105 protein-coding genes and 1 tRNA gene (2 of these 106 cut by a window edge) are annotated in these 113,601 nt (G+C 59.7%); 63 read left to right on the top strand and 43 right to left on the bottom strand.

The features are described from left to right. The 4 genes from ACN0X0_RS02470 to ACN0X0_RS02455 all read left to right on the top strand — a co-directional run. Window positions 1-383, top strand: the 3' portion of a protein-coding gene (locus tag ACN0X0_RS02470; protein WP_417277868.1) for a hypothetical protein. Its footprint begins 298 nt before the window's first position; the window shows 383 of its 681 coding nt (coding positions 299-681); its start codon lies beyond the left edge, outside the window; its stop codon occupies window positions 381-383. Between the two features lie 171 nt (window positions 384-554). Then, window positions 555-1,484, top strand: a complete 930-nt coding sequence (gene fabD, locus ACN0X0_RS02465) for an ACP S-malonyltransferase (protein WP_417277867.1) — start codon at window positions 555-557, stop codon at window positions 1,482-1,484. A gap of 89 nt (window positions 1,485-1,573) precedes the next feature. Further along, the gene (gene fabG / locus ACN0X0_RS02460; RefSeq protein ID WP_417277866.1) at window positions 1,574-2,311 is read left to right on the top strand and encodes a 3-oxoacyl-[acyl-carrier-protein] reductase; all 738 of its coding nucleotides are present in this window, start codon (window positions 1,574-1,576) and stop codon (window positions 2,309-2,311) included. 215 nt (window positions 2,312-2,526) lie between these two features. After that, window positions 2,527-2,760 (top strand): acyl carrier protein, encoded by a 234-nt coding sequence (locus ACN0X0_RS02455; protein ID WP_009571390.1) that lies wholly within the window; start codon window positions 2,527-2,529, stop codon window positions 2,758-2,760. A 109-nt stretch (window positions 2,761-2,869) separates the two neighbouring features. Here the strand turns inward: ACN0X0_RS02455 and ACN0X0_RS02450 are convergent, their stop codons facing one another. Next, entirely contained in the window at window positions 2,870-4,066 is a 1,197-nt protein-coding gene (locus tag ACN0X0_RS02450) for a PilZ domain-containing protein (protein ID WP_417277865.1), read from the bottom strand. Between the two features lie 153 nt (window positions 4,067-4,219). Here ACN0X0_RS02450 and fabF point away from each other — a divergent pair, with 153 nt between their 5' ends. The 3 genes from fabF to ACN0X0_RS02435 all read left to right on the top strand — a co-directional run bounded on the left by fabF (window position 4,220) and on the right by ACN0X0_RS02435 (window position 7,917). After that, window positions 4,220-5,482: a beta-ketoacyl-ACP synthase II gene (gene fabF / locus ACN0X0_RS02445; protein ID WP_417263086.1), complete on the top strand. Its 1,263-nt coding sequence runs from the start codon at window positions 4,220-4,222 to the stop codon at window positions 5,480-5,482. A gap of 1 nt (window position 5,483) precedes the next feature. Then, window positions 5,484-6,659, top strand: coding sequence for an endolytic transglycosylase MltG (gene mltG, locus ACN0X0_RS02440; RefSeq protein WP_417277864.1), 1,176 nt, complete (start codon window positions 5,484-5,486; stop codon window positions 6,657-6,659). A 67-nt stretch (window positions 6,660-6,726) separates the two neighbouring features. After that, complete coding sequence (locus ACN0X0_RS02435) at window positions 6,727-7,917, top strand: hypothetical protein (protein WP_417277863.1); 1,191 nt, start codon at window positions 6,727-6,729, stop codon at window positions 7,915-7,917. A gap of 36 nt (window positions 7,918-7,953) precedes the next feature. Here ACN0X0_RS02435 and ACN0X0_RS02430 read toward each other — a convergent pair whose 3' ends face one another. Further along, a complete protein-coding gene (locus ACN0X0_RS02430) occupies window positions 7,954-8,727 on the bottom strand; it encodes an ion transporter (RefSeq protein ID WP_417277862.1) in 774 nt (257 codons plus the stop codon). Between the two features lie 295 nt (window positions 8,728-9,022). Between ACN0X0_RS02430 and ACN0X0_RS02425 the strand changes: the two genes are divergently transcribed. The 20 genes from ACN0X0_RS02425 to ACN0X0_RS02330 all read left to right on the top strand — a co-directional run bounded on the left by ACN0X0_RS02425 (window position 9,023) and on the right by ACN0X0_RS02330 (window position 26,908). Next, window positions 9,023-9,349 carry a hypothetical protein gene (locus ACN0X0_RS02425; protein ID WP_417277861.1) on the top strand — a complete coding sequence of 109 codons (327 nt, stop codon included), beginning with the start codon at window positions 9,023-9,025 and terminating at the stop codon, window positions 9,347-9,349. 31 nt (window positions 9,350-9,380) lie between these two features. Beyond that, complete coding sequence (locus tag ACN0X0_RS02420; RefSeq protein WP_417277860.1) at window positions 9,381-10,637, top strand: DNA-packaging protein; 1,257 nt, start codon at window positions 9,381-9,383, stop codon at window positions 10,635-10,637. A gap of 98 nt (window positions 10,638-10,735) precedes the next feature. Next, window positions 10,736-11,341 carry a super-infection exclusion protein B gene (locus ACN0X0_RS02415; RefSeq protein ID WP_417277859.1) on the top strand — a complete coding sequence of 202 codons (606 nt, stop codon included), beginning with the start codon at window positions 10,736-10,738 and terminating at the stop codon, window positions 11,339-11,341. Window positions 11,342-11,995: 654 nt separating this feature from the next. Beyond that, window positions 11,996-13,303 carry a phage portal protein gene (locus ACN0X0_RS02410; RefSeq protein ID WP_417277858.1) on the top strand — a complete coding sequence of 436 codons (1,308 nt, stop codon included), beginning with the start codon at window positions 11,996-11,998 and terminating at the stop codon, window positions 13,301-13,303. A gap of 1 nt (window position 13,304) precedes the next feature. Further along, the gene (locus tag ACN0X0_RS02405; protein WP_417277857.1) at window positions 13,305-13,916 is read left to right on the top strand and encodes an HK97 family phage prohead protease; all 612 of its coding nucleotides are present in this window, start codon (window positions 13,305-13,307) and stop codon (window positions 13,914-13,916) included. A 51-nt stretch (window positions 13,917-13,967) separates the two neighbouring features. After that, window positions 13,968-15,173 (top strand): phage major capsid protein, encoded by a 1,206-nt coding sequence (locus tag ACN0X0_RS02400; RefSeq protein WP_417277856.1) that lies wholly within the window; start codon window positions 13,968-13,970, stop codon window positions 15,171-15,173. A gap of 162 nt (window positions 15,174-15,335) precedes the next feature. After that, entirely contained in the window at window positions 15,336-15,932 is a 597-nt protein-coding gene (locus tag ACN0X0_RS02395) for a head-tail connector protein (protein WP_417277855.1), read from the top strand. Further along, window positions 15,932-16,273, top strand: coding sequence for a head-tail adaptor protein (locus ACN0X0_RS02390; protein ID WP_417277854.1), 342 nt, complete (start codon window positions 15,932-15,934; stop codon window positions 16,271-16,273). The genes ACN0X0_RS02395 and ACN0X0_RS02390 overlap by 1 nt, the downstream gene beginning before the upstream one ends. Continuing rightward, window positions 16,270-16,680 (top strand): DUF3168 domain-containing protein, encoded by a 411-nt coding sequence (locus tag ACN0X0_RS02385; RefSeq protein WP_417277853.1) that lies wholly within the window; start codon window positions 16,270-16,272, stop codon window positions 16,678-16,680. The genes ACN0X0_RS02390 and ACN0X0_RS02385 overlap by 4 nt, the downstream gene beginning before the upstream one ends. 23 nt (window positions 16,681-16,703) lie before the next feature. After that, window positions 16,704-17,117, top strand: coding sequence for a phage major tail protein, TP901-1 family (locus ACN0X0_RS02380; RefSeq protein ID WP_226550441.1), 414 nt, complete (start codon window positions 16,704-16,706; stop codon window positions 17,115-17,117). Between the two features lie 3 nt (window positions 17,118-17,120). Next, on the top strand, window positions 17,121-17,435 hold the full coding sequence (locus ACN0X0_RS02375) for a gene transfer agent family protein (RefSeq protein ID WP_321363086.1): 315 nt from the start codon (window positions 17,121-17,123) through the stop codon (window positions 17,433-17,435). A gap of 22 nt (window positions 17,436-17,457) precedes the next feature. Continuing rightward, window positions 17,458-17,676, top strand: coding sequence for a rcc01693 family protein (locus ACN0X0_RS02370; RefSeq protein ID WP_394707350.1), 219 nt, complete (start codon window positions 17,458-17,460; stop codon window positions 17,674-17,676). 4 nt (window positions 17,677-17,680) lie between these two features. Then, complete coding sequence (locus ACN0X0_RS02365; RefSeq protein ID WP_417277852.1) at window positions 17,681-18,364, top strand: phage tail tape measure protein; 684 nt, start codon at window positions 17,681-17,683, stop codon at window positions 18,362-18,364. A gap of 51 nt (window positions 18,365-18,415) precedes the next feature. Further along, complete coding sequence (locus ACN0X0_RS02360; protein WP_417277851.1) at window positions 18,416-19,048, top strand: TIGR02217 family protein; 633 nt, start codon at window positions 18,416-18,418, stop codon at window positions 19,046-19,048. Then, window positions 19,048-19,959 (top strand): DUF2163 domain-containing protein, encoded by a 912-nt coding sequence (locus ACN0X0_RS02355; RefSeq protein ID WP_417277850.1) that lies wholly within the window; start codon window positions 19,048-19,050, stop codon window positions 19,957-19,959. Before ACN0X0_RS02360 ends, ACN0X0_RS02355 begins: the two co-directional genes overlap by 1 nt. Beyond that, complete coding sequence (locus ACN0X0_RS02350; protein ID WP_417277849.1) at window positions 19,956-20,411, top strand: NlpC/P60 family protein; 456 nt, start codon at window positions 19,956-19,958, stop codon at window positions 20,409-20,411. The genes ACN0X0_RS02355 and ACN0X0_RS02350 overlap by 4 nt, the downstream gene beginning before the upstream one ends. Window positions 20,412-20,414: 3 nt before the next feature. Continuing rightward, window positions 20,415-24,398: a baseplate multidomain protein megatron gene (locus ACN0X0_RS02345; RefSeq protein WP_417277848.1), complete on the top strand. Its 3,984-nt coding sequence runs from the start codon at window positions 20,415-20,417 to the stop codon at window positions 24,396-24,398. Continuing rightward, window positions 24,391-25,107 (top strand): DUF2793 domain-containing protein, encoded by a 717-nt coding sequence (locus ACN0X0_RS02340; protein ID WP_417277847.1) that lies wholly within the window; start codon window positions 24,391-24,393, stop codon window positions 25,105-25,107. Before ACN0X0_RS02345 ends, ACN0X0_RS02340 begins: the two co-directional genes overlap by 8 nt. 129 nt (window positions 25,108-25,236) lie before the next feature. Next, entirely contained in the window at window positions 25,237-26,058 is an 822-nt protein-coding gene (gene cysE, locus ACN0X0_RS02335) for a serine O-acetyltransferase (protein ID WP_417277846.1), read from the top strand. Between the two features lie 13 nt (window positions 26,059-26,071). After that, window positions 26,072-26,908, top strand: a complete 837-nt coding sequence (locus ACN0X0_RS02330) for a hypothetical protein (RefSeq protein ID WP_417277845.1) — start codon at window positions 26,072-26,074, stop codon at window positions 26,906-26,908. A gap of 5 nt (window positions 26,909-26,913) precedes the next feature. Here ACN0X0_RS02330 and ACN0X0_RS02325 read toward each other — a convergent pair whose 3' ends face one another. The 12 genes from ACN0X0_RS02325 to ACN0X0_RS02270 all read right to left on the bottom strand — a co-directional run bounded on the left by ACN0X0_RS02325 (window position 26,914) and on the right by ACN0X0_RS02270 (window position 40,471). Further along, window positions 26,914-27,228 carry a hypothetical protein gene (locus tag ACN0X0_RS02325; RefSeq protein ID WP_417277844.1) on the bottom strand — a complete coding sequence of 105 codons (315 nt, stop codon included), beginning with the start codon at window positions 27,226-27,228 and terminating at the stop codon, window positions 26,914-26,916. A 69-nt stretch (window positions 27,229-27,297) separates the two neighbouring features. Next, window positions 27,298-28,605, bottom strand: coding sequence for a pyruvate dehydrogenase complex dihydrolipoamide acetyltransferase (locus ACN0X0_RS02320; RefSeq protein ID WP_417277843.1), 1,308 nt, complete (start codon window positions 28,603-28,605; stop codon window positions 27,298-27,300). Between the two features lie 12 nt (window positions 28,606-28,617). Beyond that, window positions 28,618-30,000, bottom strand: a complete 1,383-nt coding sequence (locus ACN0X0_RS02315) for a pyruvate dehydrogenase complex E1 component subunit beta (protein WP_417277842.1) — start codon at window positions 29,998-30,000, stop codon at window positions 28,618-28,620. A gap of 18 nt (window positions 30,001-30,018) precedes the next feature. Further along, window positions 30,019-31,044, bottom strand: coding sequence for a pyruvate dehydrogenase (acetyl-transferring) E1 component subunit alpha (gene pdhA, locus ACN0X0_RS02310; RefSeq protein WP_417263059.1), 1,026 nt, complete (start codon window positions 31,042-31,044; stop codon window positions 30,019-30,021). A 606-nt stretch (window positions 31,045-31,650) separates the two neighbouring features. Continuing rightward, the gene (locus tag ACN0X0_RS02305; protein ID WP_417277879.1) at window positions 31,651-32,223 is read right to left on the bottom strand and encodes a lytic transglycosylase; all 573 of its coding nucleotides are present in this window, start codon (window positions 32,221-32,223) and stop codon (window positions 31,651-31,653) included. 75 nt (window positions 32,224-32,298) lie between these two features. Next, entirely contained in the window at window positions 32,299-32,601 is a 303-nt protein-coding gene (locus ACN0X0_RS02300; protein WP_167600721.1) for an FtsB family cell division protein, read from the bottom strand. A gap of 199 nt (window positions 32,602-32,800) precedes the next feature. Further along, a complete protein-coding gene (locus ACN0X0_RS02295) occupies window positions 32,801-34,015 on the bottom strand; it encodes an OpgC family protein (protein WP_417277841.1) in 1,215 nt (404 codons plus the stop codon). Further along, window positions 34,002-35,810, bottom strand: coding sequence for a glucans biosynthesis glucosyltransferase MdoH (mdoH, locus tag ACN0X0_RS02290; protein ID WP_417277840.1), 1,809 nt, complete (start codon window positions 35,808-35,810; stop codon window positions 34,002-34,004). Before mdoH ends, ACN0X0_RS02295 begins: the two co-directional genes overlap by 14 nt. A gap of 16 nt (window positions 35,811-35,826) precedes the next feature. Next, the gene (locus ACN0X0_RS02285) at window positions 35,827-36,021 is read right to left on the bottom strand and encodes a hypothetical protein (protein ID WP_226550460.1); all 195 of its coding nucleotides are present in this window, start codon (window positions 36,019-36,021) and stop codon (window positions 35,827-35,829) included. A 2-nt stretch (window positions 36,022-36,023) separates the two neighbouring features. Next, window positions 36,024-37,703, bottom strand: a complete 1,680-nt coding sequence (locus ACN0X0_RS02280) for a glucan biosynthesis protein (RefSeq protein WP_417277878.1) — start codon at window positions 37,701-37,703, stop codon at window positions 36,024-36,026. Window positions 37,704-38,129: 426 nt separating this feature from the next. Next, window positions 38,130-39,023 carry a fructose bisphosphate aldolase gene (locus tag ACN0X0_RS02275; RefSeq protein WP_417277839.1) on the bottom strand — a complete coding sequence of 298 codons (894 nt, stop codon included), beginning with the start codon at window positions 39,021-39,023 and terminating at the stop codon, window positions 38,130-38,132. A 260-nt stretch (window positions 39,024-39,283) separates the two neighbouring features. Beyond that, on the bottom strand, window positions 39,284-40,471 hold the full coding sequence (locus ACN0X0_RS02270; RefSeq protein ID WP_417277838.1) for a phosphoglycerate kinase: 1,188 nt from the start codon (window positions 40,469-40,471) through the stop codon (window positions 39,284-39,286). A gap of 192 nt (window positions 40,472-40,663) precedes the next feature. On the opposite strand from ACN0X0_RS02270, the gene ACN0X0_RS02265 reads away from it, so the two are divergent. Both ACN0X0_RS02265 and ACN0X0_RS02260 read left to right on the top strand, forming a co-directional pair. Beyond that, the gene (locus tag ACN0X0_RS02265) at window positions 40,664-41,170 is read left to right on the top strand and encodes a peptidylprolyl isomerase (protein WP_219784763.1); all 507 of its coding nucleotides are present in this window, start codon (window positions 40,664-40,666) and stop codon (window positions 41,168-41,170) included. Continuing rightward, on the top strand, window positions 41,163-41,720 hold the full coding sequence (locus ACN0X0_RS02260) for a peptidylprolyl isomerase (protein WP_417263053.1): 558 nt from the start codon (window positions 41,163-41,165) through the stop codon (window positions 41,718-41,720). Before ACN0X0_RS02265 ends, ACN0X0_RS02260 begins: the two co-directional genes overlap by 8 nt. 66 nt (window positions 41,721-41,786) lie before the next feature. Here ACN0X0_RS02260 and ACN0X0_RS02255 read toward each other — a convergent pair whose 3' ends face one another. Together ACN0X0_RS02255 and tyrS are read right to left on the bottom strand one after the other, a co-directional pair. Beyond that, the gene (locus tag ACN0X0_RS02255; RefSeq protein ID WP_417277837.1) at window positions 41,787-42,653 is read right to left on the bottom strand and encodes a hypothetical protein; all 867 of its coding nucleotides are present in this window, start codon (window positions 42,651-42,653) and stop codon (window positions 41,787-41,789) included. Window positions 42,654-42,768: 115 nt separating this feature from the next. Next, window positions 42,769-44,034: a tyrosine--tRNA ligase gene (gene tyrS, locus ACN0X0_RS02250; protein ID WP_417277836.1), complete on the bottom strand. Its 1,266-nt coding sequence runs from the start codon at window positions 44,032-44,034 to the stop codon at window positions 42,769-42,771. A 72-nt stretch (window positions 44,035-44,106) separates the two neighbouring features. Here tyrS and ACN0X0_RS02245 point away from each other — a divergent pair, with 72 nt between their 5' ends. Further along, the gene (locus ACN0X0_RS02245; RefSeq protein ID WP_417277835.1) at window positions 44,107-45,219 is read left to right on the top strand and encodes an anhydro-N-acetylmuramic acid kinase; all 1,113 of its coding nucleotides are present in this window, start codon (window positions 44,107-44,109) and stop codon (window positions 45,217-45,219) included. 241 nt (window positions 45,220-45,460) lie between these two features. On the opposite strand, the gene ACN0X0_RS02240 is transcribed toward ACN0X0_RS02245, so the two are convergent. Next, window positions 45,461-45,901 carry a cupin domain-containing protein gene (locus tag ACN0X0_RS02240; protein WP_417277834.1) on the bottom strand — a complete coding sequence of 147 codons (441 nt, stop codon included), beginning with the start codon at window positions 45,899-45,901 and terminating at the stop codon, window positions 45,461-45,463. Between the two features lie 119 nt (window positions 45,902-46,020). Here ACN0X0_RS02240 and ACN0X0_RS02235 point away from each other — a divergent pair, with 119 nt between their 5' ends. After that, complete coding sequence (locus ACN0X0_RS02235; protein ID WP_226550469.1) at window positions 46,021-46,296, top strand: glycine zipper 2TM domain-containing protein; 276 nt, start codon at window positions 46,021-46,023, stop codon at window positions 46,294-46,296. 111 nt (window positions 46,297-46,407) lie between these two features. On the opposite strand, the gene ACN0X0_RS02230 is transcribed toward ACN0X0_RS02235, so the two are convergent. After that, window positions 46,408-47,022 carry a GNAT family N-acetyltransferase gene (locus ACN0X0_RS02230; protein ID WP_417277833.1) on the bottom strand — a complete coding sequence of 205 codons (615 nt, stop codon included), beginning with the start codon at window positions 47,020-47,022 and terminating at the stop codon, window positions 46,408-46,410. A gap of 78 nt (window positions 47,023-47,100) precedes the next feature. On the opposite strand from ACN0X0_RS02230, the gene ACN0X0_RS02225 reads away from it, so the two are divergent. Next, complete coding sequence (locus ACN0X0_RS02225) at window positions 47,101-47,607, top strand: hypothetical protein (RefSeq protein WP_417277832.1); 507 nt, start codon at window positions 47,101-47,103, stop codon at window positions 47,605-47,607. A 36-nt stretch (window positions 47,608-47,643) separates the two neighbouring features. On the opposite strand, the gene ACN0X0_RS02220 is transcribed toward ACN0X0_RS02225, so the two are convergent. From ACN0X0_RS02220 to ACN0X0_RS02185, 8 genes are all read right to left on the bottom strand, one after another. Beyond that, window positions 47,644-47,841, bottom strand: coding sequence for a hypothetical protein (locus tag ACN0X0_RS02220; protein WP_417277831.1), 198 nt, complete (start codon window positions 47,839-47,841; stop codon window positions 47,644-47,646). A gap of 26 nt (window positions 47,842-47,867) precedes the next feature. Next, complete coding sequence (gene eno / locus ACN0X0_RS02215) at window positions 47,868-49,145, bottom strand: phosphopyruvate hydratase (RefSeq protein WP_417277830.1); 1,278 nt, start codon at window positions 49,143-49,145, stop codon at window positions 47,868-47,870. Window positions 49,146-49,297: 152 nt separating this feature from the next. Continuing rightward, entirely contained in the window at window positions 49,298-50,206 is a 909-nt protein-coding gene (locus tag ACN0X0_RS02210; protein ID WP_417263044.1) for a DMT family transporter, read from the bottom strand. Between the two features lie 121 nt (window positions 50,207-50,327). Next, entirely contained in the window at window positions 50,328-50,738 is a 411-nt protein-coding gene (locus tag ACN0X0_RS02205) for a Fur family transcriptional regulator (protein WP_226550475.1), read from the bottom strand. A 113-nt stretch (window positions 50,739-50,851) separates the two neighbouring features. Then, entirely contained in the window at window positions 50,852-51,685 is an 834-nt protein-coding gene (locus ACN0X0_RS02200; protein ID WP_417277829.1) for a PhzF family phenazine biosynthesis protein, read from the bottom strand. After that, window positions 51,682-52,947, bottom strand: coding sequence for a cation:proton antiporter (locus ACN0X0_RS02195; protein ID WP_417277828.1), 1,266 nt, complete (start codon window positions 52,945-52,947; stop codon window positions 51,682-51,684). The genes ACN0X0_RS02200 and ACN0X0_RS02195 overlap by 4 nt, the downstream gene beginning before the upstream one ends. Before the next feature lie 127 nt (window positions 52,948-53,074). Further along, the gene (locus ACN0X0_RS02190; RefSeq protein WP_417277827.1) at window positions 53,075-53,293 is read right to left on the bottom strand and encodes a DUF6500 family protein; all 219 of its coding nucleotides are present in this window, start codon (window positions 53,291-53,293) and stop codon (window positions 53,075-53,077) included. Window positions 53,294-53,361: 68 nt separating this feature from the next. Next, on the bottom strand, window positions 53,362-54,069 hold the full coding sequence (locus ACN0X0_RS02185) for an endonuclease/exonuclease/phosphatase family protein (RefSeq protein WP_417277826.1): 708 nt from the start codon (window positions 54,067-54,069) through the stop codon (window positions 53,362-53,364). 36 nt (window positions 54,070-54,105) lie between these two features. Here ACN0X0_RS02185 and ACN0X0_RS02180 point away from each other — a divergent pair, with 36 nt between their 5' ends. Further along, complete coding sequence (locus ACN0X0_RS02180; protein WP_417277825.1) at window positions 54,106-54,780, top strand: hypothetical protein; 675 nt, start codon at window positions 54,106-54,108, stop codon at window positions 54,778-54,780. A 4-nt stretch (window positions 54,781-54,784) separates the two neighbouring features. Here the strand turns inward: ACN0X0_RS02180 and ACN0X0_RS02175 are convergent, their stop codons facing one another. The 3 genes from ACN0X0_RS02175 to ACN0X0_RS02165 form a co-directional block, all read right to left on the bottom strand. Further along, window positions 54,785-56,185, bottom strand: coding sequence for a protein adenylyltransferase SelO (locus ACN0X0_RS02175; protein WP_417277824.1), 1,401 nt, complete (start codon window positions 56,183-56,185; stop codon window positions 54,785-54,787). Window positions 56,186-56,227: 42 nt separating this feature from the next. Beyond that, on the bottom strand, window positions 56,228-57,178 hold the full coding sequence (locus tag ACN0X0_RS02170) for a nucleoside hydrolase (protein ID WP_417277823.1): 951 nt from the start codon (window positions 57,176-57,178) through the stop codon (window positions 56,228-56,230). Window positions 57,179-57,254: 76 nt separating this feature from the next. Continuing rightward, window positions 57,255-57,755 (bottom strand): hypothetical protein, encoded by a 501-nt coding sequence (locus ACN0X0_RS02165; RefSeq protein ID WP_417263035.1) that lies wholly within the window; start codon window positions 57,753-57,755, stop codon window positions 57,255-57,257. A gap of 177 nt (window positions 57,756-57,932) precedes the next feature. On the opposite strand from ACN0X0_RS02165, the gene ACN0X0_RS02160 reads away from it, so the two are divergent. Beyond that, window positions 57,933-58,343 carry a SufE family protein gene (locus ACN0X0_RS02160; RefSeq protein WP_417277822.1) on the top strand — a complete coding sequence of 137 codons (411 nt, stop codon included), beginning with the start codon at window positions 57,933-57,935 and terminating at the stop codon, window positions 58,341-58,343. A gap of 71 nt (window positions 58,344-58,414) precedes the next feature. After that, the gene (locus tag ACN0X0_RS02155) at window positions 58,415-59,539 is read left to right on the top strand and encodes a PA0069 family radical SAM protein (protein ID WP_417277821.1); all 1,125 of its coding nucleotides are present in this window, start codon (window positions 58,415-58,417) and stop codon (window positions 59,537-59,539) included. Here ACN0X0_RS02155 and bmt read toward each other — a convergent pair. The 3 genes from bmt to ACN0X0_RS02140 all read right to left on the bottom strand — a co-directional run bounded on the left by bmt (window position 59,536) and on the right by ACN0X0_RS02140 (window position 63,319). Beyond that, entirely contained in the window at window positions 59,536-60,540 is a 1,005-nt protein-coding gene (bmt, locus tag ACN0X0_RS02150; protein ID WP_417277820.1) for a betaine--homocysteine S-methyltransferase, read from the bottom strand. The two genes, ACN0X0_RS02155 and bmt, sit on opposite strands and share 4 nt — an antisense overlap. A 78-nt stretch (window positions 60,541-60,618) precedes the next feature. Next, on the bottom strand, window positions 60,619-62,673 hold the full coding sequence (locus ACN0X0_RS02145) for a phosphatidylglycerol lysyltransferase domain-containing protein (protein ID WP_417277819.1): 2,055 nt from the start codon (window positions 62,671-62,673) through the stop codon (window positions 60,619-60,621). A 334-nt stretch (window positions 62,674-63,007) separates the two neighbouring features. Continuing rightward, a complete protein-coding gene (locus tag ACN0X0_RS02140; protein WP_417263030.1) occupies window positions 63,008-63,319 on the bottom strand; it encodes a DUF1476 domain-containing protein in 312 nt (103 codons plus the stop codon). Window positions 63,320-63,580: 261 nt separating this feature from the next. Between ACN0X0_RS02140 and purC the strand changes: the two genes are divergently transcribed. The 9 genes from purC (at window position 63,581) to ACN0X0_RS02095 (ending at window position 71,942) form a co-directional block, all read left to right on the top strand. Continuing rightward, entirely contained in the window at window positions 63,581-64,342 is a 762-nt protein-coding gene (purC, locus tag ACN0X0_RS02135; protein WP_167600691.1) for a phosphoribosylaminoimidazolesuccinocarboxamide synthase, read from the top strand. A 33-nt stretch (window positions 64,343-64,375) separates the two neighbouring features. After that, complete coding sequence (gene purS / locus ACN0X0_RS02130) at window positions 64,376-64,606, top strand: phosphoribosylformylglycinamidine synthase subunit PurS (RefSeq protein WP_219784739.1); 231 nt, start codon at window positions 64,376-64,378, stop codon at window positions 64,604-64,606. A 144-nt stretch (window positions 64,607-64,750) separates the two neighbouring features. Beyond that, window positions 64,751-65,209, top strand: a complete 459-nt coding sequence (locus tag ACN0X0_RS02125) for a DUF1203 domain-containing protein (RefSeq protein WP_417277818.1) — start codon at window positions 64,751-64,753, stop codon at window positions 65,207-65,209. Window positions 65,210-65,280: 71 nt separating this feature from the next. Further along, complete coding sequence (locus ACN0X0_RS02120; RefSeq protein WP_417277817.1) at window positions 65,281-66,198, top strand: DUF1176 domain-containing protein; 918 nt, start codon at window positions 65,281-65,283, stop codon at window positions 66,196-66,198. A 99-nt stretch (window positions 66,199-66,297) separates the two neighbouring features. Then, entirely contained in the window at window positions 66,298-66,966 is a 669-nt protein-coding gene (gene purQ / locus ACN0X0_RS02115) for a phosphoribosylformylglycinamidine synthase subunit PurQ (RefSeq protein WP_226550495.1), read from the top strand. Window positions 66,967-67,127: 161 nt separating this feature from the next. Continuing rightward, window positions 67,128-68,855: a sensor histidine kinase gene (locus ACN0X0_RS02110; protein WP_417277816.1), complete on the top strand. Its 1,728-nt coding sequence runs from the start codon at window positions 67,128-67,130 to the stop codon at window positions 68,853-68,855. Between the two features lie 77 nt (window positions 68,856-68,932). Then, a complete protein-coding gene (locus ACN0X0_RS02105; protein WP_219784735.1) occupies window positions 68,933-70,267 on the top strand; it encodes a sigma-54-dependent transcriptional regulator in 1,335 nt (444 codons plus the stop codon). Between the two features lie 218 nt (window positions 70,268-70,485). Further along, window positions 70,486-71,094, top strand: a complete 609-nt coding sequence (locus ACN0X0_RS02100) for a hypothetical protein (protein WP_417277815.1) — start codon at window positions 70,486-70,488, stop codon at window positions 71,092-71,094. A 71-nt stretch (window positions 71,095-71,165) separates the two neighbouring features. Further along, window positions 71,166-71,942, top strand: coding sequence for a hypothetical protein (locus ACN0X0_RS02095; RefSeq protein WP_417277814.1), 777 nt, complete (start codon window positions 71,166-71,168; stop codon window positions 71,940-71,942). A 54-nt stretch (window positions 71,943-71,996) separates the two neighbouring features. Here ACN0X0_RS02095 and ACN0X0_RS02090 read toward each other — a convergent pair whose 3' ends face one another. Next, window positions 71,997-72,545 carry an NADPH-dependent FMN reductase gene (locus tag ACN0X0_RS02090; RefSeq protein ID WP_417277813.1) on the bottom strand — a complete coding sequence of 183 codons (549 nt, stop codon included), beginning with the start codon at window positions 72,543-72,545 and terminating at the stop codon, window positions 71,997-71,999. 737 nt (window positions 72,546-73,282) lie between these two features. Between ACN0X0_RS02090 and ACN0X0_RS02085 the strand changes: the two genes are divergently transcribed. From ACN0X0_RS02085 to ACN0X0_RS02020, 14 genes are all read left to right on the top strand, one after another. Further along, a complete protein-coding gene (locus tag ACN0X0_RS02085; RefSeq protein WP_417277812.1) occupies window positions 73,283-76,315 on the top strand; it encodes an Rne/Rng family ribonuclease in 3,033 nt (1,010 codons plus the stop codon). A 159-nt stretch (window positions 76,316-76,474) separates the two neighbouring features. After that, the gene (locus ACN0X0_RS02080) at window positions 76,475-77,227 is read left to right on the top strand and encodes a cytochrome c biogenesis CcdA family protein (RefSeq protein ID WP_417263022.1); all 753 of its coding nucleotides are present in this window, start codon (window positions 76,475-76,477) and stop codon (window positions 77,225-77,227) included. A 60-nt stretch (window positions 77,228-77,287) separates the two neighbouring features. Continuing rightward, window positions 77,288-78,508, top strand: a complete 1,221-nt coding sequence (locus tag ACN0X0_RS02075; protein WP_417277811.1) for a hypothetical protein — start codon at window positions 77,288-77,290, stop codon at window positions 78,506-78,508. Beyond that, window positions 78,505-79,866 (top strand): cytochrome P450, encoded by a 1,362-nt coding sequence (locus ACN0X0_RS02070; protein WP_417277810.1) that lies wholly within the window; start codon window positions 78,505-78,507, stop codon window positions 79,864-79,866. Before ACN0X0_RS02075 ends, ACN0X0_RS02070 begins: the two co-directional genes overlap by 4 nt. A 157-nt stretch (window positions 79,867-80,023) precedes the next feature. Beyond that, window positions 80,024-81,070 carry a cysteine synthase A gene (locus ACN0X0_RS02065; protein ID WP_417277809.1) on the top strand — a complete coding sequence of 349 codons (1,047 nt, stop codon included), beginning with the start codon at window positions 80,024-80,026 and terminating at the stop codon, window positions 81,068-81,070. After that, window positions 81,067-83,580, top strand: a complete 2,514-nt coding sequence (locus ACN0X0_RS02060; RefSeq protein WP_417277808.1) for a DUF3772 domain-containing protein — start codon at window positions 81,067-81,069, stop codon at window positions 83,578-83,580. Before ACN0X0_RS02065 ends, ACN0X0_RS02060 begins: the two co-directional genes overlap by 4 nt. Continuing rightward, window positions 83,577-84,329, top strand: coding sequence for an alanyl-tRNA editing protein (locus ACN0X0_RS02055; RefSeq protein WP_417277807.1), 753 nt, complete (start codon window positions 83,577-83,579; stop codon window positions 84,327-84,329). The genes ACN0X0_RS02060 and ACN0X0_RS02055 overlap by 4 nt, the downstream gene beginning before the upstream one ends. A gap of 131 nt (window positions 84,330-84,460) precedes the next feature. After that, window positions 84,461-84,550 (top strand) — tRNA-Ser (locus ACN0X0_RS02050). A gap of 1,027 nt (window positions 84,551-85,577) precedes the next feature. Next, complete coding sequence (locus tag ACN0X0_RS02045; RefSeq protein ID WP_417277806.1) at window positions 85,578-87,086, top strand: hypothetical protein; 1,509 nt, start codon at window positions 85,578-85,580, stop codon at window positions 87,084-87,086. A 419-nt stretch (window positions 87,087-87,505) separates the two neighbouring features. Continuing rightward, on the top strand, window positions 87,506-88,681 hold the full coding sequence (locus ACN0X0_RS02040; protein WP_417277805.1) for a TolC family protein: 1,176 nt from the start codon (window positions 87,506-87,508) through the stop codon (window positions 88,679-88,681). Between the two features lie 19 nt (window positions 88,682-88,700). Next, window positions 88,701-90,836: a type I secretion system permease/ATPase gene (locus tag ACN0X0_RS02035; RefSeq protein WP_417263015.1), complete on the top strand. Its 2,136-nt coding sequence runs from the start codon at window positions 88,701-88,703 to the stop codon at window positions 90,834-90,836. Further along, a complete protein-coding gene (locus tag ACN0X0_RS02030) occupies window positions 90,833-92,005 on the top strand; it encodes an HlyD family type I secretion periplasmic adaptor subunit (RefSeq protein WP_417277804.1) in 1,173 nt (390 codons plus the stop codon). The genes ACN0X0_RS02035 and ACN0X0_RS02030 overlap by 4 nt, the downstream gene beginning before the upstream one ends. Before the next feature lie 76 nt (window positions 92,006-92,081). Next, window positions 92,082-93,410 carry a BamA/TamA family outer membrane protein gene (locus ACN0X0_RS02025; RefSeq protein ID WP_417263013.1) on the top strand — a complete coding sequence of 443 codons (1,329 nt, stop codon included), beginning with the start codon at window positions 92,082-92,084 and terminating at the stop codon, window positions 93,408-93,410. A gap of 540 nt (window positions 93,411-93,950) precedes the next feature. Further along, on the top strand, window positions 93,951-94,379 hold the full coding sequence (locus ACN0X0_RS02020) for a hypothetical protein (RefSeq protein ID WP_417277803.1): 429 nt from the start codon (window positions 93,951-93,953) through the stop codon (window positions 94,377-94,379). A gap of 79 nt (window positions 94,380-94,458) precedes the next feature. Here the strand turns inward: ACN0X0_RS02020 and ACN0X0_RS02015 are convergent, their stop codons facing one another. Together ACN0X0_RS02015 and ACN0X0_RS02010 are read right to left on the bottom strand one after the other, a co-directional pair. Continuing rightward, window positions 94,459-95,094 carry a response regulator transcription factor gene (locus ACN0X0_RS02015; protein ID WP_226550518.1) on the bottom strand — a complete coding sequence of 212 codons (636 nt, stop codon included), beginning with the start codon at window positions 95,092-95,094 and terminating at the stop codon, window positions 94,459-94,461. 196 nt (window positions 95,095-95,290) lie between these two features. Continuing rightward, window positions 95,291-97,228, bottom strand: coding sequence for a response regulator (locus ACN0X0_RS02010; protein WP_417277802.1), 1,938 nt, complete (start codon window positions 97,226-97,228; stop codon window positions 95,291-95,293). A 375-nt stretch (window positions 97,229-97,603) separates the two neighbouring features. Between ACN0X0_RS02010 and ACN0X0_RS02005 the strand changes: the two genes are divergently transcribed. The 4 genes from ACN0X0_RS02005 to ACN0X0_RS01990 all read left to right on the top strand — a co-directional run bounded on the left by ACN0X0_RS02005 (window position 97,604) and on the right by ACN0X0_RS01990 (window position 105,075). After that, the gene (locus ACN0X0_RS02005; RefSeq protein ID WP_417277801.1) at window positions 97,604-99,385 is read left to right on the top strand and encodes a BapA prefix-like domain-containing protein; all 1,782 of its coding nucleotides are present in this window, start codon (window positions 97,604-97,606) and stop codon (window positions 99,383-99,385) included. A gap of 252 nt (window positions 99,386-99,637) precedes the next feature. Then, entirely contained in the window at window positions 99,638-101,158 is a 1,521-nt protein-coding gene (locus ACN0X0_RS02000; protein WP_417277800.1) for a BapA/Bap/LapF family prefix-like domain-containing protein, read from the top strand. Window positions 101,159-101,405: 247 nt separating this feature from the next. Then, window positions 101,406-101,600, top strand: a complete 195-nt coding sequence (locus ACN0X0_RS01995; RefSeq protein WP_417277799.1) for a hypothetical protein — start codon at window positions 101,406-101,408, stop codon at window positions 101,598-101,600. Between the two features lie 175 nt (window positions 101,601-101,775). Beyond that, window positions 101,776-105,075 carry a CapA family protein gene (locus tag ACN0X0_RS01990; RefSeq protein ID WP_417277798.1) on the top strand — a complete coding sequence of 1,100 codons (3,300 nt, stop codon included), beginning with the start codon at window positions 101,776-101,778 and terminating at the stop codon, window positions 105,073-105,075. A 117-nt stretch (window positions 105,076-105,192) separates the two neighbouring features. On the opposite strand, the gene ACN0X0_RS01985 is transcribed toward ACN0X0_RS01990, so the two are convergent. The 8 genes from ACN0X0_RS01985 to ACN0X0_RS01950 form a co-directional block, all read right to left on the bottom strand. Further along, window positions 105,193-106,209, bottom strand: coding sequence for an ABC transporter permease (locus ACN0X0_RS01985; RefSeq protein WP_417277797.1), 1,017 nt, complete (start codon window positions 106,207-106,209; stop codon window positions 105,193-105,195). After that, complete coding sequence (locus ACN0X0_RS01980) at window positions 106,206-107,708, bottom strand: sugar ABC transporter ATP-binding protein (RefSeq protein ID WP_417277796.1); 1,503 nt, start codon at window positions 107,706-107,708, stop codon at window positions 106,206-106,208. The genes ACN0X0_RS01985 and ACN0X0_RS01980 overlap by 4 nt, the downstream gene beginning before the upstream one ends. A gap of 67 nt (window positions 107,709-107,775) precedes the next feature. Next, a complete protein-coding gene (gene torT, locus ACN0X0_RS01975) occupies window positions 107,776-108,837 on the bottom strand; it encodes a TMAO reductase system periplasmic protein TorT (RefSeq protein WP_417277795.1) in 1,062 nt (353 codons plus the stop codon). Window positions 108,838-108,969: 132 nt separating this feature from the next. Beyond that, window positions 108,970-109,941, bottom strand: coding sequence for a biotin-dependent carboxyltransferase family protein (locus tag ACN0X0_RS01970; protein ID WP_417277794.1), 972 nt, complete (start codon window positions 109,939-109,941; stop codon window positions 108,970-108,972). Continuing rightward, entirely contained in the window at window positions 109,931-110,806 is an 876-nt protein-coding gene (locus ACN0X0_RS01965) for a 5-oxoprolinase subunit B family protein (protein ID WP_417277793.1), read from the bottom strand. Before ACN0X0_RS01965 ends, ACN0X0_RS01970 begins: the two co-directional genes overlap by 11 nt. Further along, window positions 110,803-112,179 (bottom strand): acetyl-CoA carboxylase biotin carboxylase subunit, encoded by a 1,377-nt coding sequence (locus ACN0X0_RS01960; protein ID WP_417277792.1) that lies wholly within the window; start codon window positions 112,177-112,179, stop codon window positions 110,803-110,805. Before ACN0X0_RS01960 ends, ACN0X0_RS01965 begins: the two co-directional genes overlap by 4 nt. Before the next feature lies 1 nt (window position 112,180). Further along, window positions 112,181-112,414, bottom strand: coding sequence for an acetyl-CoA carboxylase (locus ACN0X0_RS01955; protein ID WP_417263001.1), 234 nt, complete (start codon window positions 112,412-112,414; stop codon window positions 112,181-112,183). A gap of 29 nt (window positions 112,415-112,443) precedes the next feature. After that, window positions 112,444-113,223: a 5-oxoprolinase subunit PxpA gene (locus ACN0X0_RS01950; protein WP_417263000.1), complete on the bottom strand. Its 780-nt coding sequence runs from the start codon at window positions 113,221-113,223 to the stop codon at window positions 112,444-112,446. Window positions 113,224-113,530: 307 nt separating this feature from the next. On the opposite strand from ACN0X0_RS01950, the gene ACN0X0_RS01945 reads away from it, so the two are divergent. Beyond that, on the top strand, window positions 113,531-113,601 hold the 5' end (the start) of the coding sequence (locus ACN0X0_RS01945; protein ID WP_417262999.1) for a LysR family transcriptional regulator. Its footprint extends 847 nt past the window's final position; the window shows 71 of its 918 coding nt (coding positions 1-71); it begins with the start codon at window positions 113,531-113,533; the stop codon falls past the right edge of the window.

The raw sequence follows: 113,601 nt of genomic DNA, 5'->3' as shown, positions 1-113,601 counted from the left end.
CGGAGCGGGGCCTTCGTCGGGAGGTTCAGGTTGATCTGCAACGCAATCAGCTTCGGGTCGTTTGGCTGAATCGGCGTGACGAGACGCGGTTGCATACGGTGATCGGCTTTGACGAGATCGGATCGGTTTTCGTGCGCCGCGGCCCTGTGCCGGGGCGGGCGACGCATCTGGATGTGCGGTTTGGCACGCAAGGCGAGGTCGAGACGCTGTTTGAGGGCCGGGAAGAGGTGCTGCGGGAACTTTGGTATGATCTGAACTCGGATTTGCGGGACGAGGCTTCGGTGTCTGAGGGGCCTGTGATGCCTGCCACGGCCACTGAGGGGCGTCGCCGTCCTCTGTCGCGCAAGGCGACCATCAAAGCGCTTCCTCGCGCGCTGCGCTGATCTCGCGATCAATGCTTGTTGCGCTTTGTCGGTCTGTGGGCGCGGCGGGCAGAGTGACGTTGGGTCTCAGTCTGGCCCATGCTGGCCCCGGTCGGAGCCATGTCGGGCTTGCCGCCTGCGCGCGAGACCGTTAGACCCGTCTGCAACATTGAGACAGCTGGAGGGGCGAGCATGACGCGCGCATTCGTTTTCCCGGGGCAGGGCGCCCAAACCATCGGCATGGGCAAGGCTCTGGCCGAGGCCTATCCTGCGGCGAAAGCCGTGTTCGACGAGGTCGATGAGGCATTGGGCGAAAGCCTGTCCTCGCTGATCTGGGAGGGTGAGATCGAGACGCTGACGCTGACGCAAAACGCTCAGCCGGCTCTGATGGCGACCTCTTTGGCGGCGATGCGGGCGCTGGAGGCCGAAGGCTTTGCGGTGACGGATGCGGCGTTTGTGGCGGGGCACTCCCTTGGTGAATATTCCGCTTTGGCGGCGGCGGGCGCGATCTCTGTGGCGGACACCGCCCGGCTTTTGCGCACCCGTGGCGAAGCGATGCAAAAGGCTGTGCCGGTGGGCGTGGGCGCCATGGCGGCCTTGCTGGGGCTGGATTTCGCGACCGTGAAAGAGGTGGCGGAAGAGGCGGCGCAAGGCGAGGTGTGTCAGGCGGCGAATGACAACGATCCGGGCCAGGTTGTGGTCTCTGGTCATAAAGACGCCGTGGAGCGTGCCGTTGAGATCGCCAAGGAAAAAGGCGCGAAACGTGCGGTGCTTTTGCCGGTCTCTGCACCGTTCCACTGCGCGCTGATGGGGCCTGCGGCGGATGTGATGGCCGAGGCTTTGGACGATGTGGAGATTAACGTACCTGCCGTGCCTTTGGTGGCCAATGTGCGGGCCTCTGCCGTAACCGACCCGGCACTGATCCGGGCGTTGTTGGTCGAGCAGGTGACGGGGTCGGTGCGCTGGCGCGAATCTGTGGCCTATATGGCTGCCGAGGGCGTCACCGAGATGTGGGAAATCGGCGCGGGCAAGGCACTGTCCGGCATGGTGCGGCGGATTGAGAAATCCATCGCCTGCAGCGCCGCGGGCACGCCTGAAGACATCGCGAAACTCAAAGGGTAAGGGGCGCTGCCCCTCACCGCGCCGATGGGCGCGGTTCACCCCGGGATATTTATGGACAAAAGAAGCGGTAAGCTTCGGAGGAAATGGAAATGTTTGATCTGACTGGTAAAAATGCGCTGATCACGGGCGCGTCCGGCGGCATCGGTGGTGCGATTGCCAAGGCGCTTTATGACGCGGGCGCAACCGTGGCACTGTCCGGCACGCGGGTGGAGCCTTTGGAGGCGCTGGCGGCGGAGCTGGGGGAGCGTGCGCATGTGCTGCCATGCAACCTGTCCGACAAGGAAGCCGTCGAGGCGCTGCCGAAGCAGGCCGCTGAAGTGATGGGCTCGGTCGATATTCTGGTGAACAACGCGGGTATCACGCGCGACAACCTGTTCATGCGGATGTCGGATGACGAGTGGGAGAGCGTGTTGAACGTGAACCTGACCTCGACGATGCGGCTCTGCAAAGGCGTGCTGCGCGGGATGATGAAGGCACGTTGGGGCCGGATCGTGAATATTTCCTCGATCGTCGGTGCGACCGGCAATCCGGGGCAGGGCAACTATGCTGCCTCGAAAGCGGGCATGGTCGGCATGTCGAAATCGCTGGCCTATGAGGTGGCGACGCGCGGCATCACGGTGAACTGCGTGGCGCCGGGGTTCATTGCGACGGCGATGACCGATAAGCTGACGGACGATCAGAAAGACAAGATCAACGCCCAGATCCCGAGTGCGCGCATGGGCACGCCGGAAGAGATCGCGGCGGCTGTGCTGTATCTGGCCTCGCAAGAGGCGGGCTATACCACCGGCACGACGCTGCATGTCAATGGCGGGATGGCTATGCTCTAAGCGCATAAGACCTTTCTGGACGTGGCGTCACAAAACATTTGCCACCGGGAAGGATTGTGCTATGAGCAGCGCAGATTGAGCACGGGCGATTTCACGCCGGTGTGCATGTGGGCGTTCAGGGTTGAAACCAACTCGTGGCGCATGCATGTAGAAAGAGTGGTCCGAGCGGCCAAAGCTGAAAGCGGGCAACGGGCCCCAAACTGTGAGGAAAGAACATGAGCGACATCGCAGATCGCGTGAAAAAGATCGTTGTCGAGCACCTCGACGTTGAAGAAGACAAAGTGACGGAAACCGCGTCCTTCATCGACGATCTGGGCGCAGACAGCCTCGACACCGTTGAGCTGGTCATGGCATTCGAAGAAGAGTTCGGCATCGAGATCCCGGACGACGCAGCCGAGACCATCCAGACCTTCGGCGACGCGGTGAAGTTCATCACCGAAGCTTCCTGATCCGACCCTTTTGGGATTTTGGCGCCCGAACGGGGCCCGATCAGAGACAGAATTTGAAACGGCGCGGTCCTTCGGACGGCGCCGTTTTCTTTTGGCCGTTATTTGCCTGTCAGGCGGCAGCTTCGGGCGGCTCTTGCTTGGCCGTTTCACTGTTTTCTCGATCCGGATTATCCGGCTCAAATGCCTCTTCGTCGGAGGGTTCAGCGTCTTGGTGCGAGGCGGGTTTGAAGCCGTCGGGGGCATAGGATGAAAGCGGGATGTCTAGACCCATTTGACGCGCCTCTTCGCGTTCGGCGGCAATTTGCGCCGCATAGGGGCCCAGGAGCGAGCGCATTTCCAACTCGGACAGGCTGTGGTCAAATTTCACGCCGACAAAGTGATTGTTGCGCCAGATTACCTTTGCTTTGCGCTCCACCGGGCCGCAAGTGAGTTTGATCTTCTGGCGAATGGGCAGGTTGAGATTGGTTTCGATTTTCGCGCCGATCTGGCTGATGTCGAGATATTCGCCGATGACGGGCACGATTCCATCAAAAATGATCACCGGAAGGGTGCAAGGATAGCGGATGGCACGGCGTTGCACGATGCCGTAGCGCATCCAGACCCAAGAGGTGATGGCGGTGATAAAGGTAAAAATTCCCAAAGCGAAGGCGACGTTGCCCGAGGGGCTGAGCGCGACGGTGGATTTGTCCTGAGCCGGGGTGGGATGAGGGCGGAATTCGTCGAAATTCGTCGGATCGACGGGCTCGGGCGTGTGTTTCGCCTCCTCTTCCGGGGTGAGCAGGGAGATCATTTCTTCGACGCCACCGGTCAGACGCGCCAGAAAACTTTGTTCGTCTTCTTCTGTAGCGTTGAGGTGGTCGGGGGCATCGGGGTCGCAAGGTACGGCGGTGAGGTAGCGTTCGAGATTGCTGGCCTGGGTGCCAAAACGCGGATCCGAACCATAGCGTTCGGCCATTTTCGGCCAATTTCCGGTATGCAAATCAAGGAGATGGCGTCGCGACGAGATATAGTCCATCAGCGCTTTTTCATTCTGGCCCAAATCGGCCTCGCGGATTTGTTTCAAAAGCCGGTCACGGTCGTAGCGCTCCATTTCGGTGCGAAATTGTCGGGCGGCTTCGTGTTCGGAGGCACTGCCAAGGGCGGCGACGTAGGAATTGGCGCTGTCATTGAGCGAGGTGAGCCAGTCTTCGAGCCCGCAGGACGGATCGGCCCGGGCCATGTTCGGAAGGGCCACGCAAAGCGCACTGACCAGTGCCGCAAAGCAGAGGCGCAGGATGCCGAACAGGGGGAGGTAACGCGGTGGCATTGGTCTTTCAGTCGGTTGCAGGTCCCCCTTGATACGCCGCCAAGCCTCAATATCTGGTTACCATCCGCCGAATTGGTGGCAAAGCTCGTCTCGGACTTCCATCGCCGGGCGGAGCCGTGTAAGAAAACGCAGACGAAAAATGAGGGGGCACGGATGCGCCGAGTAGTTGTCACTGGACTTGGAATGGTTTCGCCGCTGGCTTGCGGTGTGGAGGAAACATGGGCGCGTCTTCTGGACGGCCAATCGGCGGCTGGCACGATCCAGCGGTTCGACGCGAGCCATTTGGCGACCGATTACGCCTGTGAGGTGAAATTCGGCGACGGGACCGACGGGACGTTCAATCCCGAGGACTGGATGTCGAACAAAGAGCGCAAGAAGGTGGATGATTTCATCCTCTTCGGTGTCGCGGCTGCGGAACAGGCGCTGACCGATGCGAATTGGAAGCCCGAAGGCGAGGAAGACCGTCTGCGCACGGGTGTGTTGATCGGTTCCGGCATCGGTGGCCTGTCGTCCATTGCGGATGCGGCGGTGCTTTTGAAAGAAAAAGGTCCGCGGCGGATTTCTCCGTTCTTTATTCCGGGCTCTCTGATCAACCTGATTTCCGGTCAGGTGTCGATCCGTTACGGCTTTAAAGGCCCGAACCACGCGGTTGTGACGGCTTGCTCGACGGGGGCACACGCGATTGGCGACGCCTCGCGTCTCATTGGCTATGGCGATGCCGACGTGATGGTCGCGGGCGGTGCGGAAGCGGCGATTTGCGAGTTGGGCATTGCGGGCTTTAACGCCTGTAAGGCCTTGTCGACAAAGCGTAAAGACGATCCGAGCCACGCCTCGCGCCCCTATGATGACGACCGCGACGGGTTCGTCATGGGTGAGGGCGCTGGTGTTGTGGTGCTCGAAGAATACGAACACGCCAAAGCGCGCGGGGCGAAGATTTACGCCGAGGTCGTGGGCTATGGCCTGTCGGGTGACGCCTATCACATCACCGCGCCGTCTGAGGATGGCGACGGCGGCTATCGCGCGATGCAGGCCGCTCTGGCCCGCGCCGGGATTGAACCGTCTGACATCGACTACATCAACGCGCATGGCACCTCGACCATGGCCGACACGATCGAATTGGCCGCTGTTGAGCGCCTGTTGGGCGATGCGGCGCCGAAAGCCACGATGTCGTCGACGAAATCCTCCATCGGCCACCTTTTGGGGGCTGCTGGTGCGGTCGAGGCGATCTTCTGCGTGCTGGCGATCCGCGATCAGGTGGCTCCGCCGACGATCAATCTCGATAATCCGGCAGTAGAGCCCAAACTCGATCTGGCGCCCAATGCCAAACGCGAGCGCGAGATCAATGTGGCGCTGTCGAATTCCTTCGGCTTTGGCGGCACCAACGCCTCTCTGGTTCTGAAAAAGGTGGACGGCTGAGATGTGGCGATCCATCGCCTCCAACGCGCTGACTCTCTTCATCGTCGCCCTCGTCGCATTGGCGGGGGCGGTGGCTTGGGGCAAGCGCGAATTTATTGCACAAGGCCCGCTTGATCAGGCGATCTGTCTGCGCGTGCCGTCGGGGTCGACCATGCGACGCGTGTCGGAGAATCTGGCCGATCAAGGTGCGATTTCCAGCCCGCATATTTTTCGCATCGGGTCCGATTATACCGAGAAATCTCAAGAGCTTAAGGCCGGGTCTTTCCTTGTTGAAGAAGGCGCCTCCATGGCGGAGATCATTGATCAGATCACCCGTGGCGGGGCGTCGACCTGTGGCACCGAAGTGGTCTACCGCATCGGTGTGAACCGCGCCGAAATTCAGGTGCGTGAGCTGGATCCGCAGACCGGCAGCTATGTCGAGACCGCGGAATTCGAACCCATCGCGGAGAGTGACGAGGTTCAGGAAATTCCTGCAGAATACACCAAGGTACGCTCCGAAGCCGACACCCGCTATCGCGTTTTGGTGGCCGAGGGCACGACCGTGTGGCGCGTCGTCGAAAGTCTCAAGGCGGCGGATTTCATGACCGGTTCTGTCGAGACGAATGAGATGCCCGCAGAGGGCATGTTGGCGCCCGACAGCTATGAGGTGCGCGAAGGTTCCGATGTGGACGACCTGATCGCCCGCATGGAAGCGGCGCAGCAGCAGCGGATCGACACGGTCTGGGCGACGCGGGTCGAGGGCCTGCCGCTTGAGACGCCGGAAGAGATGCTGATCATGGCCTCGATCATCGAGAAGGAAACCGGCCTGGCCGAAGAGCGCCGTCAGGTGGCTTCTGTGTTCGAGAACCGTCTGCGTCGCGGCATGCGGCTTCAGACGGACCCGACGGTGATTTACGGCGTGACCAATGGCGTCGGTGTCTTGGGGCGCGGGCTTCGTCAGTCTGAGCTGCAATCCAATAGCCCCTACAACACCTATGTGATTGAGGGCATGCCGCCGGGACCGATTGCCAACCCCGGGCTTGAGGCGATGCAAGCGGCGGTGAACCCGGATGAGACGCCTTATTTGTTCTTTGTGGCCGATGGCACGGGCGGGCATGCCTTTGCCGAGACCTTGGTGGAGCATAACGCCAATGTCGCCAAATGGCGCGAGATCGAAGCGGAACGCGCAAGCCAGTAAGGCATTGATATGATACGAAAAGGGCGCGGCGAGGCTGCGCCCTTTTTCTTTTTTTGAGGACGAGACGATGGACACCATTGCCATTATCGCGATGACGCTTTTGATGGCGGGGGTGTTGAGCTGGCCGCGACTGGCCGGTGCGCGCCTTTGGAAGGCGACGATGACACCGCTGGCCTCCATCATCGGGTCGGGCTTTCTGGTTTTGGGACCCATTCTGGCGCAGGCTTACGGGGCGTGGACACCGCTGGCGATGGCGTTTTTGTGCCTCTTGGCCTATGCGATCGGGACTGCGGTGCGGTTCAACATCGCGGCTTTGGAAGCGCACGGCCATGACGCGCTGAGCGGTCGGCTAGAGCGTCTGGCCTCTTGGGTGTTGTCCTTCGCCTATGTGATTTCGGTCGCTTATTATCTCAACCTTCTGGGCGCCTTTGCCGTCAGCCTCACGCCTTGGGACACGGAGATTGCGGCACGTCTGGTGACCAGCGCGGTGTTTGGCGTGATCCTGATCACCGGCTGGACCAAGGGGTTTTCGGCGCTGGAACGGATGGAACAGGTCTCTGTCGGGCTGAAACTGGCGATCATTGCCGGCCTCCTGATGGGACTGGCGTGGTTTTTTGCAGATAAAGCCAGCGCAGAGGCCTTGATCGTGACGCACGCGAGCCTGACGGGCTGGCCTGCGTTGAGCCTATTGTTTGGCCTCGTGGTCACGGTGCAAGGCTTTGAAACCTCGCGCTATCTGGGGGAAGAGTACGACGCCAAGACCCGCATCCGCTCGATGCGGATCGCGCAATGGGTCTCGACGGCGATCTACATGATCTACGTGCTGCTCATGGCCTATGTGTTTCGCCCGGATCAGATCGAAACCTCGGAAACAGCGATCATCGACATGATGCGGATTGTCGCCCCCGTGCTGCCGATGATGCTGGTGATCGCGGCCCTTGCTGCGCAATTCTCGGCGGCTGTCGCGGACACTTCCGGTGCGGGCGGGCTTGTCGAGGAACTGACCAAGGACCGCGTGCCGGTGAAGATCGGCTATGCCGGGCTGGTCGCCTTGGGCCTCCTGATCACTTGGGGCCTCGACGTGTTCCAGATCATCTCATGGGCGTCGAAGGCCTTTGCGGCCTATTACACGGTGCAGGGTGCCATTGCCGTGGTGCTGGCGCGCCGTGCTGGCAAATCAGCCATGCATATCGCCTTTTTTGTCGCTGTGACCCTAATCTCGGCCGTGGTGACGCTGTTCGGTACAGCCGTCGAATAGGTTTCCTTTGTGGGAAAAATACTCCCGCCGGAGGCGCTACAGCAGGCCCTCGGTTTGAATATGCACCACGGCCCCGCAATGTTTGCAGTGGGTCGCATCGGCGTCATGCAACATGAGCCCGCAGCTTTCGCATTCGTACCGCACTTTGGTGGGGCGAAAGAGCACTTGGGCGAGGCGCAGGAACAGTGTGACACCAAAGAACATCACCGCGATGGAGACCAGCCGGCCGGTGGTGCCGGGCAGGGTGATGTCGCCGAAACCGGTGGTGGTGAGTGTTGTCACGGTGAAATAGAGCGCATCCGCGTAGTTGCGGATGTGCTCGTTGTGGCCGTGTTCCAACGCGTAGATCAGCCCGGTGGTGACGAAGATAAAGACCAAAAGGTTGATCGCAGCGACGATGACCTCTTCGTGTTTGCGGAAGAGTTTGAAGTCCTGCCGGAGCCGGTTCATCAGCTGATAGGTGTGTAAGAGCCTGAGCGTGCGCAGGATGCGCAGGAAGCCGAGACCCTCGCCCGCGAGCGGCGCCAGAAAGGAGACCATGGCGATGACATCGGCGATGGTCGCGGGCCGGGTGAGGTAATGGAGCTTGCGGTCCGAGACGTAGACCCGCGCGGAGAAGTCGAGAAGGATCAGAAAGCCGAACACCAGATCGGTGATCTCGATCCAGAGCGGGTGCGGGAAGAAGGAGGTGACGATAACAAAGAGGATCGTGATCAGGTCGAAGGCGAGAAGCGCGTAGCGAAAGACATGCGCGCGGTCGGAGTTGCCCTCGTAGAGCGCGTGGAGCTTGGCGTGAAAGGCGCTGGCCATAGCGGTTCCTTATCCCTTTTCTCTTTGGTGATGCGCAAAATTCACCGTGATTTCAAGTGTGAAGAGTTGAGCGCCTTTGGTGGCAAAAAGGTTAACGGACCGTGACACCGTCTTCGCGCACGCAGGCTTTAACCAATTTTACGGGTTTTGCCGCAGGGTGGTCTGGCTGGAAAGCGTGGGGGATGAGGCGAAAGGGACCTGAGGGGGTCCTGGACGGGTCATCAAAGTGCTGAGGGGCACCGAAAAACCTCGCGTTTCTCGTGCGGAGAACACTCAAGCATGAGAGGCGAAGACAATGAAAGTGACTTCATCTGTGGGGGATGAACACGGGTTGGACAATCTGGTGAAGATTGCCGACCAGAGCGTGCTCCGGGCGATCGGGGCCGTCAACGAGGCCATCATCGGGGTAGAGGCCGGAGATCCGGAGGCGGCGAAAGACATCGCCAAATATATGGCGGATCTCAACAAGGCGCTGAACACCTCATTCGACGAAAGGAAACGTCTCGATGAGCACAAACGCAAAAGCGGAGAGCTCGGCGGCGGAGAGATCGACTTCGACGCCGCCAAATCTGAGATCCTTGATCGGCTGGCTCGCCTCAGAGCCACCAGAGACACAGCGTGAGTTTCTGGACTCGATTGGAGAGGGGGCGCTTATGGCGCTCCCTTACCTATTCGAGGCTTGGGCGCTGGATCATCAACTGCCGCCAGAGGGCGATTGGCGCACATGGGTGATCATGGGCGGGCGCGGCGCGGGCAAGACGCGGGCAGGCTCCGAATGGGTGCGGTCGATGGTCGAGGGCAGCCGGGCGACGCAAAGAGGCCGCGCGAAACGTGTGGCTTTGATCGGCGAGACCTATGATCAGGCGCGCGAGGTGATGGTGTTTGGCGACAGTGGCATTCTGGCCTGTTCGCCGCCCGATAGACGCCCGACATGGGTGGCGACGCGGCGGACGCTGATTTGGCCCAACGGCGCGGAGGCCACCGTGTTTTCCGGTAATGATCCTGAGGCTCTGAGGGGGCCGCAATTCGACGCGGCCTGGGTCGATGAGCTGGCGAAGTGGCGCAAGCCGCAGGAGGCCTGGGATATGCTGCAATTTGGGCTTCGGCTTGGGGATGATCCGCGTGCGGTGGTGACGACCACGCCGCGCAATGTGGCGATTTTGAAATCTTTGTTGGAGCGCAGTTCCACCGTGATGACCCACGCGCCGACCGAGGCGAACGCGGCCAATCTGGCGGCGTCGTTCCTCGAAGAGGTGAAGACGCGCTACGCCGGCACGCGTCTGGGGCGGCAGGAGTTGGACGGTGTGCTTTTGGATGAGGAAGAGGGCGCGCTGTGGTCTCTGACACGGATTGAGGCCTCGCGGGTACAAGAGGTGCCGGAGCTGGATCGCATCGTCGTGGCTGTGGACCCGCCGGTGACGGGGCACAAGGGCTCGGACGAATGCGGGATTGTTGTCGTTGGCGCGGTGACCAAGGGCGATCCGAAAGACTGGTGCGCTTATGTGTTGGAGGACGCGACTGTGTCGGCCTCTTCGCCCACTGTTTGGGCCGAGGCGGCGATCAACGCGCTGACGACCTGGGACGCGGATAAGATCGTGGCGGAGGTGAACCAAGGCGGTGATTTGGTGGAGACCGTGATCCGACAGATCGACCCGCTGGTGCCTTATAAATCTGTGCGCGCGACACGCGGCAAGGCGGCGCGGGCGGAGCCGGTGGCGGCGCTCTACGATCAAGGACGGGTGGTACACACGCGCGGGCTTGGCGATCTGGAGGATCAGATGATCAAGATGACGGCGCAGGGGTTTCAGGCCTCTGGATCACCGGACAGGTTGGATGCGCTTGTGTGGGCGGTGCATGAGTTGATGATCCTGCCCAATCCCGGACGGCCCCGGATCAGGACTTTGGGGTAAATTCCAAGAGATAAGATCAGACCTCGCCTTTGGGCGCATACAGATATATTTGATGTTTAGGCTCCGCAGAGTTTTGCGGAGCTTATGCCTTTTTAAGAATGAAATATTCTTTATATTTTGAGCAAGCTTTACCTATGCTATTGGATGCCTTCATGCCTAGTTTGAAAGAATTTGTAGATGCTCTCCAAGCAGGGTGGTTTCCAGCTCTGGCAGCATTTGTTGGTTGCTCAATCATTGTAGCTGGTGATTATTTCCAGCTCCCTTACCTAGATGCAACTCCTGATCTGATCTTAACAGTCGCAGTTGTGATCGGTGTCTTTTCTTTCAGTATTCTTGTCGCAAACATTGTTTACCTCCCAATGATATTTTGGAAGAAGTTTCAGAGGCACAAGCACAGAAAAGAAATTCGAAAAAAACTTGTGCAAGCGGTTGAAACTGCACCAGACGAAGAAAAGGCAATTCTCGCTTATCTGGTGTCTTCTGGTCGTAAAGCATTTACGGCTGAATTTGATCATAAGAAATTATCACCTCTGGTTTCAAAGGGAATAATCATGAAACTTGGTGGAACCAATAGCGAATTGGAATGGCCATATATGGTTCGGCAAGACGTTTGGGATTACCTGTTGGAAAACAGGGAAAGCTATAGCATCGAAATCCCCGATAATGCGCCTGACCCATTCCATTGGAGAAACGGTGGTTGGTAACTTTTTCGAATATATTTTCGAGAAACGATACAACTAACAATATTCTCTTCAGGTTCCGAAAACTTACAAAATAGGTAAGTGAAGAGGTGATATGGCCGTATTTCTGTAAGCCATAGTATTCGTACAAGATTGATTGTGTCAGCGAGCTTCAAGCGATTTTTAGTGCGGAGCCTGCCGGATCGTTTTGGTGTGTCGGGGTGTCATTTCTGCCCCTGTCACGAAGAAGTCCCGTGGGTCAATGGCACGGATGACCCATGTCGGCCAGAACTTGCGCAGAAGCATCGCTGTTAAATTCTTTCTCTGAAATCGTTGAAACGAGTGAACGCGATTGTCGTCTTGGCGACAAGAGGAATCTCAAATCCCCTTATAATTTTCATAAAAACAAAGGCTTGATGGGTGTTGCGTGTGGTGTGGACCACCGAACGGCCTGCTCAGAACTTCTTACTTCCTCTCCCTTAGAACTGCTTTCACCGACGGCGCGGATGTCTCCTTGAGAAGCCAGCCGAAGGTGCGGCGCCGGGCGGGTGCGGGCTGGACGCGGGCAAGATGACGCCGGTCCCCCGCTCGGAGGCCCGGGATTTGAGATGCGGTTTGAGACGCAGTTTGAGACAGGCGGCCCGAGAGGCTGGCCGGAAGATGAGGAGAGACACGGATATGGTGTTTGACTTTCTGAAGCGGGGCAATGTCGAGATGCCCGAAACGAAAGCCTCGGCGACCGGTCCGGTCGTGGCGGCGGTCTCGGGGACGGGTCGTGTGGCCTGGAGCCCGCGCGACACGGTCACGCTGACCCGTGTGGGTTTTGTCGGCAACCCGGTGGGCTTTCGTGCGGTCAAGCTGATCGCGGAGGCGGCGTCTGCCCTGCCGCTGATCTTGCAAAACCGTGAGGTGCGGTTTGACGATCACCCGCTGTTGAAAGTGATTTCCCGTCCGAACTCGGCCCAGGGCCGTGCGGAATTGTTCGAAGCGCTTTATGCGCAGTTCCTTTTGTCCGGCAACGGCTATCTCGAGGCCGTGGGCGATTGGGGGCAGGCGCCTCATGAGCTTCATGTGCTGCGTTCGGATCGCATGAATCTGGTGCCCGGCGCGGATGGTTGGCCGGTGGCCTATGAATATGCGGTGGGCGGGCGCAAGCATCGCTTTGACGTGATCGAAGGCCATTCCCCGATTTGCCACATCAAGGCGTTTCACCCCTCTGACGACCATTACGGCTTGTCCCCGATCCAGGCGGCAGCGACGGCGATTGACGTGCACAATGCGGCGTCGCGCTGGTCGAAATCCTTGCTGGACAATGCGGCGCGGCCCTCGGGGGCGATTGTCTACAAGGGCGCGGATGGCGCGGCCTCGATGAGCGCGGATCAGTACGATCGCCTGCTGTCCGAGATGGAGAGCCATCATCAGGGCGCGCGCAATGCGGGGCGGCCGATGTTACTCGAAGGGGGGCTGGATTGGAAGCCGATGGGCTTTAGCCCCTCCGACATGGAGTTCCAGAAGACGAAAGAGGCGGCGGGGCGTGAGATTGCCTTGGCCTTTGGCGTGCCGCCGATGCTTTTGGGCATTCCGGGCGACATGACCTACTCGAATTATCAGGAAGCGAACCGGGCGTTTTATCGCCTGACGGTGCTGCCGATGGTGTCAAAAGTGACAGCGGCGATTGGACATTGGCTCTCTGAGATGACCGGCGAGATGCTGGAGCTGAAGCCCGATCTCGATCAGGTGCCGGCGCTGTCGAGCGAGCGCGATGCGCAATGGAACCGGATCGCGGGCGCGGATTTCCTCACCGATGACGAGAAGCGGATGATGCTTGGCCTGCCGCCTTTGACCCCTCCCGAAATGGAGGAGGAAGAGGTGCCCGAAGATGAGATCGCCGAAGAGATCGTCGAGGAGATCATCGAGGACGAGCCGGAATTTCCCTTTGAGGAAGAGACTTCTGAAGAGGATGCGGATGCCGAGGAAGGGAACTGAGATGCAGAAAGAGTTCTACAGTGATCTGGAGCGTGGTCTTGAGCACAAATTTGCCCGCCTGGGCGAGGATATGACCGTCAAGGAAACCACGGAAAACGGTGTGAAGATTGAGGGTTACGCCTCGCTCTTCGGGCATCGCGACACCGGCGGCGACATGGTGATGAAAGGCGCTTATGCCAAGTCCCTGGCGGCGCTGAAGGCCAAGGGGCGTTCGGTCAAGATGCTGTGGCAGCACGATCCGGCGCAGCCCATCGGGATCTGGGACGAGGTGCGCGAGGACGCGCGCGGTCTCTATGTCAAAGGACGTTTGCTGACCGACCTGCAAAAGGGTCGCGAGGCGGTGGCACTCATCGAAGCGGGGGCGATTGACGGGCTGTCGATCGGCTACCGCACGGTGAAGGCCCAAAAGGATACGAAAGGCACGCGCCTTTTGTCTGAGCTGGAGCTTTGGGAGGTGTCTTTGGTCACATTCCCGATGCTGCCGGAAGCGCGGCTGAATGCGGAGGCGAAGGGCGCGGATGCGCTCATGGCCGAGGCGATGCTGCGTGATCTCGCGGACGCTTTGAACGGCGCTCGCAAGCTGCTGGCCGGAGGTGGCTTCAGAGATGACTGAGGCCAGCGCATTCACCCGCGAAACCCAACATCAGGACAAAGGAATGTTTGGATGAGCAAACCCGAAAGAGTGGCCCGACAGTCGGGACTGGCCCCAAATCTGGCCCCAAATCTGACCCGTGAGGTGAAGACCGCGCTGGCCGGTTTTATGAGTGATCTCAACGACTTTCAGACCGAAATCAAATCGAAACTTCAAAAGCAGGAAGAGCGACTGACTATGCTTGATCGTAAATCTCACACTTATGGCCGTCCGGCCCTGTCCGCAACACAAGAGGTGGATATGTCCCACAAATCGGCGTTCACCACCTATGTGCGCAATGGCGATGACGATGCGCTGCGCGGTCTTGCGCTGGAAGGCAAATCCATGTCCACCGCCGTGAATGGCGATGGCGGTTACCTTGTCGATCCGCAGACCTCTGACGTGATCAAATCGGTGCTGAAATCCACCGCCTCGATCCGCTCGATCGCCAATGTCGTCAATGTCGAAGCGACCTCTTACGACGTGCTGATCGATACGACCGACCTTGGCTCCGGCTGGGCCACCGAGACCGGCACCCTGTCCGAGACCGCGACGCCGACCATCGACCGCATCTCGATCCCGCTCTACGAGCTTTCCGCCCTGCCGAAAGCCTCGCAACGTCTGCTGGACGACAGCGCGTTCGACATCGAGGGCTGGCTGGCGGGCCGTATCGCCGACAAGTTCGTCTCTGCCGAAGCCTCCGCCTTTATCAATGGCGACGGTGTCGACAAGCCGACCGGCATTCTGAACCACACCCAAGTGGCCAACGACAGCTGGGCCTGGGGCGCGCTGGGCTATGTCGCGACCGGCACCGACGGTGCGTTTGATGGCACCAACCCGGCGGATGCCATCGTTGAACTGGTCTACGCGCTGGGCGCGCAGTACCGCGCCAACGGCACCTTCGTGATGAACTCGAAAACCGCAGGTCAGGTGCGCAAGCTCAAGGATGCGGATGGCCGTTTCCTCTGGTCCGATGGTCTGGCCGCTGGCGAGCCGGCCCGTTTGATGGGCTATCCGGTTCTGATCGCCGAAGATATGCCGGACATCGCGTCTGACGCGGCGGCCATCGCATTCGGTGACTTCCATGCAGGTTACACCGTCGCAGAACGCCCGGACGTGCGCATCCTGCGCGACCCGTTCTCCGCGAAACCGCATGTTCTCTTCTATGCGACCAAGCGCGTGGGTGGCGATGTGTCCGACTTCGCAGCGATCAAACTTCTGAAGTTCGGCGTCTCCTAAGACACCCTGACTGACTATGCCCTTGTCCGGGAACGGACAGGGGCGGCGGATGCGCGGTCCAATTCACCCGTGTTGTCTAGCAGCTCCCCCTCCGTCCGAGCAGCAAGGGGGGTCGCGCGTCCGTTCATACGAAACAAGGGGGCCCGGATACGGAGTTGTACCATGATGTTGATGGAGCAGACCCAGGTGGCCACGGCGTCGCTGCCGGTCGCTGAATTCAGGGACCATATGAGACTTGGCACCGGGTTTGACGACGACGGGGTTCAGGATGGGGTTCTTGAGACGTTTTTGCGCGCTGCCATGGCAGCGGTCGAAGCGCGGACCAACAAGGTCCTGATCTCTCGCGATTTTCTTTACACCGTGACGGCTTGGCGCGATCTGAGTGCGCAGGTTTTCCCGGTGGCCCCGGTGACGGCAATCGGCAGTTTCATCATTGTTGACCGTCTGGGTGCTGAGACCACGGTGGACACGGCGAAATACATGCTGGAGCCGGATATGCACCGTCCGCGTCTGGTGTCCACGGGGTTCGTGTTGCCGCAGATCCCGGTCGCGGGTCAGGCCAAGATTGCCTTTACCGCAGGGATGGCGGATGTCTGGGGCGGATTGCCCGCAGATCTGGCGCAAGCGGTGTTTCTTTTGGCCGCTCATTATTACGAGCACCGTCACGAGACGGCGGTGGGCGAGGCGACAATGCCTTTCGGTGTCAGCACGCTGTTGGAGCGCTACCGCAACCTGCGTCTCTTCGGAGGGCGGAACTGATGGCAGCCGTGGTTCATCTCAATCGCAAGCTTGTGCTGGAGGAGGCCGTGAGGGTCTCTGACGGCGCAGGTGGCTATGTCGAAACATGGACGCAGCTCGGCACGCTTTGGGCGGCGATCCAGACGGGGACCGGTTCGGAGACCTCGGAGGACTTTCTGACCGTGTCGCGTGTGGCGATGAAGATCATCGTGCGCGGCGCCCCGGTGGGATCGAAGCGGCGTCCGAAACCGGATCAACGTTTTGTCGAAGGCGGACGGATTTTCGTGATCCTCGCCGTGACCGAAACCGATGCGCTGGGTCACTACCTGACCTGCACCGCGCGTGAGGAGGTGGCGTCATGAGCTATGGGGTAGCCGCTGCGCTTCAGACGGCGATTTATCAGGCCTTGGTCGCGGACGCGACGCTGGCCGGGCTTGTGGGCACGGCGATTTACGACGCGGCACCCACGGGGACCTTGCCCTCGCTCTACGTGAGCCTCGGGCCGGAGGATGTCTCGGATGCGTCCGACAAGACGGGCGCAGGGGCACGTCACGATTTCACCATATCGGTGGTGTCGGACACGGCGGGGTTCCTGACGGCCAAACAGGTGGCCACGGCCATTTCCGACGTGCTGGTGGATGCCGATCTGGCGCTCAGCCGCGGCAGGCTCGTCGGGCTCTATTTCGTGTCGGCCAAGGCCCGGCGCGTTCAGGACAGCGATGTGCGCAGGATCGATATGAAGTTCCGCGCGCGCGTCGAAGACAACTGATTTCTCAAGACGGAGTAAATGACATGGCTGCCCAAAACGGCAAAGACCTCTTGATCAAGCTGGACATGACCGGGTCCGGCACATTCGAAACCATCGCGGGGCTGCGCGCCACGCGGATCTCCTTCAACGCGGAAAGCGTCGATGTGACCTCGCTGGAAAGCTCCGGCGGCTGGCGCGAGCTTTTGGGTGGGGCGGGCGTGAAAAGCGCGACCATTTCTGGCTCCGGCGTCTTCAAAGATGCGGCCACGGACGAGCGTGCGCGTCAGATTTTCTTTGACGGCGAAGTGTTGGATTTCCAGGTGATCATCCCGGATTTCGGCACCGTCCAAGGCGCTTTCATGCTGACCTCGATCGACTATGCGGGCTCCTACAATGGCGAGGCCACGTACGAGCTGTCGATGGCGTCCGCCGGTGCGCTCAGCTTCGTGGCGGCATAAGCTATGGCGAACCCCTTCCAAGGCGAGGTGGCGCTCACGATGAATGGCGAGCGCCACGTGCTCAAGCTGACGCTTGGGGCGCTGGCCGAACTTGAGGCCGGTCTGGAGACGGACACGCTTGTCGCGCTGGTTGAGCGTTTCGAGGGCGGCAAGTTTTCCTCCGCAGATGTGCTGCGCATTGTCGTGGCGGGTCTCAGAGGCGGCGGCTGGAAGGGCGGCTATGACGACATCCTGACGGCAGAGATTGCGGGCGGACCTCTTGAGGCGGCTCGCGTCGGGGCGGAACTGATTTCGCGTGCCTTCACGGTGCCGGGATGAGGACCGGGATGAGAGGTGCCGCATGGGAATGATGACGACAGAGGGCTTTGACTGGCCCGCGCTCATGCGGATCGGGATGAAGGGATTGGGGCTGAAACCCCATGAATTCTGGGCGCTGACGCCGGCGGAATTCCTGATCCTGACCGGGGCGGGAAGCGGTTCGGCGCCGATGGGACGCGCGCGGCTCGATGAGCTGAGCAAGGCCTATCCGGACGCGAGTTCAGGCGTAACACAAGGGTAAGACGATGGCTGACGAGATCAACGGCACGGATATCAACGGGCTCGACACGTTTGAAGACAAGGTCGAGCAGATGGAAAGCGCCATCGGCGGCGCGGAGGCCATGGCGGCGGCGTTCAATCAGGAGATGGTGCGTTTGCAGGCCACGGTGGCGGAGACCCAGCGCGAGGTGTCGCGTCTGGAAACCGGTATTTCTCGGGGGCTGAAGAAGGCCATCGACGGGTTGGTGTTCGACGGCGACACGCTGGCGGATGCGCTTCGGGGTTTGGGTGAGTCGATGCTCAACGCGGCTTATAATGCGGCGCTGGCGCCAGTGACGAGCCATATTGGCTCGGTTCTGGGCAACGGGCTTGAGGGCGTGATCCAAGGCTTTTTGCCGTTCGAGAAAGGTGGCGCCTTTGCGCAGGGCCGGGTGATGCCCTTTGCCAATGGTGGCGTGGTCTCCAGTCCGACCTTTTTCCCGATGCGCGGTGGCACGGGGCTTATGGGCGAAGCGGGGGCCGAAGCGATCATGCCACTCACGCGTGGTGCCAACGGCAAGCTCGGTGTTCAGGCGCAGGGCGGAGCCGCGCGTCCTGTCAACATCACGATGAACATCACGACGCCCGATGTGCAGGGCTTCCAACGCAGTCAGAGCCAGGTGGCGGCCCAGTTGAGCCGTGCCTTGGGCCGTGGCTCGCGCAATCAGTAATGCTGTGTCCGGGGCAAAATGGCCCCGAGACCGCCATCCGGAGGGTAGACGATGGGTTTTCATGAAGTGAGATTTCCGGCGAACCTGAGCTTTGGCTCGGTCGGGGGGCCTGAGCGGCGCACCGATGTGGTGACGCTGGCCAACGGGTTCGAAGAACGCAACACACCCTGGGCCCACTCGCGTCGCCGCTATGATGCGGGGATGGGGATGCGCTCTCTGGATGACATCGAGCTGATGATCGCCTTTTTCGAGGCGCGCAAGGGCCAGCTCTATGGCTTTCGCTGGAAGGACTGGTCGGATTACAAGACCTGCAAGGCCTCAGCCGCGATTGGCTTTGAGGACCAGCTGATCGCCTATGGCGATGGCGAGACCACGGTGTTTCAGCTCAATAAAAATTACACCTCCGGCGAGACCACCTATGTGCGTCCGATCAAGAAGCCTGTGTTCAGCACGGTGAAACTTGGGGTCGGCGGACAGGAGGCTTTTGAGGCCATCGATTGGGAGGTGGATACGCTCACCGGGCTGGTCAGTTTTGGCACGCCGCCGGGCGAGGGCGCGGCCATCACCGCAGGGTTCGAATTCGACGTGCCGGTGCGGTTTGACACCGACAGCATTTCGACTTCGGTCGCCTCGTTTCAGGCGGGCGAAGTGCCGAACGTGCCGGTCGTGGAGGTGCGGGTCTGATGGCAATCTCTGACGAACTTCAAACCCATCTTTTGAGTGGCACGACGACGCTCTGCCGGGCCTGGGCTTTGGTGCGCAAGGACGGCACGACGTATGGGTTCACGGATCACGACAACGATTTGAACTTTGAGGGGCTGACCTTCAAGGCGGACACGGGGCTGACGGCCAATGCGCTTGAGCAATCCACCGGGCTGTCGGTCGATAACACCGAGGCGCTGGGCGCCTTGAGTGCGGCGGCGGTCAAGGAAGAGGATATTCGGGCCGGGCGTTTTGACAGGGCTGCTGTGCGGTCCTGGCTTGTGAACTGGGCGGATGTGCGCCAGCGCGTTTTGCTGTTCAAAGGCACCTTTGGCGAGATCACGCGTGTGTCTGGCGGTTTTCGCGCTGAACTTCGTGGCCTGACCGAAGAGTTGAACCAGCCGCAGGGCAAAATCTACCAGTCGAGCTGTTCGGCCATTCTGGGGGGAGAGGGCTGTGCGTTCAACACTTTGCAGCCGGGGTTTTACACCGAGATCGCGGTCGAAGCCATTGAGAAGGGTAAGATTTTTAGTTTTGCCGAGCTGGCGGAATTCGATGATCGCTGGTTTGAGCGCGGGCGTCTGACCGTTCTGTCAGGCGCGGCGCAGGGTCTTGTCGGGCTGGTGAAGAATGACCGTTTGTCGGCCACGGGTCGCAAGATCGAGCTTTGGGAAGATTTGCGCGCTGCGATTGCGGTGGGCGATCTGATCCGTATCGAGGCGGGCTGTGACAAACGCGCGGAAACCTGTCGGTTGAAATTCGACAACTTTCTGAATTTTCGGGGTTTTCCGCATATTCCGGGCGAAGATTGGCTAGCCTCTTATCCGGTTCGAAGCGGCGAAAATGATGGTGGTAGCCTGAAAAGCGGCGGGATTGCGGGACTGTTTCAATGAGTGCGGATGATTTCAATATTGCGGCTCGCGCGCGGGCTTGGATCGGCACGCCTTATCTGCATCAGGCGTCTTGCAAGGGGGCGGGGACAGATTGTCTTGGCCTGCTGCGCGGCATCTGGCGCGAGGTCTACGGTCAGGAGCCGGAGCTTATCCCGCCCTACACGCCGGATTGGAGCGAGCCACAGCAGGACGAGCGTTTGCTGCGGGCGGCGCGCGCGCATCTGATCGAAAAACCACTGGCTGAGATGGCGTCCGGCGATGTGTTGGTGTTTCGCATGCGCAAAGGCGCCGTGGCCAAACATCTCGGCATCGTGGGCGAGAGCGGCGCGGTGCCGACATTCATCCATGCCTATAGCGGGCATGGGGTGATCGAAAATGCGCTTAGCGCACCGTGGAAACGGCGGATTGTGGGCTGTTTTGCCTTTCCGTCCACGAACCTTTCAGGGAGGTAACTCATGGCAACGATTGTACTTTCAGCTGCGGGTGCGGCCGTTGGCGCCTCTGTTGGCGGTGGCGTGTTCGGCTTGTCCTCTGTGGTCATCGGCCGCGCCATCGGGGCCACCATCGGGCGGGCCATCGACCAGCGCCTGATGGGGGTTGGCAGCCAGACGGTGGAGACCGGGCGTGTGGAGCGTTTCCGTTTGACGGGCGCCTCCGAAGGCTCGACCGTGGCGCAGGTTTATGGACGGATGCGTGTCGGTGGTCAGGTGATCTGGGCGACCGAATTTGAAGAGCATAAGAAAACCAGTGGCGGCGGCGGCAAAGGCGCACCAAAGGGTCCACAAGTGATGGAATACAGCTATTCCGTTTCTCTTGCGGTGGCGCTTTGCGAGGGTGTGATTTCTCGTGTGGGCCGGGTTTGGGCCGATGGCAGCGAGATCGACGTCAGCACACTGAGCATGCGTGTATATCACGGCACTGAAGATCAGCTTCCGGATGCCAAGATCGAGGCGGTCGAAGGCGCAGGCACTGTGCCAGCCTATCGCGGGATTGCGTATGTCGTGCTTGAAGATGTCGACCTGACGGCCTTTGGCAACCGGGTGCCGCAATTCACCTTTGAAGTGATGCGCCCGGACCAGGCGTCTGGCGAGAAAAGCGATTTGACACATCTGGTGCCCGCCGTGGCGATGATCCCCGGCACAGGCGAATATGCATTGGCGACCGATCCTGTGTATCTCAAGGACGCGACTGGGGCCTCCATCGCATCGAATGTGAATACGGCTTCGGGGGATACGGATTTCACCACGTCGCTTGATGCGATGTCCGAAGAGTTGCCGAATTGCGGTTCGACCTCTCTGGTGGTGTCGTGGTTCGGGGACGATCTACGCTGTGGCACCTGTCAGGTTCAGCCCAAGGTCGAGCAGGGGACGATCGACGCCAAAGACATGCCCTGGTCCGTGTCAGGCATCACGCGTGGCGCAGCGGCGGAAATTCCGCGCGATGCAGATGATCGTGTGATTTATGGCGGCACGCCGACGGATCAATCCGTGGTGCAGGCCATCGAAGCACTGCATGACGCCGGTCAAGAGGTGATGTTCTACCCGTTCATTTTGATGGATCAGATGGAGGACAATACGCTTGTCGATCCTTGGTCCGGCGATGTCGGGCAACCGGCGCTGCCTTGGCGTGGGCGGATCACGAGTTCCTTGGCGCCAGGGGTGTCTGGCACGACGGATGGCACGGCGGCGGCTGATGCCGAAGTGGCGGCGTTCTTTGGCAACGCGCAGGTCGGCGATTTCATCATTGAAGATATCACAAGAGGCTTCACGGGAGACTTCTTTGACTTTTTGGCGCGACCCTCGGAGGCGCTCGGTCAAGGGATCTCTTACTCCGGCCCTGCGGAGTTTTCCTTCCGCCGGATGATCCTGCATTACGCGCATCTCTGTGCGCTGGCTGGCGGCGTCGAGTCTTTCTGCATCGGGACCGAAATGCGCTCTCTGACCCGTATTCGCGGGGCATCCGGTTTTCCGGCGGTGGATCAGTTGATCCAGCTGGCCGCCGATGTGCGCTCGATCCTCGGACCAGAGTGCAAGATCGGCTATGCGGCGGACTGGTCGGAGTATTTCGGCTATCAGTTCGATGGCAATCTCTATTACAACCTCGATGCGCTCTGGGCCGATGACAACATCGACTTCATCGGCATCGACAATTACATGCCGCTGTCTGACTGGCGCGACGGTGATGACCATGCCGACGCCGATTGGGGCGCGATCTACAATCTCGATTATCTCAAGGCCAATATCGAGGGCGGTGAGGGCTATGACTGGTATTACGCGCATGAAAACCATGACGTGGCCCAAATCCGCACGCCGATCACCGATGGGGCCTATGGCGAAGATTGGGTTTATCGCTACAAGGACATTCGCAATTGGTGGCTGAACGATCACCATGAGCGGATCGGGGGCGTGCGCAATGAGACGCCCACTGCCTGGGTGCCGCAGTCGAAACCAGTCTGGTTCACCGAAATGGGCTGTGCCGCGATCGATAAAGGCACCAATGAGCCGAACAAGTTTCTGGATGCGAAATCCTCGGAAAGTGCGCTTCCGGCCTATTCCAACGGGCGGCGGGATGACTTCATCCAGCTTCAGTACATCCGGGCGATGACCGGATACTGGGGCGAGGGCGAGAATAACCCGACCTCCGAGGTCTATGACGGCCCGATGATCGACATGACCCGTGCCCATGTCTGGGCTTGGGACGCGCGGCCCTATCCGGCGTTTCCGTCGGTGACGGCGGTGTGGTCCGATGGCGACAATTACGCTAGGGGGCATTGGCTTAACGGGCGCTCGACTGCGCGGTCTCTGGCCGATGTGGTGGCCGAAATCTGTGCGCGTTCCGGCGTGGAAGAGATCGAGACTTCTGAGCTTTGGGGTGTGCTCCGGGGCTATAACGTCAACGACATCGCGGGGGCGCGTTCGGCGCTGCAACCCTTGATGCTGGCCTATGGCTTCGAAGCGGTTGAGCGCGAGGGCCAACTGATCTTCCGCTCGCGGGATGGCAAGTCGCAGTTGACGCTGGCGGATACGGATTTTGCTGTTTCCGATGAGCTTGACGGTCTGTTCGAGCGCGTCCGTGCGCCTGAGGCTGAGGTGGCTGGCCGCGTGCAGCTGACCTTTGTCGATGCCGACGGCGATTATGCGGCTCGGTCCGAGGAGGCGATCTTCCCGGATGAGGAAAGCCGTTTGGTGTCGCAATCCGAGCTGCCTTTGGCTTTGACGCGGGCAGAAGGCCGCCAGATCGTCGAGCGCTGGCTCTCTGAATCGCGGATCGCACGGGATACGGCACGGTTTTCTTTGCCGCCGTCGCTCATGTCCTATGGCGCGGGCGATGTGATCAGCGTTGAGACCGAGGAGGGCACGTTGCGCTACCGCGTCGATCACGCCACCTTTGGTCAACAGCAACAGATCGAAGCGGTGCGGGTCGAGCAGGAGGTCTATGAGCCTTCCGACATGGTCGAAGAGATCATCGAGGCCAAGGCGTTTTCTGCGCCTGTGCCGGTCTATCCGCTGTTCCTCGATCTGCCTTTGCTCACCGGAGACGAGGTGCCTTACACGCCGCATATCGCGGTGACGGCCAATCCCTGGCCAGGCTCTGCGGCGGTCTATGCGTCGACCTCGGACAGTGGCTATACGCTCAACACCCTGGTTCCGAGCTGGGCCACGATCGGGGTCACGCAGACTGCACTTGATGCGGCCAAACCCGGTCTCTGGGACCGCGGGCCTGTGCTGCGGGTCAAACTCACGCGGGGAGAACTGTTCTCGGTCGACCCGCTTGATGTGCTCAATGGCGCCAATGTCGCAGCCATCGGCGATGGCACCTCGTCCAATTGGGAGGTGTTCCAATTCGCCAATGCCGAGATCGTGGGTGAGAACACCTATGACATCTCGTTGCGGCTCAGGGGGCAGGCCGGCACGGATGGTCTGGACGCGGGCGAGATGACGCAAAGCTGGCCTGCGGGCTCGCGCTTTGTGCTGATCGACACGACATTGCGTCAGCTCGATCTGCCGCAATCCTCCCGTGGTCTTGCACGCCATTACCGCATAGGCCCGTCGAACCGGGCCTATGATGACACGAGCTTCAACCATTATGTCGAGGCCTTCGATGGCATCGGCTTGCGCCCCTATGCGCCCGCGCATCTCAAAGCGGACCTGTTGAGTTCGGGGAACACTTCGGTGAGTTGGGTGCGGCGCACGCGTATCGACGGCGACAGTTGGCAATCCTTTGAGGTGCCGCTGGGCGAAAGCTATGAGCTCTACCTCGTCCGTGTCATCAAGGACGGCACCATCCTGCGCGAAGTCACCACCGGCTCCACAAGCTGGACCTACACGGCCTCCCAGAAAACCAGCGACGGTCTGACCGGCGCTTATGAAATCCACGTTGCCCAAATGTCCGAAAGCTTCGGCGCGGGCCTCTTCAAAAGGATTGAGATCAATGAGTGATACAACCCGTTTTGCCCTGCCGCTGATCGAGGCCGCGCAGGCCCAGAAACATGTGACCGTGAATGAGGCGCTGAGCCGGATCGACGGGCTGATGCAGCTCACGCTGATCTCTGTGACCGACAATACCCCGCCTTTGACGCCACAAGAGGGCGATGCTTATGGCGTGGGCGCCGCTCCGGTCAACGAATGGTCCGGCCAGGCGGGGAGGATCGCGCTTTATGTCAACGGCGGCTGGGCTTTTGTGCCCGCCAGTTTGGGCATGCGCGCCTATGTCGCGGATCAGAGCGGCTGGGCCGGATATGACGGCGCGGATTGGGTTTTGGGCCTTCAAACCCTCTCCGCGAACGGTGCGGGTATGGTGCAGCGTGTCATCGAAGTGGATCACACGATCACCGCCGGGACCACCTCTGCGGCCAGCTTTGCGCTTCCTGGACAATCCGTCGTCTATGGCGTCACCGGGCGGGTCCTCTCCGACATCACCGGCACCGGGCTTACGGGCTTTTCGCTCGGTGTGGCGGGGTCTTCGAACCGCTACGGTTCAGGCCTTTCGCTCTCACAAGGCAGCTGGCTGCGCGGTCTCACCGGCACGCCTTTGACCTATTACGCCTCCGAGGATTTGATTCTCACCGGCGAGGGCGGGGATTTCGATGCGGGCGGCGTGATCCGCCTCGCCATCCATTGCGTGCAATTCTCGCTGCCTGCCGAGTAACGCTCGCTCGATCACGACAGATCACATCCCCCGCTGTGCAACACTGGCGGGGGCTTTTGCACGTACACACTCTTGCGCTTTTGAATTCGGAACTATCTATAGTAAGCTCTGAAAAAAGAGGACAAGCGCATGGCCAAGACTCGTACCACCTTGAAAAAACTCGATCCCGTCTGGAGCCAGGTTGTCTCCGAGGCGCGTCAAGCCGTTGAGGCCGAGCCGCTCTTGGGTGGGTTGGTCCATGCCTGTATCCTGCATCATGAGACGCTGGAGGATGCGCTGGCCTATCGGATCGCGCAGAAACTCGCCTCTCCCGAGATGTCCGAACAACTTATTCGCGAGATCGCTGACGACGCCTATGCCGCCGATCCGATGCTATCTGAGGCCGCGCGCGCCGACATCGCCGCCGTTTACGACCGTGACCCGGCCTGCCATCGCTACATCCAGCCTTTGCTCTATTTCAAAGGCTTCCAGGCGATCCAGGCGCATCGTGTTTCCAACTGGCTTTGGCGCGAAGGCCGCCGTGATCTGGCCTATTTCTTCCAAATGCGCATGTCCGAGCAATTCTCCGTCGACATCCATCCCGCGTGCCGCATCGGCAAGGGGCTGTTCCTCGATCACGCCCATGCTTTGGTCTTTGGCGAAACGGCTGTGATCGGCGATAATGTGTCGATCCTGCATTCCGTGACGCTTGGCGGCACCGGCAAAGAGGACGAAGACCGTCACCCAAAAATTGGCGACGGTGTCCTGATCGGCGCGGGCGCCAAGGTGCTGGGCAATATCAAGATCGGCGACTGCTCGCGCGTTGCTGCGGGTTCTGTCGTTCTCAATGATGTGCCGCATTGCACGACAGTTGCGGGGGTTCCCGCCAAAGTCGTGGGCGAGGCCGGCTGTTCCCAACCGTCCATCTCGATGAACCAACTCATCGGCGCGCGCGGTGAAAAGGCCTCTTAAGAGTTTCTTTACTATGGATTTGAAAACACTTCTCTCGTTCGGCTATCGCCAGTTTTTCTCGAAACCGCATAAACCTGACGCCGCTCCGCTCATCGTGGTGATGATTCCCTTGGTTGGCAAAGCGCGTGCAAAAGACTGGGAGGCGGTCTGTCGGGTTCTTGAAGATACGCTCGATGCTTTGAGGGCGCAGAGCTATCAGAACTATGAGGTTCTGTTGTGCTCACAAGACCGGCCCGACAATTTTCCGCAACAAGAGGGCTATCATTTCATTTCCGCGCCGCCGCATCATGCTGCGGAGACTGTTTCGGACCAAGGGCTGAAGGTCCGCCTCATGTCTGCCTACGCTGGCGAGACCTTTGATCGGTTCAGCTATGTCCTGCATCTCGACGCTGATGATTTGCCGCACCCCGATCTCTTCCGCTATGTGGTCGAGAACAACAACGGTCGCGGCTATCTGATCGAGCAGGGGTATATGCTGGATGCGCCGTCAGGGCGTCTGGGCCTTTTCGGACGCGATATTGGTGGGACGCAGGATCTGTGTGAACATTGCGGTTCTTGCGCCCTTTTCGCTGTGGATTGGGGGAAACAGGCTTTCCCGGCGTCCTACATGCGGCTGATCGGCAATGGTCACAGAAAATATGCCGAACGCGCCGCCCGCCTTGGGTTTCCGCTGGACCCGATCCCATTTCCTTCGATGCTTTACGTGGTCAACCACGGCGACAACATGCAGATCCGCAAGGGCAACGATAAGCTGCTCTATATTGAAGACAACGACATCATCGATCCCGCGCGGCTCTCTGCCATTCGGGAAGACTTCGGTCTGTCTGAACCGACCGCCGTATCCCTCTAACGCGGTCACCCTCGGTCTTCGTCGCGTGGCGCACAGATCAACCGGGCCTTCGGCGGCAAGAGATCAGCCAACAGCATGCGGCTTTTGATCTCGATGCCGACCAATTCCATCGCGATCCGTTCGCAATGGACGGCACTGAACTCCGCAAGCTGATACCGCCCTTGGTCTCCGCTGTGCCACATCGGTCCCTCGAAAATACGTTGATCTTCTGCGCCCGCTTTGGACCGCATGAGCGGCCCCATTGGATTGGGGGAGGCCGCCACAAGCCCTGCGTAACACAGACCGGCTCCGAACACAGCGCCCAGTAAAAATTTCAACATCCAACGACCCCTTAAGCAAAAGGCCCCGCACATGCAGGGCCTTTCGTATCTCTATGATATGGCTGGTGATTATGCCAGCATCGCCACCGGATTTTCCAGGTTTTCGACGATGGCTTTCAAAAGCTCCGCACCCAAAGCGCCGTCGATCACGCGGTGATCCACCGACATGGTGACGGACATCACGGTCGCGACCTTGATCTCGCCATCTTCGCCGATCACCGGTTTCTTGACCCCGGTGCCGACCGCCAGAATACCGGCGTGCGGCGGGTTCACGATGGCGTCGAAATTGTCGATGCCGAACATGCCGAGGTTGGAAATCGCGAAGGAGCCGCCCTGATATTCATGCGGCGCAAGCTTGCGGTCGCGGGCACGATGCGCGAGGTCTTTCATCTCTTTCGAGAGCGCCGAGAGCGACTTCATGTCGGCGTCTTTCAACACCGGCGTGAACAACCCGCCCTCAATAGCGACCGCCACGGCCACGTCAGAGGCTTTCATCTGCAACACACGGTCGCCCGCCCATACGGCATTGGCCGTCGGGATCTCTTGCAACGCGTTGGCCACGGCCTTGATGATGAAATCATTGACCGACAGCTTCACACCCTTGCCGGTGAGCTGGTGGTTCAGCTCGGCGCGGAATTTCATCAGCGCATCGAGCTGAACATCGCGGCGCAGGTAGAAATGCGGGATGGTCTGCTTGGCCTCGGTGAGACGCGCGGCGATGGTTTTGCGCATGCCGTCGAGTTTGATTTCCTCATACTCGCGACCTTCGTACATCTTCGCGATCATATCTGCGGAGGGGCCAGCAGGCGCTGCTGCTGCCGGAGCGGCGGCAGGTGCCGCGGCTTTCGGAGCTTCGGCTTTCGGCGCGACAGTGGCATTCTCCACATCCGCTTTCACGATGCGGCCTTTCGGACCAGACCCCGAAATCGCAGAAAGATCGAGACCTTTCTGAGCCGCGATGCGACGCGCCAGCGGCGAGGCAAAGATACGCTCGCCGGAGGCTGCAACCGGAGCTGCCGGGGCAGGGGCCGCAGCAGCGGCAGGCGCCGGAGCAGCCGTCTCGGCTTTCGGCGCTTCTTCCGCCGCCGGAGCGGGCGCAGAGGCGCCGACAGTCTCAGCGGCAGAGGCGTCTTCGCCTTCTTCCAAAAGCACCGCGATGGGCGCGTTCACTTTCACGCCTTCGGTGCCTTCCGCCACGAGGATTTTCCCCATGACGCCTTCGTCCACGGCTTCGAATTCCATCGTCGCCTTGTCGGTCTCGATCTCTGCGATCACGTCGCCGGAGGAAATCTCATCCCCCTCTTTCACGAGCCATTTCGCCAGCGTCCCTTCCTCCATCGTCGGAGACAGCGCGGGCATCAAAAGTTCAATAGCCATAACGGGTTCTCCTTAGCGGTAGGTGACTTCTTTGCAGGCAGCCACGACTTCGTCGGTGGTCACAAGCGCGAGTTTTTCGAGGTTGGCGGCATAGGGCATCGGCACGTCTTTACCGGCGCAGTTGATCACGGGCGCGTCGAGATAATCGAACGCACGCTGCATGATCACAGCCGAGATGTGGTTGCCGATGGAGCCGACCGGGAAGCCTTCTTCGACGGTCACACAACGGTTGGTCTTCATCACGGAGGCCAACACGGTGTCATAGTCGATCGGACGGAGCGTCCGCAGGTCGATGACTTCGGCGGAGATGCCCTCTTCGGCCAGCTTGTCGGCGGCTTCCAAGGCGTAGGTCATGCCGATGCCGAAGGAGACGATGGTCACATCCGTGCCTTCGCGCCAGATGCGGGCCTTGCCGAACGGAATGGTGAAATCTTCGAGATCCGGCACCTCAAACGACTTGCCGTACATGATTTCATTCTCAAGGAAGATCACCGGGTTCGGATCGCGGATCGCGGTTTTCATCAGGCCTTTGTAGTCGGCAGCCGAGTAGGGCATGACCACTTTGAGGCCCGGGATTTGCGCATACCATGCGGCATAGTCTTGGGAGTGCTGCGCACCTACGCGGGCGGCGGCGCCGTTCGGACCACGGAACACCATCGGTGCCCCCATCTGACCGCCGGACATGTAAAGCGTCTTGGCGGCGGAGTTGATCAGGTGGTCGATGGCCTGCATCGCGAAGTTGAAGGTCATGAATTCGACAATCGGTTTCAACCCGCCAAAGGCCGCACCCGTTGCAATGCCCGCAAAGCCGTGTTCGGTGATCGGCGTGTCGATCACGCGTTTCGGGCCAAACTCGTCCAGCATGCCTTGGGAAATTTTATAGGCACCTTGATATTCGGCGACCTCTTCCCCCATGAGGAAGACGTTCTCGTCGCGGCGCATCTCTTCGGCCATGGCGTCGCGCAGCGCTTCGCGGACGGTCTGGGTCTTCATTGGTGTGCCTTCCGGGAAATCCGGAGAGGCTTTGGAGACCACTTCGACCGGGGCCGCAGGTTTAGCGGCGGCGGGGGCGCTGTCATGTGTGGCTTCGGCGTCGGCCTCAGCAGGCGCTTCCTCTTTGGCGGCAGGGGCGGCGATGTCGTCCGCGCTCTCGCCCTCTTCCACAAGGATCGCGATCACCTCGTTGACCTTCACACCTTCGGTGCCCTCGGCCACGAGGATCTTGCCAACGATCCCTTCGTCCACGGCTTCGAATTCCATCGTCGCCTTGTCGGTTTCAATTTCCGCGATGATGTCGCCGGAGGTGACGGTGTCGCCCTCCTTGACCAGCCATTTCGCGAGCGTGCCTTCTTCCATCGTCGGAGAAAGGGCGGGCATCAAAAGTTCGGTTGCCATTGTGTCGTTCTCCCCGGATCAGGCGTTGTGCTGCGGAATTTCGTCCGCGTAGATGTCGGTCCAAAGCTCTTCGAGCGCCGGTTCCGGGCTTTCCTTGGCGAATTCTGCGGAGGCGTTGACCACGGCCTTAATGTCTTTGTCGATGGCCTTGAGATCGTCCTCTGTCGCGTGGCTGCCGGTCAAAAGGATAGACCGCACGGCCTCGATCGGGTCGCGTTCTTCGCGCATTTTCTGCACTTCCTCGCGGGTCCGATATTTCGCCGGGTCGGACATGGAGTGACCGCGGTAGCGATAGGTTTTGACCTCGAGGATGTAGGGCCCTTTGCCCGCGCGGCAGTGGGCCACGGCGCGCTCGCCGGCCTCTTTCACGGCCAGTACGTCCATGCCGTCCACTTCCTCGCCTTCGATCCCGTAGGCCGCGCCGCGTTCCCACAAGGACGGCGATTTGGTCGAACGGGCCACCGAGGTGCCCATGGCGTATTGGTTGTTTTCAATGACGAAAATCACCGGCAAGTCCCAAAGCTCGGCCATGTTGTAGGTCTCATAGACCTGACCCTGGTTGGCCGCGCCATCGCCGAAATAGGCGAAGGTCACATTGTCATTGCCTTTGTATTTGTCCGAAAACGCCAGACCGGCGCCGATTGGCACCTGTGCGCCGACGATGCCGTGGCCGCCGTAGAAATGCTTCTCTTTCGAGAACATATGCATCGAGCCGCCTTTCCCTTTGGAATAGCCACCCTCACGGCCGGTGAGTTCGGCCATCACGCCGTTCGGGTCCATGCCGCAGGCGAGCATATGCCCGTGATCGCGATAAGAGGTGACGCGCTTGTCGCCCTCTTTCGCGGCAGCCTCAAGACCGACCACGACGGCCTCTTGACCGATATAAAGGTGACAGAACCCGCCGATGAGGCCCATGCCATAAAGTTGGCCGGCTTTTTCCTCGAAACGACGGATCAAAAGCATGTCTTTGTAATAGGCAAGAAGCTCGTCTTTAGAGACGTTGGCTTGGCTTGCTGGTTTGGATGGTGTTTTCCGGGGTGCCATGCGGCCTCCTCCTCCAAGGTTCGCAGCGAATAGTTTAGCGTTAAACTATATGATAAAGGCAATGACACTTGAATGCACGGATTTTCTGATATGCACTGTGGGAGGCAGCTATGCGTTTGAGGAATGGCGGGTGTGCTGAATGGGCCGAAGACTATAGTCTTCCAGTTCCACAACGCCATGCCGTGATCCAATCTCGCTTACGCAACGGTTTTGATTTGTCGCCGTGAGACTCATAATAGCTGTCTACGACAGTGTAACCAGTCGACTCTGGATCCAAAAATATTGCGCGGCTTTCTGCGAGGCGTACAAGGCCGCGTGTTTGCACAAGTCGTATTCTCCCGGCCGGTTTCGTAGCGTCCCTTCGATAGGAGGTCACTCCATTTGTCTTTGCGAGTAGGGCATGTTGCTCAAAGCAGGCGATAAAATCTTCAGGCACCCCAGAGAACTGCATCGTTTTAGGAAAAGGGACAAAGGATAAAACTGTCGTTTGAAAAGTTAGGAACAACAGCGTCAGTATAACGAGGAGAACGCCAATGCTCTTAGATAATCTATCTGCGCGGCGTTGCCGCCGTTCCCACGCAGTCTTTTGAGGATCGTTCTTTGGCCTCACCGACGACAATACCCGAGCTGCGCTTCATAGCGCGCCGCGCGCGCAGCCACACCATCGGCCACATTCAACAACCATGTCTTGCCGTTATGCGACCCGCGGCGATAGCCCGTGCGGCCTTCGTGATAGGCGAGGTAGCTGTTGCGGGCGTCGGTGTTGGCAATCCCCAATGCGGCGTTGTTGGTCGAGACATACCAGCCGATGAAATCGGTGGCGTCACGGATGTTGCTGCGGCTGGCGCCTGCGCGGCCGGGGCCGTTGCGGTAGTCGTCCCATGTGCCGTCGAGCGCCTGCGCATAGCCGCGGGCGGAGCTGGCCCGGCCTTTCGGGATGATGAACAAGACATAGCGTTTCGGTGGGCGGGCGGTCGCGCGGAAGGTGGATTCTTGATAGATCAGCGCCATTTGCACATGCATCGGCACACCCCATTTTCGCGCGGAGGCCTCAAGCGCCCGTCGGTAATGCGGGCGCTCGCGGAAGATCGCACAGGCATCCTCGGGGTTCGCAGGTGCGCCGCCATAGCCACCGCCACAGGCCGACAACGCCAAAAGACCCGTTCCGCCCAAAATCATCCGGCGGCGGGTCAAAAACGGCGTGGTATCATTGGCTGTCTGTGTCATCTTTTGCCTTTCGGGCAGGGGATGGTGTCAGCGGATCACGATCTCATCGGCGCGCAGATAGCCCAAAACATCGCGTGCCTGTTCATCCAAAAGGTCGAGATCGAGATAGCTGTCGGACAGGCGCAGCGTCTTGTTGCGCATCACGGCCAGCTCTTCGTCCAGTTTGCCGCTCACCGCTTGCAACTCGGACAATTCTGCCTCGATCTGCAAGCGGCGAAACAGCCCGTATTCCCCTTGCACGGAGGCAAAGGTGAAATAGCCACCAAGGGTGACCATCACGCCGACGTACAGAAGCACGGTCAGCGACGGGCGTTTGCGCGGATGAGCCATGATAGGCTTCTTACCTTTTTGTATGAAAGATGCCCGACCGGGGTCAGGTCACCTGTACTGCCTCACGGGGCGTTCTCATTGGCGGAACCCCTCCGTGCACCTCTTATGCCACAGGCGATTCGCGCTGTGAATCCCAAAAACGAATCATCTGCAAAAAAATGCTGAAACGGATTGTGCGCGACCCCTGCGCACGTTCTCGTTATTCTGCGGGCATCGGCTGCGCAGCAACCGTCTCCTTTCGCGCGGGCGTTTGGCGTTTGGCAGACTTCTGAATGTCACCAAGCCAGGCGACCGCGATCAGGATCAAAGCGCCAAAGGGCATGAGCACCCAGCCGAGCCAATCGGCCCCCGCATAATAGCCCATGATCACATGGTTGAAGAGCGCGAGCACCGTGCCCGTGGCGAACACCAAAAGCCCCTGACGCCCCAAAAGCCGCAAGAAAGACAGTGCTTTCGAACCGGTCAGACGCGTCACCCAAGGCAGGCAGGACAACACATAGGCCAGCGCCAGAGCATGGGTCATGCGCGGCAGGGCGAGGAAGGTCTTGTCATGCGACACCATGTTGAACGGCAGACCCGCCTTGCCCAGAACCGCCATCTGATGGTTCATGAACGGCCCGAACCCCGGCACATAGCGCCACGCCAGAACCAAGGCGAGCCAACCGGTCGCGAGCCAAAACAGCCACGGCGTTTTCGGTACGAACCGCTCGCCCCGACGCAGGAAAATCCCGGTCAAAAGGCCCACGACAAAGATGAATTGCCAGGCGACAGGATTGAAAAACCAGCCGCCCGGATTGGGGTAATTCGGCAGATTGAGCCGCCAAATCCCCGCCGCCAGCCAAAGCGCGGCCGACAGCCCCAAAAGCAACATCGGCCGCCAGAGCCCCAAGAGGATCATCACAGGCCCACAGAACAACAGCACCGAATAGGCGGGCAGGATGTTCACATAGCCCAATTGATGCCCCAGCAACGGAATGCCGATCAGCGCCTCGGCGGTGTTGTTAAACACCTGCCGCAGATTGATCTTGGTCAGCAACTCATCGACACCGAACCACGTGGCGCCCGCGGCAAAAATCGCGATGGCGAGAGAGGTCAGCAGGATTTGCACCAAGTAGAGCGTCCAAGAGCGTTTCCACATCGGCGCGACAGCCTGCCACAGGCCTTTGTCGTGACGGGCTTCGAAACGCCCGGTGTAGGCCAGACCGGCGGCGATGCCGGACATGATGAAAAACGCCTCCGCCGCATCGGAAAAGCCGATGTTGCGCACGGTGAGATATTCAAATGGATTGTGCGGCGAGTGATCGACGAAGATCATCAAGAGCGCCAGCCCGCGAAACGCATCGATCCGCGGGTCGCGCGGGCGTTTCATAGGTGTGGCCAACTCATTCGGCACCGCGATGTCATGCCGGGACATGGGTCACCTCCGGGCTTGCCACATCTGCGCGCGGCTCCGCCTGCCACCGACCAAGGATCTCGCGATAGCTGCGGATCACCGGGGCAGGGCGGCGCTCTTCGGGCACCAGAAACAGGGCATGTGTGAGCGGACGCGAGGTCCATGCAATCAGGAAGGGGGCGGCCACCATAGGCAAGCAGACCGGCAGGAGCCAAAGCGTCAGATCGGGCGCCACACGGGCGACCAAAGCCAGCGCCGCGCCGCCGGTGAGCATGATCCAAAGCCCAGCACGGAAGCCTTCCATCAAGCTCAAAGCGCCTTCGCCACGCTGGTTGGCGGGCCAGCCGCCATCGCGACCGGAGAGCACCTGAAGCACGGCCTTGGTCTGATACATCAGCATCAAAGGCGCGATCAGCGAGGACAGCAAAATCTCGGCCACCACAGACAAGCCAGCCCGAACAGAGCCGCCAAACCGCGCGGTGCGCCGCGTGCCTGAGGCTTCATAGACAATGGCGAATTTCGGCAAGATCAAAAGCCCCATGATGCCCACAATCAGCGCGGTGATTTCCTTGGTCCGGTCGTCCGGGAAAACTGGGAACAGCATATGCGGTTCCGGGAAATAATTCGGCACGGGTGCGAGGATCGTCGCCATCACAGAGGTGATCAGGAACGCGGCCCAGAGCACGGAGACGAGATAGGCGAAGATGCCCTGCAAGAACACAAAGCGCGACCAACCGGCGATGCCGGGAGACAGCAAAAGTCGGGAATGTTGCAGGTTGCCCTGACACCAGCGGCGGTCGCGTTTGGCGTAGGACAGGATGTTCTCCGGGCCTTCCTCAAACGAGCCGCTGATGGTGTGATCGACCTGCACGCGCCAGCCGCCACGCGCCAAAAGCGCGGCCTCGACATAGTCATGGCTCAGGATGTGCCCGCCAAAGGGTGGCGGACCGGCCAGTTCCGGCAGGGCACAGCTTTCGGCAAAGGCCTTGACCCGCACCATGGCGTTATGGCCCCAAAACGGACCCGTGTTGCCCTGAAGCCGCTCAAGGCCACGGGTGAAAATCGGGCTGTGAAAGCTTGCGGCGAATTGCATCGCCCGGCCAAAGAACGACCGCGCACCGATGATTTTCGGCAGGGTCTGCAACAGGCCAAGTTTCGGGTCTGCCTGCATCTTGGCGGCCATCTCGCGCACGGCGCGGCCTTCCATCAGGCTGTCGGCATCGAGGATCAGCGCGAAATCATAGGCGCCACCGGAGCGCCGGATGAATTCTTCGATATTGCCTGCCTTGCGGCCCCGGTTGTCGTCGCGACGACGGTAGAAAATCCGGCCCTCGCCATGGGTTTCCCGCAACAGACGCAGATAGGTCTGACGCTCCAAAAGCGCGGACTCTTCATTGCGGGTGTCGGACAGGATCGCGATGTCGGCGGCCAAGCCTTCGGCCCGGATCGACTGATCCATCGCGGCGATGCGGGCAAAGGTCGTCACCGGGTCTTCGTTGCAGATCGGCACCAAGACGACGAGACGCGGGGCAGGGGACGTCAACTCCGGCGCAGGGCGGCGTTTGCCGACGCGCGGCGCGAGGCCGACGAAAGACAGCGTCGCGCCCCAGGCCAGCCAGGCGGTGGTGACAAAGATCAACACCCCGCGGACCACGTCCCAAACATCGACGCCGTCCTGAATGGCGGCATCGGCCAAAAGCGTCGAGGCCACAAGTGCCGCCAAGAGGGCGAAACTCAGGGCCAGCGTGCGGATCAGCTTGGTGCGGGCATCAGCGGGCAGAGCCCTGCGCGCGGCCTTGCGAGGCGAAGAGGACATGATCTGTCTCTCGGCCTCAGACCGCTTTGCCGGGCAGGATCAGGCGCAGAAGGCGGGGCCACTCGGCCCGCCGGGTGTCGCGTTCAAGCACTTGGCGCGGCATCTCAAGCGGCGCCTCGGGCGGCAACCAGTCCTGCGCCGCATCGAGATGTGCGTCGGTGTTCATATCTTTGCCCATATCCAATTCGGTCTGTTGAGAAGATCGCGTCAAAGTCAGTCCCTCATCCATTGGTAAAGCCACGTTTCTGTTAATGTCTGTCCATAACCCGTCAGAGCGGCTTTAAGTTCCGCAACATTTCCGGGATCGGCTTTCGCCTCGATCACAAGACGCCAGATATTGGTGCCGCTGACCTTGCTGACAATGGCCTGCGTGATCTCGCCGCGGCCGCTGCTGACCTGTGGGACCAGCACGGCATCGGCAGGCAGCGAGGACAGAGCGCCCCCCTCGAAATCGATCACGAATTTGCGGGTGTCGCTTTTCTGTTCGACGCCGGCCACACCGCCTTCGCCCACACGCGTGCGCAGGACGCGGGCGCGATCGACGCTACGGTCGCCTTTGGGCGCCATGCCCCAATGCAGCCGATAGCCATACTCCAGCGCCGCGCCTTTGTCGAAGTTCCCATCCGGCACCCAGAAGGCGACGATATTGTCGTTGCCCTCAAGTTTCGACGGAATCTCCACCAGACGCACGGTGCCTTTGCCCCAATCGCCAATCGGTTCGACCATCAAGGACGGGCGGCGTTCATAATGCGCCTGCGCATCGAGGTAATCGTCGAAGTCGCGGCTGCGCTGGATGAGGCCGAAGGACTGCGGATTCTCCGCGCCGAGATACGAACTTGCCAGACGCGGCGGGTTGTTCAAAGCACGCAGGAAAGTCTCGCCGCCCCGCGTGTTGAGCACGAGATATTCGCTGTCATGTACAGAGGCGCGGAAATCGTCGAAGCCACGCGGATCGGCGCCACCGAAGAGATACATCGAAGTCAAAGGCGCGATGCCGATCTGGTCGGTTTTCTCGCGCAGGAACAGCCGGGCGGTGACCTCCATCTCCGTGTCCTCACCGGGGGTGATGACAAAGCGGTAGGCGCCGGTCACGGATTTGCTGTCGAGTGCGGCATAGACCGTGATCGTATTGGCACCCGGCATCGGGCGTTCGATCCAGAAATCGGTAAAGCGCGGGAATTCTTCGCCACCTTGCATGGCGGTGTTGACCGCGAGGCCCCGCGCGGAGAGGCCGTAAACCGTCCCCCGACCCAAGGCGCGGAAATAGCTCGCGCCGAGGAATGCGATCAGCTCGTCGAAGATGTCGGCGCGGTTGAGCGGGTTGTGCAGGCGAAAGCCCGCAACCCCCGGCATTGGCGTGTCCTCGGGGATTTGTTCGCTGACATTGCCGCCATATTCGAAATCATGTGTGGTGAAGTCCATCGGCTGGGCGCGGCCCTCGACGATTTCGAAAATATGCACCGGCTCCTTGAACAGCCACCCGAGGTGGAAGGCGTGCAGGCGGAATTCCTGTCCCTCGTCTTGCCAGCGGGCATGGTCGGGGCGGAAGCGAATGCGTTGGTAGGCGTCGTAATCGAGACCGGCGAGCGCGCCTTCGATCTTTTCCGCCTCGTGCCAATTCTCACCGGCCGCTTTGCGCATTTCCTCGGAGAGCGCGTCAAAGCTGAAGGGCGGGAATTCAGGGGCGGCGGGCGCGACAGGCTCTGCGGGCAGAGGGTCGGCTTCGGGGGGCGCGACAGGGGCTTCGGTGACTGGGGCTTCGGCCTCTTGGGCCAACAGCAAAGAGGGCATCACCGCAGAGACGGCAACAGAGCCCGCCATAGCCGATAGAAACCGGCGGCGGCGCAGATTGTCAGGGGAAGTCTCAAGGGTTGCGGCGGAACCGGCGGGAATCGTCAAACTGGCACTCCGTGATGTCAGGGTCTGGAGGGTAAATAAGGCGTCAATTTTGCTGTGCAGCACAAAATGCCAATCTTAGGGTGTCTGTGGCGGAATACTGCTTAATGCGGGCGGAATTCCTCCTAATCTCAACGCCTTTTGACCTTTTTTGTCCATCGCGCAAGTGGGATTCTGCGCGCGGGATGCGGATTTACGCTGATCAAACGGCGAAGTGATTTCGCAAATGCAGCATATATGTTCGTAAAAGTGTTACACGGTTTTTGCGACCGAGTTCCAGTGAGCAAATGCACATATCTTTCCCACCCCCTTTGGTCTTGTCTTGGACTTGCCATGGCGCGACTCACTTTGGCCTCGGAGTGGTTGCGCGCGAAAAGGGCGCCCCCGGTGAGGGACGCCCAAATTTCTGTAGGGATGCGCAGATCAGCCCGCGATGGAGGCCGCGTGAATGCTGTCCACCGCTGCTTTCAGTGTGGCGTCGAATTCCGCGTCGCTTTGTTTGGCGTTCAGACCCTCGGAGAGCGCGCGCGAGAAAGACGCGATCATGCCGGTGTTTTTCGACAGGATGTCATTGGCTTCATCGCGACCGTAACCGCCCGACAGAGCCACGACTTTCAACACGCGCGGGTGATCGACCAGCGGTTTGTAGAAATTGGCCTCGGTCGGCAGGGAGAGTTTCAGCATGACCTGCTTGCTCTCGTCCATGGCGTCGAGATGTTTGAGAATTTCTTCGCGCAGGAGGACTTCGGCTTCGGCCTTATCTGCGATGGTGATGGTCACTTCCGGCTCGAGGATCGGCATGAGACCGGCCTTGATCACCTGTTCGCCGATCTCGAATTGCTGGTCGACGACGGCTTTGATGCCTTCCGGATTGGCGGCGTTGATCACCGAGCGTTCCTTGGTGCCGAAGACATTGAGCTTGGCGGCGCGGGCCAGCAAATCATCCAGCCCCGGCATCGGTTTCATCAGCTGAACGCCATTGGCCTCGGCTTCCAGACCCTTGTCGATCTTGAGAAACGGCACGACGCCTTTGTCTTCCCACAGAAACAGCGAGGTCGGTTTGCCACCCACTTCGCGGTCCATGGTCATCTCAAAAAGGATCGCACCGATCACCTTGTCGCCTGTGAAGGACGGCGACTGGATGATGCGCGAGCGCATGGCGTGCACCATGTCGAACATCTCGTCGTCGCCGGAATATTCGCTTTCCTCGACGCCGTAGAGTTTGAGCGCCTTGGGCGTGGAGCCCCCCGATTGGTCAAGCGCTGCGATAAAGCCTTGGCCTTCGCCCATTTTGGCGGTCATTTCTTGAATAGACATCTCATTCCTCTTCTTGGCCTCTGTTGGGTCAAATCCCCTCGTGGGGGCTTAACTGATCTCACTACCGAATTACCGTGCCCGGCGCCGCGTCGCAATCTTGGTGGCGCTAACGTTTTGGAATCTCTTGCAGGTTACGCTCTCGGCTCACCTTGGCGGCAGGCTACGCCGCTTTTCCCGGCAGCGTCTTGATGCAGCGCAAACCTGCCTCACGGGGGGGGTAGAAATGAAAAGGCCCGCCAGAACCGGCGGGCCTTGAACGCTTAGCCAAGGGCCACAACCCCGGGCAATTCCTTGCCCTCCATCCACTCAAGGAAGGCGCCGCCTGCGGTTGAGATATAGGTGAAATCCTCGCCGTGGCCCGAGGCGTTGATCGAGGCCACCGTGTCGCCGCCGCCCGCGACCGACACCAAAGCGCCCGCCTTGGTTTGCTCGGCGATCTTTTCGATCATCGCGAAGGTGCCTTTGCCAAAGGGCTCAAGTTCGAACACCCCAAGCGGGCCGTTCATGATCAAAGTCTTGGCGCCTTCGATGATCTCGCTGATGCGCTCGACTGATTTTGGACCCGCGTCGAAAATCATCGCATCCGCCGGGCATTCGGTCACCGGCACGACCTCGTTTTCGGCATGTGCCTTGAACTCGCGGGCGATGACGACATCGACCGGCAGCACGATCTCGCATCCGGCCTCGTCGGCTTTCTTGATGATTTCGCGCGCGGTGTCGGCCAGATCATGCTCACAAAGCGATTTGCCCACATCGACGCCCTCGGCGGCCAGGAACGTGTTGGCCATGCCGCCGCCGATCACCAGATAATCGACCTTGCGGACCAGATTGCCCAGAAGGTCGAGCTTGGTCGAGACTTTCGCGCCACCGACCACGGCCACGACCGGGCGTTCCGGGGTGGCCAAGGCGGTTTCGAGTGCGGAAAGCTCGGCTTGCATCAAACGACCGGCGCAGGAGGGCAGGAGCTTCGCGACGCCTTCGGTCGAGCCATGTGCACGGTGCGCCGCAGAGAAAGCGTCGTTGACGTAGACATCGCCCAGAGCGGCGAGGGAGGCGGCGAATTGGCCGTCGTTCTTGGTCTCGCCCTCATGGAAGCGGGTGTTTTCCAGCAACAGAACTTCGCCTTCGCCAAGCTCCCCCACACCCTCTTTTGCCGGACCGCCGATGCAGTCGCTCGCAAATTTCACCGGCACGCCGAGCACGTCGGACACAGCGTCCTTGATCAGCCCAAGGCTCATCTCCGGCACGACCTGACCTTTCGGACGCCCGAAATGCGCCAAAAGCACTGGCTTGCCGCCTTTTTCCAGAATGTCGTCGATCGTCGGCTTGATCCGCTCAATCCGGGTGGCGTCGGTCACTTTGCCATCGGCCACGGGCACGTTGATGTCCACACGGGTCAGCACGACCTTGCCGGCCAGCTCCATATCATCGAGGGTTTTCCAAGCCATAGCAATCGGTCCTTTCGGGGGAGGGTTTGGCGTCTGACACTTGTTTGAACTCTGATCACCGCTTCGTCAACCACCGTGAGTTGTGGCGGGTGCAGATGGGCAGGCTTGTGATGAGTTCGGCCTTTCCCTCGTCTCATGCGCAGATTAAACTGTGCAAAATTTTGACCGTTTTCTATCCGGAAGGAGCCAATCATGGCCGACATCAAAGACCCTGAAAACACGATCATCATCACGCTCGAAGGCGGTGAAGTGGTCATCGAGCTTCTGCCCGACATCGCGCCCAAGCATTGCGAACGGATGAAAGAGCTTGCGCGTTCCGGCGCCTATGACGGCGTGGTGTTCCACCGCGTGATCGACGGCTTCATGGCACAGACGGGTGACGTGAAATTCGGAAACCAAAACAAAGACTTCGAGCTGCGTCGTGCGGGCACCGGCGGCTCCGATCTGCCGGATCTTCCGGCTGAGTTCTCCGGCATTCCGCATGATCGCGGCACCATCGGTGCGGCGCGGTCGCAGAACCCGAACTCCGCCAATTCGCAGTTCTTCATCAACTTCTCCGACAACCACTTCCTCAACCGCCAGTACACGGTCTATGGCCGTGTGATCTCCGGCATGGATGCCGTCGACAAGATCACCCGTGGCGAGCCGCCGATGTACCCCGACGCGATGATCTCCATGAAAGTGGCCGCCGATGCTTAAGTCGCTCACCCTGATCGCCGCTCTGGTGGCGGGGCCGGCCTTCGCGACCGGGCTCGACATCACCGTCTCGGGCGAGGCCAATGGTGTCGTCCATATCGACCTGTTCGATGATGTGGCCCCGGGCCATGTCGAGCAGATCACGAAACTCGCTTCTGAGGGCGCCTATGACAATGTCGTGTTTCATCGCGTGATCGACGGCTTCATGGCGCAAACGGGCGATGTGCAATATGGCAAAATGGGCGCTGCCGATTTCTCGATGCAGATGGCCGGGCGTGGTGGCTCCACCTATCCCGATCTGAAGGCCGAGTTTTCGGATCAGTCCTTTGACACCGGCGTCGTCGGCATGGCGCGTAGCCAGAACCCGAACTCTGCCAATGCGCAGTTCTTCATCATGTTCGCGCCCGCGCCGCATCTCGACGGTCAATACACCGTGGTCGGCAAGGTGACGTCCGGCATGGATGTGGTCAATCAGATCAAACGCGGCACCGGCCCGAACGGCGCCGTCATCGGTGAGCCGGATGTGATGACCTCTGTCACCGTCACAGAGTAATTTCCTCAAACATATCAAATAGGAAGGGCGCTCTCGGGCGCCCTTTTTCATGTCCGACTGTCAGGTTTAAAACTCGAAGCGCACCGCCGCAGAGGCCAATCCATCCCCCGCGCCATAGCCGCCCGACACATCCAGAGACGTCGATCCGCGCAGGTAGATATTCGCCCCCAAAAGCGCCACGCCATCCTCAGGCTCCTCAAAGGGCACAGAGACCAATTCGGTCAGGGACAGCCGATCCGTCACTTGGTGACGATAGGCCAGTTCCACTGCGGCGGGGGCGTCATTGGCCTCATTATAGGACAGTGTGCCGAACATCTCGCCCGCGCCCAATTGATAGCGCCCTTGCAGTTTCGCATTGGCATCATTGGTGTCGCCATCGACATATTCCAGCGCCACCTCGATTTGCCACGCGCCGCTCTGCCAGCCGCCGCCAAGGCCCAGAATCGTGGCGTCATAGTCATCGACATAATGGAGCGAGGTTGCCACGCCTTCGGTTTGATAGCTCACGCCGTAGGGCAGGTATTGGCTTTCGGTGATCGTGCCATTGGTCAAACGGCTAAACCCCGTCTCGGTGCGCCTAAGTGCCTCCGGCAGCATGACGTCGGAAATCAGCGGGCGGGCGAATTGGTCATAGGCCGGGCGCGGATTGCCGATCTCGAAGCGGGCGCCGGAGCTGAGGCTATAGCTCAGCGCCGCATAGGTCTCATGTTCGCGCCCCAGGGTGCCAAAGGCCCCGAAACTCAGCCCGAGCCCATCCCAAGCAGTGGTCCATGTGCCATCGCCGCCCAGCCATGCCTCTTCGGCATCGAGGGTCGATGCGCCAAGCGCGATCCAGCCGTCGCCGGTGATCCATTGGCTCGCGTCAAAAGATTGCGCCTCAGCCGTGCTGGCGAGGCCCATGAGAACAAGGGGGAGGAATGCGACTCTCTTCATGCGTGTATTTTGCGCCTGAAAATGGAAAAAATCCATGAAGATCAGCGTCCTTCAATATCACAAAACCGCGCAGATGCTGCGCGGCTTTGGATCATTTCGTGATTTCGGGCGGAATTTAGCCCTTGCAGACCACCAAAGCGTGGCGCTTTTTGCCTGCCGAAAGCTTCATCGGCTCCTTGAGCATATCAGCCGTCACCAGAAGGCCTGCGTCCTTGTGGTCCTCGTCATTCACCTTGGCACCGCCCTCGGAAAACAGGCGTTTTGCTGCTTTGCCGCTGTCAGAGAGGCCGGATTTGACGAAAAGCTGCACGATGGAAATGCCGTCGCCAATGTCCGACGCCGCCAGTTCCACGGTCGGAAGATCATCGCCCACGCCGCCTTTCTCGAAGACCTCGCGCGCGGTGGCTTCCGCGGCTTTCGCGGCCTCGGCACCATGCAACAGCGTGGTGACCTCATTGGCGAGGATGATCTTGGCTTCGTTGATCTCGGAGCCTTCAAGCGCGCCGAGACGCTCGCACTCTTCGACCGGCAGATCGGTGTAGAGCTTGAGGAAGCGCCCGGTGTCGGCATCCGTGGTGTTGCGCCAGAACTGCCAGAACTCATAGGGCGACAGCATATCGCCGTTGAGCCAGACCGCGCCGCCTTGGGATTTGCCCATCTTGCGGCCATCCGAGGTGGTCAAAAGCGGCGTGGTCAATCCGTAGATGTCATTGTCCAAAACGCGGCGCGTCAGGTCGATGCCGTTGACGATATTGCCCCACTGATCCGATCCGCCCATCTGCAAAAGACAGCCGTAGCGACGGTTCAGTTCCAAGAAGTCATACGCCTGCAAAATCATGTAGTTGAATTCGAGGAAGGACAGCGATTGCTCGCGATCCAGACGCGATTTCACGCTCTCAAAAGACAGCATCCGGTTCACGGAGAAATGCCGCCCGATGTCGCGCAGGAAGTCGAGGTAGTTCAGGCTGTCGAGCCACTCGGCATTGTTGCGCATGAGCGCGCCATTGCCGGGCTGTGCTTCGTCCTCTGCGTAATCGAGGTAGCGATCGAACACCTGCTGCATGCCCGCGATGTTCTCGTCGATCTGCTCCGGCCCCAAAAGCGGGCGTTCGTCGGAGCGGAAAGACGGATCGCCCACCTTCGTGGTGCCGCCGCCCATCAGCGTGATCGGCTTGTTGCCGGTCTTCTGGAACCAGCGCAGCAGCATGATGTTCAACAGATGCCCGACGTGCAGCGATTTCGCCGTGGCGTCATAGCCGATATAGGCGGTCACCATCCCGTTGTTCAGCGCGTCGTCCAGCTCTTGCAAATTGGTGCAATCGGCCAAGAACCCGCGCTCGATGATCACGCGCAGGAATTCCGATTTGGGATGGTAGGTCATCTGTCACATTTTCCGTTCAAAGGGTCAGCGGGGCCTGATATATCGGGGTGCGCACCAAAGGGAAAGAGTGTGATGAGCAGTCAGGGTAAGAAGTCTCCGATCTGGGCTGCCGGATGTATGTCCGGCACGTCTCTGGACGGGGTGGATGTGGCCATGTTGAAAACCGACGGTGTCGAGATTTTCGACTTCGGCGAGAGCCACTTTCGCGGCTATTCGGAGGTGGAACAAGAGCTGTTCCGCGCCGAGCTTGGCACCTGGCAGGCGTCAAACGCGTTGACCGAACTGATCGAGACGGCCCATGCGGAGGCCCTGTCGGGGCTTGAGGGCTATGAGTTGATCGGCTTTCATGGCCAGACCTTGAACCACGCCCCCGATGACGGCCGCACCTATCAGGCGGGCGACGGCGCGGTTTTGGCCGAGGTCACGGGCGTGCCTGTGGTCTGGGATTTCCGCACGGCGGATGTCGAAATGGGCGGGCAGGGCGCGCCTTTGGCGCCCTTTTTCCACCATGCATTGGCGCGCTATATCGGGGCCGAGGCGCCGGTCGCCTTCCTCAATCTCGGCGGTGTCGGAAATCTGACTTGGGTCGATCCCTCTGTGGAGGACCCGGCAGCGCCCGGCGCTTTGCTGGCCTTTGACACTGGCCCCGCGAATGCGCCGGTGAACGATCTGATGCGCGCGCGCCGGGGCGAGACCCATGATGCGGGGGGCGCACTGGCCGCCGCGGGTCAGCCGGAGATGGACATCGTCGCCAAAGGCCTTGAGCATCCTTATTTCTACAAAATGCCGCCGAAATCTCTGGATCGGAACGATTTCCACGGTGTCCTTGAGGCGGTCCAGTCGCTGTCCGACGCGGATGCCGCCGCCACCCTGACCGCCTTTGCCGCCGCCTCCGTTGCCCGCGCCATGGACCATTGTCCGGAGCCGCCGACGGCGCTCTATGTCACCGGCGGCGGGCGTCACAACGCGACGCTGATGGCGATGATTGCGGCGGGGGTGGATTGCACTGTGTTGCCGGTCGAAGACGTGGGGCTCGATGGCGATATGCTCGAGGCGCAGGCCTTTGCCTATCTCGCGGTGCGGGTGATCTACGGGATGCCGACCTCTGCACCCATGACGACTGGCGTGCGGACTGCGATCGGGGGCGGGCGCATTTCGCGGCCTGATCTGGGGAAAACGGAATAGGTTAAAATGGGAGGAGAACGAGACCCGGCAGCTTGCGAGGTGCAACTCCGCCGGGCCCAAAACTCGAAACAATGGGAAAACGTGTGATCACTGGTTCCCCCCCCGACACTGGTTAACAGGTTTAGGTTAACCTAACGTCAGTTTTAAGCCAGTCTGGAAAACCTTACCATTTTGCCAAATCTGTGGGGAAAAACGCGACAGTATTCCCCGTAACCCGGCATTATCTTTGCCATGGCCCCAATCAGCTGCGCGGAATCTCAAAATCAGCCGCGGCCAGATCAAAGCCTTCGAACCGGAACCCCGGCGAGACCGTACAGCCGACCAGCGTCCAGTCTCCTGTCGTCTTGGCCGCCTGCCAATGATGCGGTGGCACGATGAGCTGGGGCGCTTCTCCGGCCAGTAAATTAGGCCCGAGGACAAAATCCCGCGCCGGGCCGTCTTCCGTCTCCGACAGAGACAGCACCAAGGGCGCGCCCGCGTAGTAATGCCAAATCTCCGTTGCATCGACCCGGTGCCAATGGCTTTGCTCGCCCGCCCTGAGCAGGAAATAGATACAGGTCCCCGCCGCCCGCGCATCGCCGTCCGTCTCGGCGATCCAGGTTTGCCGATAATGCCCGCCCTCGGGGTGAGGCTTCAGGTTCAGCTTTGCGATGATCTCGTCTGCGGAAATTTCTTTTGTCATAATTTCAAATGTTTACCTTGTTCTCGCTCACGCATTTGCACGTTTAGTACAGTTTTTCAGGAACCATTCCGGCGAGGCCGACGTTGACCCCACAGCAATAAGATCAACGGGAGACTTCCATGTCCAAGAAAATCCTTTTGGCGATGGCCTTTGCCGCGCCCGCACTCGCCGCTTGTCAGATGAGCAACACCGACATGAGCACCGGCGTCGGCGCTGCTGCCGGTGCTGGTCTGGGCTACATCACTGCCGATGCGCTTGGGTCCAATGACGAATGGACCGTTCTGGCCACGCTGGGTGGCGCTGCTGCCGGCGCTCTGGTCGCCAAGGATGCGAGCGCTGCGACCTGTGCCTACTCCAACGGTGACGGCACCTATTACACGGCGAAATGCCCGTAAGAGCGCAAGGCTTGCCTAAGAGCTTGTGACGTGACCAGTGTTTAGGTTTCCGTTCAGAGTGTTTGTTTTCAAAGGCCTCGCAATGTTGCGGGGCCTTTTGCTATGAGCCTTTCAGATCATCGGAATTTGCGGCGCGGCCGTCTTCGCCAGCGGGCCATTCATGCGCGGATCGTCCATCACCTCGATGGCGCGGGCGTAGGGGGTGAAGCCTGAGCGGATGTAGAACCCCACGGCCTGCGGACTGTCGAGCGTACAGGTGTGAACGAAGAACCGCTTGATCGGGTGCGCAAACGCCTTGTCCAAAGCGTGCTCCATTAACCACCGCCCGGTGCCGCCGCCAATGAGGCTCTCATCCAGCCCGAAAAACGCCAGTTCGGTATTGTCGGGATCGCGGAAATCCAATTCCAAAAGTCCGAGATCCGCGCCGTCTTTGCGGACCGAATAGACCTCGACATTCGGATCGGTCAGGATCGCGGCAAGCGCGTCATCCGCCATATACATCCTTGAAAACCAAAGCCAATCCGCGCCGACACGGGCGTAAAGTGCACGATACCACTCAAGTCCGGGCGCCTCATGGCGGATCAGCTCCAACCCCGGCTGCTCCGGCGCAGGTCGTGGGGCGGGGCGTTTGAACATTTCGAGGTAAGTGACAATGGCGGCGAGCTTGCCGGAGGGCAGCTCGTGGGTGCCGTCAGGGAGCGGGCTGGGGAGGGGGGAGGTTTTCATGGGATACAAATTGCTGCATGAAATTGAGAAGTTCAATTAAGATAATCTCAATTTCGTTGGATAGATATGGATGCCTAGATGCCCGCTGATACTTACTTCTTTGACTTGCCTGTCTATCGAATTTCTGAAGAGCACTACTATCAGCTTATTGAGAACAGGAAAGAAAAACAATTTGACCGCATGCGTGCACGTATTGAGGGATATGAACCTTCTGAACATTTGAAGCAATCCTTCGGACACCATATCGACGGTAAGTATGGCCCTTGGCAATTCAACGAGATCATTGCCTACATACGTTTGCATTTTCTTGGGAGCCAGATAAGAGGCGAATATTTTAGCTCAGAAAAGCAGCGCAACGGACTGAATAGAAAAAAGGTTTTCACCTTTAGAACTTGGAAACTGGCACCTGAAGTCGATCTTGGGTTTGCTCGGCGCTACTCCAATCAAGGCATCTGGTCTTCGATTCAGGAATATGTTGCTCTCTGTAAAAAAGAACTCAGCAGATCGCGAGTGATCGACGATAGTATTCTTAATACGATTGGGCCCCATATGGATTGGGTCGCATTGCTCGATAAGCGTGACTAAAACAAAAAGCCCCACCAATCCGGCGGGGCTTTTCACTTAGTTCTCTTGGCTCTTCTTCTTTGCGGTCACGCCAATCACGACGCACAGTGCAAAGCCGCAGAGAATGATGAGAGGCCCATATGTTTGGGCCGAGTCCACCACAGCGGGCTCATCCGTCATCCCCAGAATATTCGGCAGGAAATACATCACCACGCCGAAAGAGATCAGGATGATCCCGCCTAGATATTTTAACATGCTTACCCTTTAACCTTTTGTTTTGTTTACTTCTTCAAAATCGACGTCCCGGCATATTCTGCCGTCGCGCCCAGTTGTTCCTCGATGCGGATCAGCTGGTTGTATTTCGCCATCCGGTCGGAGCGCGACATGGAACCCGTCTTGATCTGACCGCAGTTGGTCGCCACAGCGAGATCGGCAATCGTCGCGTCCTCGGTCTCGCCCGAACGGTGCGACATCACGTTGGTGTAGCGCGCGCGGTGGGCCATATCGACGGCTTTGAGCGTCTCGGAGAGGGACCCGATTTGGTTCACTTTGACCAGCATGGAGTTCGCCACGCCTTGCTCGATGCCCGACGCCAGACGCTCCGGGTTGGTCACGAAGAGATCGTCACCCACGAGCTGGACTTTATCTCCGAGTTTGTCGGTCAAAAGCTTCCAACCGGCCCAGTCGTCCTCGGCCATGCCGTCTTCGATGGAGATGATCGGGTAATCGTTGCACAGCTCGACGAGGTAGTCGGCGTTTTGCTCGGACGTCAGCGATTTGCCTTCGCCCTTCATCTCGTATTTGCCGCCCTCGTAGTACTCGGTCGAGGCGCAATCGAGCGCGAGGTAGATGTCTTCGCCCGGTTTGTAGCCGGCTTTCTCGATGGCGGAGAGCACGAAATCCAGCGCTTCGCGGGTCGAGGAGATGTTCGGCGCAAAGCCGCCCTCATCACCGATGCCGGTGTTGTAACCTGCGGCGGAGAGCTCTTTTTTCAGCGTGTGGAACACTTCGGCGCCCATGCGGATCGCTTCTTTCACGTTCGTGGCCGAAACAGGCATGATCATGAATTCCTGGAAATCGATCGGGTTGTCGGCGTGCTCGCCACCGTTGATGATGTTCATCATCGGCACCGGCAGAACGCGGGCCGAGGAGCCACCGACGTAGCGGTAAAGCGGCAGGGCGGAGTAATCCGCGGCGGCTTTGGCAGCGGCCAGAGACACGCCGAGGATGGCGTTGGCACCGAGGCGGCCTTTGTTGGGCGTGCCATCGAGTTCGATCATCACGGCGTCGAGGGCTTCTTGTTCGGTGGCGTCCATGCCGACGAGCGCTTCGGCAATCTCACCGTTTACGGCGGCGACGGCTTCCAAAACGCCTTTGCCCAGATAGCGGGACGTGTCACCGTCGCGCTTTTCCACGGCTTCGTGCGCACCGGTGGAGGCGCCCGACGGCACGGCGGCGCGGCCCATGGTGCCGTCTTCCAGAATGACGTCCACTTCCACGGTCGGATTGCCGCGGCTGTCGAGAATTTCGCGACCGATGATGTCGATGATGGTGCTCATTGAAGGTGTCCCTTTTCAATTTGGTGGGCAATTCGGTTGGCGGGCCAGTTGCCTGTTTGATACCAGCCGGGGCGGGCAGGTCAACAACCCATGCGCTAACAACGGCCAACTCTTTGAAACAGACGCGGTCTGAAGTGGCGTTAAATCTGGCGTCAGATTCTGGGCGCTTCGAGGTCTGCCATCAACATGTCGCGATCCAGCCGCGCCAATTTGCGTTCGCGCAGGAAGCTATAGAGGCCGGAGGCGATGATCAGCGCAGAGCCGAGATAGGTCATCATATCGGGCCGTTCGCCAAAGACCAGAATGCCGCCGATCATGGTAAACACGAGCCGCGCATAGCGAAACGGCGTGACGGCGGACGCATCGCCCAGCCGCATGCCTGACACGATCAGCGCATAGCCCAAAGTGCCCGCGAGCATCGCGATGGCCAACATGCCAGACAGCGTGAGATCAGGGGCAACCGGCGTGGCGCCCGAGACCCAAAGCGCCAGAAGGGCGGCAGGCAGGACTGCGAGGTAGGCTTGCATGGACACGACGGTGGAGGGCACGGCCACATCCATCACCCGTGTCATCAGGTCGCGTGCCGCCACGGCCACCACCGCGACGAGCACCCAAAGCGCCTGCGGCTCAAACGCGGAGAACCCGGGGCGAATGATCATCAAAACGCCGATGAAACCGACAGAAATCGCGCTCCAGCGTCGCCATCCGACACGTTCCTTGAGGAAGACCGCCGCTCCGAGGGTGACGACCAGCGGCATGGATTGAAAGACGGCGCCGACGGTGGAAATCTCCACCCGGGACAAGGCCGTGACGAAAGCAATGGACCCAACGGCTTCGGTCGAAGCCCGCAAGAGGATCATGGGGCGCCAATTGCGCGCAGTGAAAATGCGGTCACGGCGCAGCAGAGCCCAGATCGTGAAAATCGCCGCGCAGCCGATACAAATCAACAGCAGCACCTCCGCCACCGGCATCACGGTGGAGAGCTGTTTGATGAACATGTCCTCCACGGTGAAAAAGGCCATGGAACCGATGATCATGAGAATGGCGCGCAGATTGTGCATGTGGGATCCTGAGTGTTTTCCCAGACCTAGCGGGGCAGACACCCAAGCGGCAAGCTTTGTGAGGCCTCAAAAGCCGCAGACGGGGGAGGGCGAAACCACTCAACCCCGGGTCGCAAGGCGCTCAGCGCTTTTTGCGCACGCCGAAAAGTTCGAGGCGATGCCCCTTGAGATCGAACCCCAGCCGCTCCGCGATCTTTTCCTGAAGCGCCTCGATCTCCGGGTCGACAAATTCGATGACCTGTCCGGTTTCCATGTCGATCAGGTGGTCGTGATGCGCCCGATCCGCCGGTTCATAGCGCGCGCGCCCGTCACCGAATTCGAGCTTGTCCAAAATACCGCGCTCTTCGAACAGCTTCACGGTGCGGTACACCGTGGCCAGCGAAATTTTCGGGTCTTTGGCGGAGGCGCGGGCGTAAAGCTCCTCGGCATCCGGGTGATCCACCGCCTCTTCGAGCACGGAGGCAATGACGCGACGTTGCTCGGTCAGGCGCAGGCCTTTGGCCTCGCAACGCATCAGGATCGTGTCTGTCATGAGGGCTCCGGCTCAGGTGGTCTGCCCAAAGGTAAAAAAACGGGCCGGATTGGTCCAGCCCGCATTTGCGACTTACTCGCAAAACCATTTTGTAAGGATAGTCTGCTCTGGTCTCAAGAAACCAGCTTGCCCTCCATCATGCGGATCGCCTGACCGCCGATGGTGACGCCTTCGGGGGTGGCATGGACCGAGATTCGCGAGGGGCGGCCCATGTCGTCGCCTTGATGGATCGTCATGGTGATGTCGCCCCCGTCGCGCTCTTGGAACAGCCGTCCAAGGGCGGCTGCGGCGGAGCCGGTCGCGGGGTCTTCGGGAATGTCATCGAGCGGCGCGAACATGCGTAGATGCACGGTCTCACCGTCGCGCCAATAGGGCGCTTGGGCAAAATCGAGGCCCATCGGGTAGCGCGCGTGGCCCTCGCGGAAGCTGGCGATGTCGCAGGTGACGCGCGCCAAAGCCGCGCGCGAGGTGAGTTCCGTGAAGGTGAAGGCCAATCCCATTCCGGCCATCACCGGCGCGGCTTTCAGATCGCTCTCGGAAAGGCCAAGCGCTTTCGCGACCAGAGCCGCCTCAGGATGCGCGAGGGTTTCCAGCGGCTGGATGGCGGTGAATGCGGCCTTGCCACCCGCCGCTTTCGCGGTGATCAACCCGACCTTTAACTCCAGCCGCAACTCCGGCCCATAGCCCATCTCAGAGAGCGCCACGGCCGCACCGATGGTGGGATGCCCGGCAAAAGGCACCTCCATCGTCGGTGTGAAGATCCTGAGCCGTGCCGTATTTCCCGCCTCCTCGGGCGGGTAGAGAAACACCGTCTCCGAATAGTTGAACTCGCGTGCGATCTTTTGCAGCAACTCTTCGGGAAGGGCGTCCGCCTCCGGCACGACGGCCAGAGGATTGCCGCCAAAGGCACGGTCGGTGAAGACGTCATAGGTCAGGTAGCGGGTCATACATCCAACTCCGGTTCAGGGCCGACACGTTTGGCGACGGCGGCGACGGTGAGGCCCTGGACGATGATGGAGAAGACCACCACGATATAGGTCGCCGTCAGGATCAGCGGTTTCCATTCGCTGTCGGGCAAGGAGAGCGCGAGGGCGACGGAAATCCCGCCTTTGAGCCCGCCCCATGTCATGATCGGGATGGTGCCTTTCGAGAAATTCGAGAAGGGTTTGAGCAGGAACACCGGGATTGCCACCGCTGTGAGACGGGCGATGAGCGCCAGCACGATGGCCATAAGCCCGCCGATGACGGAGGTGGTGTCAAAGGCCACGGCGAAGACCTCGAAACCGATCATCAGGAAAAGAATGGCGTTGAGGATCTCGTCGATCATTTTCCAGAAGGCATCGACATAGCGACGGGTTTCCTCGGACATGCCGTATTTCGCACCTACATCGCCGATCAAAAGCCCGGCGCAGACCGCCATGATCGGGGCGGACACATGCATTGCGACCGCCAGCTCATAGCCACCGAACGCGAGCCCCAAGGTGATCAGCACCTCCAGAGCATAGTCATCAATGAGGCGCATCACGCGGAAGGTCAGCCAGCCCAAAACAAGACCCAACAAAGCGCCGCCGATGGCCTCTTGGGCAAAGAGCCAGAGTGCGCCTTCGACGGCATTCTCACTCCCATGCGCATCGCCGTGCCCCGTGCCCGCAAAGGCCAGGCCAACCAGCACAAGATAAACCACATAGCCCACGCCGTCGTTGAACAGGCTCTCGCCCGCGATCTTGGTCTCAAGGCTTTTCGGCAGCGACGCCTGCCGCAACACGCCCAGCACCGCGACCGGATCGGTCGGCGAAATCAGCGCCCCGAAGGTGAGCGCGATCAACAGGGGCATACCGGTCAGCCAGCTAAAGCCCGCGCCGACGACGGCGGTCGACAGAGCCACGCCCAAGGTCGCCATGAGAAACACCGGCCGCCATTGCGCGCGGAGATCGGAGACCTTCACATGCAACGCGCCCGCAAAGAGCAACAGCCCCAACATGCCCTCTAACAGCGTGTCGGAGAAATCAAAGGCCAGAACCTCGGCACGGATGGTCTCTTCGACCAGCGAGGCGGGGTAAATCGCATCAAGTCCGATCACCGCGAGAGAGGCGATGAGCGCCACGACGAGAATGCCGATGGAGGAGGGGAGTTTCAAAAACAGGTAGTTGATCGCCCCGAACGCGCCGGCGAGCACGATCAGAAGCGAGGTGATTTGCAGAAGTGTCATGGGAAGTGCCTTGAAGGGGGAACCGTAAAAATCGTCTTGGGTCGGGTTTAAAACGATTTCTTGGCCAGCGCACCACAGATTATCGCATACCGCTCCTCCAAAGAGCGCAGCTCTGAGTTGGCCCGCCTCAAAGCCCCGCGCGGATCATGTCGCGAATTTTGGCTGCTTTTTCAAAGTGATCGAGCCGATGGGTCTTGATCCACCATTCTGCGGCTTCCATCAAAAGCTCGGGATCGTCATTTTTATTGGCAAAGAAGGCGTAAAAGGACAGGCCGACCGTGTCGCCTTTCTTGGCGATCTTCTCTTCACAGATTTTGATCGCTTTTGCCCGCAGAGTGTTGCGCATGTCATGCCTCGCTTTTTTGTCGGACCATAGGCGAGGAGGGTGTGAGATCAAGGCGTGATGTGGCGGGATCAGGACGTCAAAGCCTTGAGATCGGCCCAGATCGGCAAATGATCGGAGGCTTGGCGCGACAAAACCGTCTCCGCCACGCCCGCGTCGCGCATTTCTAACGCGGGAGTAAAGGCGATGCGGTCCAGCGCGGCCATCGGGCGCGAGGCGTGAAACGAGCGCCCCGGCGCGTGGATGTCGAAGGCATCGCGCAGCGGATCGAGGCCCTGCGTGCGCGACCATTCGTTGAAGTCGCCCAAGATGACGGTGGGACGGTCGTCGAGTTTGGCCAGATGCGCACGAATGGCGTGAAGCTGTTTCTGCCGCGAGCTGCGCAACAGGCCCAAATGTACGCCAACGACCCGCAGGTTCGGCAGATCCACGGCCACAGACCCACGCGGCTCCAGCCCCGGCAGATTGAAACGATGCACCGCCTCGACCAAGGCCCCTTTGCGGACCAAAATCGCGTTGCCATGCCAGCCGACGGAGACAGGCGAAGTGTTGATGGGCAGGGCGGTGAACTCCGTATGCGTGTCGATCATTCGGGACGGCAGCGCGGCGGGGCGTGGCCCCAAGCGCAGATCGGCCTCCTGCAACGCGATGACATCGGCCTCAAGGCTGTTGATCACGTCCAGCACCCGCCCCGGCGCGCGTTTGCCATCCGTGCCTTTGCATTTGCGCAGATTATATGAGGCGAGGCGCAGCGCGCCGGTTTCCACTTTTGGTATCATCAGGTTAACATAGGCATTCAACAACAGGATTTCACCATGTCTGTCAAAGAGACCTTGCAAGAGCTAATGACCAAGGCCCGTAGCCAGCCCTTGGTCATGCGCCTCGTCTGGGTGGCTTTGATGGCGGAATTTGTCGCGGGCCTCGTGGCGGCGCGCTACACCTCGTCTTTCATCGCGCTGGGCACATTTGGGCTGACGCTCGTGCCGATGTTTTTCGCGCGTCGGTTTCACATTTACATCCCGCGCTCCTTCATGGCGGGGATCGTGCTGTTCATTTTCGCGACGCTGTTTTTGGGTGAGGTGGGCGATTTCTACAATCGCTATTGGTGGTGGGACATCGTGCTGCACGGCGGCTCTGCGCTGGGCTTTGGCCTTGTGGGATTCATCGCGATTTTCATGCTGTTCCAGGGCGACCGCTATGCCGCGCCCCCATGGGCGATGGGGCTTTTCGCCTTTTGTTTTGCGATGTCCATCGGCGCGCTCTGGGAGATTTTCGAATATACCATGGACCAGGCGTTCGGCACGAATATGCAGAAATCCGGCCTTCAGGACACGATGTGGGACCTGATTGTCGATGCGGGCGGCGGCCTTGTGGGGGCGGTGTCCGGCGCGATCTACGTGGCCTTTGATCGCAACACGCCTTTCGCCAGCCTGATCCGCGATTTCATCACCCGCAACAAGCGCTTGTTTGGGAAATATCGCTCGAAGTGAGAGATCACGTTCCACAAAATGTTTTGTGCACCACCTGATCCTCGGTCGGCGGATGCGTCAGGTCTTGATCGTCTTCCGCCAAATCAAACGGCCTGCTCAGCACCCGCGCCAGCCGCGCCGCCTTGCTTTCATCGCCCTCAAGTGCGGCTTGAATGGCTTCCTCGATCCGATGATTACGCGGGATCACGGCGGGGCTGGTCTTGGCGATGATCTCACGCCATTTCTCAGAACGTCGCGTCTCCCAACGCGGCACCCAGGCGTCAAACGCCTCTCGGTCCAACATCCAATCCCGCGCGGAACCATCCAGCAAGCCTCTGAACGTATTGGTGAAATCCGCACCATCCTTGGCCATCAGGCCCAAGAGGTCCTGAATGAGCGGCAAATCCGCCTCATTCGGATCGTCCATCCCAAGCTTCGCGCCAAACACCGCGCGCCATTCCGCCTGATAGGCCTCAGGGAAGGTATTCAGCACCTCGGTCAGCGCATCAATCGCCTTGTGCTGCCCGCCCAGCTCTTCCTCCATTTGCGGCACGAAACACGACCCCAATTGCGCCAGATTCCAATGCGCAATCGAAGGCTGTTGCTCATAGGCATAGCGCCCGAATTGGTCGATGGAACTGTAGACCGCCTTGGGCGAATAGCCGTCGATGAAGGCGCAGGGACCGTAGTCAATCGTCTCACCTGACACCGCCATATTGTCCGTGTTCATCACCCCATGGACAAAGCCCAGCCCCATCCATTTGGCGATCAATCGCGCCTGCGCTTTGACAATTTCGGCATAAAGCTCCAGCGTATCTTTCGCCTGCGGGTAATGCCGCGCGCGGACGTGGTCGGTCAAAATCTTGACAGAGGCCTCATCGCCGCGTGCCGTGAAATATTGAAAGGTGCCAACCCGAATGTGACTGGACGCAATGCGCACCAAAAGTCCGCCGGGATAGGCGCGCTCACGCTGCACTCGCCCGCCGGTTCGCAACGCCGCCAAAGCGCGCGTCGTCGGCACCCCCGCCGCATGCATAAACTCGCTGATGATATATTCGCGCAGCACCGGCCCGATCCACGCCCGCCCGTCGCCATTGCGCGAATAGGGCGTGCGCCCCGCGCCTTTGAGATGGATGTCAAAGCGGCCATCCTCTGTGACCACCTCGCCCAAAAGCACCGCGCGCCCATCGCCCAGCTGCGGCGACCAACCGCCGAACTGATGCCCCGCGTAAACCTGCGCAATCGGATCGGCGCCCTCTGGGATCACGTTGCCCGCAAGCATCGGCGCATCCCAATCGGACACGCCCAAAGCCTTGGCCAAAGGCGCATTCCAAAGCATTACCTCGGGCGCAGGCGAAAGCTCCGGCGCGATCCTCGTGTGAAACTCTTTCGGCAGGCGGGCATAGGTATTGTCGAATTGGGTCATGTGCCTAACCTAGTGCGTCTTCTTCTTGGCGCAAATACTCATTCATCCGAGACGTCGCACACGTTCCGTCAATAGATCAAAGAACCCTTCGGCATCCGCATCCCCCATGAACATCGCATTTTTGGGCCGATCCGTGACGCCCCACCAATCGGCAACGGTCATGCCGCGGGTGAGTTTCGACTGGGTTTCGATCTCGACATTGATGAAACGTCCGGAAAACAGCTCCGGTTTGATCAGATAGGCGATCACCGTCGGATCGTGCAGCGGGCCACCCTGAGAGCCGTATTTCTCGATGTCGAAACGCTCGAAAAAATCGAGCCAGCCTGCGACCACTTCGCCCAGGTGATTTCCAAACTCCTTGAACGCCTGCAAACGGGGTGCTGTGACCAACACTTTGTGGGTACAGTCGAGCGGCATCACCGTGAGCTTCACGCCGGATTTGAACACAATATCCGCCGCTTCCGGGTCGACGTAAATGTTGAATTCTGCCGCCGGGGTGATGTTGCCCACCTCGAAATAAGCGCCGCCCATCAGGACCACTTCCTGCACGCGTTCGACAATATCCGGGGCTTTCTCGAAAGCCGTCGCGATGTTCGTCAAAGGGCCCATCGGGCAAAGCGTCACCGTGCCGGGGGCTTCCCTGCGCAGTGTTTCGATGATGAAATCCACACCGTGCTGCTTTTGCAAAGGCATGGTCGGCGTCGGCAATTCGATCCCGTCGAGGCCGGTTTTGCCGTGCACATGTTCGGCGGTCACCAGAGTGTGCGCCAAGGGCCTGTCACAGCCCGCGAAGACCAAAACATCGGGGCGCCCGGCGACTTCGCAAATCTTGCGCGCGTTCTCCGCGGTGCGCTCGATCGGCACATTGCCCGCGACGGCGACGATGCCCAAAAGGTCGATCTCCTCGGGCGAGCCAAGCGCCAGAAGGATCGCCATGGCGTCATCCTGTCCGGGGTCCGTGTCGATGATGATCTTGCGCGGGAAGTCCGACATGTGCGTGCCTTTTTACTGGTTGGTCAAAGGCGCAGCATGCTCCGCAGGGGGCGGGATGTAAAGCGGATCAGGCCGCTTAGCGCCGCACTTGGCGCGCGCCGTCAGCCCCTCGCACAATCACCGTGCGAATGCCCGCGATGTCCGTGTTCGACAGCGATTTCGCCGCTGTGATCTGACGCTGCGCCGGGCTGAGCGCCGGCACCGTCTCAGAAGGCGCACGCAGGCGGAAATCAAAGACCAAAGTGTCGGCGCGATCAGAGGGCGCGGCGACCAATTCGGCGTCATAATAGCCCGCAGAGGGCAGGGCAGCGGTGGCGGTCACGATGGCGCCTGAGGCGGATTTGACCATCTGTAACTCAGTGATCTGCGGGGCCAGCGGGCGGGTGTCGACAAAGACCGGGTAGCCTTTGCGCGGCGCGAGGGTTTGCAGGACCGTGACGTTCTGGCCGTTTTCATCGACCGCAACGGCTTCGGATTTCCCAAACCAGTTGAGCGGGTTGAACCGCGACTCTTTCACTGTGGCGCAGCCCGCCAGAAGTGACAAAACCAGCCCCGAAATGATCACCTGACGCCGCATCGGCTTCTCCCTTACACCTTCGTGGTCCAAGGGCTACCCGAAAAGCCCCCTATTGAAAAGCCCGCGTTGCGGCGCCTGTCGAAAACACATGGGAAAGCGCGGGGCAAAGAGCGGCGGACTGGACCTTTGCCGGGCAAAGGCCTATGTGATTTTTGCAGCAAAACTGAGGATCCGATCATGGCGCAAGAGAAGTTCGAAGAGATTGTCGAAACCTTTGAGTTTCTGGACGATTGGGAGGACCGCTATCGCCATGTGATCGAGATGGGCAAGGCCTTTCCGCCGCTTGATGACGCCTTCAAGGTGCCTGCGACCAAGGTCGAGGGCTGCGCCTCGCAGGTCTGGCTGGTGCCGACGATCGAGGGCGGTAAATTCGAGTTTCAGGGCGCCTCTGACGCGATGATCGTGCAGGGCCTGATCGCCATTTTGCACGAATTGTTTGCCGGATTGACCGTCTCCGAGGTCTTGACCACCGATGCGCCCGCCGAGCTCGCGCGACTGGGCCTCGACGAACACCTGTCGTCGCAACGCTCCAATGGTCTGCGTGCCATGGTCGAACGGATCATGGAGACCGCGCAAAAAGCGGCCTGAAAATCGCACGACAAAAGGGACAGCTAAGTTCTCCACTTGGCAAATGTTCTCCTTTTGTTCATATTTGTGGCATGAGCCACGAATCCAGAAACCCCTCCCATCTTTCGAGCGATTTCTTCAGCGACACGCTGCCTTTGGGACTGGTGCCCAAAGCGCGTGGCAGCACGTCCAACGCCACCGGCCGGTTCGAACGTCTCGCCCGCGAAACCTTCATCGACGGTTGGGACGCGGAGCTTGAACAAAGCGTGATGCGCACCACCACAGTGGACGAGCGCCCGCGTAAGATCATCACCCGCAACGACAGTCCCGACATTCCTTTTGATCGCTCGATCAACCCCTATCGCGGCTGCGAACACGGCTGTTCTTACTGTTTTGCCCGTCCAAGTCATGCCTATCTCGGTCTGTCGCCGGGGTTGGATTTCGAAACTCGTCTGACGCGGAAACTCGGTGCGGCGGAGGTGCTGCGGCGTGAACTCGCCGCCAAAAGCTATGAGGTCGCGCCGATTGCCATGGGCACAAACACCGACCCCTATCAGCCCATCGAGGCGCGCGATCGCATCATGCGCAGCATTCTCGAGGTGCTCTCAGAGCACAATCACCCGGTGACCATCGTCACCAAGGGCACCTTGATCGAGCGCGACATTGACATTCTGGCGCCGATGGCCGCGAAAGGCCTTGTGCATGTCGGCGTGTCCGTCACCACGCTCGGTTCGCGCCTGTCGCGTCAGTTGGAACCGCGCGCGCCCGTGCCTGCGCGGCGGCTGAAAACCATCCGCGCCCTCTCTGAGGCGGGCATCCCCGTCCGCGTCATGGTCGCACCCATCATTCCCGCGCTCACCGATCACGAGTTGGAGGCCATTTTGACGGCCGCCGCCACCCATGGGGCCAAAGCGGCGGCCTATATCATGCTGCGCCTGCCTTTGGAGGTCGCGCCTTTGTTCGAGGAGTGGCTTGAAATCTATGTGCCAGACCGCGCCGCGCGGGTGATGAACCGGGTGCGCGAGTTGCGCGGCGGCAAGGCCAATGACAGCACCTTCGGCACGCGGATGCGCGGCAAGGGCGAATGGGCGGAGTTGATGTCGAAACGCTTCGAGATCGCGCTGAGCCGCACCGGATTGTCGCGCAAGGGAACAGTGCTGCGCACGGATCTCTTTGCCGTGCCGCCGAAACCGGGGGATCAACTGAGCCTGTTTTAAAGTGCGTCCTCGGCAGGGTCTGCGTCGACAGCGAAGGGCCCGAGGGCTGCGACCACCTGTTCGAGTGTCGGGCGGGCGCCTTGCGGACGGTGTTCCAGCGCCTGATTCATCGCTTTGAGATGCGCAGGGCTTGTGCCACAGCACCCGCCGATGATCCGCGCGCCTGCATCGCGCGCGAGACAGGCGTAATCGGCCATCATCTCAGGCGTGATGTCGTACTGCAGCTGCCCGTCGATCACCTGCGGCTGGCCTGCGTTGGCCTTGGCCACGATGGGGCACTCGGGCGCGCGGGCGGTGAGGTCCAAAATGCTGCGCACCACAGCGGACGGCCCCGCGCCGCAATTCGCGCCATAGGCCAGGGGCGGATGCGCCATCCTGTCCACCAGAGTGGAAAGCTGCGCCGGGGTGACGCCCATCATCGTCGCGCCGCCCGTGTCGAAACTCATCGTCCCGATCCAAGGCAGCCCCGCTTTGCGGGCGCCTTCGGCGGCGGCGCTCAACTCGTCGAGTGAAGACATGGTTTCGATCCAGGCAATATCGACGCCGCCGGCTTTCAGCGCTCGCGCTTGATCGAAAAACATCTCGGTGGCCTCCGCCTGGGAGAGCGTGCCCATCGGGGCCAAAATCTCTCCCGTCGGCCCCATCGTCCCCGCGACGACCACCGGGCGTCTGGCGGTGTCGGCGGCTTGGCGGGCCAGCTCGGCGGCGGTTTTGTTGATCTCAAAGACCTGAGCTTCGGCGCCCATGTGTTTCAGCCGTGCCGTGGTGCCGCCAAAGGAGTTGGTCAGAAGAATGTCGGCCCCTGCCGCAATGGCCTCTTGGTGCAAGGTCAGGACGCACTCGGGTCTGTCGAAATTCCACATCTCCGGTGCCGTGCCGCGCGGGAGGCCCATGTCATAGAGCGCTGTCGCCATGGCGCCATCGGCCAAAAGCCAATCGCGGGCGCTCAGCAGTTGGCTTAACAGGGTGTCACACGGCGTATCGGGCACGAGTTTAGACATGTGGCCTCCGGCAAATGCAATGTTTGACCTCCTAAAGCCTTTTGCAAAGAGAGGCAAAGCACGTTGGCGACAACAGGCTTATTTTCGGCGCAGTTTCAGGGCTTTGGAGAGCCGCAAGGTCGGGTGGGTGGCGGAGCGGGCCGCTTTCATCGGGTTGGCGGTTACTTTCGGCGGCGGCGCGGTCACGCGGCGCAGGATGTCCATGCCCGCGACCGTGAGCGCCAGACGCGTCGGTGCGGCCAAATAAAGCGTTTCCCACTGCGGCGCGAAGGCCGATTTGAAGCGGCGCAATCCTGCCGCCCCGGAGCGCGCAAGGAATTTTTGACGTAGCCAGCGGGTCAGGGGCGCGTGGTCTTCGCCCTGCCACGGCACGGCGGCCAAAGACAGGCGCGGCACGCCCTGTGCCCGCGCGGCTTCGATGGCTTTTACGATTAAAAGCTGGATCGTGCCATCGGGCGCGGCCTCGCCCGTGCGCATCAGATCGAGCGTCATCTCATTGCGGCTTTCATGAAAGCTGACGAAGGCCACGAGGTTGGTGCCTTGCCACGCCAGAAACACGCGCTGACAAGAAATGTAGTCGCGATCATAGGTGCCCATGGAAAAGCCGCGTTCCTGACCGCGCATCGCCAGCCATTCGGCGGCCACGCGGTCCATTTGACCGAGCGGCAGATCGCGAATGCCTTCGGTGACGCGAATGCGGCCTTCTTCGGCTTTGCGCAGAATACGTCGCAATTGGCGTGTTTTCGAGCCTTCCAGATTGAACTCCGCCGGGATGAGCCAGGCTTCTTCGGCGGTGGGCAGCACTTGCCAGCCCGCGCGGCGGGCGGAGGCGGCCATGCGGGCGCCGCATTTGTAGATTGCGGGCATGCGGTAGCGCCGGGCGGCGGCACGCGACAGGGCATCACGGGTTTGTCCGGGGCAGTGCGCGGAGATCGGATCGGAGAGCATGACAAGCGACTGACCTATGGGGGAGGCCAGCCCCAGAGCCGTGCCATCGGCGGCAGACAGCAGCGAGAAATCGCGGGTGCGCAACAGCCCGGCCTCGGCGCGCGGGGCGGCGAAAATCTGCACTTCGAGCTGGGGCGGCAGGTAGGGGGAGGGCGCGGTTTTCACCAGATGCGGCTCGCGGGCGAGATTGCAGCGCTTGGGACCGCGCAGGATGAACAGCGCGGAAATCGCGGCGGGCACCCCGTAGTAGATCAGGCGAAAGGCGACCACGGCGCCCAGAAGAGGCTCCAAAGGGATCGCAGGCAGAAGCGACGCCAAAGTGGCCTCAAACGGGCCAACGCCGCCGGGGGTCGAACTGATGAGACCGGCGCCAAGAGAAAAGAGATAGGCCGAGACGGTATGGCCCAGAGGCAGCAGCAGGTGATCGGGCAAAAGCACGTAAAGCGCGAGGCCAGCGCAGATCGTGTCGATGGCGGCGAGGCCCACGACGGTGACCATGGTCTTGATCGAGGGCCAGGGCAGGCGAACCAGCGCGCGCGGCGGATAGATCGAGAGGGCGGCCAGTGTCAGGAAAAGCGCGATGGCGCCGGTCGCGAGCGTTTTCATCAAAGGCACTTCGGGTTGAAACACCAAAAGCGCCATGGCGGCGATCACCGCCCAGCCCATGAGAAAGGACAAGGCGACGGCGCCGGAGAGCCGGGCGGCCTGCCAAAGCGTCAGTTCGGGCAGCATGCGCCAGCGGATGAGCGTGCCGGTCAGCGCGCCAAAGCCCAAAGCCTGCGACAGACCGATGGCGAGGATGCCGGAACTGCGGGCGGAGCTGTCGGAAATGCCGGTGCCAAGCTGGGCGTGGAGGACGCGGTCATATTGGCCGACGGCCCAGAAACTTGCGAGCGTGGCTATTCCTGCGAGCCCCCACTGACCGGGGGTGACGGTCGCAACGGTGGCAAACACGGCTTTCACATCGAGATGCGCGACTTTTTCCCACAACAGCCAGACGAAAAACACCATGACGGCCAGCGGCACCATCTGTTTTCCGAGAAGTTTGTGCAGGCCCTTTCGGTCGCCTTGCGCGACCAGCGTGGCTTTGGCGTCTGGGGTCGCGGGGCCGGTGGCGCGCGGAGCGTGCGTCAGGACGGAAGATCGTTTGAGCGTGTCCTCAATCTCGATCTGGCTGTGTCGCATCGGATGTCGCTCCTTTGGCCTATGGGCCTGATCTGTGCCATGTCGTTCAACACCTTTGGCCATGTGCTGAGGTACACATGTCTTGCCGCGCTGAGGGGGTGTTGAGAGCCTTAAGCGCATTTTCCCAATATTCGATTAAAGCCTTTCACCTCTTCCGGAGCGGAACATGGGGGCTTTGGAGCGACCGGAAACCTTCGCGGGGGCGTTTGAACGGATATTGGGGGAACGAAAACAAGGCCCGCATCCACGATGCAGGCCTCTCAGGGCGTCACATTAGGGCGTCACGTTATGGTGACAAGATGGCGACGCGCGGTGGGGCTGGCGTAAGCTGCGCTCAGCCGTCCGCCAGCTCCACTTTGGCTTGGCTCAGAAAGCCCGTGTACAGCGTGCGCAGCTCTTGCATGGTCACGGACGCGCCCAGATCTTCGGCCACTTTGGTGAGCACATCCTCGAAACCGGCCTCTTTCATATCGGCGCGGATCACGTCCTTGATGTAATCGTCGAGCTCTGCCGAGGGTTTGCCGAGCTTTTCGGCGGCCCAGATGGCGAGTTTCTTGTTGGCGCGCGATTCGGCGCGAAACTGAGCGGCAGAGTCGTGGGCATATTTGCTTTCAAACGCAGCTTCGCGTTCATCGAAAGTGGTCATGGCAGGCTCCTCCTCGTTAAACCTTTGATTTAGATTATGCCCTTTGCATATCGGGGCGACAAGGAGGCAGATCAATGTTTCGTTTAAAATATAGGCGACATTAAAACAGTTTTCGGTGCGCAAGATGACCGACCGTGCCCCTGTCATAATTCCGTCTCATCGGATCGGTCCACCTTGCCCCGAAGGCCGCCTTGCCCTAAAGAGCGCATTTGAAGTGGCCGGTCGCATCGATTCCCGGCCCCACCAGCTTTTGGAGGCCCCATGGCGCGCCGCAAGAAAATCTACGAAGGCAAAGCGAAAACGCTCTACGAAGGCCCGGAACCGGGCACTTTGGTGCAGTATTTCAAGGATGATGCCACCGCGTTCAACGCCGAGAAAAAGGCGACGATCGAGGGCAAGGGCGTTCTCAACAACCGCCTGTCCGAGTTTTTCATGACCGGCCTGACGTCTCTGGGCATCCCGAACCATTTCATCAAGCGTCTTAACATGCGCGAGCAGTTGATCCGCCAGTGCGAGATCATCCCGCTCGAAGTCATCGTGCGCAACTATGCCGCCGGGTCCATGGCGAAACGTTTGGGCCTCGAAGAGGGCATGCGCTTGCCGCGGCCGATCATCGAGTTTTCCTACAAAGACGATGCTCTGGGCGATCCGCTGGTGCCCGAAGAATACATCATCGCTTTCGGCTGGGCCTCTCAGCAGGACATGGACGACATCGTGGCGCTGGCGCTGCGCGTCAACGACTATATGTCCGGCGTGATGTATGGCGTGGGCATCAAGCTGATCGACTTCAAAATCGAGATCGGCCGTGTCTGGGATGGCGATTTCATGCGTCTGATCGTGGCCGATGAGATCAGCCCCGACTCCTGCCGCCTGTGGGACATCGAAAGCGGGCAGAAGCTCGACAAGGATGTGTTCCGCCGCGATCTCGGCTCGCTGACCGATGCCTATACGGAAGTGGCGCGTCGTCTGGGCGTGTTGCCGACGAATGGCCCGATCGGCGACAAGCCGACGCTGATCAACTGAACTTTCAAAGACTGCCCGAAAGAGGATAACCCCATGAAAGCCCGCGTTTTTGTCATGCTGAAAAACGGTGTTCTGGACCCCCAAGGCGCTGCCGTGCAACACGCGCTGGGTGCGCTTGGTTTTGACGGCGTGAACGAAGTCCGTCAGGGCAAGGTGATCGAGCTCGATTTGGCCGATGGCACCACGGAAGCGACGATCAACGAGATGTGCGAGAAACTCCTCGCCAACACGGTGATCGAAAGCTACCGGGTCGAATTGCTCTGAGCCTTATGACTCTTTGAAGATTTGAAAGCGCCCGTCAGGTTTTCTGACGGGCGTTTTTCGTTGGTCTGCGCTTTGCACAAGTTCCGGTTCGCCAGCGGCATGTTGCTCCGCTTATCTCAAGAGAGATAAACAGGAGCTTTCGCGATGAATTTTCAAGGACTTCCCACCCTCACGGCCCATGCCTATCGACTGGGCAAACCCGATGCCAACGGGCAGGCGCCCGAGCATGTGCTGAACCCTTATGAGGCGGCGCCCTGTCGGCATTGCCTGCGCAATATCCCCAAAGGCCACGGCATGTTGATTTGCGCGCATCGACCTTTTGAGACCCGCAATCCCTATGCGGAAACCGGTCCGATTTTCCTCTGCGCCGCCGCCTGCGCGCCCTCTCGGGGTGAGGGCTTGCCGGAGGTTTTGACCACTTCTCCTGACTATCTGATCAAGGGCTATTCCGTGGACGAGCGCATCGTTTATGGCACCGGGCGGGTGACGCCACAGGCCGAGATCGAAAGCTATTGCGCAGCCCTTTTGGCGCGTGACGAGATCGCCTTTGTCGACATCCGATCCGCGCGCAATACTTGCTGGCAGGTTCGGGTGACGCGATAAGCGGGCTTTAAAGACGGGAGGCACTGTCCTATGAGAGGGGTGTTTCTCTGTTTCAGATCAAAAGGTTCTCGATGTTCTTTCGCCTCAAATCCGCCGCTTTGCTCACTCTTGCTTCCGTTCAGGTGATCGCACCTGATCTGGCGCGTGCCCAAGAGGTCACGCAGTTTCACCACAAGCAATGGCAGGCGAAATGTGGGCCGGACTATTGCGCGCTGAGCCCACGCGCGCATCCCATTTTGTCGCTCGCGCGCAGTCATGATAGCGGGCATGACCGTGGCAACTGGGTTATGAGTCTGCGCAATCGGGAAATGCTGGAGCAGGGCGTGATCCAGATCGACGGGGCCGTGCTGGACCTGCCCGAAGATGTCGAGATCACTTTCCCCGAGGCGCTGCTCGACGGCAACACGCTTGAGATCGTTTACGCCGCCGAAGGCTTTAGCGAAGGTGTGTCTCTCGCGGGGATCAAGGCGGCGCTGCTTTGGGCCGAAGACCAGCAGGGACGCATCAAGGATCGTCTCGGGGATCGCAAGCTGACGCTGCACCAACCCGATTGGGCGGCCTTGCAGGCTGAGGCGCGCACGATCACCGAGGAGATGTGTGACGGACCCTTGCCCGGCGTGCTGGACAATGAGGCCGCGCCGCAAGAGATCGAAGGTCACCCGGAGCTGCGCGTGTTGTCGCAGCTGTGCTGGACGGCGGCCTATAATGTGGGCTCTCAGGTCTATCTTTTGGGGCCGGAGCTGGACGGCGTGGCCCCGGTGCGGGGCGCGGCCATTGATGAAGAGGGCGCGGCTGTGCCGGAACTGGCGCTTTGGGGCATTCAGGGCGACACGCGCCTGCTCGACAGTTTCTACAAGGGGCGGGGCATCGGCGATTGTTTCACCCAGGAGAGCTACCGCTTCGACGGGTTTTCCTATGTGCTGGAGCGCCGTGTCGTAGATGACGCCTGTGACCAGAAAATCATCCCCCATGTGGTCTGGCCTGAATGACAAAGCACCTTGCGGACGTCAGGGCGCGTGAAGAGTCTTGAATAGGCAGGGGACAACGCGTATCAGGCGCGTAAACCGCCCTCACAGGAGTCCCGCCCGATGAAAGCCGCCGTTCTGCAATTCCCCGGTTCCAACTGTGACCGCGACATGGCCATGGCGCTGAAACAGGCGGGCGCCGATGTCACCATGGTCTGGCACAAAGAGGCCGATCTTCCGGCCGGTGTCGATGTGATCGGGGTTCCGGGCGGCTTTTCCTATGGCGACTACCTGCGCTGTGGCGCGATTGCGGCCAATTCGCCGATCACCAAGGCGCTGAAAGCCCACGTCGACCGTGGCGGCTATGCCTTTGGCATCTGCAACGGCTTTCAGGTGCTGACCGAGGCGCGGCTTTTGCCCGGTGCTCTCTTGCGCAACGCCGGTCTGAAATACATCTGCCGCACCGTGGGTCTGGCGGTCGAGACCACCGACAGCCCCTATACCTCGGCTTACGCTCAAGGCCAGCATATCGGCATTCCGATTGCGCACCATGACGGCAATTTCACCGCCGACGAAGACACGCTCGACCGGCTCGAAGGCGAGGGCCTTGTGGCGTTTCGCTATCTCGACAACCCGAACGGCTCCAAGCGCAACATCGCGGGCATCCTGTCGGAAAACCGCCGTGTGCTTGGCATGATGCCGCACCCGGAGCGCGCGTCCGAGGCGGCGCATGGCAATGAAGACGGCAAGGCTTTCTTTACCTCGCTGCTCGATGCGGTGGTTTCCGCCTGACACGTCGGTTTTCCGGCAAGAATTTGCTCAAAACGCTCCCGAGAGGGGGCGTTCCTGCTTTGTGGACCTCTGGCTTCCCCTTGCGGGGGAGGCCCGCGCCCGCGTAATCTCACCGCATGAGCGATATCGGGGGAAAATCTGACGCGGGAAGAGCCCGCACCATGGGCTGGACCGGGCGTCTGGCCCTGATCGGTTTTGTCGCGGCTGCGATTGGCGTGGTCTGGGTGTCGAACCTTTTGCTGACCGAACGCTACACCACCGTGACCCGCAACCGCGCCGAGGTGCGTCAGGCGCTTTACGCCGGCAACCTGATGAGCGAATTGCAGCGAAACTCCATCGTGCCGACGCTTTTGTCGCGCGACCCGGTTCTGGTCGGCGCGCTCACCTCGAATGATTTTCAGCAGACCTCGCAACACCTGATCACCTATGTGGACGAGATCGGCGCGGCGGGGATCACGCTTTTGGACGAAACGGGCCGGGTGGTCGCGGCCACGGATCGTTCGCTTTTGGGCACCAACAACCGCCAAAGTCCGAATTTCGTCGATGCGCTGCGCTCCAACGATACGATTTTCAAGGCCCTGCAACTCGACAATGGCGCCTATGAGTTCAGCTATTCGCGCCGCATTGACGTCAACAACTCGCTCGCAGGCGTCATCGTGGTCAAGGTCGATCTCGCCAAGTTCGAGAAAAGCTGGGCGGGGATTTCGGATGCGGTGATTGTGGTCAATTCCGAGGGCAATATCATCCTCTCGACCGAACCGCGCTGGCGCTCGAAATCCGAGGGCGAGGCCTTGGCCACCCGCGATGCGCCCACCGCCATCGAACGCGCCTTTCAACTGACGACGGATTGGTCGGCGAGCCCGGATGAGACCTATCTGGGCGGCGAGGCAGTGATGCGTCTGGAAAGCCGCATTCCGTTTCGCGGCTGGCGCATGACGTCCTTCACCACCTACGCCTCGGTGCGCGAGCGGGTGAACGGGTTTCTGGCGCTTGAGATCATGGGGTTTGCCATTTTGCTGTCGGGCGCGTTCTACATGACCTCGCGCCGCGCCGTGTCGCGGGCGGGTCTGTTCCAACGTGAAAGCGCTGAGCTGCGCCAGTTGAACGCCGCCCTGCAACGCGAGATTGCCGAACGCAAACGCGCTGAGAAAAGCCTTGAGGTCGCCGAACAGACCCTGGCGCAATCGTCGAAACTGGCGGTGTTGGGCGAGATGTCGGCCGCCGTCAGCCACGAGTTGAACCAGCCCCTGGCGGCGATGAAAACCTATCTTGCGGGCGCGCGGCTTCTGATCAAACGCAAGCGCTCCGAGGAGGCTTTGGCCTCTTTCGGGCGGATCGACGATCTGATCGAACGCATGGGCGCGATCACCAAACAGTTGAAATCCTACGCCCGCAAAGGCTCGGATCAATTGCAGGAGATCGACCTGCGCGATTGCGTGTCCTCGGCCTTGTCGATGATGGAGCCGCAATTCCGTCAGGGCGCGGTGGAGATCATCAAAAGCCTTCCGCCCGAACCCGTCATGGTCGACGGCGACCGTGTGCGGTTGGAGCAGGTCTTGGTGAACCTGTTGCGCAATGCTTTTGACGCCAGCAAAGCCTCCGAGGAGCCGCAGATCGAGATCATGGTCACCGGCGGCGTTTTGGGCGGCACTCAAGCAAGTGTGACCGTGCGTGACAACGGCACAGGCATCGAAAACCTCGACGATCTGTTCGAGCCTTTCTACACCACCAAGGCGCCGGGCGACGGGGTAGGGCTTGGCCTTGCGATCTCCTCGGGGATCGTGGCCGAGCTGGGCGGGCGTTTGATGGCGCGCAACCGGCCCACGGGCGGCGCGGCCTTTGAAATGGTGCTGCCGCTGTCGCGCGAGGCGCAGCACGCGGCGGAATAAACGATAGAATTTTGGGAACCAAACGGGTCTCTGAGACGTTTAGCCCTACTGGGCTACAAGAAAAAGGAAGAACACCCATGGCGACGGCAATGAAAATCGCGATCGTCGATGACGAACAGGACATGCGCCAATCCATCAGCCAATGGTTGGCGCTGTCGGGCTTTGACACGGAGACATTTTCCAGCGCGGAGGATGCGGTCAAATCTTTGGGTCCCGATTATCCGGGCGTGGTCATCACCGACATCAAGATGCCCGGCATGGACGGCATGCAGTTTCTCAAGAAATTGATGAGCACAGACAGCGGGTTACCGGTCATCATGATCACCGGCCACGGCGATGTGCCGATGGCGGTGGAGGCGATGCGGATCGGGGCGTTTGACTTTCTCGAAAAGCCGTTCAACCCGGACCGGATGACGGAACTGGCGAAGAAAGCCACCAATGCCCGGCGTCTGACGCTCGACAACCGGGCCTTGCGCCGCGAATTGTCGGATGGCACCGGCATCATGAACAAATTGATTGGTGCGTCTCCTGTCATGGAGCGTCTGCGTGAGGATATTCTCGATCTCGGCCAAGCCGACGGGCATGTGTTGATCGACGGCGAAACCGGCACCGGCAAGACCTTGGTGGCCCACGCGTTGCACGCGGTCGGCACGCGCGCGTCGAAGAAATTCATCACCTTCGCCTGCGCGGGCCGCGATGAGGCCGATCTGACGCGGCGGCTGTTTGGGCCGGACCCGGACGGGCAAATTCAACCGCTCATTGAGGAAGCACGAGGCGGGACATTGGTGCTTGAGGACATTGAGGCCATGCCAATGACGCTTCAGGCGCGACTCTTGAAGTGGATCGACGAACAGGGCACGCCGCCGGAGACGCGCATCATCGCGATTTGTAACCTTCAGGAACAGGGCCGGACCTGTGAATCTGCACTGCGTCCCGACCTCTATTTTCGTCTGGCCGCGATGAAGATCACCACGCCGCCGCTGCGCTCGCGCGGGGAGGACATTTTGCTCCTGTTCACGCAACTTTCTCAGCAATTCGCCGAAGAATACGGCTGCGATGCGCCGGAGGTTTCCGCCCAAGAAGCCGCCCAATTGTTGCAGGCGCCGTGGCCGGGCAACATCCGTCAACTGATCAATGTGGCCGAACGCTCAGTGCTGCAAAGCCGTCGCGGATCGGGCTCGATCACCTCGCTTCTGCTGTCGGAATCTGACGCGCCGGAGCAGCAGACGATGACCACAGAGGGCAAGCCTTTGAAGGAATATGTCGAGGCTTTCGAGCGCATGTTGATCGACAACACGATGCGCCGCCACAAAGGCTCGATCGTCGCGGTGATGGACGAACTCTGCCTGCCGCGCCGGACGCTGAATGAAAAAATGGCCAAATACGGGCTGCAACGCTCGGATTATTTGTGACATGTTGAAGCGGGTGTGAAAGCGCCCGCTTTTTAAATGTGTATTTAAAGAGTCGAATTTCAAACGCGTAAACCACGGATCGTTTTGCATTTGACGGTGTTGCTTTTCTTAAGTCTTTCCATTGTGTTTTGACTCAGCAACTTGGCTGTCGTTATCGCCGGTGTCTGGACGCTTTTGCGCAGGCGCTATGCATTGGGAACGGGCATTTTCTTGCTTTCTTGGCATTTTATACCCTGCCGCAACTCTACTCATATTTTCAGCTTCGCAGCGCCGAACGTGACCTGATGGAGATGGCGTATCACGATATAGAGAAACTTGATATGCATGGTCGCCGTGTTCTTTGTCTGATGTCGCATGATGATGGCGAGGGGAGAGTGGCCTCTTTTTGTGAGCGTATGTTCGAGCGCTATACGCCCACAGAGATGATCGTTGTGGGCAGTTTTGAAGGCGACCAAGTCATGGCGTCAACGACTTTAGATTTGAGCGAGTTAAGAGGGGAGAGGCTGCGAGTTGAGGCGCGGAAGATGCCAGATGGGCGTGGCTATCAGGCGACCGTCGCAGAGCCGGCGGAAGGGCAGGTCGCGGTTTCCGATTACGATGTACTCCTGCGGCTGTCGACATTGGTGCCCGAGGAGAATGACAGGCTGAAACTCACCTCTTCTGAAATATACGAGGCCTATGATCTGTCTGTTCAAGGCCTGCCTGTCGCCCGGCTCGCCACAGGTCATGTAAGGGTCTGTAAAGGCTGGTTTTGGTTCATCGGGGACGTTGAGAAAGTCCCACGCTTCTATCGGAGGTCTGCCAATGTCCGGGCGTTTTTTCGGTGATTCCGCTGTCTTGGACGGGGCCGTGTTTTGTTATTTGGGCATTAAAACTCTTAAGAGGGGAAAGGTCGTAAATGATCAGTATTAGCACTTGGGACCTGATTGTAATTTTATTTTTGGGCGTCCTGATTGTGCTGACGCCGATTGTTTTTTTCCTATGGGGGATGCGGTTAATCCGGCGTGGTCGGAAGGGCATCGGTTATACCTTTGTCGTTCTTCCGATTGGGTATTATCTCATCCCAAATGTTATTGCTGGTGTACAGTATCTGACGATGCGCTCCTACACTATGTCGCAGTGGGAAGTGCCTGAGACGCCTCTTACCGTGGAAGGGCGCAGTATTCTTTGTATTTCGGAGAGCGAAGGCGTCCCATCGGTTTGTAGAAACCTCCTCGAATATCGTGCACCTTCCGGGATGATCCATGTTCAGGTTTCCGACGAGGTCGATGATACAGGTGATTTGGACGCCACCTATCAGAGGGTTGAACGTCTGACTGTTGAGACTGAAATGTTCTATGAACATGAGATTACGAATGTCGTTCAGACGCCGATAGAGCTGAAAGTAAAACCGGAACAATACGACGTTGTGATCCGGGAATTTCGGGCGCACCAGCGCGAGGAGCATAAAGAACGCATGCTGCGAAATCTTCATGTCCGGTTTGTTCAAGTGTTCGATAAAACGCAAAAAGCGGGTCCCGTGGCACAGTTTGCAGACGGGCAGGCACAGTTGAATTTTGGCATCTTATGGATGTTCAGAGACTATGTTTATGTTCCCGATAGCGATAAAATGAATCTGAGGCGCAATCGTTTCATCTGTGGGGATGATGCCAATCCACACTGCTCGGGATATTGAATGTAAAAAGGCGTCCCGATTGGGACGCCTTTCTCATATCTTAGCGAGGGAGCCTCAGATGTGGTCTGCCACCCATTTGGCATAGGCTTCGAGCCAGGATTTGAGGAAATCCTCGGTGCCTTCGGTGACGATCTTGCCGTCCTCATCAAAGAGGTTCCAAAGGTTGCCGATATAAGCTTCGGGCTGTTGCATGGCGGGCATGTTGAGGAACACCAGCGGCTGGCGCAGGTGGTGGTTGGCGCCGAAACCGCCGATGCCCGAGGGGCTTGCGGTCACGATGCCGGCGGGCTTGCCGCCCCAGGCGCTGTCGCCATAGGGGCGCGAACCCACATCCAGCGCGTTTTTGATCGCGGCGGGCATGGAGCGGTTGTATTCCGGGGTTACGAAGAGCACGCCATCGGCGGCTTTGATCTCTTTGCGGAAACGCGTCCAGGAGGCGGGCGGCGTGTCGGTGTCGAGGTCTTCGTTATAAAACGGCAGATCGCCGATTTCGACGAAATCGAATTCAAGGCCCTCAGGGGCGATTTTGGTCAGCGCTTTGGCGAGCTTCAGGGTGTGCGAGTCTTTGCGGAGCGAGCCAACGAGAACAGCGATACGGGTCATGGTACATCCTTTCGGGATTGCGCAGGGGGGCTGCGCGTTTGTGCTAAATCTTGATTTTTAATGTAATATTGCGAGCGCAAATAAACAGTGAAACTTATGTGCAGCGCAGCACCTGATCCCTGTCTCCGTGCACATTGAAAAACTTTTGGCTGTTCGCGGGTGAAAAGCTTTTGTTAAGCGGTTTTGCGCTATTTTATGCGGCGAAACGTCTTTTTGCCCGGTTTTCAAGGTCGAACTCAGGCCGAACTTGGGCCGAAAATGTCGTTTCCATGAATTTGCGTGTTGTCTAAAGGCACATGCATCACTACTGATATAAGAACGCAGGTCCGCTTGGTGGCATTCCCGCCCCGGAAACCGCGTGTGAAAGATTCGCTGTATGCGTGTGTTGGAGGCCCGGGGTCGCGAAAACGATCGACTGTAAGGCACCTCCCGCAGAACAGACCGATACCGCCGCATGGAATGACAAAACCTCGGCACGAACCGTCCCGACACTCCTTTAATCAGGATGCGCGGGATTTAAATGGGCGCAAGAGTGACAGAGATCACGCGATGCGCCGGAGAAGAAACGCGATGCAACGCGCACAGGCACGAAGAAACGCAGACACGGGGGCCCTTGGCCGCTGTTCGTTTGCGACCGCTGCCTTAGCCGATCCGCTCGCCCCAAAACATCACCCGCAAACTCGCGCCGCCTCTTTCAACAGGGGCGCGCCCGTACCGGGTGCCGGAAGACAAATTCAATGGCAAAGAAAATGCTCATCGACGCCACCCACGCGGAGGAAACCCGCGTTGTGGTGGTCGACGGAAACAAGGTCGAGGAATTCGACTTTGAATCGGAAAACAAACGCCAGCTCGCTGGCAACATCTACCTTGCAAAAGTAACGCGCGTTGAGCCGTCCTTGCAGGCGGCCTTCGTGGATTACGGCGGCAACCGCCACGGCTTTTTGGCCTTTTCGGAAATCCACCCGGATTACTACCAAATCCCGGTTGCGGACCGTGAGGCATTGCTGGCCGAAGAGCTGGCCTATGCCAAAGCGCTCGAAGAGGAAGAAGACAAGCCCAAGCGTTCTCGTCGCCGCCGCACGCGGTCGCGCTCGAAATCCGATGAGACCCAATCCGGTGACGTGAAAGCGGAAGGGCTCAAGAGCGAGGATGCGGTGGAGACCAAAGAGGTCGATCTGCCCGCAGAGGATGGCTCTGAGGCCGACACCCGCGCCGTGTCCGGCCCCGTTTCTGGTCCCGTTTCTGGCATGGATGTGATCGAGCCGGAGGCCTCCGAGGCCGATGCTCTGATTGCAGACGACGTTGCAGAAGAGCCGGCTCAAGATGCCGAAACCGCAGAGGCTTCGGTCGAAGAGGGCACATCGCCCGCGTTCACCGTGCAGGAAACGCCGGTAGAAGAGCCGGAAGATGAGGCGGAAACGGCGAAAGAGAGCGCATCTGACGACGAGGCGACCCAAGACGACGCAGACTCCGATGACGAGTCTGACGATGAAGACGACTCTGATGAAGACGATGCAGAGACGGCTGCCGACAAGGACGAGTCCATCGAAAGCATCGCCGACGATGACACCGACGAGGAAGTGCGCCCGAAACGCAAACCGCGTCCGCGTCGCTACAAAATCCAGGAAGTCGTCAAAGTGCGTCAGGTCATGCTGGTGCAGGTCGTCAAGGAAGAGCGCGGCAACAAAGGCGCGGCGCTGACCACCTACCTGTCGCTGGCCGGTCGCTACTGTGTCCTGATGCCGAACACCGCACGTGGCGGTGGCATTTCGCGCAAGATCACCAACGCCGCAGACCGCAAGAAACTCAAAGAGATCGCAGGCGAATTGGAAGTGCCGCAGGGCGCCGGTCTGATCATCCGCACGGCGGGTGCACAGCGCACCAAGACGGAGATCAAACGCGATTACGACTATCTCAAACGGATGTGGGAACAGATCCGCGAACTGACCCTCAAATCTGTCGCACCGGCGAAGATTTACGAGGAAGGCGATCTGATCAAACGCTCGATCCGCGACCTTTACAACAAGGACATCGACGAGGTCTTTGTCGAGGGCGAGATGGGCTATCGCGAGGCCAAGGACTTCATGCGCATGATCATGCCGTCCCACGCCAAGAACGTGAAACACTACGCCGATCAACTGCCGCTCTTCGCCCGTTATCAGGTCGAAAGCTACCTCGCGGGCATGTTCAACCCAACCGTGCAGCTCAAATCTGGCGGCTATATCGTGATCGACGTGACCGAAGCCTTGGTCGCCGTCGATGTGAACTCGGGCCGCGCCACGAAAGAGGGCTCGATCGAAGACACCGCGCTCAAGACCAACCTGGAGGCCGCCGAAGAGGTGGCACGTCAGGCGCGTCTGCGTGACTTGGCCGGTCTGATCGTGATCGACTTTATCGACATGGAAGAGCGCCGCAACAACACGGCGGTCGAGAAGCGTCTGAAAGACAAACTGAAAACCGACCGCGCGCGCATTCAGGTGGGCCGTATCTCCGGTTTCGGCCTGTTGGAAATGTCGCGTCAGCGTCTGCGTCCGGGCATGCTTGAGGCGACGACCCAGCCGTGCCCACATTGTCACGGCACGGGTCTGATCCGCTCCGACGACAATATGGCGCTGTCCATCCTGCGCCAGCTCGAAGAAGAGGGCACGCGCAAGCGGTCCCGCGAAGTGCTGCTGAAGGCGCCTGTGGCCATCGTCAACTATCTGATGAACCAGAAACGCGAAAAGATTGCCCAGATCGAAGCGCGCTATGGCATGGCGATCCGCATCGAGGCCGATCCTTTCCTGATCTCGCCGGACTTCTCCATTGAGAAATTCAAAACCGCCACCCGCGTGGTGCCGGAGGTGAGCGCGACGGTGATCTCTGCCTCTGCCGATCTGATGTCGGATTACGACGACGATGAGGTCGAGGATCAGGTCGAGGACGAGGTGAACGAGGCCGAAGAGGGGGCCGCTGAGACAGTGGATGAGACCTCTGAGGATCAAAAGCCGAAGAAACGCCGTCGTCGTCGTCGTCGTCGCAAGTCGCGTGACGAAAACGGTGAAAACGGCGAGGCTGGGGCCGAAGAGGGGGAAACCTCTGAAGGCGAGGGCGCCGAGGCTCCGGAGGCTTCGCAAGAGGCTGAGGCCGCGTCTACGTCTGAGGACACTCCGACAGAAGAGGCCCCGAAGAAACGCACCCGCAGCCGCCGCAAAAAGGCCGAGCCGGTCGAAGAGGTGGCGTCTGAGGACGGGGCCGAGGCCGCCAAAGAGACCACGGAGGCGGCCGCAGAGGCTCCGGTCGAAGAAAAGCCGAAGCGCACCCGCACGCGTCGCAAAAAGGTCGAGGAGCCTGTCGCAGAGGGCGCCGAGGCCGCCGCAGAAGAGGCGCCGAAGCCGAAGCGTAAGCGTCGCACCAAGGCGGAGATCGAGGCTGACAAGGCTGCGAAAGCTGCTGCTGAAGCGGAAAAATCTGCGGCAGAGGCGGCAGAGCAACCGGCTGTTGAGGCCGCGCCTGAGGTGGCTTCGCAAGAGGCAGCTCCTGAGACTGTTGCTGAGGTCGCACCTGAGGCTGTGGAAACGCCGGTGACCGAGGTGCCCGCGGTTGAAGCCGTTGTTGAGACGGCCCCTGAGCCTGTGGCAGAGGCATCTGTGGAGGTTGCGGAAGCGCCGGAACCCGCCGCAGAGCCTGCGCCGGAGCCTACGCCAGAACCCGTGACTGAGCAGCCCGCCAACGCGGAGGCTGAACCGGAATCGGACAAGCCGAAGCGCCGGGGCTGGTGGAGCCGCTGAGGCACGCCCTCTGAAGCACACTCGCAAAGACATGAAACGGTCGGGCACAGTCCCGGCCGTTTTTTTGCGACCTCTCCGATGCGCTCTCAAACGAGAATGTGAGCCGCTGCGACAGTCACGACGCTGGTCAGAACCGCTTTCCTGTGGCATGAGCAAAACATGTTCGGAATTGATCTCTTTGACGCCACGCTTCTGCCCTCCATGTTCGTCGCGCTTGCGGCGGGGATGGTGTCGTTTCTAAGCCCCTGCGTCCTGCCCATCGTGCCGCCCTATCTGGCCTATATGTCCGGGATTTCGATGAACGAACTCACCGGGGGGGGCAAGGCCTCGCGTAAGGCGATCCTGCCCGCCTTGATGTTCGTTCTGGGGCTCTCGACTGTGTTCCTGTTCATGGGCTTCACGGCCTCAGCGTTTGGCATGTTTTTCCTGAAAAATCAGGTGCTTTTCGCGCGTATATCAGGCGTGGTGATCATCATTCTGGGCCTGCATTTCCTGTCGGTCTTCCGCATTCCGATCCTCGACCGCGAAGCGCGTCTGGACGCGGGCGACAAGGGCGGTACGGCTTTGGGCGCTTACGTTTTGGGCCTTGCTTTCGCTTTTGGCTGGACGCCCTGCATCGGGCCGCAACTGGGCGCGATCCTGTCGATGGCGGCGTCTGAGGGGTCCGTGTCGCGCGGCACCACGCTTTTGGCAACCTATGCCATTGGCCTCGGCCTGCCGTTCCTCTTGTCCGCGATTTTCATCACCCGCGCGGTTGGGTTGATGAACCGCCTCAAACGCCATATGGGCCTTATTGAAAAAATCATGGGCGGGCTTTTGTTGTTCGTGGGGCTTTTGATGGTCACCGGCGCTTTCTCGCGCCTGTCGTATTGGCTTTTGGAAACTTTCCCTGCACTGAGCCAACTGGGTTAAAGGGGCTTAATTTCGCCCGAAACCCGCGTTAGTCTACCGAAAACGTTAAAGGTTTTCGGTATGAGCGAGCGGGTGCAAGAGGTCAAACGACGGCGGGTGTTCTACATCCCCGGCTACGATCCCATTCCGCCGCGCCGGTATCGCGAATTGTACCGCAAGGAAGGCGCCGCACAGGCGGAGATCTCCGGCTATTCCCTCAATCTCGCCCCGAAAAAGGGCCGCAATTTTGGCTGGTCCGTCCGTGGAGAGATCGACGGCGCGACGACCCAGAGCGAGATCGACGTCCTCATTTGGTCCGACATCGTGCAAGACAGTATGGAGGCGGGGATTTTCCGCACCTATCTGATCCTCCTGCGCACCGCTTGGATCTACATCTCCACCGGTGCGCTGTTTCGGCTGATGAAGCTTCGGCGCGGGCCGGTCATTGCCGCGCTTTACCCGATTGGCGTTTTGCTCGCGCAGCTTCTGATCGCGCTCTTGCTGGTCTGGGCGATCACCTGGAGCGCGGGTCTCATGGGGGCGGCTTGGATCGGTTTGGGTCTCGGCCTGATCGCGGGCTATGCGCTTTTGCGTTGGTTCAAGGCCAAAGACGGCAAGCTGTTCGCTTATTATCTGATGCATGACTACGGGTTTTCGGCGCGCTGGCGGGGTGGCAATCCGCCGATGTTGGAGGCCCGTATGGCCGCGTTTCGCGCCGAGATTGCCAAGGCGCTCACGCAGGATTGGGACGAGGTTTTGCTCGTCGGTCATAGCTCCGGCGCGCATTTGGGCGTGTCGATTCTGGCCGATCTGATCCGCGCGGGCGAGGTGCCCGAGACAGGCCCCGTTCTGTCCTTCCTGACCCTTGGCCATGTGGTCCCGATGGTCTCCTACCTCCCGAAGGCCAAGGTGCTGCGCCGCGATCTGGCCTATCTCTCGACGCGTCCTGAGCTTTTCTGGCTCGATGTCACGGCGCCGGGCGATCCGTGTTCTTTCGCGCTTTGCGATCCGATCAAGGTTTCTGGCGTGGCGCCTGAGGGGCAAAAATGGCCGCTGGTGATCTCCGCCGCCTTCACCCAGACGCTCAGCCCCGAGAAACAGGCCACCATGAAACGCCGCTTTTTCCGGCGGCATTTTCAGTATCTCTGTGCGTTTGATCGGCCCGGTGACTACGATTATTTCAAAATCACCGCTGGCGGCAAAACTCTGGCCACGCGGTTCGCGGAGGCGATGCCAAGCCCCTCGCGGATCGACACGCCGGCCAATAAATTTATCGAAATGGCGCCGGAGGACAGGCCATGATCCCGCCAAAACCGACCCCGCGCCCGGAAAAAACCAGCCTGCGCAACTACGTCAAACTGTTCCGCAAAGACATCCTGTCTGCGCAACCGGCCAAGCTTTACCGTGCTTGGATGGCGGAATATAAGACGCCGTTTTTCCGCAGTTTTCTGGTCAATCAGCCCTCTTTGGTGAAGCGCGTGCTCAATGAGGAGCCGATGAATTTCCCCAAATCGGGGCGCGTGGCGGAGGGGCTGCGTCCGCTTCTGGGCAATTCGGTGTTTCTGACCAACGGCGAAACCTGGCTCAAGCAACGCCGCATCATCGACCCGTCCTTTGAGGGCGGGCGGCTGAAGGATACGTTTCCGGCGATGCTTGGGGCAGGGCAGGAGATGGTGGCGCGGTTGCAAAACCAAGACGGCCCGCTCGACATCGAACCCTATGCTTCCGAAGGCGCGGCGGATGTGATTTTCCGCACGCTGTTCTCGATCCCGATCACCCATGACACCGCCTCGAAAGTCTTTGAGGAGTTCCAAGGCTATCAACGCGCCCAGCCCATTCTCAACATCGCCGCCTTCATCCCTCTGCCGAAATGGCTGCCACGGTTTCATCGCAAGAAAACACGCGACGGCGCCAAGGCGATCCGCAGGCTGATCACCGATCTGACCGCCAAGCGTATGGCGGAGATCGAGGCGGGGACCGCGCCGGATGATCTGGCGACGAAGATCATGACCACCGCCGATCCGCAGACGGGAGAACGTTTTGACACCGAGGAGATGGTCGATCAAGTGGCGATTTTTTTCCTCGCAGGCCATGAGACCTCGGCCACGGCGCTGGCTTGGGCGCTTTGGCTTTTGGCGGCCAACCCGGAGGTTCAGGACCGTGTCGCGGCGGAGGCGCTGAGCCTTCCGGACGCGCCAACATTTTCGGATCTCTCGAAACTTCGGTTTACCAAAGATGTGTTCCGCGAAACGCTCAGGCTCTATCCGCCAGTGCCGATGATGGTGCGTGAAGCCAAATGTCCGGTGCGGTTTCGCGAACGCGACGTGCCGAAAGGGGCGCAGATCGTGCTCTCGCCTTGGCACCTCGGGCGGCATGAGATTTTTTGGGAACGGCCTGATGAATTCGACCCGGATCGGTTCAAGAGCGAAAACGGCAAGACCTGTCTGCGCGACGCCTTCATCCCGTTTTCCTCGGGGCCAAGGGTCTGTACCGGGGCGGGCTTTGCCATGGTCGAGGGGCCATTGTTTCTGGCGCTTTTGCTGCGCGCGTTCCGCATTGAAACCGTCGCGGACAAGACGCCCGTGCCCGTCGCGCATCTGACGGTGCGCTCGAAAGACGGCATCTGGCTCAAACTCACGCCTCGGCAGGACGCTTTTTGAGGGCGAAAATCCTCACAGGGTAAGCTGTTCGGGCAAACGCGCGTTCCGGCAACCTGTGAAAAACCGGAACAGCCTCCCTGTCTCTTTGGCGCTGTCTTGAGTTCGCGGAATGGACGTCCTAAACATTCAGGGACTGCGAGATTTAAAGGATATATCTATGTCTGCTCCTTCTGCCCTGAAACGCGATATGATCGACAGCATCGGCAACACGCCCCTGATCCGGCTCAAAGGCCCGTCGGAGGCGACCGGCTGTGAGATTTACGGCAAGGCGGAATTCATGAACCCCGGCCAGTCGGTCAAAGACCGGGCGGCGCTCTTCATCATTCAGGATGCTTTGGCCAAAGGCACGCTGAAACCCGGCGGCACGATTGTCGAGGGCACGGCGGGCAACACCGGCATCGGTCTGGCGCTTGTCGGCTCTGCTTTGGGCTTTCGCACCGTGATCGTGATCCCGGAGACGCAGTCTCAGGAGAAAAAGGACATGATCCGGCTCGCAGGCGCGGAACTCGTCCAGGTGCCCGCTGCGCCCTATAAGAATCCGAACAATTACGTGCGTTATTCCGAGCGTCTGGCCGCGAAACTTGCACAAAGCGAACCGAACGGCGTGATCTGGGCCAATCAGTTCGACAATGTGGCGAACCGTCAGGCGCATATCGAAACCACCGGCCCGGAGATCTGGGATCAGACCGGCGGCAAGGTCGATGGCTTTATCTGCGCGGTGGGCTCGGGCGGCACTTTCGCGGGGGTCGGCATGGCGATTCAGCCCAAAGGCGTGAAAATCGGTCTCGCCGATCCGATGGGCGCGGCACTCTATAGCTACTACAAAACCGGCGAGCTGAAATCCGAGGGCGGTTCGATCACCGAAGGCATCGGGCAAGGGCGGATCACCGCCAACCTCGAAGGCTTCACCCCGGATTTCGCCTATCAAATCCCGGACGAAGAGGCGCTTCCCGTCGTCTTCGATCTGTTGGAACACGAAGGCCTCTGCGTCGGCGGCTCGTCGGGCATCAACGTCGCGGGCGCGATGCGCATGGCGCGCGAGATGGGGCCGGGTCACACCATTGTAACGATCCTGTGCGACTACGGCACGCGCTACCAGTCGAAATTGTTTAACCCCGAGTTTCTCAAGGAAAAACAACTGCCCGTGCCGGAATGGCTTGACCGTGGACCGCGCGCGCTGCCTGACGTATATGAAGGGGCATGATCAGCCAGTTTTTACGTCGATTCATCCTGACAGTCCTTTTGGCCCTGCCGCTTTCGGCAGCGGCCCAAGAGGGTGCCACGCCCGATTACAAGCAATGGGAAAGTGAGGCGCGCGTTGCGGAAGAGCAAATCTCCGCAAGTGACACCTCGAATGCCGCGCTTGAAACGCTTCGTGGTGAGCTTGTCACGTGGCGTGAAAGTTTCCTTTCCGCAGAGGGCGCGAATTCCACCCGGATCGAGACGCTCAAGGCGCAGATCGACGCGCTGGGGGCCGCGCCCGCAGAGGGCGAAAGCGAAAGCGCCGAAATCACCCAGCGGCGTCGCGAACTGAACAGCCAACTTGAAAGCGCGCAGGCGCCGATCAAGACAGCCGAAGAGGCCTATACCCGTGCCAACGGGCTGATTTCCGAAATTGACGCGACACTGACCGAACGTCAGGCCGATGAGCTGATGAGCCTGGGTCCGAGCCCGCTCAATCCGACGCTTTGGCCCGCCGCCTTTGGCGCTCTGGCGCAAACGGGTGTCGCGGGCTGGACCTCCATCGTGGAAAATGCCGCCTCGCAAACCGGGCGCAGCACGCTGAAAACCAATGGGGCGATGATCGGCCTGTCGCTTTTGGTGGCGCTGATTTTCATCATGCGTGGGCGGCATTGGTCGGAAAGCCTCACCAATTGGGTGCGCGCCCGTGTGTCGGGGGATGCGGGCAAGGGCGTCACGGGGTTTCTGGCCTCTTTGCTACAAATTTTGATGCCGATGATCGGCCTGATCGCCATTCTGGTCGCCGCGACGCTGACCGGCGCCTTGGGGCCGCGCGCCGCCGTGGTGATGGCCGCGATCCCGCAAATCGGTCTGGTGTATTTCTTCTGGCGCTGGATTGCCGGACGCCTGTTCTATGCGACGGGGGTGGAGGAGCCGATCCTCGATCTGGGGGCGGTGCGCCGCGTCGAGGCGATGACCATGGGCGCCTTGGCGGGCATCATGTCGGTGCTCAACGAGGTGCTGATTCAGCTGGCGGAGATCGATGCTTATACGCCCGCGACCCTGGCGGTTCTGAGCTTTCCTCTGGTGCTGGTGGCGGGGGTTGCGCTGTTTCGTCTGGCGCGGATTCTGGCGCCTGCGAAAATCTCCGCCTCGGATGAAGAGCATCCTGAGAGTGCCGTCGAAGGTCAGGGCTTTGGCGCGCTGATCCTGCAAACCATCGCGCGCGTCGTGTTGATCGCTTCCGTGCTGGCCGTGTTGCTGGCGGCGGCTGGCTATATGGAAGCGGCCAAGAGCATCGTCTTTCCGCTGTTGCGCTCGCTGGGCCTCATGGGCTTTGTCGCGGTGCTCTCAAAGCTTTGCTACGATCTCTACGCCTTGGTCACGCGCCAACAGGAGGGCGCCAAGGATGCGCTCATTCCGGTCTTTGCCTCCTTCCTGATCACCGTGGCGTCCTTGCCATTCTTCGCGCTGATTTGGGGCATGCGCGAGGATCAGCTTTGGGAGCTGTGGGTGCAGATCAACGAGGGCGTGTCCTTGGGCGGGGTCACCATTTCGCCCGGCGTTTTTGTGACCTTTGTCATCGTCTTCATGATCGGTCTTGGCGCGACGCGGCTGTTCAAAGCGGCACTCAGAAGCACCGTTCTGCCGAAGACCAAGCTCGACAAGGGCGGCCAAAACGCCATCATCGCGGGCGCCGGATACCTTGGTGTGTTCCTGTCGGCGATCATCGCCATCGTTTCTGCGGGGATCGACCTGTCGGCACTGGCGATTGTCGCGGGCGCGCTGTCTCTGGGCATCGGTTTCGGCCTTCAGAACATCGTGCAGAACTTTGTTTCCGGCATCATCCTGTTGATCGAGCGGCCGATTTCCGAGGGCGACTGGATCGATGTCGGCAATGGCCAGATGGGCTTTGTGCGCGATATTTCCGTGCGTTCGACGCGGGTCGAGACCTTTGACAAGACCGACCTGATCGTGCCGAACGCCGATCTGATTTCCAATCAGGTGACCAACTACACGCGCGGCAATCTCATCGGTCGGGTGATCGTGCCCGTGGGCGTGGCCTACGGCACCGACACGCGCAAGGTCGAGGCGATCCTGCGCGAGATTGCCGAGGACCAGCCGATGGTGGCGATGAATCCGGCGCCGCAGGTGTTGTTTCTGAATTTCGGGGCCGATGCACTGGAGTTCGAGATCCGCGCCATCCTGCGGGACGTGACCTATATCGTGGCGGTGAAAAACGACATCAACCACGCGATCGCGAAACGCTTTGCCGAGGAAGGCATCGAGATTCCCTTTGCTCAGCGCGACATCTGGCTGCGCAATCCTGAGGTTCTGTCGCCACAACCGACGGCGAGGGATGCGGTTCAGGCGACTGAGGGTCAGAAACCGCAAAGCACAGGGCAAAGCACTGGGCAGAGCACTGGGAAAAGTGCAGCGGATGAGCCGCCGAGCAAGGCCGACCCAAGGATGTTGGAGGACGAGGATTTCGATCAGGATACGGAGGGCGATGCCGATGGGGACAGCACATGACCGCGCTCCTGTTTCGCGAAGACGCCTATCTGCAAGAGGCCGAGGCCAAGGTGCTGCGCCACACCTCAGAGGGCGGCGTGGTGTTGGATCGCACGATCTTTTATCCCACGGGCGGCGGCCAGCCCGGCGACAGCGGGCGGCTGGATTGGTCTGAGGGCGGCACCAAAGCAGGCCTGACGATTGCCACGACGGTGAAAGGCGCGCCGAATGGCGCCCGCGATGAGATCGTCCTGATCCCCGCCGAACCCGCGCCCCTGCCGCCCATTGGCGCCACGGTGACCCAGCGCCTCGACTGGATGCGCAGGCATCATCACATGCGCATCCACACCGCGTTGCATCTTTTGTCCGTCGTCTTGCCCTATCCGGTGACGGGCGGGGCGATTGGCGCGGAAAAAGGCCGGTTGGATTTCCAGATGCCGGAGCCCATCGCGGACAAACAGGCGCTTGAGAGCGAGATCAACGCCCTGATTGAGCGTGATCTGGTGGTCACCGAGGATTGGATCACCGACGAAGAGTTGATTGCCAATCCGGCCATCGTCAAGACCATGTCGGTCATGCCGCCGATGGGGCTGGGCCAGACTGAGGGCCGCGTGCGGTTGATCCGGATCGGGCTGGGACGCGATCAGATCGACCTGCAACCCTGTGGCGGCACCCATGTGGCGCGCACCTCCGAAATCGGGCGCATCCGCATCGGCAAGCTTGAGAAAAAAGGCCGCGACAATCGCCGCGTCTCGATCCATCTGGATTGAGTGTATTGCTTTGTTTTTAAGGTAAAAAATGTCGTTCAGGCGCGGGGCGCCCCGGTCAACGTCAAAAAACATTCATTTTCTGACAATCGGGGGGTTGCACCCCCCCCATGATCTCCACTATAGACGCCGGCGGAGAGGTGGCCGAGTGGTCGAAGGCGCACGCCTGGAAAGTGTGTAGGCGGGGAACCGTCTCGAGGGTTCGAATCCCTTCCTCTCCGCCATTACCCTAAGAAAACCTGTGCTTGCTGCAACGTGTTGGCGGAATTTCCCCTTTCTTTAGCGGGAGTTATTCGTGGCCCGTTGAGGGGGCTTCGCTGAATGCTTTTCTCACGTATGTTTCGTTCCAACCCGTTCATTTGATGTCGTCCCACATGGGGGAGGGCGTTGGTAGGGTGCTGCGATGGCATTGGGATCGCTTTGGTCTATCGAGCTGGATCGATAGTCTGTCATGCAGTCAAAAGGCAGGATTAAGCCAAGCAGATGAGGTGGGTCTTTTCCGAGTACAAGCGGCCAATCGTTCAGAAAGCTCTGACGACGGTTATGTTGCCCAAGTGGGGCGCGCTCGAATGTGCCTGATGTCGCTGAGGAGGCGCGACAAAAGCAAACACCAGAGTGTTGAGTTCATGCCCTCTGGCACAAGAAAACACCCTCCCGATGGACGTGAGGCCGGTCATGCACAAGCGCTGGAAACGGACCAGTTGGCAGGGGCTGGTCATCGTGATTCGTATTGGCTTCACTCATTGGCCGCTTATGTTGTTCAGTGCGGTTTGTGCATTGTGACGTGGGGAGGCTGCAATTGCGCGCAATTTCGCCTTCAATACTAAAGTATGTATTCGGGGTGTTTTTGTAGGGGGTGTGACCTTACGTGTTTGAGAAAGCTGAGGTTTGCTGTCTGAGTTTATGTAATAATATGGCTCTTTTAAGAATTCTTTTTCACGTTGTTGATATCGCGTTTCAGCAAGGTCACATCGCTTTAAGGTTTTGCTGTCATGTTCAGGAAGTCGTTTTTTTACTTAGGTATGTCCTTATATACAAAATGCTGGATATGGGTTTCTCTCTGTCGTATAAAATAGTAAGTAACGTCGACGAAGCCTCTTGTGTTCGATGTGGATGTTGCGGGTGTCGTGTTGAATTTTGAAGTGTGGAGTGCGTCAGAAAATGGCGAAAAATGATCAGGATAAGCCGGTACAGCGCCTTGTAGATGAGGTCGCGCACCCTTTTCCTGTGGGCGCATCCCAACAAGAACGTGTGAATCAGAAAACCGGCCTGAACGGTGCGGCAGCCACCGCTATTGGTATGGGCTTGGCCTTGCAGGCGGGAATGTCAGAGGGCCTCAGCGCCTTTGCTGGCACGCCTGAAGAAGCGGTCGCCGAACAGGATGGGTCGGAAGACGTCGTCCAGATTGCTCAAGCTGAAACAGACGCGCCGGAGGACGGCGAACTCAATGAAGAATTGCCTGATGTCGGTGCGGATGAGGGTGCCGACGATGTGTTGGGTGAATTTGACGTTGCTGTGTCTGGAGCCGTTGCCGCAGCGGGGCGGACCGCACAGACATCCGATGCAGGTTCGGCAAATGCGGCGGCAGTCGAGATTTTGGCGGAGGCCGATGAAGCAACGGCGGCACGCTTGGGGGGCGATTACAATGATCCCCCCAAGGCTGATTTTTTCGACGGCGATGACGATGACGGCGGTCTCCTCGGGGATGTTCTCGATCCCATCATTGGGGATGATGGTCTTGTCGATGCGCTCCTAGACGCGCTTTTGGGCGAAGGCGGAATTCTCGATACGCTCCTTGGGGATGAGAGCCTTGTCGCGACGCTGCTCGACACTTTGATCGGTGAAGACGGCTTGCTCGATCTTGACGCTTTGGAGGCGCTTCTTGGCCCTGATGGGCTTTTGGGGAGTGCGCTGACGGAGTTGCTCGGAGATGAGTCTCTTTTGGCCGATTTGCTCGGCGAAGACGGTGTGATCGATGATCTCATGGATGCGCTGGTCGGCGAAGATGGTGTGTTGAGCAGCATTCTTGACCCGATTTTGGGTGACGGGGTGCTCGACGGCGTGCTGGGCGACGATGGAATCATTTCGGACGTTGTCGATGACCTGTTTGGCGAGGGCGGCCTTTTGGACGATCTGGTCGGCGATTTGCCGATCATCGGAGATCTCGTCGGGGACGGTGGCCTGCTCAGCGGGTTGCTTGGTCTGGGCGGCGGATCTGATGTCGCGGGTGAGGCAGATGGTGTCGGTGGCGATGAAGAGGGTGATTTCCTCGATACGCTGATCGGCCTCGATTTGTCCGCTGGGGATGTTGGAGATGTTCTCGACGACGTGACGGACACAATCCTGGATGGCGTCGATGACGTGCTGACGGGCCTGTTGGGCGATGAAGATGTCTTTGACATCGACGTTCCAGAGGTGGCTCTGGGCGGGTTCGACGATCTGTTTGCCGGTCTTGTTGGCGAGGACAGTCTGACAGGATCGTTGGCCGATCAGGGGCTCTTGGCAGGCGATGTTGGCCTGCCGCTGGATGGTGAAGTCGATAGCCTGTTGAGTGAAATCCTCGGCCCCTCGAACTCGGATGTCATGGCGGGCGGCGATGCTCTGGATGCGATTTTGGGTGACGTGGCTGAAGACAGCGGCGATCTCATTGGCGGCTTGCTCGGTGAGACTGGCGATTTGGCTGGGGCACTTGTTGATACGATCAGTGTCGAGGATACGCTCCTTGATGGATTGTTCTCGCATGATGATGCCGCACAGTAATCTGTAAACTAGGGTTGAAATTTTCACCCCAATCATTGATGTATCAAATATATACCTTTAGGTGTTATAAGGCTTAATGTTTCACCTTTAGGGTGCATAATAAGGAGGTCATATCCGCTTTTGTGGATGTGGCTACGTCAAACGTTTGTTCTGGGGGGGTCGATCGCTCTTTTGCAGGAGAGAATCGATAGCAATGATATGATGTTAAGAACTTTTGTAGCGATGCGGAGGCCGACCCTAATTCTGGGTTCACTTCCTATCTCCACGGCTGTGAGTATTCTCAGATGAGGCGGGAAAGCAGGAGACTTTTGCCAGCCACATGCACGCTCGGGCGGTCCCTTGGGAAACGCGTCCGAAAGGGCCTCATCGCATCCGCTTGTGTTCTGACAGTTTTCTCAGCACCTGCCGCATGGGCGCAGATGTCGTTACAGGAAGCGGTCTTGGTTGCTTCGGTGAACGATCCTGGCGTCGAAGCGTTGCGGCAAGAAGTTGCGATGAAAACCGTCGATATTCAGGCGGCGCGCGATGCCTATTTCCCGTCCATCAGCCTCTCCGGCGACACAAGCACGACAGATAGTGATGGTCCGGGGCTTACCATGAGCGTCACGCAGGTGCTCTTTGATTGGGGCAAGACAAAAGCGGATATCGAAGAAGCCTCCCAGGTCCGCGTCCAGGCGGTGTCCGATCTGAAGGTTGCGATCGAAGATCTGACATTCGAGATTGCGGGCTTTTTTCTTGATGTTGAGGTTTTGGATCGCAAAATCGCCTATACGAGAGAGTATATGGCGTTTGCGCGCCGTTTGGCGGATCAGGCGCAGGATCGCGCCCGTGCGGGCGTCAGCGACAACAGCGAAGTGGCGCGTGCACGCCTTGAGATTGCGCGGGCGGACGAGCAGATGTCGCAACTTTTGGCCAATCGTCAAATCGCCATGGCCCAACTGGAATTCCTCATTGGTCAGCCGGTGCCGAGCGTCAATAAGCCGCCCGTGATCGGATTCTCGGAGCATTACGGAAGTTCCGAAAAAATCCGCGCGGCCATTCGCATCGCGCCGGAATATGTCGCCGCCCGGGCCGCCGTGGCCGAAGCTGAGGCGGGGATCACCACCGCGAAAGCGCAGCGGTTTCCCACGATCAATCTTCAGGCGCAGGGGCGCGTCGATTTGAATGGCGGCGAGACACAAACCGCCTTGGGGATTTCCGCAGGTGTGGACCTGAATTCGCGCGGCTTTGGCCAGCGCCAGATTCAGATGGCCCAGCTTCAGGTCGAAGGCGCGAAAGCCTCGCTCAATGGGGTCGAACGTCAACTCATGAACACGGCCAGCAGTGCGCTGGAACGGCTGAGCCTTTTGCGGCGGAGCGAAAGCTCCAAAGCGGTGCAGCTTCGCGAGTCCGAGAAAGTTCTGAGCACCTACGAAGAGCAATTCGTCGCGGGACGACGTGAGATTCTCGACCTGCTGACGACGGGGCGTGATCTTTATGACGCTCAGCTTGATGAGATTGACACATATGATGAACGCAAACGCACGGAATATGAATCGGCCAAGGAACTCGGAGTGCTTGGCACGATGCTCTCCGTCACCACGGTGATACAGTAATTAGGGAACGGACGTTGGCATGAAAGATACGGTATCGCACGATCCTCTTGTCCTGGGCCTTCTGGAACTTTGCCGGTTGCAGGGGGTGTCCAGCTCGGTCACCCAGTTGACCGAAGGATTGCCGCTTGAGGCGGGGAGCCAGTTGACACCGGAGATGGCGCCTTTGGCGTTGCGACGTGCCAATATGAGCTGCCGGATCAGCCGCGAGGCGCTGGACACTCTGCCTGAACATAGTTTTCCGGTTCTGCTCTTTCTGAAAGACGGCCGCACTCTGATCCTCGAAGAGATGTCGGGCCATCGGGCCAAAGTCGTCCTGCCGGAGTCCGGCGGCGGTCGCGCCGTTTGGACCCTCGAAGAACTTGAACGCTTGCACGATGGCAAGCTGTTGATCTCAAAGCCGCTTGATATCGTGTCCGACCGTCTGGATGGCAAAAAGGCGGGGCGAGGGCATTGGTTGCTTGGACCGCTGTGGGAAAATTGGTGGATTTATAGCGACGTGATGATCGCGTCCTTTGCGGCCAATCTTCTGGCCGTCGCGACCGCGCTGTTTTCGATGCAGGTCTATGACCGCGTGGTGCCCAACAATGCGATGGACACCCTTTGGATTCTGGCCAGTGGTGTTGGCATCGCTATCGTGCTTGAGCTGGTCTTGCGCTTGATGCGCTCGTCTTTGGTCGATGTCTCCGGGCGCGATCTGGATTTGCGTCTCTCGGCGCAGCTTTTTGACAAGGTGGCGAACATGCGCCTTGTCAACCAGCCCGCCTCACCGGGCGTCTTCGCAAACCAAGTCCGCGATTTCGGCGTCGTGCGTGAGTTCTTCACGTCGAGCACCGTGACGGCCATTTGCGATCTGCCTTTCGTGCTGATCTTCCTGGGCGTGATCTGGTTCATCGGTGGCTCCGTCGCACTGGTGGTGTTGGCCGGGGTGATCCTGACGGTTTTGCCCGGTATTCTGATGCAAAAGAGATTGGCACGGGCCTCAAAGGAAAACACACGCGAGGCGGCTGCGCTCAATGGGCTTTTGCTCGAAACCATCACCAATCTCGAGACGGTCAAAGCGGCGCGCGCCGAAGGTCGGCTTCAGCGGGCGCACGCACAGCTGACGGCGACGATGGCGACGACGGCGGTGAAGACCCGCAATCTGACGACGTTGATGACGCAACTGGTCAGCGCGGTTCAGCGCCTCGCTTATGCGGGTGTGGTGATCGCCGGCGTCTATCTGATCAGCGCCGGTGATTTGACCGTCGGTAGCCTCATCGCCTGTACCTTGTTGTCGACCCGCGCCATGTCTCCGATGGGGCAGGTGGCCGGGCTTCTCGCCAAGTGGCAACATGTGCGCGCCGCGATGGAAGGGCTCGACGAGATCATGAAAATGCCGGTCGAGCGCCCCTCGGATCGGCATTTCGTGCGCGCAGAGATGATGCAGGGCGATTACCAGCTTCAGGACGTGGTGTTTCGCCACAATCCCGAGGCACCGCCGGTCTTGGCCATCCCTGAATTGAAAATCGAAGCCGGGGAGCGGATTTCTCTTTTGGGTGGCAATGGGGCCGGGAAATCGACGCTGTTGCGTTTGCTGGCCGGTTTGACCGATCCGCAAACGGGGAGCGTCCTGTTGGACAATCTTGCCTTGAGCCAGATCGATCCGATCGACCGGCGGCGTCAGATCGGCTATCTGCCGCAGAGCGTCGCTTTGTTTCAGGGCACACTGCGCGAGAACCTTTTGCTCGATCACGGGCTGCATTCCGACGAAGAGCTTTTGACCGCGCTCGATGCCGTGGGACTTGGCAAATTCGTGCGCCAACACGTGCGCGGGCTCGATCTTCAGATTCAAAGCAATGCCAATGTCTCCGGCGGTCAGCGACAGTCCATCGGCTTGGCGCGCGTCTTGTTGCAGGACCCGAAAGTGGTGCTGCTCGATGAACCGACCTCAGCGTTTGACCATGTGACCGAAGCCAAGGTGATCGCCTATCTCAAAGACTGGCTCAAAGGCCGCACGACGATCATTTCCACCCACAAGCGCGAGTTGCTCGGTCTCACCGAGCGGGCGATTGTGTTGAAGGACGGGCGTGTGGCGCGGGATGGGGATCTGCTTCAGATCCTCAATACGGCGCGGGCAAATTCGGCGCAGTCCAAACCGGTACAGGCCGTGAAATGAGCAACGCCGATCTGATCACAACGAGCCATATCGACGGCAGCTATCGCAGGCAGACCGTGAAACGCGCGCGCTTGGTGATCCAGACGGTCGTGCTGTCACTGGTCATCGCAATCGGTTGGGCCGCGCTGGCCCAGATCAACGAGATCACCCGAGGCGACGGACGTGTTGTGCCGCTGCGTCGTTTGCAATCCATCCAAAGTTTGGAGGGCGGCATTCTTTCGGAACTGCATGTGAGCGAGGGGGACATCGTCCAGGAAGGCCAGCTGATCGCACGTCTCGACCCTACGCGCTCGCAAACGGCGTTCAATTCGACGCAGGCCGAGATCACCGCACTGGCGGCAGAGGTTAAACGCCTTGAGGCGGAGGTTCTGGAGCAGCCGCATCTGGAGTTTGGGCCAACGCTGAATGAAACAGAGGCGACGGAATTGCGCCTCTTTGAAGCGCGTCGCACCAAGCTCGAAGCTTCACTGGCTTCGCTGGAAGAGGAGCGCGGCACCATTGAACGTCAGATTGAGATCACCAGTCCGCTTGTCGCAGGCGGGGCCGTGAGTCAAATCGATCTTTTGCAGTTGCGTCAGCAGAAGGCGGAGCTTGACGGCAAGATCAACGAGGTGCGCAACGCCTATGTGCAGGACGCCTACAAGGATCTCGCGGCACGGCGTGCCAAACTGACCACTTTGCAGCAGGACCTGATCCAGAAGCAGGACGAATTCCAACGTACGGAAATCCGCTCGCCCGTGGCCGGCCGTGTCAACAACATCGAAATCACCACGCTGGGCGGCGTGGTGCAGCCCGGTGAGCCGATCATGGAGATCACGCCGACGGACGATCAGCTTTTGATCGAAACCAAGGTCAAGCCGCAAGACGTTGCTTTTGTCGCGCCGGGCATGCCCGCGAGCGTCAAGATCACGGCCTATGATTTTGCGACCTATGGCGATCTCGCCGGGGTGGTCACGCAGATTTCCGAGGACACGGTCGAAGAGGACACACCGCAGGGCCCGCAAGATTTCTACCGCGTGATGGTGCGCACGGAGACCAGCTATCTCGAACGCTTTGGGGAGCAGTTCGCGATCCGGCCCGGCATGGTCGCGCAGGTCGATATCGAAAGCGGAGAGCGGTCGGTTCTGAGCTATCTGACCCGTCCGCTGATGCGCGCAAGATTGCGGTGAGCGTTTTGGATGTGGGGGCATCTGAAACGCAGACGCAGAGCTGAAACAATTGATGAGATGTAAGAGAAAGACACCTATGCTGCCGCCACTCTTTGCTCCTGCCGTGCGACGCACGGCGGTTCTTTTTCCTGCTTTGGCACTGATTGCGACAGTGGGTGCTGCGCAATCGGTTGGGACCCAATCGGTGCAAAGCTTTGCCCGCGTCGAAGTGCGCGGGGCGCAGTTCATCCCGGAACAGGACATTCAAATGACCTGCGGGGCGGTGCCGAATGTGCCCTATCTCTCGCTGGAACTGCGCGCCATCGAGGATTGTCTCATGTCCACCGGCGTGTTCGAGAGCGTTGTGCTTTATCCCGAGGGGGAGACGCTTGTCATCGAGGTGCAGGAGTTGAACACCCAGCCGGGGCGGATCGAGGGGAGCCTGAGTTACGCGTCGCAAGACGGGGTGATCGGCGGGCTGTTCTTTGAACGCTACAACCTTTTGCCCGACACCTACGGCTCGGTGCGGCTGGAATATAATTCCGAAGTCAAACGGGCCATCGCGCGTCTCTATCATGTCGATGTCATCGGCGACGACATTGATTTGGGCTTTCGCACGGGGTGGGAGGAGATCTCCTACGACGACCGCTCTTTCTCGCGCGAGGCGGCTCAGATCGAAGCCTATCTGGTCTGGACACTCACTGCGAGAACGCGTCTTGAGGCGGGGCTGGGATACCGTGATTACCGGCTTTTCGATGTGGCGCCAGACGCCAGTGCGCTTTTGCTGGCGGAAGAGACCGACAGCATAGCGGCGCCCTATGTGCGACTGGGCCTCAATCACAGCTCTTTTGAGGATGGCGAACGTGGCTGGGGCACCTGGGAATACAATCTCGGCATGGACCAGTATTTCTGGAACCTCGGCACGGATGACGAATTGTCCGATTTTCGCTTTGAAACCCGCTCCTATGTGCCGCTTGGGGCACAGTCACGTATGTTGATCTCTCTCGAGGCAGGCACGGTTTCGGGGCAACAGGGCAATGCCACACGGGTTCTGGACCGCTTTGCGCCCGGCGCCGACATGTTCCGCGGCTTTGCGCCGCGCGGGGTTGGGCCGCGTGACAATGGTGAAGGACTTGGTGGCAACAAGTTTGCGGTGTCTTCCGTCGAGTTCCAGCACAATTTCGAAGCCCTCGTCGAAGCGCCCGTGGTGGGAGGCGTGTTCTGGCAAACGGGCGCGGCTTGGGGCTTGGACGATACGCAGGGTGGGGCGATTGACGACGATTACCACCAGCGCAGTTCCGTGGGGCTATCGCTGTCCTTTGAGGTGGGAACAAGCCCCATCTCTCTCTACATCGCAAAGCCGATCGAGAAAGAGGATGGCGATGAAGAGCAGGTTTTTGGTCTGAGCTTAAGCACACGTTTTTAAACGATTTTTGACATCGTTTCGTCGGTGTCATGTATGGATTTTTGATGGGCGTTGGCACCTACCGGAGCCAACGCCTGTTTACTATGCAATTCCCCGAGATTGATTTTGAAATACATACTAAAGATTATTTTTTAAAAATAAGTATAGGTATAAATATCCGTTCGTGCTATCTCATATCTTAAGACGATGCAAAGACCTCAGGATTTAGGGGCGGCGCGATTCGAGATGTCGGGAGTTGGTCCCGGTTAGGTGTTTGGTGATTTCATGCTTTTCAAACGACAACAGGCAAGCGGCAATAAGCGGAGCAGTCTGGAAGATCGGCTTTTTGCAAAAATGGACCGGAAAACGGCGCAGCAAAAAGGGGCGAATGGAGATTTGGTGCAAGTGCTTCGGGTGAACCGCCATCTGTCGGTTTGGCCGGGGCTTACGGAAGAGGTTGCACCATCACGAAAGCACGCAATGCGTCGGCCGGTGCGGTTGGCATACTTGGAGTAAATATAAGACGCCGAAAGTGCGTTTGGGGATGACGGGGGCTCACGCATGCTACAGCAAACTTTAAAACCGGAAAATGCCGTCGCAGTTTCAGCCGGGTCTGCGCATTTGGTGATCAATGTGATTGCCTTCACGGATTGGGACGCGATCCCCATGGACATGTCTCAAATCAGGCAAGGATTTCAGATGTCCTTGCTGCACAGCGACAATGCGCACCATGCGCTGAGCCATTTGCATGGTGGCGCCTGGAAACCAGATGTTCTTGTTGTGGATGAGGACTTTTTTGGTGCGCCGGAGGCCGCGGCAGATGCCTGCTTGCAAATCCGACGCACCTATCCCGATATTCGCATTGTCGCGCTTGAAAGCGAGATTTGGGAAGGGGAGTCCGTTCTGTTTTCTCTTGGAATTTGTCACGCCGTTTTGCCCGCGAAAGCCTGCGGGCAAACGGTTCTGCGATCCTTGCGTCAGCTACATTAACGCGTCTTCTTTTTACCTGAGGCAGGGAAAAAGAAAAACGTTGTGCAATGGATAGCGGTGCGGGCGTTTCACAAAAGGCTCAGATGTAGTTCCTGTCCTGCGCCACGATGACCGCTTGTGTCCGGTTGTTGGCGCCGAGTTTCGTGCAGATTGATTTCACATGCATCTTGACGGTTGCCTCAGCGAGGCTCAGACCTTGCGCGATTTCGCGGTTCGATTGCCCCTCTGCCAAATGCTCAAGCACTTGCATTTCTCTTTCCGAAAGCGGTGATTTCGTCGTGCCGCGTGATTTGAGGCGTTGCAGATCAAGCAACTCGACCGGCACATATCGTCCGCCCGCCGCCATAAAGCGGATTTCGTTGGCCAAATCTTTCAAAGACGCGGTCTTGAGAATGACGCCAGAGCTACCCATGGCGAGAATTTCGGTGACAACCTGAGCTGTCGGATCGCTGGTCAAAAGCCCGGTCGGTTTGCCTTGATTTTTCTCAAGCGCTTTCCCCAGCCCTTCGACACCGTTCATGCCCGGCATGTTCAAGTCGACCAAAACCAAATCATAAGGGCCATCGCGGTCGAGAATGTCGATGGCTACATTCAGATCGGGAGCCGTTGTTACCTCGAATTCTGGGAGGTTGGAAAGAAAATGATCGAACATTTCCAAAACCATCGCGTGGTCGTCTGCAATCAGAATTCTCGTCTTAGAGGCGGTCGCCGTCATCTGTTTTCCTTCTTATCCAAGCCTGTGCGGCCCAGTTCGTCTCACTGGTGAACTTCAATACGCAATGAAGCTCTATAGAGATCACTAAAATATTTTCGCCACTCTTTAACTGAGCAAATGCTCATTATGTTCCAGATTTCTGCACGAAATCCACATTTTACAATCTATGATTGAATTTGGGGTAGAGCAATATAGCTTAGGGTAGTTCAAAAATCGCTTTTTGGGTGCGCGCGAGGTCTTTTTCCAATTGTTTCTGACAGTCCTCTAGGGGGGCGCCAGCATCAAAAGCCTTTTCCATACACCGCAAGCAGGCTTCCAATGCGCCAAGACCCGTGAGGCTACAGGCCCCTGTCGCCGCATGTAGCATGCGGCCCGTATCGGGGCAAATGCCGTCTTTTTGCAGCTTGGACAAAACATGGCCCGCCTCGGCATGTGCGCGGGTCATGAAAGATGTCGCGCCCTGATGGCCTAGTTGTGTCAGCAGTTCGTGCACAATCTCGTCTTTGAGCGGCGGAACCTCTGTCTCTTCCGGCGCAACGGCCTTTACCTCGTCCTGTGAGGCCGGTGGCGACAGCCTTTGCGATGTCCCTCTGGCGTCCTCCAAGACCGCGTGTAGAGCCGCGCGCAACTGTGCCGGCCGAATGGGTTTTTCAAGCACCTTCGCAATACCTGCGGCGTCACAGGCCGAGAGCACGGCGTCCGCCACATGCGCCGTCAAAGCCACGATGGGGCCGTGCCAGTTGACGTCTTCTTGTTTGCGCACGCGTTGCGCGAATTCGACGCCGGACATGTAAGGGAGGGTCATGTCGGTCAGGATCAGATCGAGTTTGTCGGTAATGTCCGATTTCGTGAGCAAGGAAAGCGCTTCAAGGCCCGTTCCAGTCGGCCAGACATGGGCGCCTGCGGAGCGGAGGACATGGCAAATCCAGTCCCGGCTTGCGGGGCTGTCCTCGACCAGAATGATGGAGATCCCTTGCAAAGAGTTTTCTTCGGGCAGCGACGTGTTTGGCGTTTCGGGAAACAGCCCCGTCTGCTCTCCTTTTTCTAAAACCAGTGTCACCTCCATCACCGTGCCAAGGACCGCGGCGTCCGTGTCGGTTGCCGTCTCACAGTCGCCTGCATAACGATCGGAGAATGCAAGCGTACCGCCGAGTTGTCGCAAGGCATGGGCGAGGACATTCAATCCCGCCGAGGGGCGCTCGGATTGGGCGGTGGTGCTGTCTTGCGAGGATTCGATCTGCTTTGCGTCGGCTTGACCGAGCGCTTTCAAAAGGCGCGCTTTTTGTTCCGGGGGCAGGCCGCCCCCCATGTCTTTGACCGTCAGAGTAAGTTTGAGCGAGGGCTCATCGGTTTCCGTCGTGGCGATGGGGCGACAGGAGAGACCGATTTCGACATCCTGCCCGCCGTATTTGGCAGAGTTGTCGATAATATTTTGAAAGAGAGCCCGCACAAAACGCACCGGCCCATGCACCCACACATCTTCATGTGGATCGAGCCAAAGTTTGAGATTCACATGACGGGCGCGCGCGATCGGAGAGATCATCATCATGAGGCTGCGCAGTTCCTCGGTGATGTTGAATGTTTCGTCCGGACGCAGGCCACTGACGCTTTGCTCACCGCGAATGACACCAAGCACGTTGCTGATATGCTCCAGCGCCAACTCGGAGGTTTTCTTGAGCTGATTGCGGGCCTGTTGGTTTTGGGCCATGTCGTTTGTGGTGGCGGTGTCCAGAACATTCTCCGCCGTTGCCAGGAGGGACTGGATCGGCGTGCGCAGGTCATGCGCGACGCGCATGAGCGTGGCGGCGCGTGAGCGGTTGCGCAGCCAAGCGGCCTCGTGATCATTTTCTGACAGTCGCAAAAGATAACCGTCGCCTGCCCCAAGAGAGAGATGGACGACTTCGCCCTCCAGCTCGGTTGCGCCAAGCGTGAGTGAGGTGGCGACACTGGTGGCGCGATTCGCCTGTTTGCACAGGGCTTTCCAGTCGAGTTTGTCTTGCAGATCCCCCTGATCAAGCTGCAGACGCTGTGCGGGAGCGTTGGCCAGAAGGATGCTTCCGGTCTCGGTGGCAAGTACGGAAGGGCGCCGGTCCGTCGCGATGAGGCGCGCGATGGTTTGAATGATCGGTCGCATCGCTGCGTTGTTCTGAGAGGGCGATGCATGGGGGTCAGACGTCATACTTAACCATACCTGTGTTTCAGTCCTCGACGAAGATTCTTTGCTGTTTGCGTCATTTCTTTGCTTGGCCTTGAGCAATTTAGTCATGTGCAACTTAGCCGTGTGCAATCTGTCATGCGCTGAGTGTCGCTGAGTGATTGGCGCAAAGGAAGGGGGGAAGCAACTTTTCGACAATGTTTCTCGCTGCGTATTGTTTTAATTCTGATCAATTTGATGATTTAAATATTATTATTGATGTAACTACATACTTTTGATAACCAAAGGGAGGGGTTATTGCTTACGTAACGATTCTGGCCGCAGGGGCCACATGAAAGGACTAGGGAAATGGCGATGAGTGGATTTGTTGTTGGCGACGCAGTGGATGTTCAGATTCATCTGAATAAGGACAGCGTGAGCCGTTTTGTGAAATCCGGAAACGACCTTGTTATCGAACAGGTCAATGGTGATACGCTCACCCTCAGCAATTTTTATACCGAAACCGCCAGTGGCGAGGCGCATCGCCTGCTCTATGCCGATGGCACGTTCAGCGGTGTCGAAGGCGTTTGGGACGATGAAGACGCGGTCGCAGGGCTTGGTCAGGGGTTCTCCTTGGATGAAGCCGGCGCTGGTCTGGCCGCCTTGGCGGGGCTTGGTGCCGCAGTGCTTTTGGATGACGACGACGACAATTCAGACGATGATGACGACGATACGGTCGACCCTGAGCCGGAACCCGAGCCGGAGCCGGAGCCGGACCAATCGACGGGCATTCTCGACTCTGTTGTGGATGACGACGGTCTTCTTGGGTCTTTGACCGGCAACGAAGGTGGCCTTGGCGCGATCACAGGATCCGAAGGCCTGCTGGGCAGCCTGATCGGCAATGACGGCCTTTTGGGGGCCGTGACCGGCGAAGAAGGTCTCTTGGGTGGCCTGCTGGGCGCAGGTCTGCTCGGTGACGGCCCAAGCTCCGATGATCCTCTGTCCAGCGTGACCGATGCGCTGTTGGGCGAGGGCTCGCTTGTCGGTGGCTTGCTCGGCAGCACCGGTCTCACAGCCGGTTTGCTGGACGCTGACGGTCTTGTCGGAAGCCTTCTGACCGAAGACGGTCTCGTGGGCGGATTGCTGGGCGATGAGGGGCTCGTCGGTGGGCTTTTGTCGGAGGACGGTCTCGTGGGCGGTCTTCTCGGCGGTGATAGCCTTGTCGGTGGCCTGCTTGGCAACGAAGGTCTGGTGGCCGGTCTCACGGATGGTCTTCTCGGCGGCGAAGGTGGCTTGCTCGACGGGCTTCCGCTGGTCGGTGGTTTGACCGATGGGCTGCTGGGCGGCGAAGGCGGCCTGTTGGACGGCCTTCCGATTGTGGGCGGTCTTACGGATGGTCTTCTTGGCGGCGAAGATGGGCTGCTTGGCGGCCTCACCGGCGACGACGGACTTCTGGGCGGCTTGCTCGGCGGGGAAGGGGGGCTTCTGGATGGTCTCCCGCTCGTGGGTGATCTGACCGATGGCCTTTTGGGCGGCGAAGATGGGCTCCTCGGCGGTTTGACCGGCGACGACGGTCTGCTTGGCGGCCTGCTCGGTGGCGAGGGCGGCCTTCTCGACGGCCTTCCGCTGGTGGGTGATCTGACCGATGGTCTCTTGGGCGGCGAAGATGGCCTGCTGGGCGGCTTGACGGATGGTGTCCTGGGCGGTGAGGGTGCCGGTCTTCTGGATCCTGTGCTGGCTGATGGTGGTCTGCTGGGCGATGTGACCGGCAATAGCGGGCTGCTCGGTGATGTGACTGGCAACGATGGCCTGCTTGGCGGCGTCGTTGGGGATGAGGGTCTCGTGACGGAACTGACAGGGCTGACCTTGCTGACCGATGGGGACGAAGCCTCTGACGGTCTGCTCGGTGGCCTGACTGATGGCTTGCTGGACGGCATCATCGGCGAAGACGGTCTTCTGGGCGGTCTGACCGGTGGTCTTCTCGGTGGTGAGGATGGCCTGCTTGATGGGGTGATCGGCGACGAAGGTCTGGTCGGCGGTCTGCTCAGCGATGGTGGTCTCGTTGGCGGGCTTACGGACGGATTGCTCGGTGGAGAGGATGGTCTTCTGGGCGATTTGACCGGTGGTCTGCTCGGCGGTGACGATTCTCTGATCTGATCGATCTCTGAAACGCGACGAAGCGCCCTGCCTTTGGCGGGGCGTTTTTCTGTTCTGATGTCCCTTTGTGAGCTCGAGGCCGGGGGGAAATGCGCCTGAGTTGTGCGTGTCGTCGGATTTTCTCTGAATATGATGCGAGAAAACTTGACTAGGCATACTAAAATATCTCAGATACATACTTAAGTCTTTCGTATGAACTTACGTATGCGTTCGTTACTGTGCGAAGGGTGTAATTGGGTATTGGAGTGAAACATGACTATGAAAACAATTCAGGCGTCCCCGAATGAGGTGCGCGTTCCGCTGAACATCGACCAGACCGGGCTTGAGACATATAGCCGGTCGGGCAATGATCTGATCATTGATCTTGGCAATGGGGATATGATCACCGTTGCTGGCTATTACGTCCCGGCTGCAGACGGGTCGCTTCATAGCATTGTCTATAGCAACGATATGGTGATTGAAGGCGATCCCGCGGCGGCTGGCCTTGGTGAAAGCATGCCCGAGGAAGCCGTGGCGGCGCTCGGTCTTGGCGCCCTCGGTCTCGCAGCACTCGCCGGTGGCGGTGGAGGCGGCGGTGATGACAGCGACGCTGATGCGGATGCTGACGCCGATGCGGATGCTGACGCTGATGCGGATGCGGATGCAGATGCAGATGCTGACGCCGATGCAGATGCTGACGCCGATGCAGATGCTGACGCCGATGCAGATGCTGACGCCGATGCAGATGCTGACGCCGATGCAGATGCTGACGCCGATGCAGATGCTGATGCCGACGCAGATGCGGACGCGGATGCGGATGCCGACGCGGATGCCGATGCTGATGCTGACGCCGATGCGGATGCGGATGCTGATGCCGACGCTGATGCTGATGCCGACGCCGACGCCGACGCCGATGCGGATGTTCAGGGCTTCCTCGATCCGCTGATCGGTGCTGGCGGTCTGCTGGCCGGTCTCACGGACAACGGTGCGTTGTTGGGCGATATCACGGGGTCTGAAGGCCTTCTGGGTGATCTCGTCGGTGAAGACGGCGTGCTTGGTGCGCTTGGAAACGACCTTCTGGGGCAACCGCTTCTGGGCGACGGGGTCCAAGGTGACGACATTGGCTTGCTTGACGGTCTCGTCTCCGATACCGGCCTGCTCGGCGATCTGACCGGAAACTCCGGTGTGCTGGGCGATGTCTCAGGCTCCGGTGGCCTTCTGGGCGATCTGTTGACGAACGATGGCGTGCTTGGTGACATCACGGGCTCTGAAGGGCTTGTCGGCGATCTGATCGGCACCGGCCTGCTCGGCGAAGGCGCAACCGACGGGAGTTCGGATGGCGGCCTCCTTGGCGGTGATCTCCTCGGCGGTCTGACCGACGGTCTGCTCGGCGGCGAAGGCGATCTGCTTGGTGGTCTGACAGACGGCCTCTTGGGCGATGATCTCCTCGGCGGGCTGACCGATGGTCTCCTTGGCGGCGAAGGTGGGCTTTTGTCTGGGCTGACGGGCAGTGACGCTGGCTTGCTCGACGATGTGCTCGCAGATGGCGGCCTGCTGGGCGATGTGACCGGCAACAGTGGCCTCTTGGGCGACATCACCGGCAATGACGGTGTGCTTGGCGAAGTGATCGGTGACGCAGGACTTGTCGCCGATGCGACAGGGCTTGTCCTGGTGACGGATGGTGACCCGGCGGCGTCCGGTGGGCTCCTTGGTGGGCTGACGGATGGTTTGCTTGGCGGTGATCTGTTGGGCGACGACCTGCTGGGCGGTGTCACCGACATCCTGCCGATCTAAACAAAGCAGACCCGGGCGGACTTGCCCGCCCGGGCTCTATCTGGGGCATAGCGTGGCCAAGCCGGTAGTATAAATCGAGATCACCATCCAACGGCCATTGGATGGTGTAGGAGAAGTCCCTGCAAATAACTTCTCCGCACGCAGGGCTGGTCTCTCACCGGACCAACCCGACACTTGAGAGGCGGATTGTGTCACCCCCAATATCACTCACCCAGCATGATCTGCCTCTCTCCTTTAGGAGTTCGACGTGAACCAAAGCCTGAATGATCTCCGGCATACTGATGCATCGACACAGGGTCTGTCCAGAAATTTGATTGCGGACGCGCTTTACGCAAGTGTCATTGCCGAATCTTTGGGCTTTTCAGAGACTTCTCGTGCCTTCGCAGCTCTGGCGGCAGACCATCAGGCGCTTTTCAAAACGGGGCCGGGCCAGGACAGCTGAGCCAGAGCTTTGCCGCCATGGTCTTGTCGTGAGGACTGTGCCGAGATGTCTTTTCTGAGACGCCAGTGTTGACTTGGATCGTGGTGCTATGATCCTATCCTTTCGGCGTATTTACTATGCTCAAAAGGTGAGGGTGTCTGAGCCGTTCGGGATGAACCTGCTCAGGATATAATTCATGACGAAGACCATTTGCGACCCGCTCTCCCGCCTGTCCGCCTCGCCTTTGGTGTCCCTAAGCCAACTTTTGGCGCAGGCACGTGCGGCGCTGACCTATGCGATGTCATCCGCTGAAGAAAACGCGCCCCTTCGGGTCTTTTTCTCGATCAGCAACGGCACAGAACGCGCGACAGTCGTTCATTTTTCCGCGCCGGATGTGAAAGCCCTTTGGACGTCTTTGGAACAGTGGTGCACCGAGGCGGACGCCTCCGACAGACAGGTTCGTTGGGTGCGCGTGGATTGGGTCAGCCAAAGCTGGGCCTTGTCATGGGAGCAGGCACAACAGGCGTTTCAAGCCAGCAAACGCAACTATTTCCGCTATGGTGTGGCACTGGATCCCGGGTTTTCTCAGGCGTTTCTCGAACAGGAACTGAATGCCAATGCGATGCTCTATCTTGGCAATGCGGTCGAACACGCGGGATTGAACGTCAAGAACTTCAGGGCCTATGGCACGCGACGTTTCGGTGCGGCGTTCACCTTGCCGACTGAGGCGCAGGCTCCCGTGCAGCTTTTTGCGACAGAGGCGTTTTTGCTTGAGGCCGATGCGCCGCCTGTGCCGCTACATGGCTATGAAGGCGGGGTCGAAGGGCGGGATACCGGGCGGCGCAAACTGGCGGATCTGGATCAGCCCTGCGTCACGCGGTTGATTGACGACGCCAGCCGTTTTTTGGCTGAGCAGCTCGACGAGAAGGGCCAATTTACCTACGGGCTGCATCCCTGTTTTGATCGGGAAATCAACTCTTACAACACCTTGCGCCATGCGAGCACGCTTTATGCGATGCTGGAGGCCTGGGAGGTGACGCAGGACGCGGCGCTCAAAGAGGCGATTGATCGCGGGCTTGCTTTTCTGACCGAGACGTTGATCCAACCCTACGAGGCGCCGGAGGGGGGCCGGGTCGCCTATCTGCGCGACATGAACAATGAGCTCAAACTGGGCGGAAGTGCCGTCTGTCTTCTGGCGCTTGTGAAATACACCGAACTGACCGGCGATGAACGTCATCTGTCCCTTCTTGAGGCGCTGGCCTTGGGGATTGTGCGGCTTCAGGACACAGAGACGGGACAGTTGGCGCATGTGCTCAATGCCGATGATCTTTCGGTCAAGGAGGTGTTTCGCATCATCTATTACGATGGCGAAGCGGCCTTTGGTTTGATGCGCCTGTACGGATTGACCAAGGACCCGCGCTGGATCGCGACGGTTGAGAAAGCGTTCGACTATTTCATCGCGCAGGAGCATTGGAAAATCCATGATCACTGGCTGAGCTACTGTGTCAACGAGCTGACACTCTACCGGCCAGAGGAGCGCTATTTTCGCTTTGGACTTCAGAATGTTGTCGGGCATCTCGACTTTGTGCTCGACCGGATCACCACCTTTCCGACGCTGCTCGAATTGATGATGGCCGCGCATAAGATGATCGGTCGCCTCGATCAAAGCGCGGAGCATCGTCATCTCCTGAAGCAGTTGGATCGTGATACATTTTACCGGGTCCTGGAAACCCGGGCGCATCATCTGCTGAACGGTTTTTTCTGGCCCGAGATTGCGATGTATTTCAAAAATCCTGCGCGTATCTTGGGGAGTTTCTTCATCCGGCATCACGCGTTTCGGGTGCGCATTGACGATGTGGAACATTACCTCTCGGGCTTTGTTGCCTATCTGCGGTATTATCTCGGCCAAGCCCAAGCCCAAGCCCAAGCGACAGCCGCAATCGAGATTGCGCCACAGGCTTCGGTCCCAAGTTTGCCGCATCCGGCACAGGCTGTTGTGGCACTGGCGGGAAGTCTCAATCTCGGCGGGCGCGTGCATGACCGCGCCAGACAGCTTGGACTGGATCAACTGATTGAGCTTCCCGTGCTGAAAGAGGCAGATTTGTCGATTGCGACCCTTGATTGTGTGGTGAGCACATTGGGTCAGCAGGGGGTCGACAAGGGCGAGCAGGGGCCGTTCTATCGGCGCGCCCGGCCAGAGATGATCGAGGTGCTCGCCAATGCTGGGATCGATGCGGTGACGGTCGCCAATGCGCATAGCGGCGATTACGGTCCAGCGGCGCTTTTGCAACAAAAAGACATTCTGGATGCGGTCGGTATCGCCAGCGCAGGCGGCGGATCTGATCGTGAAGCGGCCTTTCAGCCGACCTATTGTCAGGCGGGCGAACTGCGTGTTGCGCTGTTTGGTATCGATGCCTCCCAAGAGCGCTTTGCGGCAGGCGAGGCTGAGGCAGGAACGGCTTATCTCTCTCCCCACCATCCGGATGCATGGCGCCTGACGCGGGAGTTCAAAGCAGCGGCAGAGCAGGCAGATGCCGTTTTCGTCTCCGTGCATTGGGGGACCCAGGTCGCTAAGGCGACCCAGCGTGCGCTGTCGCAGGCCCTGATCGACGCGGGGGCCGATCTGGTCTTTGGCGCGCGCGACAGCCGGCTTGAAGGCGTCGAAATTTATAAATCCAAGCCGATCCTGCCGGGCTTGGGGGTGATTTTGTCAGAAGCCTTGCGAAGCGACATCAAACCGGGCGGCGTGTTTCGTCTTGGCCTTGACCGTGGCCGCGTGGCTTGGGTCGAGTTTCTTCCCATCGGTGTCGGATATGGTTTTTGCGAGGCTTTGCCCAAGGCCGCCGCCGCGCCCGTCCTTGCCGATTTTGCTGCGCGCTGTCGGGCGGTCGGAACCTCTGTTGAGACCTCGGAGCAGGCTGTGGTGATCCATGTCGATGCGCCTGCGGATCGTTCCGCCAAACCGACAGACACGACGAACGCCCCAACCGAAACCGTTGCTAAACAGGAGAAACCCCGTCGGCTTGAACGTCTGTCGGACTTTGCGCCCGCCGTCCGTCTCGGACAGGCGACACATGTGCCCCGCGACGCCCGGGTCGTCCCTCAGATCGTGAACGGGCTTGAGCTCTTGGGGGTTCGGCTCAATCCGACGCAGATCACCCGCCGCGAGATGCTTTGGGTGGAGACGTGGTGGCGCGCCACGCCGGTGCCACCGGATGATTTGAAACTCGAGTATCGGGCCGTTCCGCCCGGCGGGGAGCATCGCGCGATCTGGGGGCTCGGTTCGGCGCATGATCCCTGTGACTGGATGCAGCCAACCTCCCGCTGGCAGGCGGGAGAAATCTATTATGACCGTTTCGGCCTGCGTCCTCCGGCGCTCGAACATCTGCGTGCGGCGTATTTGCAGCTTGAAATCCGTGTTGTTGGACGGCGCCCGAATACGGACTGCTATCTTTTTCCAAAACCTCTTCCGGTACGCTTGGGAGACCCGTCATAGCCGCTGCGCCAGATGGGGCCTTCTCACAAAGGTTTACGAGATTTTGCGGGGCTTTGGGTCATAAAACCCGCGCCACATCGAAGGTCGCGCGGGTTTTGACAGTCTGTGAGCGGGGCGTCACGCGCCGCGCATGATCATCCGGTAGCGCATCTGGTCAAAGATCACCGCAAGGATCAACAAGCTGCCCAGCAGCACCATCTGCATGTAGGAACTGACGCGGGCGATGTTCATGCCGTTTTGCACCATGACGATGAAAAACGCGCCCAGGACCACGTTTTGCACCCGCCCAATACCGCCTCTCAGAGAGACGCCCGCGATGACACAGGCGGCGATGGATTCCAGCGCCATAGTGCCGCCGAGATTGGCCTCGCCGCTCTCGACGCGGGCGGTCAAAAGCACGCCGGTCAGCGCGGCGATCAGCGAACAGAGCACATAGGCCAGAACCAGCGTCTTCTTGGTGTCGATGGCCGAGAGATGCGCGGCCTTGATGTTGCCGCCGACCGCATAGATGCGGGTGCCAAGCGTGGTGCGCGACATCATCAGCCACATCACGACGATACAGATCACCGCGATGAACACCGGCACGGGCACGCCGAACCATTTGCCGAACCCGAAGGTGTCGCCAAAGGCGAAGGGCAGGCCGGAGATCGGGATGCCGCCGGTCATGAAAAGCGCAAGCCCTGCGCCCACTGAGGACACGCCCAGCGTCATGATGAAAGGCGAGACCTCGAAATAGGCCACGCCCACGCCGTTGATCAGCCCGACGATCAGCGCGACACAGCCGCCTGCGAGGATGCCGGTCGCGATGATCAGGAACATGCTGTCAAAGACGCCCGCGGCCCATGTCATCGACAGGGCGGAGGCCACAGAGGTCAGCGCAATCGCGGTGCCGACCGACAGATCGAACCCGCCGGAGACCAAGACCAGCATTTGCCCCAAGGAGACCAGCACCAGATAGACAGATTGGCGCGCGACATTCATCAGGTTCTGCCCGGTCAGGAATTTGTCGGACATAAAGGAGAACACCACCAGCGCAATGCCCAGAAAGAACGGCAAGACGCCCACGCGGATGAACAGGGTTTTGATCGGGTTGGCGCGCGGTGTGACCTGCGCCGGTGCGGTTGCATCGCTCATTGGACGGGCTCGCTTTCGGTGAAGAAATAGTTCAGGACGGTGTCTTCGCTGGCCTCAGCGCGCGGCAGCTCTGCCGAGACCTGGCCATTGGCGAAGACAAGAATGCGGTGGGAGAGGTTGATCGCTTCGGGCAGGTCGGAGGAAATCACGACCACCGCTTTGCCCGCTTCGGCCAGAGCCTTGATTTTCAGGTAAAGCGCGGCGCGGGTGCCCATATCGACGCCCACGGTGGGTTCGTCGAAAATATAGACATCGGCCTCCTGGCCAAAGGCCTTGCCGAAGAGCACCTTTTGCTGATTGCCGCCCGAGAGTTGCGACACGCGCCGGGTCCGGTAATCCTCGGGCAGCTCGACCCGCGTGGCGATCCCGGCCACTGTGTCACGCACCCTGCGCCAGTCGATCCAGCCGCGTTTCACGGGCGCGCCGGAGGTCACGACATTGAGCGCGAGGTTCTCGTCCGAAGTCTTTGCCAGATCGAGCCCCTCGTGTTTGCGATCGGGCGACAGGTAATAGAGCCCTGCGCGGATGATCTCGCGCGTGGGCAACCCGGTGATGTCGCGCCCGTTCAGGTGGACTGTCCCGGAGCGCCGGGGACCAAGCCCCATCATGGCGCGGAAGAACCGCGATTTGCCACAGCCGACCAAGCCCGCCACACCTAGAACCTCGCCTCGGCACAGGCGGAGCGAAGAGGGGGCCACACCGGGGGTGGCGAGATCCGCGACCTCAAGCACCACCTCGCCGGGCTCCGTGGCGATGGTGGGATAGATGTCGGCAATCTGGCGTCCGGTCATCATTTCGACCAAAGCGGCCTCATCGGTGCCCGCCATTTCGACCGTGCCGATCTTGGCCCCGTCGCGCAGCACGGTGATGCGGTCGGCGATGCGTTTGAACTCCTGCATCCGGTGCGAAATATAGATGATGCCGACGCCTTTGGACTTTTGCCTCTCGATGAAATGGAACAGGTGATCCACCTCGCGTTCGGTCAAAGAGGCGGTGGGCTCGTCGAGGATCAGCACCTTCAGATCGCCGTGAAACGCCTTGGAAATCTCCAGCATCTGCTGTTGCGCGCGCGACAGGGTCGAGACCTGCGCGGTGGGGGAGATCGGGAATCCCAGCTCGTCGAAAATCTCCTGCGCGCGGCGGCGCATCTCGGCATGATCGACCAAAATCCCCATGCGCGGTTCCTGTCCGAGAAACATGTTCTCGGCCACGGTGAGCGTGGGGATGAGGGAGAATTCCTGAAACACCGTGTAGACGCCATGCGCCTTGGCGCGGGCCACGGAGTCAAATGCCACCTCATGATGATCGAGGTAAATCTTGCCCTCGGAGGGCGTGTTGGCGCCTGCGAGCATGGAGATCAGCGTGGATTTTCCCGCGCCGTTTTCACCAAATAAAACATGCACTTCGCCCGCCATGAGATCGAAATCCACGCCATCTAGGGCACGCACGCCGGGGTAGGTTTTGGTGAGGTTGTGGGTCGTGAGTAGAGGAAGGGTCATGGGGCCTCCTATCGGGTGAGACGGCAAGGCCTCACCCGAGTCTTCGGATCAAAGAGAGATCAGGCGATCACTCGACGGAGAAGACGGGGCGGAAGCCTTCCGGCGGCAGGATCGCGTCGCGGGACAGATCGCCGATGGTGTCGCTGTCGACGACAAAGATCTTCGGCCCGACGTGTTTGACGTAGTCCTTGCCTTCGATGATCCGCACGGCCTGATCCATGGCGATCCGGCCCTGAATGACCATGGAATCCGCCGGCGCCGCCGCGATCATGCCGCGCTGGATGCCGGTGTAGACGCCGGGGGTCATGTAAAAGGCCAGAAGGCCGATCTCATCCGTCAGACCGCGTTCGCGCAACAGACCCTGCGCGGCTTCGGCGGTCACGGCGGTGCCCGCGAGGTAGCTCACATCCGGGTCGGATTGCAGCACGTCTTCGACCAGTTTGAGTTGGGCTTCCTTGCCGGTGTCGCCGTAGCGCGGTTCCAGAACCTCGACGGCGGAGCCTTTGACGGCCTCCATAAAGCCGGAGTTCGCCGCCTCGACCCAACCTGCGCCTGCCGGACCGGGGAACCAGCCGACTTTGGCCGGATCGCTGCCTGCCGGGTGTTTTTCGGCCAGATATTTTCCGGTCTCAAAACCCATCGTGTAGAAGGACACCAGAGATTTGGCGGAGATGTCGGGCGAGGAGACGCCGTTGATCACATCGATCACCGGGATGCCCTTGGCGGCGGTCTCTTTGATCACATTGTTCAAGCCATCGTAAGAAATCGCGCCGATGATCACCGCGTCGGCACCGGCTGCGACGCAATCCTCGATCTGGCTCACCTGTTTGGCGAGCTCGGTGTAGCCACCCGCCTCGACGAGGTTCATCTTGACGCCGAGGCGCTTGGCTTCTTCTGCGACGCCATAGTCGACACCGAGCCAATAGGCGTCTTTCATATGCGGGAAGGACACGCAGATGTCATAGGCTTCATCGGCTTTCTCAAGCGGCGTGTAAGTCACGGCGCTGGTGGTGCCGTCGGTCGAGAAGGCGGGGGTCACCTCTTCGGCCTCATAGGGATACCAGTCTTCGGCAAAGCCGGCGGTGGCCAGCGCGGCCAGTGCCGCGCCTGTCATCAGGGCGAGTTTCATGGATCTGACTCCTTGTTGGTTCATCAGGGAAGGCGGCTTTGTGCCGCTTGTTATTGTGGTCTGGCTTTCGAGGTGGGGCCGAAGCCCCTAGGGTGGTGTGGGGGCTTGCACCCCCGGGGGGACGTCGGCCCCTCAGGAGAGGGACTGACGAATTTCTGAAATCATGGCTTTGCGTGCGGCGCGGGCGGTCAACGCTTCATCCATCTCGACGCGTTTGAATTTGACCGGCGTGTTGGGCTGTAATTGCCCAATGAGGTCCATATCGGCGGAGATCACCGCGCCGAGGGTGAAATACCCGCCGCCCGACACCGCATCGCGGTGCAACACGATGGGTTCAAGCCCGCCGGGCACCTGAATGGAGCCGTAGGAATAGCACCCGTCGACGATGTTCGACGGATCGGAGCCTGCGCCAAAGGGCTGCGGACGGTCGACGAATTCCATCGGATGCCCGCCACGGAAGCGGTAGCCCATGCGGTCGGCCTCGGGCGCGACCACCCAATCGTCGTCAAAGAACGCCTTTTGGCTCTTTTCAGTCAAGCGGTGCCAATAGAGGCCGGTGAGGACGCGCAATTCGGCCGGGGTGCCGGGGCGGCGGCGGAGCGCATCGGGGACCATGCGCCCCTCCGCCACCACCGACCCGTCGCCGACAGGGATCACATCGCCTGCGGCAATGGCGCGGCCTTCAAAGCCACCCAAAGCGCCAATCGGATAGGTCGAGCGCGAGCCAAGTGCGGGCGGCGTGTCGATGCCGCCGGAGACCGCAATATAGATGCGCGCGCCGGTTTTCAGAAAGCCGAAGGACAGCACTTGACCGGGTTTCACAGTGAATGAGGTCCATGTTTCGCGCGGCTCACCATCAAGGAACATGGGCATCTCTGCGCCTGTCACGGCCACACTCATCTCGGCGCGGAATTTGATCTCCGGCCCCATGAAGACGGCTTCCAATCCCGCCGCTCCTTCGTCATTGCCAACGAGCATATTCGCGGCCCGAAACGCGAGGCGATCCATCGCGCCGCCTTCGGGAATGCCGAGGTGGAAATAGCCGGGACGGCCAAGGTCCTGAATGGTCGTCGCCAGACCGGGTTTGATGATCTCAAGCGTCATTGAGGGCCTCCATCAGCTTGGCGTTAAAGCCGGTCATGTCATCGTTGAACGCGTCGAGATCAAAAGCGACCTCGGCAATGCGCGGCGTGTAGGTGCCATCCTCGACCGCCTGCGTGATGCGGTCGTATTCGGCGCGGTCGATGGGTTTCCATTTCACGATGTCGCCGGGTTTAAAGAAGACCATGAAGTCTTTGAGATAGCTGATCTTTTGTTCCGGGTCGTAGATCGGCATCGGGGTGATGCCGAACATCTGGTAACCGCCCGCGCCACGCACGGAATAGATGCAGGAGAAACAGCCACCATAGCCCACCGTCAGCTTCGGCGTGTCGGTGCGGGGGCGCAGGTATTTCGGCACTTCGAGCTGCTTTTCGCGCTCGACGAGTTGGTAGAGAAACGGCAGGCCGGAGACGAAGCCCACCATGGAGACGAACCACGGCTGGCTGTGATGCGCCTCGATGAAATCGGCGACTGTATCATAGCCGTTGATCCGCGCGGCGTAATCGAGATCGCTGCCGGTCGGGTCTTGGTGGCGTTCGCGGAACCGCATCAGGGTCTCGTGGGTCCAGGGGTCCTCGTAATAGACCGGAATTTCGATGATCCGGGTGTCGAGGCGCTTTTCCTGCGCTTCGGCCTGATGTTCGAAGGCTTTGATCTTGTCCATCATCGCGTCTGGCGCGATCACATCGGGGTCGAACCGCACTTCGAAAGAGGCATTTGCGGGCAGAATCTCGGTCACGCCGGGGATATTCGCCTCGCGCACCATGTTCGACAAAGAGAGCGCGATGAAGAAGGCGTCGAGCGACATTTCATCGTCGATCTCGACATAGATATGTTCGTCCCCGCCATATGTGTAACGCGTTTTCATGCGGCGTCTCCTTTGGTTGCGGACAGGTTGCCAGCCTCAAGCCAGGGCTCGAGCCATTGGGTGTGGAAGGCGCCTTTGCGCACCTCCGGGTCGGCGGCCAAGGCCAGATGCAGCGGAGCGGTGGTTTTCGTGCCACCGATCTCCATGCTTTCGAGCGCCTCCACCAGTTTGTCGATGGCGGCCTCGCGGGTCTCGGCATGGACGATGACCTTGCCCAGCAGAGAGTCGTAGAAGGGCGGGATTTGATAGCCCTCGGAGAGGAAGTGATCGAACCGCACGCCGTCGCCGGTGGGTTCCTTGAGCGTGGACACGACACCGGGCCAAGGCATGAAGTTCAGGAACGGGTCCTCGGCACAGAGGCGCACTTCGATGGCGTGGCCGGTCTTTTTGATCTCATCTTGCGCCATCGACAGCTTTGCGCCGCCGCAGACCTTGATCATTTCGGCCACAAGATCGACGCCAGTGACCATTTCGGTCACGGGGTGTTCGACCTGAATGCGGGTGTTCATCTCGATGAAATAGAACTCATTCGCCGCTTCGTCGTAGAGGTATTCCAAGGTGCCCGCGCCGCGATAGTTCACCGCTTTGGCCAGCGCCACGGCAGAGGAGCAGAGGCTTTCGCGGGTCTCGTCGTCGAGGCACATCGCACCTGCTTCTTCCCAGACTTTCTGACGGCGGCGTTGCAGCGAGCATTCGCGCTCATAGCAATGCACGGCCGTCTCGCCATCGCCCAAGATTTGCACTTCGATATGGCGGGGCGAGAGGATTGCGCGTTCGATGTAGAGACCACCGTCGCCAAAGGCGGCTTCGGCTTCGGCCTTGGCTTGCGGCGCCAGCGTTTTCAGTTCGGTTTCGTCTTTCGCAATCCGAATGCCGCGCCCACCGCCGCCTGCGGCTGCTTTGATCATCACCGGGTAGCCGATCTTTTCGGCAACAGATAACGCCTCGGAGACATCAATGCGCCCGTCGGAGCCGGGGACGACCGGCACGCCAGCGGCCTCGGCGGCCTGACGCGCGGCAACTTTGTCGCCCATGCGCTCGATCGTGTCGGCGGAGGGGCCGACGAAAATCAGTCCGGCCTCTTCCACGGCGCGGGCGAAGGCGGGGCTTTCGGACAAGAAGCCGTATCCCGGATGGATCGCGTCCGCCTTGGTGGCCTTTGCGGCCTCTAAGATCGCGGGGATGTTGAGGTAGCTGTCTTTCGATTGCGCGGGGCCGACGCAGATGGCCTCATCGGCAAGTTTGACGGCCAACATCTCCGTGTCCGCTTCGGAATGCGCCTGAATCGTGTGGATGCCGAGGGCTTTCGCGGCTTTCACCACGCGCACTGCGATCTCCCCACGGTTGGCGATGAACAATCTTTCAATCGCCATGTCAGTCAAGCTCCGCCAAGACGGCGCCTGCGGTGACGGGGGTGGCGTCGTCGACGTTGTAGCCTTTGAAGGTGCCCGCGATTTCGGCGGTCACGGCGATGAAGGTTTTCATCACTTCGATCAGGCCGATCTGGTCGCCGACGGCCACCGTATCCCCGGGCACCTTAAAGGGCGGCTCTTCGGGGGAGGGCTTGTGGTAAAAAGTGCCGGGGAGGGGGGATTGGATGTCGCTCATGATGTGTTTTCCCTGTTGTTTGGACCGCTTCACGCGGTCTCGAGCACGGCGGAGGCCGGTGCGATGTTGATCCCGTTCTCGGTGAGAGCGGCGCGAATGGCGCGCCCGATCTCAACCGCGCCGGGGGTGTCGGAATGGAAACAGATGGACTCGAACGCGATGTCGATATCTTTGCCGGTGACGGTGGTCACCTTGCCTTCGACGCAGGCACGCAAACATTTCTGGGCGATCTCTTCGGGATCGGGCCGCGACACGCGGCGGGTGAAGACGATGGACCCGTCGTCGCCATAGTCGCGGTCGGCGTAGAATTCCCGGATCACCGGCTGGCCCAGACGTTTTGCAACCTCGTAGGTTTTCGAGGTCCCCATGCAAAAGATCAAGAGATCGCCGCTGATCGCCGCCAGACTTTCGATCATGTGGCGCGACAGGTCTTCGTTGACGGCGGCCTCCATGTAAAGCGCGCCGTGGGGTTTGACGTGTTGCAGGCGAATGCCGTGACGGCGCCCGAATTCGCGCACCGCGCCGACCTGATAGATGATGTCATTGACCAGCTCTTCGGGCGTTGTCTTGATGTAGCGGCGGCCAAAGCCCTGAAGATCGCGGTAGCCGGGGTGCGCGCCAAGACCCACGCCGTAGGTCTGCGCCAGTTTGATCACCCGATCCATGGAGTTCGGATCGCCGGCATGAAACCCGGCCGCGATGTTGGCCGAGGAGATCAGAGCCATCAGCTCTTCATCGGGGGCGTCGCTCAGAACCCAATGCCCGAAGCCCTCTCCCATGTCGCAATTCAAATCGATGATCTTTCGCATGTTCGGTCCTTAATTTCTTTGGACCCATCCTCTGAAAAAAACCTTCCTGTTGTAAAATTCAAAATATTGTTTGTGCATTATCTAAAAATCAGAATGAATGAGCGGCAAAGAGATCATCTGGAAATCGCTTGAAATAGGGGTTTGGCGCCAAAATAAGCAGAATTGAAACGAAGTCGCCTGAAAGTTGTTCTGTTTTAAAGATAATGCATATCTACAAATTCGAAATTTACGTTTCCGCGCTCCTGCGACAGGATGTTTCGGAATAAACCGCCGATGGGTATCGGAGACTCCGAATAGGGACAGCACCATGAATCTGCGCCAGTTGAAATATTTCATCGCCACCGCCGAGCTCGGTCAGGTCAGCCGCGCCGCCAGCGA

This window comes from Celeribacter sp., assembly GCF_048270365.1.
Lineage (GTDB): Bacteria > Pseudomonadota > Alphaproteobacteria > Rhodobacterales > Rhodobacteraceae > Celeribacter.
The sequence above is the reverse complement of the archived record's forward strand: the minus strand, read 5'-3'. Positions and strand labels throughout refer to the sequence as shown.

Excerpts from the sequence above, each read along its gene's own strand:
- ACN0X0_RS02205 (WP_226550475.1), bottom strand. The coding sequence starts at position 50,738 with ATGACAGACACGATCCTGATGCGTTGCGAGGCCAAAGGCCTGCGCCTG.
- ACN0X0_RS02075 (WP_417277811.1), top strand. The coding sequence starts at position 77,288 with ATGAGCGAGCGGGTGCAAGAGGTCAAACGACGGCGGGTGTTCTACATC.
- ACN0X0_RS01985 (WP_417277797.1), bottom strand. The coding sequence starts at position 106,209 with ATGAGCGATGCAACCGCACCGGCGCAGGTCACACCGCGCGCCAACCCG.
- purQ (WP_226550495.1), top strand. The coding sequence starts at position 66,298 with ATGAAAGCCGCCGTTCTGCAATTCCCCGGTTCCAACTGTGACCGCGAC.
- ACN0X0_RS02340 (WP_417277847.1), top strand. The coding sequence starts at position 24,391 with ATGAGTGATACAACCCGTTTTGCCCTGCCGCTGATCGAGGCCGCGCAG.
- ACN0X0_RS02190 (WP_417277827.1), bottom strand. The coding sequence starts at position 53,293 with ATGCGCAACACTCTGCGGGCAAAAGCGATCAAAATCTGTGAAGAGAAG.
- cysE (WP_417277846.1), top strand. The coding sequence starts at position 25,237 with ATGGCCAAGACTCGTACCACCTTGAAAAAACTCGATCCCGTCTGGAGC.
- ACN0X0_RS02185 (WP_417277826.1), bottom strand. The coding sequence starts at position 54,069 with ATGATACCAAAAGTGGAAACCGGCGCGCTGCGCCTCGCCTCATATAAT.
- ACN0X0_RS01980 (WP_417277796.1), bottom strand. The coding sequence starts at position 107,708 with ATGACCCTTCCTCTACTCACGACCCACAACCTCACCAAAACCTACCCC.
- ACN0X0_RS02380 (WP_226550441.1), top strand. The coding sequence starts at position 16,704 with ATGGCTGCCCAAAACGGCAAAGACCTCTTGATCAAGCTGGACATGACC.
- ACN0X0_RS02345 (WP_417277848.1), top strand. The coding sequence starts at position 20,415 with ATGGCAACGATTGTACTTTCAGCTGCGGGTGCGGCCGTTGGCGCCTCT.
- ACN0X0_RS02450 (WP_417277865.1), bottom strand. The coding sequence starts at position 4,066 with ATGCCACCGCGTTACCTCCCCCTGTTCGGCATCCTGCGCCTCTGCTTT.
- ACN0X0_RS02140 (WP_417263030.1), bottom strand. The coding sequence starts at position 63,319 with ATGACCACTTTCGATGAACGCGAAGCTGCGTTTGAAAGCAAATATGCC.
- ACN0X0_RS02425 (WP_417277861.1), top strand. The coding sequence starts at position 9,023 with ATGAAAGTGACTTCATCTGTGGGGGATGAACACGGGTTGGACAATCTG.
- ACN0X0_RS02375 (WP_321363086.1), top strand. The coding sequence starts at position 17,121 with ATGGCGAACCCCTTCCAAGGCGAGGTGGCGCTCACGATGAATGGCGAG.
- ACN0X0_RS02170 (WP_417277823.1), bottom strand. The coding sequence starts at position 57,178 with ATGTCGGACTTCCCGCGCAAGATCATCATCGACACGGACCCCGGACAG.
- ACN0X0_RS02220 (WP_417277831.1), bottom strand. The coding sequence starts at position 47,841 with ATGTTAAAATATCTAGGCGGGATCATCCTGATCTCTTTCGGCGTGGTG.
- ACN0X0_RS02175 (WP_417277824.1), bottom strand. The coding sequence starts at position 56,185 with ATGACCCAATTCGACAATACCTATGCCCGCCTGCCGAAAGAGTTTCAC.
- ACN0X0_RS02015 (WP_226550518.1), bottom strand. The coding sequence starts at position 95,094 with ATGACGGCGACCGCCTCTAAGACGAGAATTCTGATTGCAGACGACCAC.
- ACN0X0_RS02370 (WP_394707350.1), top strand. The coding sequence starts at position 17,458 with ATGGGAATGATGACGACAGAGGGCTTTGACTGGCCCGCGCTCATGCGG.
- mltG (WP_417277864.1), top strand. The coding sequence starts at position 5,484 with ATGTGGCGATCCATCGCCTCCAACGCGCTGACTCTCTTCATCGTCGCC.
- ACN0X0_RS02355 (WP_417277850.1), top strand. The coding sequence starts at position 19,048 with ATGGCAATCTCTGACGAACTTCAAACCCATCTTTTGAGTGGCACGACG.
- bmt (WP_417277820.1), bottom strand. The coding sequence starts at position 60,540 with ATGTCTAAACTCGTGCCCGATACGCCGTGTGACACCCTGTTAAGCCAA.
- ACN0X0_RS02320 (WP_417277843.1), bottom strand. The coding sequence starts at position 28,605 with ATGGCTATTGAACTTTTGATGCCCGCGCTGTCTCCGACGATGGAGGAA.
- ACN0X0_RS02065 (WP_417277809.1), top strand. The coding sequence starts at position 80,024 with ATGTCTGCTCCTTCTGCCCTGAAACGCGATATGATCGACAGCATCGGC.
- ACN0X0_RS02350 (WP_417277849.1), top strand. The coding sequence starts at position 19,956 with ATGAGTGCGGATGATTTCAATATTGCGGCTCGCGCGCGGGCTTGGATC.
- ACN0X0_RS02035 (WP_417263015.1), top strand. The coding sequence starts at position 88,701 with ATGAAAGATACGGTATCGCACGATCCTCTTGTCCTGGGCCTTCTGGAA.
- ACN0X0_RS02390 (WP_417277854.1), top strand. The coding sequence starts at position 15,932 with ATGGCAGCCGTGGTTCATCTCAATCGCAAGCTTGTGCTGGAGGAGGCC.
- ACN0X0_RS02195 (WP_417277828.1), bottom strand. The coding sequence starts at position 52,947 with ATGACACTTCTGCAAATCACCTCGCTTCTGATCGTGCTCGCCGGCGCG.
- ACN0X0_RS02180 (WP_417277825.1), top strand. The coding sequence starts at position 54,106 with ATGTCTGTCAAAGAGACCTTGCAAGAGCTAATGACCAAGGCCCGTAGC.
- ACN0X0_RS02125 (WP_417277818.1), top strand. The coding sequence starts at position 64,751 with ATGAATTTTCAAGGACTTCCCACCCTCACGGCCCATGCCTATCGACTG.
- ACN0X0_RS02200 (WP_417277829.1), bottom strand. The coding sequence starts at position 51,685 with ATGACCCGCTACCTGACCTATGACGTCTTCACCGACCGTGCCTTTGGC.
- ACN0X0_RS02400 (WP_417277856.1), top strand. The coding sequence starts at position 13,968 with ATGAGCAAACCCGAAAGAGTGGCCCGACAGTCGGGACTGGCCCCAAAT.
- ACN0X0_RS02055 (WP_417277807.1), top strand. The coding sequence starts at position 83,577 with ATGACCGCGCTCCTGTTTCGCGAAGACGCCTATCTGCAAGAGGCCGAG.
- ACN0X0_RS01950 (WP_417263000.1), bottom strand. The coding sequence starts at position 113,223 with ATGCGAAAGATCATCGATTTGAATTGCGACATGGGAGAGGGCTTCGGG.
- ACN0X0_RS02025 (WP_417263013.1), top strand. The coding sequence starts at position 92,082 with ATGCTGCCGCCACTCTTTGCTCCTGCCGTGCGACGCACGGCGGTTCTT.
- ACN0X0_RS02145 (WP_417277819.1), bottom strand. The coding sequence starts at position 62,673 with ATGCGACACAGCCAGATCGAGATTGAGGACACGCTCAAACGATCTTCC.
- ACN0X0_RS01960 (WP_417277792.1), bottom strand. The coding sequence starts at position 112,179 with ATGGCGATTGAAAGATTGTTCATCGCCAACCGTGGGGAGATCGCAGTG.
- ACN0X0_RS02430 (WP_417277862.1), bottom strand. The coding sequence starts at position 8,727 with ATGGCCAGCGCCTTTCACGCCAAGCTCCACGCGCTCTACGAGGGCAAC.
- ACN0X0_RS02295 (WP_417277841.1), bottom strand. The coding sequence starts at position 34,015 with ATGTCCCGGCATGACATCGCGGTGCCGAATGAGTTGGCCACACCTATG.
- ACN0X0_RS01955 (WP_417263001.1), bottom strand. The coding sequence starts at position 112,414 with ATGAGCGACATCCAATCCCCCCTCCCCGGCACTTTTTACCACAAGCCC.
- mdoH (WP_417277840.1), bottom strand. The coding sequence starts at position 35,810 with ATGTCCTCTTCGCCTCGCAAGGCCGCGCGCAGGGCTCTGCCCGCTGAT.
- fabG (WP_417277866.1), top strand. The coding sequence starts at position 1,574 with ATGTTTGATCTGACTGGTAAAAATGCGCTGATCACGGGCGCGTCCGGC.
- ACN0X0_RS02030 (WP_417277804.1), top strand. The coding sequence starts at position 90,833 with ATGAGCAACGCCGATCTGATCACAACGAGCCATATCGACGGCAGCTAT.
- ACN0X0_RS01965 (WP_417277793.1), bottom strand. The coding sequence starts at position 110,806 with ATGAAAACGCGTTACACATATGGCGGGGACGAACATATCTATGTCGAG.
- ACN0X0_RS02255 (WP_417277837.1), bottom strand. The coding sequence starts at position 42,653 with ATGAAGAGAGTCGCATTCCTCCCCCTTGTTCTCATGGGCCTCGCCAGC.
- ACN0X0_RS02260 (WP_417263053.1), top strand. The coding sequence starts at position 41,163 with ATGCTTAAGTCGCTCACCCTGATCGCCGCTCTGGTGGCGGGGCCGGCC.
- ACN0X0_RS02105 (WP_219784735.1), top strand. The coding sequence starts at position 68,933 with ATGGCGACGGCAATGAAAATCGCGATCGTCGATGACGAACAGGACATG.
- ACN0X0_RS02165 (WP_417263035.1), bottom strand. The coding sequence starts at position 57,755 with ATGCGGCGTCAGGTGATCATTTCGGGGCTGGTTTTGTCACTTCTGGCG.
- ACN0X0_RS02160 (WP_417277822.1), top strand. The coding sequence starts at position 57,933 with ATGGCGCAAGAGAAGTTCGAAGAGATTGTCGAAACCTTTGAGTTTCTG.
- ACN0X0_RS02435 (WP_417277863.1), top strand. The coding sequence starts at position 6,727 with ATGGACACCATTGCCATTATCGCGATGACGCTTTTGATGGCGGGGGTG.
- ACN0X0_RS02070 (WP_417277810.1), top strand. The coding sequence starts at position 78,505 with ATGATCCCGCCAAAACCGACCCCGCGCCCGGAAAAAACCAGCCTGCGC.
- ACN0X0_RS02455 (WP_009571390.1), top strand. The coding sequence starts at position 2,527 with ATGAGCGACATCGCAGATCGCGTGAAAAAGATCGTTGTCGAGCACCTC.
- ACN0X0_RS02420 (WP_417277860.1), top strand. The coding sequence starts at position 9,381 with ATGGCGCTCCCTTACCTATTCGAGGCTTGGGCGCTGGATCATCAACTG.
- ACN0X0_RS02235 (WP_226550469.1), top strand. The coding sequence starts at position 46,021 with ATGTCCAAGAAAATCCTTTTGGCGATGGCCTTTGCCGCGCCCGCACTC.
- ACN0X0_RS01990 (WP_417277798.1), top strand. The coding sequence starts at position 101,776 with ATGACGAAGACCATTTGCGACCCGCTCTCCCGCCTGTCCGCCTCGCCT.
- ACN0X0_RS02010 (WP_417277802.1), bottom strand. The coding sequence starts at position 97,228 with ATGCGACCGATCATTCAAACCATCGCGCGCCTCATCGCGACGGACCGG.
- ACN0X0_RS02305 (WP_417277879.1), bottom strand. The coding sequence starts at position 32,223 with ATGATTTTGGGCGGAACGGGTCTTTTGGCGTTGTCGGCCTGTGGCGGT.
- ACN0X0_RS02365 (WP_417277852.1), top strand. The coding sequence starts at position 17,681 with ATGGCTGACGAGATCAACGGCACGGATATCAACGGGCTCGACACGTTT.
- ACN0X0_RS02325 (WP_417277844.1), bottom strand. The coding sequence starts at position 27,228 with ATGTTGAAATTTTTACTGGGCGCTGTGTTCGGAGCCGGTCTGTGTTAC.
- ACN0X0_RS02415 (WP_417277859.1), top strand. The coding sequence starts at position 10,736 with ATGAAATATTCTTTATATTTTGAGCAAGCTTTACCTATGCTATTGGAT.
- ACN0X0_RS02410 (WP_417277858.1), top strand. The coding sequence starts at position 11,996 with ATGGTGTTTGACTTTCTGAAGCGGGGCAATGTCGAGATGCCCGAAACG.
- ACN0X0_RS02110 (WP_417277816.1), top strand. The coding sequence starts at position 67,128 with ATGGGCTGGACCGGGCGTCTGGCCCTGATCGGTTTTGTCGCGGCTGCG.
- ACN0X0_RS02060 (WP_417277808.1), top strand. The coding sequence starts at position 81,067 with ATGATCAGCCAGTTTTTACGTCGATTCATCCTGACAGTCCTTTTGGCC.
- ACN0X0_RS02020 (WP_417277803.1), top strand. The coding sequence starts at position 93,951 with ATGCTACAGCAAACTTTAAAACCGGAAAATGCCGTCGCAGTTTCAGCC.
- ACN0X0_RS02230 (WP_417277833.1), bottom strand. The coding sequence starts at position 47,022 with ATGAAAACCTCCCCCCTCCCCAGCCCGCTCCCTGACGGCACCCACGAG.
- ACN0X0_RS02210 (WP_417263044.1), bottom strand. The coding sequence starts at position 50,206 with ATGCACAATCTGCGCGCCATTCTCATGATCATCGGTTCCATGGCCTTT.
- ACN0X0_RS02225 (WP_417277832.1), top strand. The coding sequence starts at position 47,101 with ATGCCCGCTGATACTTACTTCTTTGACTTGCCTGTCTATCGAATTTCT.
- ACN0X0_RS02405 (WP_417277857.1), top strand. The coding sequence starts at position 13,305 with ATGCAGAAAGAGTTCTACAGTGATCTGGAGCGTGGTCTTGAGCACAAA.
- ACN0X0_RS02330 (WP_417277845.1), top strand. The coding sequence starts at position 26,072 with ATGGATTTGAAAACACTTCTCTCGTTCGGCTATCGCCAGTTTTTCTCG.
- ACN0X0_RS02120 (WP_417277817.1), top strand. The coding sequence starts at position 65,281 with ATGTTCTTTCGCCTCAAATCCGCCGCTTTGCTCACTCTTGCTTCCGTT.
- ACN0X0_RS02080 (WP_417263022.1), top strand. The coding sequence starts at position 76,475 with ATGTTCGGAATTGATCTCTTTGACGCCACGCTTCTGCCCTCCATGTTC.
- ACN0X0_RS02005 (WP_417277801.1), top strand. The coding sequence starts at position 97,604 with ATGAGTGGATTTGTTGTTGGCGACGCAGTGGATGTTCAGATTCATCTG.
- eno (WP_417277830.1), bottom strand. The coding sequence starts at position 49,145 with ATGAGCACCATCATCGACATCATCGGTCGCGAAATTCTCGACAGCCGC.
- fabF (WP_417263086.1), top strand. The coding sequence starts at position 4,220 with ATGCGCCGAGTAGTTGTCACTGGACTTGGAATGGTTTCGCCGCTGGCT.
- purC (WP_167600691.1), top strand. The coding sequence starts at position 63,581 with ATGGCGCGCCGCAAGAAAATCTACGAAGGCAAAGCGAAAACGCTCTAC.
- ACN0X0_RS02265 (WP_219784763.1), top strand. The coding sequence starts at position 40,664 with ATGGCCGACATCAAAGACCCTGAAAACACGATCATCATCACGCTCGAA.
- ACN0X0_RS02395 (WP_417277855.1), top strand. The coding sequence starts at position 15,336 with ATGATGTTGATGGAGCAGACCCAGGTGGCCACGGCGTCGCTGCCGGTC.
- fabD (WP_417277867.1), top strand. The coding sequence starts at position 555 with ATGACGCGCGCATTCGTTTTCCCGGGGCAGGGCGCCCAAACCATCGGC.
- ACN0X0_RS02155 (WP_417277821.1), top strand. The coding sequence starts at position 58,415 with ATGAGCCACGAATCCAGAAACCCCTCCCATCTTTCGAGCGATTTCTTC.
- ACN0X0_RS02360 (WP_417277851.1), top strand. The coding sequence starts at position 18,416 with ATGGGTTTTCATGAAGTGAGATTTCCGGCGAACCTGAGCTTTGGCTCG.
- ACN0X0_RS02315 (WP_417277842.1), bottom strand. The coding sequence starts at position 30,000 with ATGGCAACCGAACTTTTGATGCCCGCCCTTTCTCCGACGATGGAAGAA.
- ACN0X0_RS02275 (WP_417277839.1), bottom strand. The coding sequence starts at position 39,023 with ATGTCTATTCAAGAAATGACCGCCAAAATGGGCGAAGGCCAAGGCTTT.
- ACN0X0_RS02090 (WP_417277813.1), bottom strand. The coding sequence starts at position 72,545 with ATGACCCGTATCGCTGTTCTCGTTGGCTCGCTCCGCAAAGACTCGCAC.
- ACN0X0_RS02270 (WP_417277838.1), bottom strand. The coding sequence starts at position 40,471 with ATGGCTTGGAAAACCCTCGATGATATGGAGCTGGCCGGCAAGGTCGTG.
- ACN0X0_RS02245 (WP_417277835.1), top strand. The coding sequence starts at position 44,107 with ATGAGCAGTCAGGGTAAGAAGTCTCCGATCTGGGCTGCCGGATGTATG.
- ACN0X0_RS02000 (WP_417277800.1), top strand. The coding sequence starts at position 99,638 with ATGACTATGAAAACAATTCAGGCGTCCCCGAATGAGGTGCGCGTTCCG.
- pdhA (WP_417263059.1), bottom strand. The coding sequence starts at position 31,044 with ATGGCACCCCGGAAAACACCATCCAAACCAGCAAGCCAAGCCAACGTC.
- ACN0X0_RS02300 (WP_167600721.1), bottom strand. The coding sequence starts at position 32,601 with ATGGCTCATCCGCGCAAACGCCCGTCGCTGACCGTGCTTCTGTACGTC.
- ACN0X0_RS01970 (WP_417277794.1), bottom strand. The coding sequence starts at position 109,941 with ATGACGCTTGAGATCATCAAACCCGGTCTGGCGACGACCATTCAGGAC.
- ACN0X0_RS02385 (WP_417277853.1), top strand. The coding sequence starts at position 16,270 with ATGAGCTATGGGGTAGCCGCTGCGCTTCAGACGGCGATTTATCAGGCC.
- torT (WP_417277795.1), bottom strand. The coding sequence starts at position 108,837 with ATGAAACTCGCCCTGATGACAGGCGCGGCACTGGCCGCGCTGGCCACC.
- ACN0X0_RS02240 (WP_417277834.1), bottom strand. The coding sequence starts at position 45,901 with ATGACAAAAGAAATTTCCGCAGACGAGATCATCGCAAAGCTGAACCTG.
- ACN0X0_RS02095 (WP_417277814.1), top strand. The coding sequence starts at position 71,166 with ATGATCAGTATTAGCACTTGGGACCTGATTGTAATTTTATTTTTGGGC.
- ACN0X0_RS02040 (WP_417277805.1), top strand. The coding sequence starts at position 87,506 with ATGTCGTTACAGGAAGCGGTCTTGGTTGCTTCGGTGAACGATCCTGGC.
- ACN0X0_RS02085 (WP_417277812.1), top strand. The coding sequence starts at position 73,283 with ATGGCAAAGAAAATGCTCATCGACGCCACCCACGCGGAGGAAACCCGC.
- purS (WP_219784739.1), top strand. The coding sequence starts at position 64,376 with ATGAAAGCCCGCGTTTTTGTCATGCTGAAAAACGGTGTTCTGGACCCC.
- tyrS (WP_417277836.1), bottom strand. The coding sequence starts at position 44,034 with ATGACCTACCATCCCAAATCGGAATTCCTGCGCGTGATCATCGAGCGC.